The organism is Mesorhizobium sp. P160187 (genome assembly GCF_057766425.1).
In genome coordinates, this window is the sequence record NZ_JBYMDX010000005.1 from 623,155 (window position 1) to 736,343 (window position 113,189).

Sequence of the window (113,189 nt, forward strand, 5' to 3'; positions counted from 1 at the left end):
CGGATTTCGACGCCTATGCCGCCGCCCAGCGCGATGTCGACGCCGTCTGGCGCAACAGCCCCGATTGGTACGCGCGCGCTATCCGCAACGTTGCCCGCGTCGGCTGGTTCTCTTCCGATCGCACGATCCGCCAATATGCGAAAGAAATCTGGAACGTGCCCGCCTGATATGATTGCATGAGGCCACGACAATGGGTCTTGTGCACAAGAACTGGTTCCCAGGGAGGGACACCGCCTGATGAAGAAACCGCGCGCGACCGCGACGACGAGCGGGTCGGACGGGCTGGCGTCAGCCGGCGATGTCGCCGCAATTGTTGCAGGCACGCATGGCGATCCTTTTGCAATCCTGGGCGTGCATGATGCCGGCAAGAGCCTGGTTGCCCGCTGCTTCGTCCCCAATGCCGAGTTCGTCACCGCATACACGCTGGCCGGCAAGAACGCCGGCGAACTCACGCGGCGCGACGACGCCGGTTTCTTCGAAGGCAGACTGTCGATCAAGAAGCGTCAGCCGCTGCGCTATCACGCCAAGAATGCCGGCGGCGACTGGTGGCTGACCGATCCCTATTCCTTCGGCCCGGTACTCGGCCCGATGGACGACTACTATATCGCGCAAGGGTCGCACCTCAGGCTGTTCGACAAGCTCGGCGCCCATCTCCTCGACCATGAAGGCGCGTCGGGCGTCCATTTCGCCGTCTGGGCGCCCAATGCAAGGCGCGTCTCCGTGGTCGGCGACTTCAACGAATGGGACGGCCGCCGCCATACGATGCGCGACCGCCGCGACACCGGCATCTGGGAACTGTTCATTCCCGATATCGGCGCCGGCCACCCCTATAAATACGAGATCATTGCCCCCGACGGCGTGCGCCTGCCGCTCAAGGCCGATCCGTTCGCCTTCAAGTCTGAATTACGCCCGGCCACAGCATCGGTGACGGCGGTGCCCCCGGCGCATGGATGGGGGGACGAAGCGCATCGCGCTTACTGGCGAAAGGCCGATCCGCGGCGGGAAGCCATATCGATCTACGAGGTCCATGCCGGTTCGTGGCAGCAGCACGATGATGGCAGCTTCCTGTCATGGGACGAACTCGCCAACCAGCTGATCCCCTATGCTGTCGAGACCGGCTTCACCCACATCGAGTTCCTGCCGATCTCCGAACATCCCTATGACCCGTCATGGGGTTATCAGACAACCGGACTTTATGCCCCCTCGGCGCGCTTCGGCGACCCCGACGGCTTCGCCCGTTTCGTCGACGGTGCGCACCGCGCCGGCGTCGGCGTCATCCTCGACTGGGTGCCGGCGCATTTCCCGGTCGACGCGCATGGCCTGGCCAATTTCGACGGCACAGCACTTTATGAGCATGCCGACCCGCGCAAGGGTTTTCATCCCGACTGGAACACCGCGATCTACAATTTCGGCCGCCGCGAGGTGGTGTCGTTCCTAGTCAACAATGCGCTGTTCTGGGCCGAGAAATACCATGTCGACGGTTTGCGCGTGGATGCAGTGGCCTCGATGCTCTACCTCGATTATTCGCGCAAGGCTGGCGAATGGATCCCCAACGAGAAAGGCGGCCGCGAAAACCTCGAAGCGGTGTCCTTCCTGCAGAAGATGAACAAGGAGGTCTACGGCCACCATCCCGGCGTGATGACCATCGCCGAGGAATCGACCTCATGGCCGAAGGTCTCGGCGCCGGTGCATGAAGGCGGGCTGGGCTTCGGCTTCAAATGGAACATGGGCTTCATGCACGACACGCTGGAGTATTTCGCCAGGGAGCCGATCTTCCGCAAGCACCACCACAACGACCTGACGTTCGGATTGACCTACGCTTTCTCCGAGAATTTCGTGCTGCCGCTGTCCCATGACGAGGTCGTGCACGGCAAGGGCACGCTGCTCGGCAAGATGGCCGGCGACGACTGGCAGAAGTTCGCGACTTTGCGCGCCTTTTACGCCTTCATGTGGGGGTATCCCGGCAAGAAGCTGTTGTTCATGGGCCAGGAATTCGCCCAGCGCCGCGAGTGGAGCGAGGCGCGCGCGCTCGACTGGAACCTGCTCGACTTCCACCCGCATCGCGGCGTCTGGCAGACGGTGCGCGACCTCAACTATCTCTATCGCTCGCGCCCGGCGCTGCATGCACGCGACTGCGAGCCGGACGGCTTCTCCTGGCTGATCGTCGACGACAAGGAAAACTCGGTCTTCGCCTGGCTGCGCAGCGCGCCCGGCGGCAACCCGATCGCCGTCATTTCCAACTTCACGCCAGTGCCGCGCGACAATTATCGCGTGCCATTGCCCAAGGTCGGCAAATGGCGCGAAATCATCAACACCGACGCTTCGGACTACGGTGGTTCGGGCAAGGGCAATGGCGGTGTGGTCGAAGCCGGGGCGGAAGGAGGAGGCATTTCGGCAACGATGCTTTTGCCGCCGCTGTCGACGATCATGCTTGAACTCGTTGCGGACTAGGTCCGTCAACTCGTTACGGATTAGGTCCGTCGACTCGTTGCGGACCGGGCGATGCTCCAGATTGGTAATTTGGGAGGGTAAAAATGGCAGACTTGAAGAGAACCCAGCCGCTGGCGCGCGATGCCATGGCCTATGTGCTGGCCGGCGGCCGCGGCAGCCGGCTCAAGGAATTGACCGACCGCCGCGCCAAGCCGGCTGTCTATTTCGGCGGCAAGACGCGCATCATCGATTTCGCGCTGTCCAATGCGCTGAATTCCGGCATCCGCCGCCTCGGTGTCGCCACCCAGTATAAGGCGCATTCGCTGATCCGCCACCTGCAGCGCGGCTGGAACTTCCTGCGCCCGGAGCGGAACGAAAGCTTCGACATCCTGCCGGCCTCCCAGCGTGTCTCGGAAACCCAGTGGTATGAAGGCACGGCCGACGCCGTCTACCAGAACATCGACATCATCGAGGCCTATGGCCCCGAATACATGGTCATCCTGGCCGGCGACCACATCTACAAGATGGACTACGAGCTGATGCTGCGCCAGCACGTCGATGCCAATGCCGATGTCACTGTCGGTTGCCTTGAAGTGCCGCGCTTGGAAGCGACCGGCTTCGGTGTCATGCATGTCGACGGCAAGGACAACATCATCGCCTTTGTCGAAAAGCCCGCCGACCCGCCCGGCATTCCCGACAAGCCGGAATTCGCGCTGGCCTCGATGGGCATCTATGTCTTCAAGACCAAGTTCCTGATGGAACAGCTGCGCCGCGATGCGGCCGAGCCGGGTTCGAGCCGCGACTTCGGCAAGGACATCATCCCCTACATCGTCCAGCACGGTAAGGCGATCGCGCACCGTTTCGCCAAGTCCTGCGTGCGCTCGACGGCCGAGAACGAAGCCTATTGGCGCGATGTCGGCACGGTCGACGCCTACTGGGAAGCCAATATCGACCTGACCGACATCACTCCCGAACTCGACCTCTACGACCGCGACTGGCCGATCTGGACCTATGCCGAATTGAAGCCGCCGGCAAAGTTCGTGCATGACGAGGATGGCCGGCGCGGTTCGGCCGTCTCCTCGCTGGTCTCAGGCGACTGCATCGTCTCGGGTGCTTCGCTGAAGCGCAGTCTGATCTTCACCGGCGCGCGCATCAACTCCTATTCGACGCTGGAAGAGGTCGTCATGCTGCCCGACGTTCATGTCGGCCGGAACGCAAAGTTGAAGCGCGTCGTCATCGACCACGGTGTAAGGATACCGGAAGGGCTGGTGGTTGGCGAAGACCCTGTTCTCGACGCCAAGCGTTTCCGGGTTTCGGAAAAGGGCATCTGCCTGGTCACGCAGGACATGATCGACAAGCTGAAGCTGTAAGACGGGGTACCATAAACGCATGCAGGTTCTGTCGGTCACGCCCGAGATATTCCCGCTGATCAAGACCGGCGGACTTGCCGACGTGACCGGCGCATTGCCGATCGCGCTGGCCGCCAGGGGCGTGACCATGCGCACGCTCATCCCCGGCTTTCCCCAGGTGATGGACGCCTTCAAGAAAAAGAAGGCTGTCTACCAATACCCGCTGCTGCAGGGCGGCAAGGCTTCGGTCCATGCCGTCAAGATCGCCGGGCTCGACCTGTTCGTGCTCGACGCGCCGCATCTCTACGATCGTCCCGGCGGCCCTTACGGCAATGCGGCCGGCGCCGATTGGCCCGACAATTGGCGGCGTTTTGCTGCGCTGAGCCAGGTCGGTGGCGATATCGCCGGCGGCGCCATTTCCGGCTACCAGCCGGATCTCGTCCACGCCCATGACTGGCAGTCGGCGATGACGCTGGCCTATATGCGCTACGGCAAGGCGGTCGGCGTGCCGTCGCTGATCACGGTTCACAACCTTGCCTTCCAGGGTCAGTTCGGCGCCGGCATTTTTGGCGAGCTCGGCTTGCCGGCCGCGGCGATGGTGCTCGACGGCGTAGAATACTATGGCGGCGTCGGCTTCCTCAAGGCCGGCCTGCAGGCGGCCTGGGCGATCACCACGGTGAGCCCCACCTATGCCCAGGAAATCCGCTCGCCGGAATTCGGCATGGGCCTCGACGGCCTGATCAACATGCGCTCTTCCGACCTCTACGGCATCGTCAACGGCATCGACACCGACATCTGGAACCCGGAGACCGACAAGCATCTGGTGTCGGCCTACTCCGCCGCGACGCTCAAGGCTCGGCTTCCCAACCGGGCGGTTGTCGAGGACCGCTTCAGCCTCGAGCGCGACGACAGTCCGATCGTCTGCGTCGTCAGCCGGCTGACCTGGCAGAAGGGCATGGACATACTGGCGGCTGTGGTCGACGGCGTCGTCGCCACCGGCGCGCGGCTGGCGATCCTCGGCTCAGGCGACGCCGGCCTGGAAGGCGCGCTGCTGGCTGCCACCGCCCGCCATCGCGGCCGTGTCGGCGTCGTCGTCGGCTATGACGAGGGGCTTTCCCACACCATGCAGGGCGGCTGCGACGCCATCGTCATCCCGTCGCGCTTCGAGCCTTGCGGGCTGACCCAGCTTTACGGCCTACGCTATGGCTGCGTGCCGGTCGTCGCCCGCACCGGCGGCCTTGCCGACACCATCATCGACGCCAATGAAGCAGCGATCTCGGCCGGTGTCGCCACCGGCTTCCAGTTCGCGCCCAATAGTGGCGGCGCCATGCTGCACGCCATCCGCCGGCTGGTCGATGCGCATTCGAGCCCGGCCGTCTGGGAACAGATCCAGCGCCAGGGCATGAAGGCCGATGTCTCCTGGGACAAGAGCGCCGACAAATACGTTGAACTCTACCGCCTGCTGCTTTCGAAAAGGGTTGCCTGAAGCATGATCCGGACCGTCGCCACCAAACCCTATCTCGACCAGAAACCCGGCACGTCCGGCCTGCGCAAGAAGGTGCCTGTCTTTCAGCAGGAGCACTATGCCGAGAACTTCATCCAGTCGATCTTCGACGCGCTGGAGGGCTTTGAGGGCAAGACGCTGGTGATCGGCGGCGACGGCCGCTTCTACAACCGCGAGGTCATCCAGAACGCCATCGCCATGGCGGCGGCCAACGGCTTCGGCAAGGTGATGGTCGGGCAGGGCGGCATATTGTCGACGCCGGCGGCGTCGCATGTCATCCGCAAATACAAGACCTTCGGCGGCATCATCCTGTCGGCCAGTCACAATCCTGGCGGCCCGCACGAGGATTTCGGCATCAAGTACAATGCCGGCAATGGCGGCCCGGCGCCGGAAAAGCTGACCGACGCGATCTTCGAAAAGACCAAGACGATTTCGAGCTTCAAGACCGCCGACATCGACCAGATCGACATCGACAAGATCGGCACGGTGACCGCCGGCGGCATGGCGGTCGAGATTATCGACCCGGTCACCGACTATGCCGAATTGATGGAGAGCCTGTTCGACTTCGACGCCATCCGCGCCAATTTCAAATACGGCTTCCGCATGCGCTTCGACGCCATGCATGCGGTCACCGGGCCGTATGCCAAGGAAATCCTCGAGCGCCGGCTCGGCGCGGAGAATGGCACCTGCCGCAACTACAAGCCGCTGCCGGATTTTGGCGGCCATCACCCGGATCCGAACCTGGTCCACGCCAAGCATCTCTATGACGAGATGATGGGACCGGATGCGCCCGATTTCGGCGCCGCTTCCGACGGCGACGGCGACCGCAACTTGATCATCGGCAAGGGCATTTTCGTCACCCCGTCGGATTCGGTGGCCATGCTTGCCGCCAATGCGCAGTTGGCGCCGGGCTACAAGGACGGCCTCAAAGGCATCGCCCGCTCGATGCCGACCAGCGGCGCGGCAGACCGCGTCGCCGAAAAGCTCGGCATCGGCATCTACGAAACGCCGACCGGTTGGAAGTTCTTCGGCAATCTGCTCGATGCCGGCATGGCAACGATCTGCGGCGAGGAAAGCGCCGGCACCGGCTCGAACCATGTCCGTGAAAAGGACGGGCTGTGGGCGGTGCTGTTGTGGCTGAACATCCTGGCCGTGCGCGGCGAAAGCTGCAAGGACGTCGTCACCGAACATTGGGCGACCTACGGCCGCAATTACTATTCACGTCATGACTATGAGGAGGTCGAAACCGAGCGCGCCAACGCCCTGGTCGACGAGTTGCGCGCCAAGCTGACCTCGCTGCCCGGCACCAGCGTGCGCGGCCTGAAGATCGCCAATGCCGACGACTTCGCCTATCACGATCCGGTCGACGGTTCGGTGAGCAAGAACCAGGGCATCCGCATCCTGTTCGAAGGCGGCTCGCGTGTCGTGTTTCGTTTGTCCGGCACCGGCACGTCGGGTGCTACGCTGCGCGTCTACATCGAGCGCTACGAGCCGGACAGAGCGCGGCATGATCTCGACACGCAAGAGGCGCTCGCCGACCTGATCGCGGCTGCCGATGATATCGCCGGGATCAAGAGCCACACCGGGCGCAACAAGCCGAGCGTGATTACTTGAGGGTGGTGACGTCTTTACCCTCGCCCTTGTGGGGAGGGTCGATCCGCGCAGCGGATCGGGTTGGGGGTGCTCGTAAAGCGCTTTCCCCGCGCCGACCCCCACCCCGCTCACTTCGTTCGCGACCCTCCCCACAAGGGGGAGGGTGGAGGATGCGCCGATGACCCAGCTCGGCGCAACGGTCACTCCCGAAGGCATCCGCTTCGCCGCCTGGTCGTCGTCCGCGCGGCGCCTGTGGGTGTCGATCTTCGACGACACCGGCGCCCGTGAAATCGACCGGCTCGAACTTCAGCCGGAAGGCGAGAGCGTCCATGCGCTGTTCGTCGCCGGCCTTGCCGCGGGTACGCGCTACGGCTTTCGCGCCGACGGCGAATATGCGCCGGAGCGCGGGCTGTGGTTCGATCCCGACAAGCTGCTCACCGATCCCTACGCCGTCGAGATCGACCGGCCCTACCAGCATCATTGGCGGCTTGCCGCCCGGCGCAACGAAGGCGCCGACACCGCGCCACTGATGCCGAAGACCATCGCGCGGGCTCAACCGAAGCCGCTGCCGGCCAAGCCGCCTTTGTTCCAGCCAGGCGGCCTGATCTACGAACTCAACGTCCGCTCCTTCACCAGGCTGCATCCGGACGTGCCCGAAGCGCAGCGCGGCACCATTGCAGCCCTTGCCCATCCGGCTATCGTCGAACATCTCAAGAAGATCGGCGTCTCCGCCGTTGAGCTGATGCCCGTAACGGCATGGGTCGATGAGCGCCATTTGCCGCCGCTGGGCCTCAGCAATGCCTGGGGCTACAACCCAGTCACCTTCATGGCGCTCGACCCGCGCCTGGCGCCCGGCGGCCTCGCCGAGTTGCGCGATACTGTGGGGGTGCTGCGCAGGGTTGGCATTGGCACCATCCTCGATCTCGTCTTCAATCATACCGGCGAAAGTGACCGGCTCGGGCCGACGCTGTCGCTGCGCGGCCTCGACAATCAAGCCTACTACCGTAGCGAGCCGGACGGCAGGTTGGCCAACGATACCGGCACCGGCAATACCATTGCCTGCGACCATCCGGTCGTTCGCGACATGGTACTCGACACGCTGCGCCATTTCATCCGCCATGCCGGCGTCGACGGTTTCCGCTTCGACCTGACGCCGGTCCTCGGCCGCGTCGCTGGCGTATTCGATCCGGCGGCCCCGTTGCTCGAGACCATCGCTGGCGATCCTCTGCTTGCCGATAGGGTGCTGATCGCCGAGCCGTGGGACATCGGCCCGAATGGCTATCAGCTCGGCAATTTCCGGCCGCCTTACCTCGAATGGAACGACCGCTACCGCGACGACGTCAGGCGCTTCTGGCGCGGCGATGCCGGCGCGGTCGGTGCGCTGGCGACAAGGCTCGCCGGCTCCTCCGATGTGTTCGGCAGGGAGGGCCAATCCGCCAGCCGCACGGTCAACTTCATCGCCGCACACGATGGCATGACGCTGGCCGATATCGTCGCCTATGAAGCCAAACACAACCAGGCCAATGGCGAGAAGAACCGCGACGGCCACAATGAGAACCTGTCCTGGAACAACGGCGTCGAGGGCGAAACCTCGGACAAGGCGATTGCCGAGGCCCGTTCCCATGATCGCTTCGCGCTGCTCGCCACTCTGTTTGCCTCGCGCGGCACCATTATGCTGACGGCGGGCGATGAATTCGGCCGCACGCAAGGGGGCAACAACAACGCCTATGCGCAGGACAACGCCATCACCTGGCTCGACTGGGCCGGGCGCGACGTCGGGCTGGAAGCCCATGTGTCCGCGCTCGCAGCTCTGCGCGGCGCGGTGCCGGCGCTTTCCGATACGCGCTTCCTGACCGGAGAGCCGCCGGCCGGTTCTGAAACGCCCGACGTCGCCTGGCTGACCGAGACCGGCGCGCCGCTCAGCGAAGCCGACTGGAACGATGGCTCGCGCCATCGCCTCGTCATGCTGCTCGGCGATGGCGGGGAAGGCCGCCTGGCTGTGATCGTCAATGGCGATCGCCGCCAATGCGTCTTCACGCTGCCCGCGCGGCAAGGGTTTGAATGGCAGCCGGCTGTTGAAGCGCAAGCGGTCGACCTCGCGTGGCCGCTGCCCGGCCGCAGTGTCAGTTTCATGATCGAGCGCCGGACCGCAAAGGCCCGCGCCAGGAAGGGTCCGTGATGGCCGACGACAATGCCCAGCCGGGACCCGAACAGAGCGCCGACTGGTGGCGCGGCTGCGTCATCTACCAGATCTATCCTCGCTCCTTCCAGGACACCACCGGCGACGGCAGCGGCGACCTCTCAGGCATCACCTCACGGCTGGCGCACGTCGCCTCGCTCGGCGTCGACGCCGTCTGGCTGTCGCCCTTCTTCAAATCGCCAATGGCCGATATGGGCTACGACGTCTCCGACTATCAGGCGGTCGATCCGATGTTCGGCACGCTCGACGACTTTGACGCGCTGGTTGCCGAGGCGCACAGGCTCGGCCTGAAGGTGATCATCGATCAGGTGTTGTCGCACTCCTCCGACAAGCACGAATGGTTTGTAGAGAGCCGTGCCAGCAAGGATAATCCCAAGGCTGACTGGTATGTCTGGGCCGACACCAGGCCGGACGGCAACGCGCCCAACAACTGGCTGTCGGTCTTCGGCGGCCCGGCCTGGGAGTGGGACGCGACCCGCCGGCAATACTACATGCACAATTTCCTCGCCTCGCAGCCGGACCTCAACTTCCACAATCCTGAGGTTAAAGACGCGTTGTTGCAGACGGTGCGGTTCTGGCTCGAGCGCGGCGTCGACGGCTTCCGCCTGGATACGGTCAACTACTATGTCCATGACCGCTGGCTGCGCAGCAACCCGCCGCTGGCGTCGAGCGTCGCCGGCACCAACGGCGAAACCAACACCTATCTCTTCCAGGAGCACCTGTTCGACAAGACGCAACCGGAAAACCTCGATTTCCTCAGGCGCTTCCGCGCTTTGCTCGACGAATATGACGGCCGCGCCAGTGTCGGCGAGGTCGGCGACGAAGGCCGCTCGCTGCAGACGCTGGCCGCCTACACATCCGGCGGCGACAAGCTCAACATGTGCTACACTTTCGACCTGCTCGGCCCGCAATTCTCAGCCGCCCATGTGCGCGGCTGCGTCGAGGCCTTCGAGGCAGCTGTCGCCGACGGCTGGGTCTGCTGGGCGTTCTCCAACCACGATGTCGTGCGCCATGTCAGCCGCTGGACGCGGCCGGGCGGCGATCCAGATGCGGTGGCGACATTCGCTATCGCTTTGCTCTCCTGCCTGCGGGGCTCGATCTGTCTCTACCAAGGCGAAGAGCTTGGGCTGGAGGAGGCGGAACTGACCTTCGAGGATCTGCGCGATCCCGTCGGCATCCGTTTCTGGCCGGGGGTCAAAGGCAGGGACGGCTGCCGCACACCGATGGTCTGGGAGGCGGGCGCCGACAATGCCGGTTTTTCCTCGGGAAAACCCTGGCTGCCGGTGCCGGAAAGCCACCGCGCTCGGGCGGCCGATATCCAGAACGCCGACGACAAGTCCGTGCTCGCCGGCTACCGGACGATGCTCGCCTTGCGCAAGGCGCATCTGGCGCTGGTCAAGGGCCCGATCCGCTTTCTCGATACCGACGGCGATGTCCTTGCCTTCATCCGGCAGGGCGAGGACGAGATATTGCTCTGCGTCTTCAATTTCGCCGACAAGCCGGCCGACTGGCGGCTGCCGCCGGATCTCCAGCTTGTCGAGGCGATCGCTCTGGGTGGCGGTGCCGTCCTGCAGGAGGAGGGGCTGTTGCTGCCGGCCCTGGGCTGGTTTGTCGGCAAGGTAGGCTGATCTTTCAGGGACGCCGTCCGGCTTCAAAAAAGATCGTGTCCGCATGCAACCGTGCCGAGTGATCCGCGCAACGTCACCGGCGCCACGTTTTCCATTTTCGGGCTTCTTAGGTACTTTCGTTGAGCTTGGCCACGAACTGCATTCCTGGAATGTTTCCAGATGGTTGCGCTAATGACAACTGCTGAGGGCAAAACCCAAAGTTACAGGACAACCACAAGCTGCACCCAACTGGATCTTGTAATATAGATTAGCTATGGCTGGTTTAAGGTGAGGATGCTCACTTAGCGTCAAGCAAGACTCGGTTGAAATAATATTTCCGTCTGTCTAGTCTCCTGCCACCAGCTGCCGGAACGGGAACCGGCGGCGCGCTCGAAGGGGCCAGAAATCGGTTCCGGGGCGTCAACACTCGTAAGGCGCAGCCGATGGGCAGCGCCACAGGGAGAGACTTCATGCTGAAAAATATGCTGAAGGCGACGCTTGTCGCCGCGACCATGACCTTTGCCGCAGGCACGTTCCTGACGCCGGCCCTTGCCGAGACCGTCTATAACAGAGGCAGCGCCGCCGAAGCGGAGACGGTCGATCCGCACAAGACCTCGACCGTCTACGAAGCCGATATCATACGCGACCTGTTCCAGGGACTGGTCATGCACGATCAGAAGACGAACCTCATCCCGGGCGCCGCCGAAAGCTGGACGGTATCTGATGACGGCACCGTCTACACCTTCAAGCTGCGCAAGGACGGCTTGTGGTCGGATGGCAGCCCGGTGACGGCGGACGACTTCGTCTATTCCTTCCGTAGGCTGGAGGATCCGGCGACCGCCGCCGAATACGCTTCCATGCTCTATCCCGTGAAGAACGCCGAGGAAGTCAACACCAAGAAAGGCAAGCCCGAGGACATGGGCGTCAAGGCGATCGACGCCAACACCCTGGAAGTGACGCTGAAGGCGCCGACGCCATACTTCCTGGAGATGCTGACCCACCAGGCTACCTACCCGGTCAACAAGGCCTCGATCGACAAGCTCGGCGCCGACTGGATCAAGGCGGGCAATCTCGTTTCGAACGGCGCCTATACGCTGGCCGAGTGGATTCCCAACGACCACATGAAGCTGGTCAAGAATCCGAAATTCTGGGATGCCGCGACCGTCAAGATGGACGTCGTCAACTACATCCCGACCGAAGACCGCTCATCGGCGATGAAGCGCTTCGAGGCCGGCGAACTCGACAGCTACGGCGACTTGCCGACCGAACAGCTCGCTGACCTCAAGACCAAGTTCGGCGATCAGGTCCGTGTCGGACCGTATCTCGGCACCTACTATTACGCGATCAAGACCGACAAGGCACCGTGGGACAATGTCGAGCTGCGCAACGCCATCTCGATGGCGATCGACCGCGACTTCCTGGCCGAAAAGGTCTGGCAGAATTCCATGCTGCCTGGCTATTCGATGGTGCCTCCGGGCATCGCCGGCTACACGCCGGCAATGGCCAAATACGCCGACATGCCGCAGATCGACCGCGAGGACGCCGCCAAGAAGATCCTTGAGAAACTCGGCTATACGCCCGAGCATCCGCTGAAGATGGAGATCCGCTACAACACCTCGGAAAACCACAAGAACACCGCGGTTGCCATCCAGGAACAGTTGAAGCCGCTTGGCGTCGAGATCACGCTGCTCAACACCGATACCAAGACCCACTATTCCTTCCTCGAGCAGAAGGGCAACTACGACGTGGCGCGTGCCGCCTGGATCGCCGACTACAAGGATCCCGAGACCTTCCTCGGCATCACCCGCAAGGCCAGCGGCAACAACTATTCGAACTACGTCAGCCCGGCATATGAGGCGGCCATGGACAAGGCCGCGGCTGCCGGCGGCAAGCCGGAAGAGCGCATGAAGGACCTCACTGAGGCCGAGCGCATCCTTGTCGATGACGTCGGCAACATTCCGCTTCTCTACTACAGCTTCCACGATATCGTTTCCTCGAAGCTGCATGGCTTCGATGACAATGTGATGGACATCCATCCGTCCCGCTTCGTCTCCAAGGACTGATAATCATCCTTGACTGGACCGCCGCGCCCCATTTGGGCGCGGCGGACTGGTCGGTCATCGCACCGGTCCGAAAGTCGTGGTCGATTTTCGGCAAGCCCGGTGCGAAGATTTGGCGCCGGAGCGTGGCAATGCGTCTGCATGGACGTATGTCGCTCTGGCCGAAGCGGGGCGCCGATGCTGCGATACATCTTACGGCGGCTTTTGACCGCCATTCCGACGCTGTTCGTCATCGTGACAATGGCGTTCTTCCTGATACGCGTCGCACCGGGCGGCCCTTTCAATCAGGAGCGGGGCCTCAGTCCCGAGATCAGGGCCAATCTGGAAGCACAGTTCGGCCTCGACGATCCGCTCTGGCTGCAATATGCCCACTATCTTGGCAATCTCCTGCGCGGCAATTTCGGGCCGAGCTACAATTTGCCTGACTTCACCGTCACCGAACTGTTTGCCAAGGGGCTGCCGATATCGGTCCAGCTCGGCACCTCCGCGCTGATCCTGGCGCTGCTGCTTGGTTCGGTGCTCGGCACCATCGCCGCGCTAAACCAGAACAAGCTTGGCGACTATACGGTGATTGCGCTGGCGACCGCCGGCAGCACTATCCCCACCTTCGTCATCGCTCCTGTGATTCAGCTGGTGTTCGGATTGACCTGGAAGCTGTTGCCGATCGGCGGCTGGGGTGATGGCGCATTGATCAACAAGATCGGCCCGGTGCTGACGCTGGCCTTGCCGCAGATCGCCATCGTTGCCCGCCTGATGCGCGGGTCGATGATCGAGAGCTTGCGTTCGCATCATATCCGAACGGCGCGTGCGCTCGGCCTCTCCGACTGGTCGGTGGTGGTCAAGCACGCGCTGCGCGGCGCCATCCTGCCGATCGTTTCCTTCACCGGCCCGGCAGCCGCGGCGCTGCTCACCGGTTCGGTCATCGTCGAGACCATCTTCTCCATTCCCGGTGTCGGCCGCTATTTCGTCGATGCCGCGCTCAACCGCGACTACACGCTGGTGATGGGGACCGTGGTGGTGATCGCGCTCTTCACCATCGTCTTCAACCTGATCGTCGACGTCATGTACGCGGTCGTCGACCCGAGGGTACGCTATGACTGAGGGTGCGCTATGACTGACATCACAGCCGCCGCCGCTCCGCCGGCCGTCGTCGGCCGCTCGCTCTGGGGCGACGCATGGGCGCGCCTCAAAGCCAACCGCGCCGCCATGTTCAGCCTCTATTACCTGGCCTTCATTGGCGTCATCAGCATCTTCGGCCCCTGGTTCGTGCCGCATCAGTACACCACCATCTATGCCGACTATGTGCGCACGCCGCCAAGCTTTTCAGCCTATCCGGAGCCCGACATGATCGAGACGGCGCTCAAGGATGCCATCAAGCGCATGCGCGTCGACATCAAGGAGTGGAAACTGGACGGCAGTCGCGTCACCGTCACCGTCACCTCGACCAAACCGATCGACGACCGCAACATCCGCTATCTCGACCGCTCCGATGCCTTCGACGATACCAAGATAGTGAGCAAATCGGGCGACGGGCTCGAATTGACTATGACTGCGTCGGTCAAACAGCAGTACTTCCTGTTCGGCACCGACAACACCGGTCGCGATCTTCTCTCGCGAACGCTGATGGCAGGGCGCATCTCGCTGGCCATCGGCCTGCTTGCCGGCATTGTCGCTGTGGTCATCGGCGTCCTCTACGGGGCGGCGGCCGGCTTTTCCGGCGGCAAGATCGACGAGGTGATGATGCGCATCGTCGACGTGCTCTATTCCTTGCCCTTCATTTTCTTTGTCATCATGCTGGTGGTGTTCTTCGGCCGCAACTTCGTGCTGATGTTCCTGGCGGTGGGAGCGGTGCTGTGGCTCGACATGGCGCGCATCGTGCGCGGCCAGGCGCTGTCGATCCGGCGGCAGGAGTATGTCCAGGCGGCCGAAGCCATGGGCGTCGGCCAGCGCGGCATCCTGCTGCGCCATGTCATCCCCAATCTGCTCGGACCAGTGGTGATCTACATGACGCTGCTGGTGCCGCAGGTCATCATCCTGGAAAGCTTCCTGTCCTTCCTCGGCCTTGGCGTGCAGGAACCGATGACCAGCTGGGGCGTGCTCATCTCGGTCGGCGCCAAGAACATCGGCACCGCCAACTGGCTGCTTTTGTTCCCCGCCTTCTTCCTCGTGTCGACGCTGTTTGCGCTCAACTTCGTCGGCGACGGCCTGCGCGACGCGCTCGATCCAAGAGACCGATGAAGATTGGACCGATAAAGATGGGGACCGATAAGATGAGGACCGTTGCGATGGAAACGCCCGAAACGATCCTCAGCGTCAAGGACCTTCGCGTCCGCTTCCGCACGCTCGACGGCGCGGTCGAAGCGGTCAAGGGCATCAACATCCACGTCAAGGCAGGTGAAACCGTTGCCGTGGTCGGCGAATCCGGATCCGGCAAGAGCCAAACCATGATGGCGGCGATGAGCCTGCTGGCGTCCAATGGCGAGGCGACGGGTCACGTCGATTATCGCGGCCGCAACCTTTTGACCATGAGCAAGCCCGACCTCAACAAGGTGCGCGGCGCCAAGATCAGCATGATCTTCCAGGAGCCGATGACCTCGCTCGATCCACTCTATTCGATCGGCAACCAGCTTATCGAACCGATCCGCAAGCACCGCGGGCTGAACGCTGCCGAGGCGCGCGAGGAGGCGCTCAAGCTCTTGCGGCTGGTGCATATTCCTGATCCCGAGCGGCGGATGAAATCCTATCCGCACGAAATGTCGGGTGGCCAGCGCCAGCGCGTCATGATCGCCATGGCATTGGCCAACGACCCCGACATCCTGATCGCCGACGAGCCGACGACGGCGCTCGACGTCACCATCCAGGCGCAGATCCTGGTTCTCCTCGCCGAACTGCAGCGCAAGCTCGGCATGGCCATCGTCTTTATCACCCACGACCTCGGCATTGTCAGGCGCTTTGCCGACCGCGTCTATGTCATGCGCTATGGCGAAGTCGTCGAGGAAGGCGAGGCGGAAGCGCTGTTCGCCAATCCCCAGCATGCCTATACGAAAATGCTGCTGGCCGCCGAGCCGACCGGCACCAAGGCGGCGCCGCCGGCCAACGCACCGGTGCTGCTCGAGGGCAGGAATGTCGAGGTAACCTTCAAGATCGGCGGTGGCTTCCTTGCCGGCGAGCCGCTGCTTTTGCGCGCCGTCGATCACATTTCGATCCGGCTGAAGCGCAACCAGACCATCGGTATCGTCGGCGAATCCGGTTCGGGAAAATCGACGCTCGGCCGCGCACTTCTGCGCCTGTTGCCCAGCGACGGTGTCATCCGCTTCGGCGACCGCGACATCTCCACCGCCGACCGCCAGGCGATGCGGCCGCTGCGGCGGGAGATGCAACTCGTCTTCCAGGATCCGTTCGGCTCGCTGTCGCCGCGCATGACCGTCGGCCAGATCATCACCGAAGGGCTTCTGGTGCATGAGCCGAACCTGTCAGGCAAGCAACGCGATCAGCGCGCCGTCGAGGCCTTGCTCGAGGTCGGCCTCGATCCCAACGCACGCAACCGCTACCCGCACGAATTCTCCGGCGGCCAACGCCAGCGCATCGCCATCGCGCGTGCCGTGATCCTGAAGCCCAAACTGGTGGTGCTGGACGAGCCGACTTCGGCGCTCGACCGCTCGGTGCAGAAGCAGATCGTCGAATTGCTGCGCAAGCTGCAGGCCGACCACGAACTATCCTACCTCTTCATCAGCCACGATCTCTCCGTGGTGCGCGCCATGGCCGACTACATCATCGTCATGAGGCAGGGCAAGATCGTCGAGGAAGGCCCGACCGAACAGATATTCAGCAACCCGCAGGCCGCCTACACCCAGACGCTGATGGCTGCGGCGATCGATGTCACGCGCTTCCGGCTGAGTGCTTAAGGCGTGACGTTGAGCAGATAGTCAGGGTAGGGCCAGTTCGCTTAGCCCGCTGACCTGGGACATCTGTTGGCTCTTGTCGCGACAATGGCCTCTTGCCGCTGCTTCAGCAGTTCGATTCTGGCCGTCTCACGGTTGGCCACTGCGCTCTTCACGCGCGTGCCGCCGAGCAGCCAGTTGGGAACGCTGGTGTTGGTGACCCTGCCGCGGGTGATGGCGGTTTGCGAGATGTCGCGCGCGGTATCGCCTACCGCGTTGTTGAGCTCGGCGCATGTCATGCTGTCGTATTTCGCCGGGTTCACCGCGCTGCCCAGCGATGAGCAGCCTGCCGCCAAGGACAAAGCGAGCAGCGCTGACAGCCGGCTTGAAATCAACAAATTCATCTTCCGCAAACCTCGTTCCGGCCGCTGTCTCGGCGGCATTCCTATTATCGAGGTAGCGCGGAAGGTTGTCGCGTCAAAACACCATGCTGACAGCGACGCCGACGCGGCCGGTTTGCATCAAGCTATCTTGTGGGTCGGGAGAACAAACACCTAAGTGTCTGTTTTTTCTGGTCGGAGTGGCAGGATTTGAACCTGCGACCCCCTCGTCCCGAACGAGGTGCGCTACCAGGCTGCGCTACACTCCGTGACCAGACCGCGGGCTTATAGCTGCCGCATACCGTTCCCGCAAGCGGCAATGGCAGCGCTTCTGTCGCATTTCGTTGGCTTTCGTCGGGCATTGCCGCAAAGCTTGGATTTCCCGCCCGGGATAAACCCCGCTTAAAGCCTTGTGTGCTAGGCAGCAGCCTCGATAAATCGTGTTTTCGCCATCTGGAGCTTTGCTGTCTTGCCCCTGAAAATCGTAGGCGACGCCCGGCCCAACAGCTTCGAATTCGAAACCGAAGCGCTGATCAAGGCGTCCGGCTTTCGCGAATACGACGCGCGCTGGTGGTTTGGCCATGCCGGCTCCACCCAACCGCCGGAGCTGAACCTGATCGGCGTCCAGGCGCTGGGCATGGGCCTGGGCACTTTGATCCGCCGTCTTGGCGCGGGTCCCGACATCGTCACCGGGCATGATTTCCGCTCCTATTCGCTTGCCATCAAGCTGGCGCTGGTTTCCGGCCTGATGGCTGCGGGCGCAAAGGTGAAAGACATTGGCCTGGCGCTGTCGCCCATGGCCTACTTCGCCCAGTTCGCGCTCGACGCGCCTTCCGTCGCCATGGTCACCGCATCGCACAACGAGAATGGCTGGACCGGAGTCAAGATGGGTGCGGCGAGGCCGCTCACCTTCGGACCGGAGGAGATGAGCGCCCTGAAACAGATCGTGCTGTCGGGCGATTTCGATCTTGCCGGCGGTGGCTCCTACGAATTCGTCTCCGGTTTTCGCGAGACCTATCTCGACGATCTGGTGAGCGACAAGCGCATCGCGCGAAAGCTGAAAGTCGTGGCCGCTTGCGGCAACGGCACTGCCGGCGCCTTCGCGCCACAGGCGCTGGAGCGCATCGGCTGCGAGGTGATCCCGCTCGATGTCGAGCTCGACCACAGTTTTCCGCGCTATAACCCGAACCCGGAAGACATGCAGATGCTGCATGCCATCAGGGACAAAGTGCTGGAAACAGGTGCTGATGTCGGGCTGGGCTTTGACGGCGACGGCGACCGTTGCGGCGTGGTCGACAATGAGGGCAACGAGATTTTTGCCGACAAGGTCGGCGTCATGCTGGCGCGGGACATATCAACCCAATACCCCGGCTCGACCTTCGTCGTCGATGTCAAATCGACCGGCCTGTTCAACACCGACAGCGTTTTGCGTGGCAACGGCGCGAAGACAGATTACTGGAAGACCGGCCATTCCTACATCAAGCGCCGCGTCGCCGAGCTTGGCGCCGTCGCCGGCTTCGAGAAGTCGGGCCATTTCTTCTTCAATCCGCCGATCGGCCGCGGCTATGATGACGGTCTCATCACGGCAATAGCCATATGTGAGATGCTCGTCCGCAACCCCACAAGTTCGATGGCCGATCTCTATCGCGCGCTGCCGCTGACCTTCGGCACGCCGACCATGTCGCCGCATTGCGCCGACGATGTGAAATACGGCGTGGTCGATCGGGTGGTGGCGGACTTCCAGGCGATGCAGCGCGCCGGCAAGACTTTTGCCGGCCAGAAGATCGCCGAGCTGATCACCGTCAACGGCGTGCGCGTCGTGGCCGAGGATGGCACCTGGGGGCTGGTGCGGGCGTCGTCGAACAAGCCGGAGCTTGTCGTGGTTGTCGAAAGCCCGGTATCGTCCGAGCGCCGCCGGCAGATGTTCGAGGCGGTCGACGCCGTGCTGCGCCGCAGCCCCGAAGTCGGCGCTTACAACCAGACGTTCTGATTGGACCTTTCATGAGCGAGCGCATCGTCAGTTTTGTCATGAGCGGCGGTGTCGGCTCGCGGCTGTGGCCGCTGTCACGCGAGGACAACCCGAAACAGTTCCACGATCTCTCCGGCGACGGCTCGATGCTGGCCAAGACCTTGCGCCGGCTGACGGCGCGGCCGGAAGGTGAGACGCCGATCTTCCTGATCGCCGCCGAGCGCCATGCCGAGCGTGTCCATGCCGACCTTGCCGGACTCGACCTCGCCGGCGGTGGCCCGCTGTTCGAGCCGACCGGGCGCAACACGGCTGCCGCCGTGGCGCTGGCCGCGCTGCGCACATTGTCGGAGTTCGGCGACAGCCTGGTGCTGGTGGTGCCGTCAGACCACGAAATCGCCACGCCCAAGCAGTTCTGGCAGAGCGTCGAGGCGGGCAGCCAGGCAGCGCTTGCCGGCCGTCTGGTGGTGTTCGGCATCAAGCCGGCGCAGCCCGAGCCCGGCTATGGGTATATCGAAGTCGCAGCCGAAAGCGGCGGCGTCTTCGACGTGTCGCGCTTCGTCGAAAAGCCCGACCTCGCCACTGCGCAGAGCTATCTCAGTGCGGGCACCTTCTACTGGAACACCGGCATTTTCCTGTTTCGCGCCGGCGCCATGCGCGACGCCTTCGCCACCTTCCAACCCGACATCTGGCAGGCCACCGAAACCGCCTACAAGGCGGCAACGAGCGACCTGTCCGGCCTCTATATGCCGCTCGACCTCTACGCCGCCATCCCGTCGAACTCGATCGACTACGCCATCATGGAACGGGCCAAGGACATCGCGATGGTGCCGGCCGGCTTCCGCTGGAACGACCTCGGCTCCTGGCAGTCGCTGCTTGATGTCGGCCCTGCCGACGCCAAGGGCAATGTCGTCGTCGGCGATGTTGTCGCCATCGATTGCGAGAACTCCTACATCAGAAGCGACGGCCGGCTTTTGTCGGCGATCGGCATGAAGGACGTCGCGATCGTCTCGACGGCGGATGCCACCTTCGTCGCGCCGGTCAGTCACAGCCAGCACGTCAAGAAGATCGTCGAGCAGCTGGAAAAATCGGGCCGTCTGGAAACCAGGTTCACCCCGGCACACGACCGCGTCATCGAGAGCGGTGCCTGGCGGCGGCGCGTGCATCACTGGCTGTTCGAGGAGACCTTGCCGCTGTGGTCGACTTCAGGCGTCGATGAGCGTCATGGCGGCTTCCACGAGGCGCTCGGCTTCCACGGCGAGGCGCTGTTGAAGCCCAAGCGCATGCGCACGACGGCGAGGCAAGTCTACGCCTTCGCCGTTGCCAAGGCCCGCGGCTGGGACGGTCCAGCCGATCGCCTGATCTCCCATGGCATCGCCTTCATGGCCGGCAAGGGCCGCACGGACCGGGGCGGCTGGGTGCGCACGCTCAATGTCGACGGCTCCGTCGCCGACCCAACCGAGGATGCCTACGACCATTCCTGCGTGCTGCTGGCGCTGGCGCATGCGCATATGTGCGGCAATCCGGATGCGCTGCGGCTGGGCCAGGAGACCTTCGTGTTCCTCGACGCGCATCTCGAGGACAGCCGCATGACCGGTTTCCTCGAGACGTCGGACGGGGAGGGCGAGCGGCGCTCCAACCCGCATATGCATCTGCTCGAGGCCTTCCTCGCCTGGTATGAGGCGACCGGCGACCGCACCTATCTGCGCCGCGCCGCGCGCATCATCGACCTTTTCCGCAGTCATTTCTTCGATGCCGAGAGCTGGACGCTGGGCGAATATTTCGACGCCGGGTGGAAGCCGGCCGCCGGCGAGAAGGGCACATGGACCGAGCCCGGCCATCATTTCGAATGGGCCTCGCTGCTCACCGATTTCGTCGCCCGCAGCGGCCAGGGCGAGTTGAGCAATTTTGCCCGCAAGCTCTACGCCTCGGCCATCGCCAACGGCCTCAACCGCGCCACCGGCCTTGCCTACGGTGCGGTCTCCCGGCAGGGCCTGCCGCTCGACCTCGTATCGCGCAGCTGGCCGCAGGCGGAAGCGATCAAGGCGGCGATTGCGCTGGATGGCTCGGGCGGTCCCGACCTCAAGCCCGAAATCGAGGCGCGCGTCGGCCGGCTATTCCGCTGGCACATCGACCCGGCGCCGCTCGGCCTGTGGATCGACCGCATCGACGAACGCGGCCGCTCCTTGGCATCGGACGTGCCGGCCAGCATCTTCTATCATCTGGTCTGCGCGCTGACGCAGTATCTTGATGGGACAGCGCAGAAGGGGTGAAGCGTTGGAGCTGCCAATCTCCCCCCTTGCGGGGGAGATGCCTGGCAAGGCAGAGGGGGGTGCTGTCCCGCCGACGTCTCAGCTACTCGAAGATCAGACCAAAGGTTGGCGATCCGTCACACCCCCCTCTGGCCTGCCGGCCATCTCCCCCGCAAGGGGGGAGATCAGCTGTCACTTCGCTTTCAACCCTCAATACGGGCTCGCTACATCCCCGGTCTCGACATACACCGCCTTCAGCTGCGAATAGAGCGCTAAAGCCGCCAGCGAGTTCTCGCGCCCGATGCCGGATTGCTTCACCCCGCCAAACGGAATTTCCACCGGCGTCAGATTGTAGGCGTTTATCCAGCAGGTGCCGGCCTGCAGTTCGGCGATCACCCTATGGGCGCGCTGCAGGTCGCGGGTGAAGACGCCGGCGGCGAGGCCGAATTCGGTGTCGTTGGCGCGGTCGATCACCTCGTCCTCGCCGTCGAACTTCAGCACGCTCATCACCGGCCCGAAAATCTCCTCGCGCGCAATGCGCATCGTATCGGTGACACCGGTGAACACCGTCGGCTCGACAAAGAAGCCGCCATCGAACCCTTGCAGCGACGGCACGTTGCCACCGCAGGCGAGCGTTGCTCCATCCTGCCTGCCGGCCGCGATGTAGGAAACGACCTTCTCCTGCTGCGCCTTGTTGACCAGCGGCCCCATCTGCGTCTCAGGATCGAGCGGATCGCCGATGCGGATCTTTTTCGTCCGCTCGACCAGCCGGTCGACGAAGCGGTCATGGATGCCGCTTTGTACGAAAACACGCGTGCCGTTGGAGCAGATCTGCCCGGTCGAATAGAAATTGCCGAGCATGGCGCCGCCGATGGCGTTTTCGAGATTGGCATCGTCGAACACGATCAGCGGCGACTTGCCGCCGAGTTCCATCGTCGCATGCTTCATCTTCGAACCGGCGAGCGACAGCACCTTGCGGCCGGTCGGCACCGAGCCGGTCACCGAAACCTTGGCAACGACATCGTGGCCGACGAGGCCGGCGCCGACATCGCCATAGCCTTGCACGACGTTGAACAGCCCGTCGGGCAGGCCCGCCTCTGAGTAGATCTCGGCCAGCGCCAGCGCCGACAGCGGCGTGTTTTCCGAAGGCTTGAATACCATGGCGTTGCCCATGGCGAGCGCGGGGGCGGATTTCCAGCCGGCGATCTGGATCGGATAGTTCCAGGCGCCGATGCCGACGCACACACCGAGCGCCTCGCGGCGCGTATAGGCAAAAGGTCCACCAAGATCGATCGCATCGCCGTTGAAGGCGGCAACCGCGCCGCCGAAATATTCGAGGCAGTCGGCGGCCGATAGTGCATCCGCCACCAGCGTCTCCTGGATCGCTTTGCCGGTGTCGAGCGTCTCGATCCGCGCCAGATCGGCGTTGCGCGCGCGCAAAATGTCGGCGGCGCGGCGCAGGATGCGGCCACGCTCGACCGGCTTCATCCGCGCCCAGGCCGGTTGTGCGGCCCGCGCGGCTTCGATGGCGAGCTCCAGCACGTTCGGAGTCGCCGAATGCAAGGTGGCGATGACCTCACCGGTCGCCGGATAGATCACCGGCAGCGGCGCGCCGCCTTCGTCCTCGATGTAGCGGCCGTTGACATAGTGCGATGCCGTTGGCTGGGCGCGCATGCTGTTCTCCAGATGTATTCGCTATTGCGGAGCAGTCCGCCGGACAATGCCCTATCGATCCGCCACCTGCCAGCGCGGATTGATCCAGGGTTCCTGGTTGGACGGCGCCAGTGGCGTGCGGCCGAGAATGTGGTCGGAGGCCTTCTCGCCGGTCATGATCGACGGCGCGTTGAGGTTGCCGTTGGTCACCCGCGGGAAGATCGAGGAGTCGGCGACGCGCAGGCCGTCGACGCCGATGACCCGGCACTCCGGATCGACCACGCTCATGATGTCGTCGGCGCGGCCCATCTTGCAAGTGCCGCACGGGTGGTAGGCACTCTCGGCATGATCGCGGATGAAGGCGTCGAGATCCTCGTCCGACTGGACGTGCGAACCCGGCGAGATTTCCTTGCCGCGAAAGCCGTCAAAAGCCTTCTGGCCGAAGATCTCGCGGGTCAGCCGGATGCAGTGGCGGAACTCGGTCCAGTCGTCTGGATGCGACATGTAGTTGAAGCGGATGACCGGCGTCGCTTTCGGGTCGGGCGAGCGCAGCGTCACCGAACCGCGCGACTTCGACCGCATCGGCCCGACATGCGCCTGGAAGCCATGCGCCTTCGCCGCCGCCTTGCCGTCATAGCGCACCGCCGCCGGGATGAAGTGGTACTGGATATCGGGGTAGTCGACACCGGCCTGCGAGCGTACGAAGGCCGCGGCCTCGAAATGGTTGGTGGCGCCGAGGCCGGTCTTGAAGAACAGCCACTGCGCCCCGATCAGCGTCTTGGAGAATGGGTTGAGAACCGAATTCAGCGTGATCGGCTGGGTCGATTCCTGCTGGATGTAGAGCTCCATATGATCCTGCAGATTGCGGCCGACACCGGGCCGGTCGGCCACGACCTGGATGCCGTTCTCCGTGAGATGCGCGGCCGGGCCGATACCGGATAGCATCAGGATCTTGGGCGAATTGATCGACGATGCGGCGACGATCACCTCACGTCGTGCCTTAACGACCTGAATCTGTTTGTGAGCTTCGATCTCGACTCCGACGGCACGCTGATTCTCGATGATCACCCGGCGGGCGAAGCCTCTGATCACGCTGACATTTTGCCGCTTGAGCGCCGGCTTCAGATAGGCCGACGCAGCCGACCAGCGGCGGCCGCCGCGAATGGTTTGCTCCATCGGTCCGAAGCCTTCCTGCTTCCAGCCATTGTAGTCGTCGGTCAGTTCGAACCCGGCTTGGCGGCCGGCCTCGACAAAGGCGCCGTAGAGCGGATTCTTGCGCGGGCCACGCTGGACGTGCAGCGGGCCGCCGTGGCCGCGCCAGCCGTCCTCGCCGCCGTCACTGTCCTCCATGCGCTTGAAATAGGGCAGCACGTCGGCGAAGCCCCAGCCGGCCGCCCCCTGTTCGGCCCAGTGGTCGAAGTCGCGTGCGTGGCCCCTGACATAGACCATGCCGTTGATCGAGGACGAGCCGCCGATCACCTTGCCGCGTGGCGTCGCCAGCACGCGGCCGCCGAGATGCGGCTCCGGTTCGCTGGCAAAGCCCCAGTCGTAAAGGCTCATGTTGAGCGGGATCGACAGCGCCGACGGCATCTGGATCAGCGGCCCGATATCGGTACCGCCGAACTCGATGACGATCACCGAATGCTTGCCGTCTTCCGACAGTCGGTAGGCCATGGCCGAGCCGGCCGAGCCGGAGCCGATGATGACGAAGTCTGCTTCAAGCATGGTTCACATGCGCCCATCGTTCATATGCGAAATAAAATCGGCGAGCGAGACATTGCCGCCGGTAGCCATGACCAGGACCGTTTTACCCGTCACATCCACCTTGCCGCCGAGAAGCGCCGCCAGAGAGGCGGCGCCCGATGGCTCGAGCACCAGCTTCATCCGTTCGAAGGCGATCTTCATCGCTCGCCTAACCGATTGGTCGTCGACGGTGATGCCGCGCACGCCAGCGGTCTTGACCGCCGCGAACGGCGCGTCGCCCGGCCGCCGCGACATCAGCCCGTCGCAGATCGATTTCGGCGCGATCGGCATGGTCTCGATGGCGCCATGCGCTAGCGATGCACCCATGCCGTTGAAGCCTTCCGGCTCGACGCCGATGATCTCGGTTGCCGGCGACAGATAGTGGAAGGCGAGCGAGATGCCGCCGATCAGTCCGCCGCCGCCGACCGAGCAGAACAGAAGGTCGGCACTGGCGTCCTTTGCCTCGAATTGTTCGAGCGCTTCGAGCCCGGCGCCGGCCTGGCCGGCAACGATCTCCGGATCGTCGAATGGATGCAGCAACGCCAGCCCTTCGGTCTCGGCAATCTCGCAGGCCTTGGCGGCTGCGACCTCTTCACGGGCGCGCTCGCCATGATCGGTCAGCACGACGCGCGCGCCATAGCCTGTGGTCGCATCGCGCTTGGCGGCCGGCGCGTCGATCGGCATGACGATGGTGACGGGAATGCCGAGCGCCTGGCCGGCAGCCGCCAACCCTTGCGCGAAATTGCCGGAGGAGTAGGCGACGACGCCTTTTATGGCCTCATCCGGCGACAGCCGCTTCAACCGCCAATAGGCCCCGCGCACCTTGAACGAGCCGGCCCATTGCAGTGATTCCGGCTTGATAAAGACGCGGGCCGCACCCGTCTCCTTGGCCAAGGCTGTCGATTCCAGCAAAGGCGTGATCTGCGTCGCCTTCGACGTCACGGCATAGGCCTGTCTGAGGTGCTCGAGGGAGGGGACAATTGTCATCATTCGCCTCGCGGAAAGCGTTTCTGTTCCTCGAGATTGTCGAGGTTCATGTGGTTGCGCATGTAGCGTTCCGACGCCTTCTGCAGCGGTTGGAACTCCCAGGGGTAATGCGTGCCGTTGCGTAGCGCCGGATAGACCACCCAGCGCCGCGCCTGGCTGGTACGCACGGCGGCGTCGAAGGCGGCCATGTCCCAGCGCGCTCGTACGGCTCCCGTGAAGGCCGCCACCAGATCGGCATGCGTCGGATCGGTGGCAAGATTGGTGAGTTCTTGCGGATCGGCTTCGAGATCGAACAGAAGCGGCGGATCGATCTCGCAATGGATGAATTTATAGCGGCCGTCGCGGATCGCCACCAACGGCGCGTTGGAGCCTTCGGCGGCATACTCCATCAGAACTGGAGCATCGCGTTTCGTGCCCTCGAGCAGCGGCAGCAGCGACTGGCCGTCGGTCCACGGCGCGATCGCCGAGATGTCGATGCCGGCGAGATCGCACAATGTCGGCGTCACGTCGAGATTGGAAACCGGCGCGTCGATCAGCCCCGCGGCAACGCCCTTGCCGGCGATCATCAGCGGCACCCGTGCCGAGCCCTCGAAAAAGTTCATCTTGAACCACAGGCCGCGCTCGCCAAGCATATCGCCATGGTCGGAGCAGAACAGGATGACCGTGTCGTCCAGCATGCGCGTACGTTCCAGCACTGACATCAACTCGCCGACCTTGTCGTCGAGATAGGAGATGTTGGCGTAGTAGCCGCGCCGCGAGCGGCGGATCTGCTCCGGCGTGATGTTGAAACTGTCGTAGTCGCTGGCGCGGTAAAGCCGCTGCGAATGCGGGTCCTGATCGGCATAGGGGATGAATCCCACCTCCGGTTCGAGCGCCGGACAATCTTCATAGAGATCCCAATATTGCCGCCGTGCGACATAGGGGTCGTGCGGGTGGGTGAAGGAAACCGTCAGGCACCAGGGCCGGCTGGCCGCATCGTCGGAGGTGCGGGCAAGGTCGTAGAGTTTTTGCACCGCGTGGAAGGCGACCTCGTCGTCATACTCCATCTGGTTGGTGATCTCGGCGACGCCGGCGCCGGTCACCGAGCCCAGATTGTGATACCACCAGTCGATGCGTTCGCCGGGCTTGCGGTAGTCCGGCGTCCAGCCGAAATCGGCGGGATAGATATCGGTGGTCAACCGCTCTTCGAAACCATGCAACTGGTCGGGGCCGACGAAATGCATCTTGCCCGACAGGCAGGTGTAATAGCCGGCGGCGCGCAGATGGTGAGCATAGGTCGGAATTGAGGAGGCGAACTCAGCGGCGTTGTCGTAGACTTGGGTGCGCGACGGCAATTGGCCGCTCATGAAGGCGGCGCGCCCCGGCGCGCAAAGCGGCGAGGGCGTATAATTGTTCCGGAAACGTGCCGCGCGCGCGGCCAGCTCCTTGAGATGCGGCGCGTGCAGGAAGTCCGCCGGTCCGTTCGGAAACAGCGTGCCGTTGAGCTGATCGACCATGACGATCAGGATGTTGGGTCGCCTTTGTGTCACTGAGGCTGTCACTGTGTCTGTCGCCCGCCGAGTTTGGTTTCCAGATAGTCCTCGACCAGCGCAATCGCGGTCGCCGCGTCCGGCACGCCGTCCTTCAGCGCCCGCCTGATGTAGAGCCCGTCGATCATCGCCGCGGTCGCTTCCGCCGCGCGGTCGGCTTCGTGCCTGGCCAAGATGCCGGTCAGCCCGCTCATTAGGTTGGAATGCAGCCGCCGCGCATAGACCCTGAGCAGCCGGCGCAAGGCCGATGATTTCTGCGCCTCGACATAGAAGGCGAGCCAGGCCGCGATGGTTTCCGGCTGGAACTGGATGTCGGAGAAGTTGACGGCCACCACGGCCGAAACACGTTCGCGCGGCGAGCCGGCGGATTGCAGCGCGCGCCGCATGTCGATCGTCAGCTCGGCCAGAATATGCCTCATCGTCGCCAGCAGCAGCTCATCCTTGGCGCCGAAATAGTGGTGAGCCAATGCTGACGACACACCGGCGCGCCCCGCTATCTCCGACATGGTCACGTCAAGCGAGCCGCGCTCGCCGATCGCCGAGATCGTCGCGTCGATGAGCGCCTTGCGGCGCAACGGTTCCATTCCGACTTTAGGCATGATGTTCCCGGCTTTTGCGGCGGAGATTATTTTTTATTGACGCGTCAATCAACAAAAAACGATCCGATTGGAACCTGCACCAAGCGATTGTCGGCTTGCGGCCCTTTTCGATGCGGGCGGGATTGTTTATATTTGAACAATAAAGGCGAAGTGCGCCATTTGCCCACATGTTAGGCTGGCGCCAAGGATGGAGACCGCCATGACCGCATGCATCGTTGGCTGGGCGCATTCGCGCTTCGGCAAGCTGGAAGGCGAGACGCTGGAAGGCCTGATCACCAAGGTCGCGGTCGACGCGCTCGACCATGCCGGCATCGGCCCGGATGAGGTCGACGAGATCGTGCTCGGCCACTTCAATGCCGGCTTTTCCCCACAGGATTTTACCGCCAGCCTCGTGTTGCAGGCCGACGACCGACTGCGCTTCAAGCCGGCGACGCGGGTCGAGAATGCTTGCGCCACCGGTTCGGCCGCGGTCCGGCAAGGCATCCGCGCCATCGACGCAAACGCTGCCCGCATCGTGCTGGTGGTCGGCGCCGAGCAGATGACGACGACGCCCGGGCCTGAGATCGGGAAGAACCTGCTGAAAGCTTCCTATCTGCCGGAGGAGGGCGACACGCCGGCCGGCTTTGCCGGCGTCTTCGGCAAGATCGCGCAGGCCTATTTCCAGCGTTATGGCGACCAGTCGGACGCGCTGGCGATGATTGCCGCCAAGAACCACAAGAACGGCGTCGACAATCCGTACGCGCAGATGCGCAAGGATTTCGGCTACGAATTCTGCCGCCAGGAAAGCGAGAAGAACCCCTTCGTCGCCGGTCCGCTGAAGCGCACCGACTGCTCGCTGGTCTCCGATGGTGCAGCCGCCCTTGTGCTGACCGACACCTCGACGGCGCTGAAGATGCGCCGCGCCGTCGCCTTCCGCGCCAACGAGCATGTCCAGGATTTCCTGCCGATGTCGAAGCGCGACATCCTGTCCTTCGAAGGCTGCGAACAGGCCTGGAACCAGGCGCTGAAAAAGGCCGGCGTGACGCTCGACGATCTCTCCTTCGTCGAAACACATGACTGCTTCACCATCGCCGAATTGATCGAATATGAGGCGATGGGCCTGGCCAAGCCCGGCGAAGGCGCCAGGCTGGCGCTGGACGGCACGACGGCCAAGGACGGCAGGCTGCCGGTCAATCCTTCGGGCGGCCTGAAGGCCAAGGGCCATCCGATCGGCGCCACCGGCGTGTCGATGCACGTCTTATCTGCCATGCAGTTGACGGGCGAGGCCGGCGGCATCCAGGTGCCGGGCGCAAAGCTCGGCGGCATCTTCAACATGGGTGGCGCTGCCGTCGCCAACTACGTTTCCATTCTCGACCGGATCAGGTAGAAGCGGCCCGTATTTTTGGGGCGTGGTGATGACAAATCCGGTTCTGGTCGAGGTCTTGCGCGGCGCGATCGTCGAGAGCGTCCATCGCGGCGCTGTCGCAATCTTCGACGGTGACGGCAAGCCTGTCCTGGAGATCGGCGATACGGCGCGGCCGGTGTTTCCGCGCTCGGCGGTCAAGGCGATCCAGGCGCTGCCGCTGGTTGAAACGGGTGCTGCCGATGCGTACGGCTTGGGCGACCGCGAACTGGCGCTGGCCTGCGCTTCGCATTCGGGCGAACCCGCGCATGTCGAACTGGCGCAGGCGATGCTGGCCAAGGCCGGGCTCGACAAGTCGGCGCTGGAATGCGGCGCGCATTGGCCGTCGAGCCACGACGCGACGATCGCACTGGCCCGCACAGGCGTCTCGCCGAACGCACTGCACAACAATTGCTCGGGCAAGCATTCCGGATTTCTCTGCACCTGCGTGCACTCAGGGATTGCCCACCAAGGCTACGTCAAGGCAGGCCATGGTTTGCAGGAGATGGTGCGCGACGCCATGCAGGCGGTGACCGGCGCTGCCCACGATGCGGATCACCGGGCAACCGATGGCTGCTCGATTCCCACCTATGCCGTGCCGCTGAAAAGTTTTGCCCTTGGCTTTGCCCGCATGGCGACGGGCAGGAGCTTTGGCCCTGAGCGCGCCAAGGCGGCCAAACGCCTGCTGTCTGCCTGTATGGCCGAGCCTTTCCTGGTCGCCGGCACCGGCAAAGTGGATGTGGCGCTGATGCAGGCCGCGCCCGGCCGCATATTCGTCAAGACGGGCGCCGAGGGTGTCTATTGCGCTGCCGTTCCGGAGCTTGGCCTCGGCATCGCGCTAAAATGCGATGACGGCGCCGGCCGCGCCGCCGAGGTGATGATTGCCACTGTGCTGGCAAAACTTCTCAGCGCCGACGGCGCACTGGCGGCGAACCTTCTGGAGCGGGCCAATCCTCCGATCGAAAGCCGCATTGGCGCCAAGGTCGGCTCGCTGCGGCCGACGACGACGCTCAGCTGACCCTGTTTCGCTCGACCGTCAGGTGCGCATAGCCGCTATCGCTCGACCGCGCGAGGTCGCCGGTCGCCGGTTCGGCCCAGCGCTGGCCGATGATGGCGCCGTTCTTGGCGCCGTCGATGACGTTGTCGGAAATGATGGCGTTTCCAGCGCCTTCTACCACAGTGACGGCGATGCCGGTTCCGGCCTGACGGATGATGTTTCCCGTCGCCACAACATTGCGCATATAAGCGCCCCAGCCGATCTGCATGCCGTAGAGCGGCGCGTTCTCGATGACATTGCCCGAGACGGTGGTGTCGGCCTCGACGCTGATACCGACGCCGAAGCCCGGCGCGTCGGCGGGGTAGGGGCCGGTGGTCGAGAGGTTGCGCATGATGTTGTTTGAGCAGACACCCATACGGCCGCCGTCGTTGAAATTGACGATCGAGATGCCGTTAGCGGCACCATCGACGATGTTGTTGCCGATGATGGCGCCTTCGAAGGAGAATTCGGAATAGAGCGCGGTTTCGCCCGACCGCGAGCAGGTGTTGCCGGTCATCTGCAGATTGCTGGAACTGTTGGCGCGGATCGCCGAGAAGGCGCAGTCCGAGACGATGTTGCCGGTGACCGAGACATTGCCGGCACGGAAGGCGTTGATGCCATTGCCGTTCTGCCCGGTGCCGCCGCCGCGCGCGCCGATCCGCTGCACGCGGTTGCCGCTGACGATCGTGCCGTCCTCGGCCTGCTGCCAGCGATGCACAAGAATGCCGCCATTGCCACAGTCGGATACGGTGTTGTCGGATATCGCCAGGCCAGCGGCCTCGACGGAGTAGATGCCGGCGTCCGCAGCCCCCGAAATCTCGGACCGCTCGATGCGGCCCGACGCATGCTCCAGCGCCAGCCCATGCTTGCCGCTGCCGGTGATCGTGCAATTGTCAATGACGAGATGGGCGACGCGGCGCAGGTCGAGCAGGCCTTGCGCATCGTCGGCCAACCCGCCGTTGGCGCCGTCGAAGACCAATGCGGTGAACTCTATATGCTCGGCCTGTCCGGCCGTCAGCAAATGGCCATTGCCGCCATAGAGGATGCGCGAGGCGCCCGGCACGCCCGAAAGCCTGACGCGGGCGGGCAGGGTCAGGTTGGACACGACATAGGTGCCCGGCGGCAGGAACACCGGCGCATTGCGCTGGCTTGCCTCGGCTAGCATCGTGGCGAAGGCCTTGCTCTGGTCGTCCGGTGCGTCCGGCTCCACGCCAAGCTCGGCGGCATTGATCGAGCCAAGCGCTGCCGTCTTCGCCAAGGCGTTGTCCAGCGAAACGCCGAGCACCGCAAAGCCGACAGTCCCCTTGAGAAGCGTTCGTCTGTTCAACATCGGCACAGATCCCTGCGATGAAATGGTTCTTCGCAGGAATTGGGCCAGCCGCATAGGTCTCCGCTCGGCAATAGTCCGACCAATGACCGGGTCCGCCAAGTGGCTTGTACAGTCGCCGAAGCGGGCCTAAGTTTATCCGATGAGCAGGGCTTTCACCCGCGAGGAAGACAGCGAAAACGCCATTGCCGGCATCGGCGAGCGGCCGATCAGCCAACACCGCAATCTGGTGACGGAGCGCGGCCTGGCGATGATCGAGGACAATCTGGCCGATCTGCGCGACATTTTGGCGAAAGCCGAGCGAAAAGCCGATCGCGAGCGCATTGCCGTCGTCTCGCGCGACCTGCGCTACTGGACAGCGCGCCGCGAAAGCGCCGAGCTTTCCGTGCCGGAACCGGGCAGCGACCAGGTGCGCTTCGGCATGGGTGTCACGCTGGAAAGCGATGACGGCAAGAAAGTGCACTGGAAGATCGTCGGCGAGGACGAGGCCGACCCCTCAAAGGGCAGCATCTCACACGTCTCGCCAATGGCCGTGGCGCTGTTCGGCAAGAAGGTCGGCGACGTCGCAAGCGTCAACGGCAAGGAATGGGAAATTGTCAAGCTGTCGGACGCCTGACGCCAGCTCACCCTATTTGCACAGCCAGCTTTCGCAACGCGGGCTCATACTTGTCCATGACATCGCGAGCAGCACGTATTTGCCGTTCGACGTCGTCACACGGCACCGGCCTTAGGATGATGCCGTCGTGGTTTCGATGATCTGGAGTTCATCGCCCACTTGCAGGCTCAAGCTGTCGAGCGTTTCCCGCGGCAGGATTACAACGCCCGATCCGTCCTCAAGTCCGTGAATGATGGTGTTCATAGCTATACCATAGGTTGCGCCCGATATTGTAACGCAACTTTGATAAGCAGTGCAACTGTTTCAATCAGCTCGCCAGCAGCCGGTCCAGCAACCGATCCGCAGCCTCCGGGATAACCGTCCCTGGCGGGAAGATTTCCGCGGCACCCGCTTCCAGCACTGCGCCGTGATCCTGCGGCGGGATGACGCCGCCGACGACGATCAGCATGTCGGGGTGGCCGAGTTTCTTCAGCGCATCGCGCAATTCGGGGATCAGTGTCAGGTGCCCCGCCGCCAGCGACGAGGCGCCGATGATATGGACGTCCTGCGCCACCGCCAGCCTGGCGATCTCGTCGGGTGTCTGGAACATCGCGCCGACCGTCACGTCGAAGCCGAGATCGGCGAAGGCCGTGGCGATCACCTTCTGGCCACGGTCGTGGCCGTCCTGTCCCATCTTTGCGACCAGGATGCGCGGCTTGCCGCCGGACTTCTTCTCGAAAGCTTCGAGCTTCTCCAGCAATCGGCCGACCGTCAGATTGTCGCCAAGCGCATTGCGATAAACGCCGGAGATCGTTTGCACCGAGGCGACGTGACGGCCAAAGACCTTTTCCAGCGCCAGCGAGATCTCGCCGACCGTGGCATTGGCGCGCGCGGCGCGGATGGCAAAATCCAGCAGGTTTCCGTTACCCTGCGCAGCGCGGGTCAGCGCATCGAGCGCGCTCTCGACCGCGCCGACATTGCGCGTGCCTTTGAGGTTCTGCAGCTTCGACAACTGTCGGGCCCTGACCTCGGCATTGTCGATCTTCAGCACGTCGACCTCGATGTTGTTCTCGGGGCGATGCGCGTTTACGCCAACCAGTATCTGCTCGCCGGAATCGATACGCGCCTGCGTGCGCGCCGCCGCTTCCTCGATGCGCAGTTTTGGAATGCCCTGTTCGGTTGCCGCCGCCATGCCGCCAAGCGCCTCGACCTCTTCGATGTGGGCGAGCGCACGCGCCGCCAGATCATGCGTCAGCCGTTCGATATAGGCCGAGCCGCCCCACGGATCGATGATGCGGGTGGTGCCGGATTCCTTCTGCAGGATCAGCTGCGTGTTGCGGGCGATGCGCGCGGAGTGGTCAGTCGGCAGCGCCATCGCCTCGTCGAACGAGTTGGTGTGCAGCGACTGGGTATGTCCCTGCGTCGCCGCCATCGCCTCGATCATGGTGCGGGTGATGTTGTTGTAGGGGTCCTGCGCCGTCAGCGACCAGCCGGAGGTCTGGCAATGGGTGCGCAGCGACAGCGAGCGTTCATCCTTCGGTGCAAAATTCTTCTGCATCAGGGTCGCCCACAACAGGCGCGCCGCGCGGAGCTTGGCGATCTCCATGAAGAAGTTCATGCCGACCGCCCAGAAGAAGGAAAGCCGCGGGGCGAAACGGTCGATGTCGAGCCCGGCGGCGACGCCGGCGCGGGCATATTCGATGCCGTCGGCGATGGTGTAGGCGAGCTCCAGGTCCGCGGTCGCGCCGGCCTCCTGCATGTGATAGCCGGAGATCGAGATCGAATTGAACTTCGGCATGTGCTGGGAGGTATAGGAGAAGATGTCAGACACGATCCGCATCGAGGGCTTCGGCGGATAGATGTAGGTGTTGCGGACCATGAACTCCTTCAGAATGTCGTTCTGAATGGTGCCGGCGAGATCCTTCTGAGCAACGCCCTGTTCTTCGGCCGCGACGATATAGAGCGCCATGATCGGCAGCACCGCGCCGTTCATGGTCATCGACACCGTCATCTCGCCCAGCGGAATGCCGTCGAACAATTGCCGCATGTCGAGGATGGAATCGATGGCCACGCCCGCCATGCCGACATCGCCGGCAACGCGCGGATGGTTGCTGTCATAGCCGCGATGGGTGGGCAGATCGAAAGCGACCGAAAGGCCCTTTTGGCCGGCGGCGAGATTGCGCCGGTAGAAGGCGTTGGATTCCTCGGCCGTCGAGAAGCCGGCATATTGCCGGATCGTCCACGGCTGCTGGACATACATGGTCGGGTAGGGACCGCGCACGAAGGGCGGCATTCCCGGATAGGTGTCGAGATGCGGCAGCCCCTTGAGATCGCCCTGGCTGTAGAGATGCTTGACGGCAATACCTTCCGGCGTCAGCCGCTGGCCCTTGACCTCGACCGGCGCGCGCCGTGGCGCCGACCAGCCAATGTGGCTGAAATCCGGGATCACTGTGCGGCTCCGATTGCCTGGTCGATGCGGACCGGAAACAGCGCCTCGCACACCGCCACGCCCTCTGTGAAAGGCGGCCGCCGCTCAGCCGCCAGCGTCTCGACCGGGGCATCGTTTTTCAGCGGGTAAAGCGTGGTGCCGATGATTGCCCGTTCACCCGACCGGTAGGCCTCGGCGCGGCGCTCGGATGCTGCCTTGACGCGCTTCTGGATATGCCCTTGCTGCAGGCTTGCCAGAACGCCGCCTTCCGCTTCGATCCGCTGGAACTCTTCCCACGCCGCTTCGCACAGGCCCAGGGTCAGCGCCTCGACTGCGCCCGACCCAAATGCTGGGTCGGCGACATGGTCGATATGGCTTTCATTGGCCATGATCAACTGCGCATTGCGGGCGATGCGGCGGGCAAAGCCGGCCGGCAGCCCGAGGGCGACGGTGTGTGGCAGGATGGAGATCGAGTCCGCGCCGCCTGCTGCCGCTGCAAAGCTGGCGATGGTGGTGCGCAGGATGTTGGTTTCGGGATCCGCCGCCGTCATCATGCGGAACGACGTCTCGGCATGGATGTTGGCTGTCGATGCCGGGATGGAACAGGTTTCCTGGATGCGCGCCCACAGCCTGCGCAAGGCCCGGACCTTGGCCATCGACAGGAACTGGTCCTGGTCGACGCTCAGCGCAAAGCCGATATGGGGAGCGGCATAGACAAGCGGCTGGCGCGCATCCTCGAACATCCTGAGGTATGACACGGCGGAAGCGAGCATGGTGCCGAGTTCCTGCGCTTCCGTGGCGCCGGCATTGTGGAACACCCGCCCGTCGGCCTCCAGCAGCACACCCGGCACGCCCAGCCAGAAGAAATGCGCCAGCGATTGCGGCATCGATGCCTGCAACGCCTCGATCGACATGCGCAGCCGGCCGGTTCCGGCAAAGATTGCCGCCGGGTCGATGCCGAAGGAGAGGTTCAGCTTTGCCGGGTCGGAGCGGCGCTTGCTCAGGAACGCCACCAGCCAGTCGGCGACGGCACGGCTCCAGGGATGGGCGTCGATGCGGATCTGCGTGCGGTTGAGCGGTACGCCATCCAGCACCGTTTCCAGCGCCTGCGCCGTCCTTGGCAGGCCATAGCCGAACGCATTCGGAGCACCCTCGAAGACAAGCGACAATCCCGTCGCGCCTTGTGCCACATCGTCCAGGGCCTGCGCCTTGGCGCGGCCGATATCGGGATCGTCAATGCGCTGGCTGACGATCCAGGGCAATTTGGGGTTGGCGCGCACAAGCGGCTCGGCGCCGGCGGCGCGATCGTAGAGCGGTTCGATGCGAATCTGATCGTCGGTATGCGAGACCAGTTTTTCCTCGAAGGAGGCGCCGGCGAGCGCCTTTTCGGCCAAGGCCAGCCAACGCTGGCGCTCGACGTCAGCGGGTTCGATGCTCCTGGTCAAGGCTCCGGCGCCCATCCATGTTCCTCGTTTTTATGCGGCCGCACCAGCGTCAGCCGTCCAGTCTACGGTTCCCTGCCAGATATCGCAATGCAATGCGCTTGCGCGGTTGGGATTCGCTTCCCTGACATAGGGCAGCCTGCGTGGACGAACCATGGAACGATTGCCAAACAGCGGCAAAATCCGCAAGTTCCAAAAACCGATTTGGAGGATTGGTTCAATTTAGACGATTGGCCCAATCTGGATGAATAGCCAACTGGATGGATAGCCCAATTGGAGAATAGCATTGTCGCTGCGCAATGGCCTGACTATACCCTGCGGCACGGCCACAGGCTTTTAACACATCAGTTTGCGGAGACATGGTCATATGGCTGACGACACCAGCATTTTCCTCGGCGCCAGCCGCAAGCCCGACGACAGCTATCAGCGCGCCGAACAGCTCTTGCTGCAATATGGGAACCGCCATGGCCTGATCACCGGCGCCACCGGCACCGGCAAGACAGTCAGCCTGCAGATCCTGGCCGAGGGGTTTTCCAATGCCGGCGTGCCTGTGTTCTGCGCCGATATCAAGGGCGACCTGTCCGGCATTGCCATGATGGGCAAGGCGCAGGATTTCCTGGTCAAGCGGGCCGAGCAGGTCAAGCTCGACCCTTACGACTTCCAGGAATTCCCGGTCATCTTCTGGGACCTGTTCGGCGAGCAGGGCCATCCGATCCGCGCCACCGTCTCGGAAATGGGGCCGCTGCTTCTGTCGCGGCTGATGAACCTCTCCGAAGCGCAGGAAGGCATCATGAACATCGCCTTCCGCATCGCCGATGAGGATGGCCTGCTGCTGCTCGACATGAAGGATCTGCAAGCACTGCTGGCCAACATCGCAGCGCGCGCCGACGAGATCAGCTCGCGCTACGGCAATGTCACCAAGCCGTCGGTCGGCGCAATCCAGCGCACGCTTCTGGTGCTGGAACAGCAGGGCGCGGCGCATTTCTTCGGCGAACCGGCTTTGCGCATCGCCGACATCATGCGCACCACCCGCGACGGCCGCGGCGCCATCAGCGTGCTCGCTGCCGACAGATTGATGATGAACCCCAGGCTCTACGCCACCTTCCTGCTCTGGCTGATGTCGGAGCTGTTCGAGGAATTGCCCGAGGTCGGCGATCCCGAAAGGCCGAAGCTGGTGTTCTTCTTCGACGAGGCGCATCTGCTTTTCGACGATGCGCCGAAGGTGCTGATCGACCGCGTCGAGCAGGTGGTTCGCTTGATCCGTTCGAAAGGCGTCGGTGTCTATTTCGTCACGCAGAACCCTTTGGACATCCCTGAAAAGGTTCTCGCCCAGCTCGGCAACCGTGTGCAGCACGCGCTGCGCGCCTATACGCCGCGTGAGCAGCAGGCGGTCAAGACCGCCGCCGACACCTTCCGGCCCAATCCCGATTTCGACTGCGCCACCGCCATCACCCAGCTCGGCACCGGCGAGGCGCTGGTCTCGACGCTGGAGGTCAAGGGCGTGCCGTCCATGGTGCAGCGGACATTGATCCGGCCGCCATCGTCTAGGCTTGGCCCGATCACAGCGGACGAGCGCCGCAAGCTGATCGACCAGAGCCCGGTCGCCGGCCAGTACGACCAGACCATCGACCGCGAATCGGCCTTCGAGATGCTGCAGAAGAAAGCCAGGGATGCGCAGGACGAGCAGGCGCAGCAGGCCGACAGCGGGCGCTCGCGCTGGACCATTCCGGGCTTCGGCAATGACGATCCGCCGCCGCAGCAATCAGGCGGTCGCCGCGCCCCTGCACCACGGCCGTCCAACCGCCAGACGGTGGCCGAAGCCGCGATCAAAGCGGTGGTGCGCTCGGTCGGCTCGTCGGTCGGCCGCGCGATCGTGCGCGGGATTCTGGGCAGCCTGTCCAGGGGGCGGTGAAAAGTGTCAGCCAGCCCGCCTCGGACATGATCAGCGGCCAAAATATCGCTATTGACGGCGGTTGGTAGGGATGGCCGGCCTCCTGGAACTGCGCGACGACCGCGCCCGTCTGGTCCTGGCGCCGCAAAAGGGCGCAGCGATCGCCCGCTTCGACGCACTGGTCTGCGGCGCAACGGTGCCGCTGCTCCGCCCCGACGATGGCACCGGCGCCTCCGGCTGCCAGCTTCTGGTTCCCTGGTCGAACCGCATCTCAGGCGGCGGTTTCGCCTTCGACGGCCGCTTCCATGCGATCGAGCCGAACGTGCCGGGGGAGGCCTTTCCAATCCATGGCGACGGCTTCCAGAGGGAGTGGCGGATTGCCAGCCACAGCGCCACCGAGGCAGAACTGGTCCTCGACGCCGGTGAAATCGGCCCCTACCGATATACGGCGCGGGTCGCCTATGCGCTGCATGACGGGGCCTTGGATGCCACGCTCACGGTGGAGAATCGCACCGGCATTCGCCTGCCTTACGGGCTCGGCTTTCATCCGTGGTTCCCGCGCAGCGCCGGAACGACGCTCGAGGCGAAGGCGGCGCGGGTCTGGCTGGAGGACAAGCATCATCTGCCGGTCGGCGTGGCGCCGGTGGCCGATTACCCCGCGTGGAATTTCTCGAACGCCTCCCTGTTGCCGCGAAGCTGGGTCAACAACGCCTTCGACGGCTGGGACCGCCGCGCCAGGATCACCCGGCCCGAGGACAGGATCGCCATCTCGCTCACCGCCTCGCCATTGCTCGACGTCTTCATCCTCTATTCGCCGTCGCAGGATGCCGATTTCTTCTGCTTCGAGCCGGTGTCGCATACCGTCGATGCGCATCACGGCAAAGGGCTGACCCCGCTTGAGCACGGCGCTACGCTGAGTGCAAACATGCGCCTCGATTGGCGTTCCGCTGCTTCGCTCTGATGCGTCATGTGCACACCCACTCGCGGATCTTGCATTTTTGTCCGTTCCGCTCGCACGCCTGCAGTGTCAGGTCTTCGGCATCCCGGCGTGTTTGCGCCGTCTCGGCGCCCCAACTGGTCAGCCGCCCTTCCGGCTTCTCGCCTACGGCGAGGGCGCCGCAATGCTTGTAGGGAAAGCCGGTATTGTCGTCATCGTCCCAATGGCGATGATTGCGGAATACGCTGACCACGGCGCAGCTGCCGCCGCCAGCGTTCTGGCAATGCTTCAGCGCGATGTCCATCGCCTCCTGCCGCTTGTCGGCGCCCCAAAAGAAGCCGTGCTTCTCGTCGGGGCTCGAATAGGCGATCGCCGCCCAGATGCCTCTCTCCTCCTGGGCCGGCGGCTCGGGCACGTCCGCCGCCGGGGCTAGGTCCGCCGCGCCCAGCCGCCCGGCGCAAAGCAACAGCATGCCGATCGCCGCAATGGCGGAATTCACCCTCATTGTACGCCTCCTTGTTTACCTGCTGCCGAGGCCACGGAAATGACGACGCAGCTGTTGCCGGTTGGCAGCAGCATCGCGTTGCCCCCTCCATTGGCCAGTTCATAGACGCTGATTTGTCCAAGATTGTTGGCGAGCTTGCTGTCTTTCGGAAGCAGGGCCGGAACATCGGCGCAATTGGCCGCGAATGGCGCCACCCTGACCATCGTACCTTCGCAAACGGATGCGGTGGGTGCCGCGAACACCAGACCTGCCGCCGGGCCGCTGTAGCCCTGTGTAGCGTAGTTCATGCCGACCAAGGCTTCCACGAGGTGTTTGTCGGGGGCCTCGTTGTTCCAGATCGACTGGACGCTGTACGTCGTGCCGGTCGTCAGCATCTGCCCAAGGGCTGGGAAAATGTTGGAACAAGACTGCAAGCCTGCCTCTTTGGCGTGTTGCAGAAATGGCGTCTCGGCCAGGGCCGGATTGGGCTGGTGGTCTCCGCGACCGCCGGCTGCGGCAGTAAATTGTGGAGCAGGTCGTAGCGCATGGCCGCGAAGCCGGCCGTGGCGACGACGGCAATGGCGAGCAACGAGAAGACAGCGGTCCTCGCGCGGTTTCGTTGCGGTCTGCTCCGGTCTTCGATGCCGACCCGGACAGCATCCTTTCCCTGGTTGCGGGACATTATCCGGTCATGGATCGATTGCTGGTTCATCGCGATTGCCTCGTCAATTGATCGCCGCAACGGCCGCGGCCAAGCCCTTGAGGGTCGCGGTTACGTTGATCGTCCTGCCATCCGTGGTCGGGAAGGAGATGACGGATGCCGCGGCCTTCGAAATCTGTTCGCGCATGATCGGACCAACCGGCAGCATGCCGACGCAGACGGCCTGATTGCATCCGTCGAGTTGAATTTTTATCGGCTCCTTGCGCCCCTCGAATGTCAGCGAGACAGGAGCGTCGCTCTTGGCGATCGGCGGGGCGCGCAAGATCATGTAGGGGTTGCCTTCCTTGGTGGCGGCAAGCGACCAGCTGAACGCAACCTGTCCTGCCTGGTCCTCGATGATCTGGGTGACATTGCAGACCTTTTGGCGCGCCTTCAGGTTCTCGTCGCAGATCAGCGTCCAGTTCTCGAACGGACGGGTGGTCCGTTGATATTCGCCAAGCTTCGCATCCGCAGGGATCGCTACGTCGGAAGGTTTTACCCTGTAGCCGGAAGGGATTGCTTCCTGCCCGGCCGCTAACGGGCCGGACAGGAGCATTGACGTCATGGATATCGCGACAGCAAGGACTGCCTGCCTGATCATGGCCGGGCTCTAGTTCAGCGTAAGGCTGACGCCCGCGCCGACACCCCAGTGTCCGCCTGCCGTCGTACCGGACAGGTTCGCTCGAACACGTCCTTCCTCGCTGGTGTAGCCGGCGCCGAAGGCCAGGGCGCCTTCACCGCGCCAATAGCCTCCGCCGGCGGCCACGCTCAGCTTGCCGGGACGATCGTCGTAGCGCAGCGAGCCGGCCGCCAAGCCGATTGCCGCAGCCTGGCGCGCCTCGCCCCTGACCTCTCCCATGTCCATGTTGAGCTGGCTGAGTTTGGAGTCCGCATACGCATTGGCTTGCTGCAGCGTGGTGGCCGCCACCTGGTTGGTGTAGTTCTTCGAATTGTCTAGGTTGAGTGCTAACCCGCTGTTGAACTGCTGAACATTGACCGCATCGGTGTTGGCAACGCCCGGCCCGACATTGTGGATGACCACCGGCGTGTTCGGGTCGCCGCCGGCAAGGGTAATCGAGTTGGACTTGTTGCCGTTCCCGTCCTTGTCGTACTGGACGGCGAACTGATTCAGGTCGCCGACGCTACCCTGCATGGCTTCGACCGCCTGGTTGGTGGCGAAGAGCTGGCTGCCGTTGATGGCGTCGGTGGAGGTGCCGCTGATCCGGCCCGCCGCGACATTGGTGACGGTGCGCTCGTTGCCGACGGTGCCGACGCTGACCGTGCTGGTCGGAGCTGTTCCGGCGAAGGTATAGGCAACGCCGTTGATCGTGGTGCCGGTGGTGGCGACCGCCGCCGCCGTCGTCGAGCCCGCGCCGAGCGCGACGCTGCCCGGCTCGTTGGCCTTTGCGCCGGCGCCGAGCGCCACCGCCTGCGCTCCGTTGGTGGTCGCGTTGGTGCCGAGGGCGATGCTGTCGGCCTGGTTGACCGTCGAATTCTGGCCGATCGCGATGCCTCCCGGCGCCGTCTGCTGCACGATGGCGCCGTTGCCGATGCCGATGCCATTGTCGCCATTGACGGTGGTGCGCGGACCGACCGCAACCGAATCGACGCCGACCGCGAGCGAATCCGCTGCCGTCGAATTGGCATGGAAGTACAGGCTCCCCGTCACCGCGAACGAGCTCAGCGCGCCCTTCAACTGGCGAAGCGTGACCGCGTCCTGGTCCTGCGTGCCGTCGGCCACGTTGATGATCTGGCGATAGGAGGTGGAGGTGCCGACCGAGACGGCGCCGAGCAGGCTCATGTCCGCGGTGTTGTAGGGAATGAGGCCGGTGCCGGAGAGGATCGACCCCGATACGGGCGCGACCGCCCGATCCGAAACCGAGCCGGCGCCAAGCGCCACGCCGCCGATGACGCTGGCCTGGGTGTCGCGGCCGAGCGCCAGCGCATTGTCGGCGCTCGCGGTCGCCTGGTAGCCCAGGGCGGAAGAGCCGATCCCTTGCGCGAAGGAGTCCGCGACGGCAAGCGTCCTGTCGTTGGTGCGCACATAGCGGATGCCGTCGCCATTGGCGTCGGTGTAGGCCAGCGAGGTGTCGCCGGCAATATTGCTGATCGAATTGCCGAGATTGGTGATGTCAGCAGTATTGGCGGCGATATCGGTGGTGTTCTGCGTCACCTGCTGGTTGGTCGCAAACAGCTGCGAGCCGTTGACCGCATCGGTCGAGGAGTTGCTCAACTGCCCGGCCGCGACGTTCTGGATCTGGCGTTCGGCGCCCACCGAGCCGACCGAGAATGCACCCGCGGGCGTCGCGCCGGCGAAGGTGTAGGCAACGCCGCCGATCGTGGTGCCGCCGACCGCCGTGGTCACGGTCGACACCGCATTCGCGCCGATCGCAACGTCGCCGGCATTGTTGGCCACGGCATTCGGGCCGACCGCAACGGAATCCGTCCCCAGGGCCTGGGAATCCGCCAGCGTCGAATTGGCATGGAAATACTTGATGCCGCCGCCGGTGCTGATGCTGTTGATTGTGTTGCCGAGATTGGTGATGTCGGCGGTGTTGGCGGCGATGTCGGTCGTATTCTGCGTCACCTGCTGGTTGGTGGCGAAGAGCTGCGAGCCGTTGATCGCGTCGGTCGACGAATTGCTGAGCCGGCCCGCCGCGACATTGGTGATGGTGCGTTCCGCGCCGACCGCGCCGACGCTGACGGTGCTTGCCGGCGTCGTGCCGGCGAAGTTGTAGGCGACGCCGCCGATCGTCGTGCCGGCGGTGCCGACCGCCGCGGCGGTTACCGAGCCGGAGCCGAGCGCCACGTCACCTGCGTTGCTGGCAGCAGAGCCGGCGCCCAGTGCGATCGCGTTCTGGGCGGCGGCATTCGCACCTACACCAACAGCGGTCGCCTGAACGCCGGTCGCAAACGCGTTCTGGCCGATCGCCGTGCTGGACGTGGCTGTGGCGTTGGCATTGGCGCCGACGGCGGTGCTGTATTGGCCCGAGGCCTTGGAGATGTACCCCATTGCCGTTGCGTCAAGCGCCGATGCGACGGCGCCGCTGCCGAAGGCCGAGGCGTTGGCGTCGGAGGCGCTCGAATTGGTGCCGGCCGCGATGGCGTTCGTCCCCGTCGCGGCGGAGACCGGTCCGATGGCGACGGAGTCCGTGCCCGTTGCAGACGAGTCCGCCGCCGTCGAATTGGCGTGGAAATACTTGATGCCGCCGCCGGTGCTGATGCTGTTGATCGTGTTGCCGAGATTGGTGATGTCGGCGGTGTTGGCGGCGATGGCCGTCGTGTTCTGCGTCACCTGCTGGTTGGTGGCGAAGAGCTGCGAGCCATTGATGGCGTCGGTCGACGAATTGCTGAGCCGGCCCGCCGCGACATTGGTGATTGTCCGCTCCGCGCCGAGCGCGCCGACGCTGACAGTGCTCGTCGGCGTCGTGCCGGCGAAGCTGTAGGCCGTGCCGCCGATCGTCGCGCCGCTGGTGCCGACCGCCGTCGCGGTCACCGAGCCCGAACCGAGCGCTACGTCGCCGGAGCTTGCCGTCGCCGTCGCGCCGTTGCCCAGCGCGACATTGCCGGCAAGGCCGGCTGCACCCGCCGTCGAGCCATTGCCCAGCGCCACGGAGCCTTGCCCGACGGCCTTGTTGTTGTTGCCGATGGCAACCGCGCCTGCGGCCTGGTTTGCGGCTGTGGCGGTTGCCGTGCCGTCGCTATTGGCGATGTTGTTGGCGCCGCCGGTGAAGGCGCCGGTGCCGCTGGCATAGCTGGGATCGCCGATGGAGACCGCGCCGTTGCCAAAGGCTGTGTTGCCGGCGCCGATGGCGACAGCCTGGCCGCCCGTCGCCGTTGCATTCGTGCCCACTGCAACAGCGTCGGCGGAATTGGCGACCGCCGCATTACCGATCGCCACGGCGTTGGTGGCGCTGGCCTTGGAGCCGATGCCGAGCGCGGTGCTGGCAATCCCGCTGGCGGCGGCGCTGACACCGGCGGCAAGAGAATTGTCTCCCGTCGCATTCGCGCCGGAACCGAACGAGGAGGCGTTTGCGCCGCTGGCAACGGCGGTGTTGCCAATAGCGGTGCTGGCGGAGCCACTCGCAACCGAGGTAGCGCCCATCGCGGTGGCGAAAGCGCCCGAAGACAGCGAATTGGTGCCGATGGCAATGCTGTTCGGCAGGGCAGTGTTGGCCTGAACGCCTGCCTGCGCGCCGACGCCGAATGCGATGGACTGGTTGCCCCAGGCACTGGCGGTGTTGCCCATCGCCGTTGCGCTCGTTCCGGTCGCTTTGGTCAGGACGCCTATGGCAACGGTGTTTTGCTGATTTGCCGTGACATCCGTACCAAGGGCGATGGCGCCCTGCGAGAGCGCGCCTGATCCCGCGAGGGTGCGCCCGCCAATGTTGATGGAGTTGATGCTGGTCGCGGTCGCCTGGAATCCAATGGCGACGGCATTCTGGTTGCTTGCGACAGCGCTGTTACCTTGGGCAATCGAATCCACGCCGGATGCCGTTGCCCCGAACCCGAGCGCGGTGGCGCGCAATCCGGTCGCCCGGGTAACAGGGCCGATCGCGGTCGAGTTGACTCCGTCGGCACGCGCATTATTGCCAAAAGCGGCCGCGCCTGTGGTTGCAACCGAATTGACGCCAATAGCGCTTGCTGCGTCCCCGTTGGCCTTGGCGTTCCCGCCCACGGCGAGGGCATTGACGCCGGTTGCGCCTGCGAAGACACCTATGCCTATGGAATTGAGGCCATTGACACCCATCGCATAGCCGATGGCGATCGTGCCGTCGCCCGTTGCACTGTTGGAACTGCCCAACGCCACGCTGTTATTGCCATTCGTCGCGGCGCCGTTACCGATGGCGACGGCGTTGCCGCCGGTCGCCGAACCGCCGCCAGCCTGATATTGTGCCTGGGCCGGTGTGGCGAGGCCGAGCGCGGCGATCGCGGCCAGGCCGCCGAGCACGCTGGCCGGGCTCACGCCACAGGCCAGAGCCGAACGCACGCTGGTGCCGCTTCCCAATGTTCCCAGACCCATATTCTTGCGACCGAATCCAAGAACCCGGTGAGCCATGCGCAGCACCGCCATCAGGCGGCGCCGCACCGAGCGGCTGTCGGCCGCGCCCGCGATCCAGTTTCCGACAAAGCTTGAAGAAAGTTCGATCCTTCTCCGCCCCTCGACGCGTTTGGTCATGCTAGTTTTTCCTCGCAATTGCCGAGGCGCCCTGATGTGCCGCACCATTCGCCTCGGTGGCCAAAAAATCTTCGAAATTGCGCGTCTTCTCCCGCAACGAGAGACCGACCTTCGCGCCTTGTTTTTCAATCAGCTGATAGGCGCTCGCGACCCATGGCTGCGTCGGTTCTGGAACCGCATGCAGTGCAGCCTCCGTCCGTTCCGGCGGCAGGTTTACCGCCACCAGCGCGCGGCAGAGATCGAAATGAAATCCCGGATCGCCTTCACCACAAGCCGGAGAGGTCAGTCCAAGCACGAAACAGGCCAGGAGATGGTCGAGTTCCGCAGCGCTGATCCGGCTGGCGTATTGGCGTTGCAGTGCAGCCCAGGCCGCTTCGGCCTTAGGCGCGAAGACCTCGATTTCCGCGAATTGAATGTCCATGGGACAATCCGACATGCTGTATCATCTGGTTGCTCCCCCGCCCCAAATGACTTCCATCGCGACCATGAGCACATTCGCGGTGCAGGTATTTTGGAATAATCCGGAATCTTTGTAGGAAAATCCGGTATTTGGTCCCTGCTCGACAACTGTGACTGCTCTGCCACACAACCTTCGACTATACTGAAGATCAATCGAGGTATCGCCGCGGACAATCATGCGCGCCGCAACAAGCGTTAACGTTGCAGCTTCACCTGCCTGGGGGTTCTGTTCCGGTATCTGGACATGGTGACTGTCAAGTGGCTCTGGTCCGAGAATCCACTGAGATGAGCGACTTCCGCAATCGACAGGTCGCTCTCGATGAGAAGTTTTTCGGCGAAATCGAGACGCAGCCGCAGCAGGTATTTGTGCGGCGGCTCGCCAAAGGTCTTGGTGAATGCCAGGATGAAATGGCTCGGCGAAAGGCCACAGAGTGCGGCCAGCTCGGCCACCGCGATCTTGCTGGAAAAATTTACCTCCAGGAATTCGCGCACCCGCCGGGCGCTGCGGTTCGACAGACCGCCCTTTGGGGCTTGTGGCAACTTTCGCGCTCCTGCGTAGTTCCGAAGCAAATGGACGCCGAACATGGTGACCAACGAATCCACATAGAACTCGTTTGGAGTTTCCCGATCCGTCAGTTCCGCCTTCAGCAACTGCGCGAGTTGCAGCGCTTGGAAGTCAACGGTCCCGAACGGCGGCGGTTGAAGCTCGGCATGGCCGGTGTCGAATTCACGCGTTGCCAGCTCGAAGAGACTCTCGGGGGTGAGCGCCACGATTACGCTCTCCGTAGTGGATGACCGGGTCACCTTGCCGCCGAGATCGGCTGGGACGATCATGATCATGCCGACGTCGCCGTCGTATTCGTGTACTTTGTCGCTGCCCAGCGATGCCGCAATCCCTGGTGAGGGTGTAAGCAGAACCGAAGCGAAATGTTCCGCCGCTTTGAATGTGTGTGATCCCGGCCCATGAACGACATGAGCCGCGCCGCCTCGAAACGTGACCAGGTAGCGCCCCGCGCTTTCCGGCATTCCGTCGAAGATGCGACGATCCGCGCGCCGCCGCTCTGTCCCGGCGCTTTCCTGGACGTTGCCTCTATGTTGCATCTTCGTCTCTGCCACTGCTGCGCCGATCAATCCAATCCTGTGCTGTATCGAGGCGCCCAGAATTGACGTTTGCTCCTGGGCGTTCCTTCGAATCCTACAGATGCTGCTTTATATTGCAAAGAAGAATTTGAGCTCAAATGAAAATTTTTACCAGGATTTTGACTATAAATTTACAGGTTTGAATTTTAGCCAAGGCTACCTGACTATTTTCGGATCTTATCTTACCATTTTTGCCTAGTTATTGTGCATAGTGTGCCGGCACAATCCAGAGTTGTATTCCGAATATAGATCGCGCGGCCATTGACAGAGCTGGTCGACTATCTGTGATTGCCACGGACGATCCAGCAGCAGTTATCGCCCGAACCATGGCTTCTTTCCCTTGTGCTTCTTCATGGCGGTGGCCAAATGGCCTTGATCCGAAAATCCCCGAGGTAAGCGACTTCGGCGATGGCGACCCTCCGGGAGCGATCCAGGGCTGCGGACAGAGCATATCCCGCTCCCCCGCATGGTTGCTCTTCTGGGATTGGCATTTTCGGGGATTGTGTCGAGGGCGTGCCGATCGACCCGATCGGCGCCTGCGCTGCGTTCCTGAACCTCGCCCGCATTTTTCACTCAGCCTTGCCTCAGCCCGGAAATCCGGACGGTAATTTGTATCCCCCATAGTCCTGCCCAAAGGCAGCGTAGCGCATCCCGCGGATAGAAAAAACATTGTAAGTGAAGAAAAAAGTTCGCGCGAGAAAAACATGGCCTGGCTTGGCCGGCGCTACCGAACTATCCGGCTCACGCAGGCCTGCTAAAGATCGCCTCGGCGTTTCTCGTACAGATCCCAGGACAGCTCGACCATGGCCAGAAGAACGTCTTCCTGGCTCCACCCGGCGGCAACCGCCGCCTCGACAATTCCGCGGACGAGCGGCAGCAATTGGCGCTCGCATTCGGCCGACAGGTTGGCCTCGGCGCCGTCGGCAGGCGGACTATCGAAATCAAATCCCACCATCGGCGTTCCCCCGCCATCAATGATAAATGTATGTCTCTGCAATCATACTCCCGTCTAATATACATCAATCGGAAACGAAACACAGCAGCGTCGAGATTGACAGGGCATGGCCGCCCCGATTGCAGCGGCTCCATGGTTTGTCTGGACGTCTTTTTTGGCCTCCTGTTGCCGGCATTGCATATCTTGGATGCGAACCCCAGGCATTCGCGTGAAGCTATCGGGATCCTGGCGAGCTTTGCCGCATGGAGCGGAACCTGCCGCTTCATGGCATCGATGAAGTCGATCAGGTCACCGGGCCGAGCAGGACCGAGCCATCCGGCACCCCGCCATCGATCGGGATGGCTCTGCGGTTTGCGCTCGCCGCCATCGGCTGGCCGATGTCGGACGTCACGATGACCGGGCTCTTCGACGGCACGCGGTCGTAGAGGTCGATGATGTCCTGATTTATCAGGCGCACGCAGCCTGACGAGACGGATTTGCCGATCGAGTTCCATTCCGGCGAGCCATGCAGGCGGTAGAGCGTGTCGACGTTGTCGTGGAACAGGTAGAGCGCGCGGGCGCCGAGCGGGTTCTTGAGGCCGCCGGGCATGCCGCCGTTCTTGGCGCTGTATTCTTCCAGTTCAGGCTGGCGGGCAACCATCTCATCGGGCGGCGTCCATTTCGGCCATTTCTGCTTCCACTGGACGACGGCGTCTCCCGACCATTCGAAGCCGGCGCGGCCGAGGCCGACGCCGTAACGGATCGCCTGGCCGCCTTCGCGCACCAGATACAGGAAATGGTTGGTCGTATCGACGATGATGGTGCCCGGCCGCTGGCCGGTCGGATCGGGAACGATCTGGCGCAGGAACTGCGGGTCCATCTTCTTGATCGGGATGGCCGGGAGCTCGAACCCGCTGTCGGAAATCGGGCCGTACATCGTCGCATAGTCGCCGAGCGGCGGCTCGTCATAGGTCGGCGGTGGCGGTTCGACCGGCGCCGGCGCCGGTCCGGTGGTGGTGCAGGCGGAGACCGCAATCGAAGCGGCGCCAAGGGCTGCAGCATTCAGAAAGCCGCGACGGCTCAGGCGATAGGGGTCGATTTCGGTCTTCAACATGGTTGCCTTTTTTAAGTCTCGAATCGCAAGAAAGCGTGAATGCCTTCAAGCGGCGCAGTGGTCGGCCTCCCCCAATGCCTGACGCGATAGGCGGTTCCGATTCTGGCCTGAGGGTGGACAAACAAAGGCGAAGCTGTGACCGCTCTGCCACTGTTGCTCGAAGGCAACAGAGGGATCAGCCGCCGGTCACCAGGCCTTCAAGCGACGGCAGGATCAGCGCCGGCGGGAAATCCCGGTATTCCTCGGGCTGGTTGGCGCGGTTGATCCATACGGTGCGAAAGCCGAATTTAGTGGCGCCGGCGACGTCCCAGCGGTTGGACGACTGGAACGAGACGGCGCCCGGATAGAGTCGCCAGCCCGTCGCCACCATGTCGTAGGTCGACGGGTCGGTCTTGAAGCGCCTGACGGCGTCGACCGAAAAGATATCGTCCAGCACCTGGTCGAGGGCGGCCGACTTGACCGCCGCTTCCAGCATCTCGGGCGAGCCGTTGGACAGGATTGCGAGCTTGGCGCCGGATGCTTTCAGCGCCTTGAGCACGGCCGGCACTTCCGGATAGCAGTCGAGCCGCCAATAGGCTTCGAGCAGCTTGGCCTTCAGTCCCTTGTCGGCGGAGGGAACCTTGAGCAGGGCGAAATCGAGCGCCTGTTCGGTGAGCTGCCAGAAATCGGCATAGCCGCCCATCAGCGTGCGCACCCAGGAATATTCCAGCTGCTTGGCGCGCCAGATTTCCGAAAGCAGCGGGCCGTCGGGGCCGATCTCGCCGTCATGACGGCGCACGGCTGCGTGCACGTCGAACAACGTGCCATAGGCGTCGAAAACGTAAGCCGCGTAATGCATGGCGACAGTTTTGAGGGCAGGCGGCGCAAGGTGCAAGCATCGATTGTAGTCTTGGTCGCTTTCTTGGGGCGCTCTGGCCTCAACAAAAACCGCTCCATGCCGGTTGACGGCGCCGGTCAAAGCATCTTCCAATGCTTGGCACAGGCAGCTTTGAAGCGGAACCGAACAATGACACTGGCGACTGCGGCGCTCTCGGCGACATGGACCTTCGTCGACGGCGACTGGTACGAAGGCAACGTTGCCATTCTGGGTCCGCGCAGCCACGCCATGTGGCTCGGCACCAGCGTCTTCGACGGCGCCCGCTGGTTCGAAGGCGTCGCCCCCGATCTCGAGCTGCATGCCGCTAGGGTGAACGCATCGGCGACCGCGCTCGGCCTCGCGCCGTCGATGAGCGCCGATGAGATTGTTGGACTGACCTGGGCCGGGCTGAAGAAGTTCGACGGCAAGACAGCGGTCTACATCAGGCCGATGTACTGGGCCGAGCATGGCGGCTACATGGGCGTGCCGGCCGATCCGGCCTCGACCCGTTTCTGCCTCTGCCTCTACGAATCGCCGATGATCTCGCCGACCGGCTTTTCGATCACCGTGTCGCCGTTCCGGCGGCCGACGATCGAGACCATGCCGACCAATGCCAAGGCCGGCTGCCTCTATCCCAACAATGGCCGCGCCATCCTCGAAGCGAAGGGACGCGGCTTCGACAATGCGCTGGTGCTGGACATGCTGGGCAATGTCGCCGAGACCGGAACCTCGAACATCTTCCTGGTCAAGGACAGCCACGTGTTGACGCCGGCGCCCAACGGCACCTTCCTGTCCGGCATCACCCGCTCGCGCACCATGACGCTGCTTGGCGATTACGGCTTCAAGACCACGGAGAAGATGCTGTCGGTGCGCGACTTTCTCGAAGCCGATGAGATCTTTTCGACCGGAAATCATTCCAAGGTCGTGCCGATCACCCGCATCGAGGACCGCGATCTGCAGCCCGGGCCGGTGGCCAAGAAAGCGCGCGACCTTTATTGGGAATGGGCGCATTCGACTTCCGCCGGTTGAGCCGCTAAAAGGCAATTGGCGCTTCATTCCGGAGTTGTTCCAGATCAATGCAGCCCTATCTTAATCCGGTATCCGCACCGGATTTTTCCATGAGGAGTATGACCGATGGCTTTTGAATTGCCCGCCTTGCCCTACGACTACGAGGCCTTGCAGCCTTACATGTCGAAGGAGACGCTGGAGTATCACCACGACAAGCACCACAAGGCTTATGTCGACAACGGCAACAAGCTGGCCGCCGAAGCGGGCCTTGGCGATCTGTCGGTCGAAGAGGTGGTCAAGCAGTCGTTCGGCAAGAATGCCGGCCTCTTCAACAACGCAGCCCAGCACTACAACCACATCCATTTCTGGAAGTGGATGAAGAAGGGCGGCGGCGGCAACAAGCTTCCGGGCGCCCTGCAGAAGGCTTTCGACGCCGACCTCGGCGGCTACGACAAGTTCAAGGCCGACTTCATCGCCGCCGGCACCACGCAGTTCGGTTCGGGCTGGGCCTGGGTCTCGGTCAAGGACGGCAAGCTGGCGATATCCAAGACGCCGAACGGCGAGAACCCGCTCGTCCAAGGCGCATCGCCGATCCTCGGCGTCGATGTCTGGGAACATTCCTATTACATCGACTACCGCAACGCGCGGCCGAAATATCTCGAGGCCTTCGTCGACAGCCTCATCAACTGGGACCATGTCCTTGAAATGTACGAAGAGGCGAAAGCCTGATCGACCCAGAGAAGCCCCGGTACTCCGGGGCTTTTCTTTCTCAGCTGAAGCAGCAGGCACACGGAAATTCGGCAGAATCCGGCCGGCGGACAGGGAATAATCCCGGCCCGCCCTCCGTTAACGTTAGGTCGCGACCCCTCATCATCCTGGAGCCAATTGAATGAGAAAGCTTGTTATCGCCATCTCTATGCTCAGCCTCGCCGCCTCGGCGGCTTTTGCCGACCCGATCCTCGACCGACAGGGACTGATGAAGGAACGCGGCAAGATTGTCGGCGGCCTGTCGAAGATCGCCAAGGGCGAAGCGGACTTCGATGCCGCCGCCGTGCTGACGGCGCTGCAGGCGCTGCAGGTCAACGCGGAAAAGTTCGATGTCGACACGCTGTTCCCGGCCGGCAGCGACAGCGGTGATACCACCGCCTCGCCCAAAATCTGGAAAGACATGGCGGGCTTCAAATCGACCGAAGACAAGTACCTCGCCGACGTCAAGGCCGCAGTCGCCGCCGCACCCGCCGATGTCGATGCGCTGAAGGCGCAGATCGATACGCTCGGCAGTGATTGCGGCACCTGCCACAAGACCTATCGGGTGAAGAAGAGCTGATCCCGGTCAATGCCCTTGTGGAAAAAATTTGTCGGCGCCGCCCTTGTCCTGGGTGTCGTCGGTGCCGGCGCCGGCTGGCTGTTGTCGGCGCCGGTCAAGCTCGACACTGACACCCTGGCGCAGCTCGGCCCCGGCGACGCCGCCAGGGGCAAGCGCATTTTCAATGCCGGCGGCTGCACCTCCTGTCACGCCAAGCCAGGCTCGCAGGGTGACGCCCGTTTGCAACTGGTCGGCGGCCTCGAGCTCAAGACGCCGTTCGGCACCTTCGTGCCGCCCAACATCTCGCAGGATCCCAAGGACGGCATCGGCGCCTGGACGGTCGAGGACCTTGCCAACGCCATGCTGAAGGGCGTGTCGCCGTCGGGCGAGCATTTCTATCCGGCCTTCCCCTACGCATCCTACGCCCGCATGAAGCCGGCTGATATTGCCGATCTCTATGCGTTCCTGAAGACGCTGCCGGCGGTCGCCGGCAAGGCGCCGGACAATTCCCTGAGTTTCCCCTTCAACATCCGCCGCGGCCTCGGCCTGTGGAAGCGGCTCTATCTCAGCAAGGAGCCGGTGATTGCCTTTGCCGATGGCACGCCTGATCCGGTACTCGCCGGCCGCTATCTGGTCGAGGGGCCTGGCCATTGCGGCGAATGCCACACGCCGCGCGACTTCACCGGCGCCACTAGGAAGAGCCAGTGGCTGGCTGGCGCGTCGGCAGCCGAAGGCAGCGGCGTCGTGCCGAACATCACATCGGGCGAGGGCGGGCTCGGTGACTGGTCGGAAGCCGACATCGCCAACTATCTCGAAACCGGTTTTACCCCCGATTTCGACTCGGTAGGCGGCGCCATGGTCGACGTGCAGCGCAACATGGCCGAACTGCCGCCGGGAGATCGCGCGGCGATAGCCGCCTATCTCAAGGCGGTGCCGCCGCATCCCAACGGCTACCCGGTGCGCAGCAAGCCGGCCAAGTGATCCCGGCTACAGGTGGCGATCTACAGGTGGCGATCGCCGAGGAAGTCGAAGCCCGTCTCGAAGAAATGGCTGTAATTGCAGGTCAGTTCCTCGCCGGGTGCGATGTCGCGCAAGGCATAGGTTTCCTCGGGCGAGGAGACATCGCAATTCGGTTCGTCGTCATGGTTCATGTAGCGGGCGTCGTCGGCTTCGAAGACGATGTAGTTCGGATCCCGGCGGTCTGGATAGGAATAACGGTCGAGATAGTTCTTCACCGGGCCGCTCTCGCCTTCATAGGTCTCGACGTCGATGATCCGGTCGAATCTGGGGTCGAGCTTCCAGACCAGCGTGCCCTTGGCAATGTGGTTCCTGGCGAAAACCCCGATGCCCTGGATCGGTGATTTCTCGAGATAGGTGTCGACGAGCAACATAGTGGCCCCTTTGCGTATGTCATGGTCTGGAAGGTGGCGCGCATGGGTAGCGCGCAGCCATTGCAAATGCGAGTGAAAATGAGCAGCCCGGAATTCAAAAAGTGACGACCGGCGCGCCTCGACGGGCGCGCTTTTCGCTTCGACATCAGCGCTGCTGCAAGGCCAGACGAACGCCTAACGCGCAGTAGATGCCGCCAACCACCTTGCCTTGCCATTTCACCACCGACGGATTGCGGCGCAGGAACGTGCCGAGCCGGCCCGCACTCACGGCAAAGACGACTGTGCTGAAAAGGCCGAGCAGAACAAAGATTATGCCCAGCGTCATCAGCTGGAGCATCACCGATCCGTTTTCAGGCCGCACGAACTGGGGCAGGAAGGCGAGGAAGAAAAGCGCCGTCTTTGGATTAAGCACTTCGGTCAGGACAGCTTGACGAAACGCCTTGCTGGCGGAGATCGCGAGTGCGCCGGCAGTAGGGTCGGCCGGTATTCTCTCGATGATTGCGCGGATGCCGAGGTAAACGAGATACGCCGCGCCGATGTATTTTACGACGCTGAACAGCGTTGCCGAAGTGGCGATGATCGCCGAAATGCCGACCATCGCCATGATGGTATGGAACACATCGCCAGCCGCGACGCCCGCGCCCGTCGCGACGCCAACCCTGGTTCCGGAACTCGTCGCTCGCGCGACCGTCAAAAGCGTGGCTGGGCCTGGAATAAACACAAAGCCAAGCACAACCGCTATGTAAGCCGTCAAGGTGGATAGATCGATCATTGCGACGCCTCCGTTGCATTCTCAGCCTTGCCCGTCACCTCAGGTTCGGGCTTGCCCGTAACCTCGGGTTCGGCCTTGCCAGTCACCTTGAGCGCAAAGGAATAGGTGTAGGCGATCTCCTCCAGCCTGGAGAACCGGCCCGACGCGCCGGCATGGCCGGAATCCATGTTGATCTTGAACAGCACCGGATTGTCGCCGCTCTTGCGCTCGCGCAGCCGCGCCACCCATTTGGCCGGCTCCCAATAGGTGACGCGCGGATCGGTGAGGCCGGCCAGCGCCAGGATCGGCGGGTAGTCGTGATCGGCAACATTGTCATAGGGCGAGTAGGCGGCGATGGTATTGTAATCTTCCGCCGACCCGATCGGGTTGCCCCATTCCGGCCACTCCGGCGGCGTCAGCGGCAAGCTTGCGTCGAGCATCGTGGTCAGCACGTCGACAAAGGGAACCTCGGCAACGATGGCGCCGAAATTTTGCGGCGCCATGTTGGCGATCGCACCCATCAGCATGCCGCCGGCCGAGCCGCCTTGCGCGACGATGCGGTCGTGATGGGTGTAACGCTCGGCGACGAGATGCTGCGCGACGGCGATGAAATCGGTGAACGTGTTCATCTTGTGCGCCCGTTTGCCGTCGTCATACCAGCCATAGCCCTTGTCCTTGCCGCCGCGGACATGGGCGATGGCAAAGACAAAGCCACGGTCGACCAGCGAGAACCAGTTGGTGTTGAACGCCGCCGGAATGGCAATGCCGTAAGAGCCGTAGCCGTAAAGCAGGCACGGTGCGGAGCCATCGAGCGGCGTGTCGCGGTGGTGCAGCAGCGAGACCGGCACCAGTTCGCCATCGGCGGCCGGCGCCATCAACCGGCGCGTGACATAATGATCCGGATTGTGACCGGACGGCACTTCCTGGGTCTTCAGCAGCACACGCTCGCGGCTGCGCATATTGTAGTCGAAGACCTGCGCCGGGGTCGTCATCGACGAATAGGTGAAGCGCATGATCTCGGTGTCGTATTCATAGGACCCCGACAGGCCGAGCGAGAACGCCTCTTCGTCGAACGAGATCAGATGCTCCTCGCCGCTGCGGCGATCGCGAACGACGATGCGCGGCAGCCCTTCCTTGCGCTCGAGCCTGACCATATGATCCCTGAAGCCGACCACCGACAGGATCAGCCGGCCTGGCTCGTGCGCCACCAGCTCTTCCCAATTGGCGCGAACCGGGTCATTAGCCGGCGCCGTCATGATCTTGAAGTCCTTGGCGCCGTCGGCATTGGTGAGGACGAAGAAGATGTCGCCGCCTTCTTCCAGATCATATTGCAGGCCAGTCTCGCGCTTTGCCACCAGCTTTGGCTCGGCGAAAGGCTCATCGGCGCGCATCAGGTGATATTCCGAGGTTTCGTGATCGTTGATCCCGATCATGATCCATTCGTTGGAGCGCGTGCCGCCGACATCCATGAAGAAGCCGGGATCGGTTTCCTCATAAATCAGCCGGTCATTAAGGGGGCTGCCGCCGAGCGCGTGGAACAGCACCTTGGACGGGCGATGATTGTCGTCGAGCCTTGTGTAGAAGAAGCCGTCATCGGCGGCATTCCAGACGCCGCCACCACTGGTGGCCTCGATCTGGTCGCTCAGTTCCTTGCCGCTGGTGAGATCGCGCACGCGAAGTGTGAAGAATTCAGAGCCCTTGTCGTCGAACGCCCACAACAGCTTGCGGTGATCGGCCGAATGGTCGACGCCGCCGAGGCGGAAATAGGGCTTGCCCTCGGCTTCCGCGTCGCCATCGAGCAGGATCTGCTCATCGCCGCCATCGCGCGGCATGCGGAAATAGCGGGGCTGTTCGCCGCCAAGCTTGAAGGATGAGCCGTAAGCATAGGGGCCATCCTTCATCGGCACCGTCGAATCATCTTCCTTGATGCGCCCCTTCATCTCGCCGAACAGCTGCTTCCGAAGCTCTAGCGTATCGGCCATAAGCACTGCTTGATAGGCGTTTTCGGCTTCGAGATGGGCGCGGATGCGGCCCTCAAGCAGGGAAGGGTCCCTGAACATCGCCTGCCAGTTCTCGGCCCTCAGCCAGGCATAGTCATCTGTGCGGGTAATGCCGTGGTGCGTGTCGAAGACGGGGTGTTTCTCGGGGCTCGGCGGGCTGGCGGTCGGAAAAGCTGAGGTCTTGGTCATTGCGTCTCACTGAAGAAATTACTTGAATGGCAAATGAACACGCCGATCAGCGCGGGTTCAAGGGCCGGGATGTATTGGTTGCGGCGGGCTCGGGAGATGAGCCAAAAGGAGAGGATGATGAATTTCCATATCAACACCGCTGCGGCTCTCGCCGTCGTCGCTTCGACCGTTCTGGCTTTCACCGGCCAGTCTCATGCAACCGCGTTCGCCGCTTGGCAAGTGGCTGGCGTGCCGTTCGGCGACACGCTCAACGTTCGCAAATATCCGTCCGGCACCTCGCAGAAGCAGGCCGCCTATCCCAACGGGACGATCCTGCAGATGACCGGCAAGTGCACCGGCGGCTTGAATCTTCTGGAGATCGCCGGCCAGCCGCACTGGAAACAGAAACAGGCAATTCGCTATCAATGGTGTCAAGTTTGGCACGACCCGGCGCAAAATGGTGGTTTTGTTAGTGGCTGGGTCTATGGAAAATACCTCACGCCGTATTGAATCCGGTCAGACCGAAGATCTTCTTCGGCGTGTTTCGCCAACGCTTTGCAACTTGCGGTTTGGTACGAATCCGACAATCAGCCGCCCAAACCTCGAAGCATAGACCAAGCATCGCTGCCCACTTTATGAGTCCTTGCTGATTTAGCGGTGGTGTGACCTTACGTCATGCTAGTCCTGGTCCGACCAGAAAATATCGCGAAGTTACAGAGTGCACGAAAGATTGAAGCTGAAGAGCGACTATTCGATGAATATCGTTGAATATAGCGCAAGATGCGAATTGACTTACTTTGTCTGTGGGCTCATTAAGATGCCCGGACGCGAATCCATGAAGCTCTTCCCGCGTGAAATTCGCGCCATGCCCGATCTTCCAAAAAGGGCGCAAACAGAAACATCCTTCGTTGGGGCCTAAACCATGGATATCGTCGAAACACCTTCCAGAAATAGCGATGCGCTGATCGAGCTGACCGCCGATGTGGTGGCAGCCTATGTCAGCAACAATCCCGTGCCGGTCGGCGAATTGCCGAACCTTATCGCTGATGTCCATGCCGCTCTCGGGCGCGTGGGCGGAGCAAGCGAACAGCCTCTGGCCGACAAGCAGAAGCCTGCGGTAAACCCGAAGCGCTCTGTTCATGACGATTACATCGTCTGCCTTGAAGATGGCAAGAAGTTCAAGTCGCTGAAGCGCCACCTGATGACCCATTACGGTCTGACGCCCGATGAATACCGCGAGAAGTGGAATCTCGACGCCAGCTATCCGATGGTTGCCCCCAACTATGCCGCTGCCCGTTCGCAGCTGGCCAAGAAGATGGGCCTCGGCCGCAAGCGCAAGGGGCGGTAACACCGGCTCCAATGGACAAGATCAACGGCGCCCCTTACGGCGCCGTTTTTGTTCCTAGAACAATTCCAGGAAAACTGCCGAGCGCTTTCCCTTGGAATTGCGTCGAAAGAAGAGAAGATAGAGCAATCAAGCAGTCTGCTTGAGAGCCATCTCGGCGTCCCGCTTGACGCGCTTGACCATCGAGCGCAGGCCATTGGCCCGCTGCGGCGACAGATGTTCGTCGAGGCCAAGCGACCTCAGCGTCGCCTCGGCGTCCGTTTCAAGGATCTGGCTGGCAGTCCGTCCCGAAAACAGCGCGAGCATGATGGCGACCAGACCGCGCACGATATGAGCGTCTGAATCGCCTGTGAAGGTGATGACCGGATCGGCGCCCGGCGCTCGGCTCGTGGTCAGCCAGACCTGGCTGACGCAGCCCGGCACCTTGTTGGCGGCGTTGCGTTCGGCGTCGGGAAATGGCGGCAGCGCTTCGCCGAGCTCGATGACATAGCGATAGCGGTCTTCCCACTCGTCGAGCAGGGAGAAGTCGTCGCGGATCGTCTGGATCGTCGTGGCCATTGCTCGGGATATAGTCATCCGCGGCTGCGGCGTCACGGAAAAAGAAGAAAAGCACCGCAGGCATCGAGAGGTCCGACCGGCCTGCGGCGTCGCTGTAGATACAGCTGAAACGGTGTTTAGTTCTTCGCCACCAGCTTGGCAGGTATGTTGACTGTCGCCGGCAGCACGATGTCCTTGGCGACGCTGCCGGTGGCCAGCGATGTATCGGGCGAGGTCTCGGCGCTCTTGTCGTCCAGCATGGCGGCGGCGATCTTGGCGGTTTCCTTGGCCCGGGCGCTGATCGTATGCATCGCCGACTTGCCGGTTTCGCAGACGTCCGGCTTACGCTCGCAAATGCCGGCGATGTCGCCGACCGCTTCGCGCGCCGCAAAAAGCGCCTGGAACGGCCCGACGCTCTCGCGGCCATCCTCGTCGGGGCCGACGGTCAGCGGCAGCGCCAGCAACACCAGCGAAAACCAGAACGCCATTCTTATCAAAAAGCCCATCGATCTGCCCTCTCGTCCAATGACCGGATCATGCGTCCATGCGCAATGACCTCTTTATATCAGCCACAATGGCACATGAGGCGCAAAGGACGGCTTTCCTGCTCAGCGAAAATTTTCCTCAAATTTTAGGCAAATTCGAAGCGAGGCGTTTTGCAGTGCATTAGCCTCAAATGCCGACAATTTTCTTAACCTTGCAGTAACCATCTAAGCGATTGTTGCGCATGGATATCTTCAGAAGAGCAGGCATGCCGGCTCAGGGTTTCGCAGCCACGGGCACGCCCTTTGCACATAACGCTCCGTTTACTATGGCCACAAATGGCGGTGCATTCCGGTGCCGGCGCTCCAATTTTTGCCGCAGCGCGCTCGTTGTTCCGGTCAGCCTTATTCATTCCTTAAACGCTGGATGCGAGTTTCAAACAAGCAAAAGCGACCTGCAAAGCAGGGGCAGTCACGACCGGGTGCGAGTGCGTTGAGTTTGACAACTGCCAGATATATTGAACTGCCTGGCGCGCTGGCGGCCGGTTGCGAACGCATGGTCCATCCGGCCATCATCGGCCAGGGCGATCGCCTGCGCCAGCGCCGGTTCATCGGCATCATGCTTGCCGCTCCGTTCTTCGCCGCCGGTGCGGCGGTGACACTGGTCACCTCGGGCATGGGCGCCGCCGTCACCGTCGCAACCATTTTCGCCGCCTTCGGTCTTTGCTGGTTCGCCGCCTTGCTGGTGGCGGCGTCGGGTAAGATGACGCTGGCAGCCCAGGTTGCCCTTGCCGCCGGCGGTCTTGCCCTTGCCGGCGCCGTCGCGGCAGCAGGCGGCCTGGCGTCGCCGGTTGCGCTGCTGGCCCTGGCACTGCCATTCGAGGCCTGGTGGATCGGCGGTTCAAAGCGCGCGGCACTTTGGGGCGGCCTCTCGGCCTTGGCCGCAATGCTGCTGCAGCCCTTTGTCGCCTCTGTCGTCCCGCTCGGCGGGGCGCAAGTCGCGGCGTGGCACTGGCTGCTGCCGCTCGCCTGGGGCCTGACGCTGTTTCCCCGGCTCGCAGCCCTAGGCGATGCCGCACGCGCGCAGCCCGCGCTGCTTCCAAACGACCGCCTTGAAGACATGATCGACGCCGTTGTCCTGCATGTCGCCCGGCATGGCGAGGTCCTGGATGCCTCAGCCAAGGCGCGCACCATCCTGAAGCTGCCCCCGGAACTGCTTTTCGGCGCCGGGCTGTTCGACCGCATCCACCTGTCCGATCGCGTCGCTTATCTCAGCGCGCTTGCCGACATGCGCGATGGCGCCCTGGCGCGCCGGCTCGATCTTCGGGTAAGGCTGCCGCAGGACGGCAGCGCCTCGACGGCCGACAATTACCGGCCATTTCAGCTCGAACTGATGCGTGCCGAAGAGCAGCAGGAGACCTTCACTCTGCTGCTGCGCGAGAACGACGAGACTGCCGAATTGCGCGACGAGCTTGCTGCCGCCAATGAGGCCGCAGCGTCGGCCGAGGTGGCAAAGGGCCGCTTCCTGGCGGTCGTCAGCCATGAGCTTCGGACGCCGCTCAACGCCATCATCGGTTTTTCCGACATGCTGCTGCATGAGATGTTCGGCGGCTTCAAGGACCCGCGCCAGAAGGAGTATGTCGGCCTGGTGAAGGAGTCGGGCCAGCATCTGCTTGCCGTCGTCACCTCCATCCTTGATGTCTCGAGGATCGAGGCCGGCGCCTACGCGACCGAGCCCGAACCGTTCCAATTCATCGAAGCGGTCGAGATGTGCCAGTCGATGATGCAGCTGCAGGCGAATGCCAAGAACATCGGTCTCCAGGCGCAGATTGCGCCGGACGCCGGGGAGATCAATGCCGACCGTCGTGCCGTGCAGCAGATCCTGATCAACCTCGTCTCCAATGCGGTCAAGTTCACGCCCGATGGCGGCAATGTCGTCGTCGGCGCCAAGCGGATCGGCTCGCGGCTGCATTTCTGGGTCAGGGACACCGGCATCGGCATCGCCGAGGAAGATTTTGTCAATCTCGGCAAGCCGTTCATGCAGATCCAGAACGACTATACGCGCCGCTTCGAGGGCACCGGGCTCGGCCTGTCGCTGGTCAAGGGCCTGGTGGCGCTGCACGACGGCACGATGTCGATCGAAAGCATGCCGGGCGAGGGGACGACGGTCACGATCAGCCTGCCGGTGAACGGGCCGAAGAGGAGCGCGACCGACAGGAACGGCGTGCTGCCGATGCCCGCGACCAGGACGAAAGGCGACGCGAAAGGGGACAGGAATGGCTCGCTCCGCAAAACAGCCTAAGGCGGTCAAGCGCCGCAGCGGCGCGTTCGAGGCCGGCGCGATTGCGCTCGGCGGCGCGATCTCGCGCAATCCGGTCCTGGTCGGCGGGTCGACCGCCTTCCTGGTGACGCTGTTCTACGTTTCCGCCAACGCGCTGTGGTACCAGCCGTTTCCGCATGCCGGCGCCTTCTTCGCCACCCGCAGCATCGAGGGTTTTCCGCACCCCGGCGCGGACGAACCCGAAACCACCATCAACATCCTGCGGCCCGGCCCGGCACCGGTCAAAAGCGACCCGACCGTCGAGCAGGTCCAGGGCATCCTGAAGGATCTCGATTTCTACACGGGAACGGTCGACGGCATTTCCGGGCCGAATACCCAAAAGGCGATCCAGGCCTACCAGCAGAAGGTTGGCCTGCCGGCGTCCGGCGAGATCGATGCTGTGCTGCTCGACCAGCTCGGCGCCAAGCAGACCACGGCTGGCATCCCGCATCCTGTGCCGAGGCCCGTGGATATGGCCGCTGCTCCCGTCGCCGCGCCCGAGGCCGCGCCTGCGCCCATCCCGGTTTCAGCGTCGGTATCCGCCCAGGCGCCCGATGCCCGCATCGTCAAGATCCAGGCCGGCCTGAAGGCATTCGGCAATGACGACATGCAGCTCGACGGCGTCGTCGGCGCCCGCACCAAGGCGGCGATCAAGGAATTCCAGTCGCTGTTCGGCCTGCCGGAAACGGGCGAGCCCGACGAGGTCGTCTACGTCAAGATGCGCGAGATCGGCCTGACCAATTGAGTGGTGGTCAAGACGACCGCTCGCGGATAGCCGAAAATCCGGCTAAGACGCCGCGCATGTCCTCCGGAGCTTCGTCATGCGCGTAACCACCGAGTTTTGGGTGTCGGCCCTGCTGCGCCGTGTTTTCGGCGCCGGCGGCTTTGCGGCCGTCGTCAAGCGCGGCGCGACCGAGGCCGGCGCTGTCTTCGTGCTCTCCCGCGGCAGGCTGGGCGACGTCTCCCTGTTCGGCCCGGCGCCGCAGACGAGCTACGATTCGGACAAACCGGATGATCGCTTTTTCACGCTGCTCGGCGCCGGCGACGATGCCGCCGCGCTTGACGCCAGGCTTGAGCGGGAGAAAAAATTCGATCCCGACATCTGGGTGGTCGAGATCGAGGCCGGAACGGTTTCCGTCGAGGAGCTTCTCTCCGTCAAGACGCCTTGAGGCTGGCCCCTAGGCTGGCTTTGTCGACGTCCGGCGCTTGGTCGCCATTCGCGGCGACAGGGGTGTTGCCGCGCACCGCTCGCGACAATGTTTCGGCCTTCCAGCCGCGCACCTTGTCGAGCGCCGCCTCGTGGTGCAGCAGCCGGTAGCGGTCGAGGAAGATGCGGATCGCCTGCGGGTGCGGAAACTCCCGGGGGTAAACCGCGACCACGATCAGGAATGCCCTGTCCTCACTGAGGTCGAGCGCCCGCAGCGCGGCGAGCAGCGAGACATAGCTCGAATGCTCGGTCAGCGACCGCGCCGTCGAGAAGTCGATGTCGAGCGCGTCGGCAAGCGCGGTCTGAAAGAAGGCGGCGTTGCCGGTCAGCGCCGTCTCGCGCAGCTTGCTGTAAGTTGCTGAGCCGGCGAAGGGATTGACCGATGTCGCCTCGCCCTCGGCGAGCATCATCGAGCGCAGGCGGCGCCTGGCGGTTTCGGCGGCGCTGCCGGGCAGTTTTGGTGCGCTGGGAGCGGCGGCAGTGGCTTCGGCACCGTTGCCCGCCACGTCGGCGATCGGCTCGGGCTGCCGCACGCGCACCAAGGTCGGCTTTTCCAGCGCCTTGATCAACTGCGCGATGGTCGGGTTCAAATCCTTGCGGCGGGCAATGGCGCGCGCATGCGGCAGGCCGTGGCGGCCGATCAACGCGATCAGGTCGATGTCGCCCAGCGCCCGCGAACGGACCAGCAAGGGGGCGCAGACATCGACCGGCTCCTCGCAAAGCCGCCGCACCAGGGCGGCCGGCGCATATTCGCATTCGGACAGGGCGGCGGCGACATAGCGGCGCAATTCGACCGGCACGCTGTCGAACAGCGGCAGCGTCAGATCCTCGAGCTGGGCGATCTCGCGGCGCGACGGGCGGGTCAGCGAGCAGAACGCCGACACGGCGGCGCGAAACAGCCTTTCGGCTTTTCCCGATTCCGTCCGTATGGCGATTTGCCTGAAATCCGAAGCTGACACGGAAGATACGCCCGACACTCGACACAACCCGGACCTGCTCAACCGCAACTGTGTCGGTTTCGCGTGAGGCCTGGAACAAACATCAAATTAGCCGCGATCCGTTAGCGCTCCGTTAACCCTCTGCCGGCCTTAATCACATTTGGAGGCGTTGCGTTGTGCTCCGGGGCAACCGAGAGGAATACGCGAACCATGGGCATGGTACTGTCTTTCGTGCCGCGATCGGCACCAGTCAATCGAGCAGTTCAGGACACCGGTACGCCGGCGGCGGTGATCATTTTTCCCGGCGTCCGCTACGAGCATCCGCCATTGGCGGGCCAGGCGCGACCGGCGGACAAGCCGGGCACACCACGGACGCCTGTTCCGCACCACTGAGTTTGCTGGTCGTCGGGCTGAGGTCAGTAGTCCTGCAGTTCGCAGGAGCTCTGGTCCAGGAACTGCGACACAACCGGCTTCCAGCTGTCGTCAGGCACGAAGGCGCGGATGACGAAGATGCCTTCCTCGATCGGCGCCTCGACGAAGATCGCCCCTTGCAGGTCTTCGGGAAGCTCCCTGCGCACGTCGATCATCTGTGCCGGCGTCAGCACCACGGTGTCCAGCTTGTTGCCGGTCGCCGTGCGGTCGTTGAATGAATAGAAATTGTGGCCGTTGCGGTCATAGACCGACACCGACCAGAACGGCACGCTGCCCGGCGCCTTGATCCGCACCATGCCTTCGGCAAGGTCGAAGCGGCAGGCGGCGGCGTAAAACAGCGGATCCACCGACTTCACCACCGGCGCGCCGCCCGCCTCGGCATCCAGCCTGGTCATCTTGTAGAGGTCGGACGCCATCGCCAGCCGTGACCAGGCATCGCGCTCGGTAAATTCCGGCACCAGCAAAAGCACCACGATGTGGACGATGCCGGCGCCGAGCAGGCCGAGCAGGATGGCGTGCAGCAACCTACGCATTGCAGCCAGCCTTGACGATCCGGGGCAGCGACACGTCGGAAAGGCCGGTGCTTGAGGCAATCGGCGTGTCGTAGAAGGTGAGCACGAAATACATCCGGCCAAAACCTTCGGTCAGAAGCCAGTTGCCGGGGGCCGGACGGTTGCCGACGGCGATGATCACCGAATTGTCGGGCTGACGCAGCACCTGGTAGGATTGCAGCGCCGCCAGCCTCGGTTTGCCGGTGTCGACCACGCCGAGCGATTGATCCGCGGCATAGAGCGTCCAGAACCGGGCGGTCGGGAAACTGCCTTCGATCCTGTAGTCGCATTGCCGCTGAAGCTCATCGCCGGCCGCATCGCGTTCGGCGATGAAGGACAAGCCTTCCGCCTTGCCGAGCGCCAGCACGCCCTCGCGCGCCACGCGCGCCTTCGAATAGGGGTCGGCATCTTGCGTGCCGATCTCGGGGAAGGCGGTCCATTGGCCGATGCTGATCGCGCCGACGCCGCTCTGCGCCTGCAGCGCATACCAGACGCTGCCGCCGCCGAGGCCGATGGCTATGGCAAGCGAAAGCAGCGTGAAAAAGGCGGTCTTGAGCATGAAGAACCGGGACGAGAGAATTATCGTTCGGGGATATAGCGGGGCAGGCCACAGAGCAAGCAGCGCTGTGGAATCAAAGCGCCGACAGGGTCTCCGGTGTCTGCGGCGAGCCGAGCACGGGCGCTGTCTGGAACACCTTGGTCATCTCGCGCAGCGTCTGTGTCGTGCGGCTGGACAGCACCGCCGGGCGCTCGGCCGCGGCATCCGCTGCTGCCTGATCGGCATTTTTCTTCTCCGCTTCCTCGGCCTTGGCCGCGATCTCTTCGTCGACGAAGGGTTTGTCTAGGCCGGGGATCGGCTTCAGGTCGATATTCTGGTGCGCGTAGACCATCAGCCGCTGCCACACCATCGCCGGCAGCGTGCCGCCGGTCATGTTGCGGGTCGGGGTGAAGTCGTCATTGCCGAGCCAGACGGCAGCCGTGTAATTGCCGGTGAAGCCGACGAACCAGGCGTCGCGGTAGGATTGCGTCGTCCCCGTCTTGCCGGCGACGACGATGTTGGGCAGTTGCGCGCGCCGCGCGGTGCCGATCGCCGGCACCGCAGCCAGCATGGTGTTCATGTATTTCAGAGCCTGTTCCGACAGAACCCGATGCGGCGCCGGCGCATCCTTGGCAAAGTCGTAGACGACATCGCCGGTGCGGGTGACGAGCTGGGTGATGCCGTGCCGCGAGCCGGCGAAGCCGTTCTGCGCGAACACGCTGTAGCCCGTCGCCTGGTCCATGACCGTCATGCCCGATGTGCCGAGCACCATGGTCTTGTGCGACTCCAGCGGCAATTCCACGCCGAATGATTCGGCCATCGCCTTGATCGGGCCGATGCCGAGATAGTCCTTGGCCAGCCGTACCGGCACGGTGTTGATCGATTTGGCGATCGCCGTGATCAGCGTCACGTTGCCGGCCGAGCCACCATTGTAATTGTGCGGTGACCAGCCGCCCCAGCTGATCGGCCCGCCTGAGACGACGGAGTCCGGGGTGAACCCGTGCTCCATGGCGGTGGCGTAGACGTAAGGTTTGAACGAGGAGCCGGTCTGGCGCAGCGCCTTGGTGGCGCGGTTGAACTGGCTTGCGCCATAGTCGCGGCCGCCGACAATGGCGCGCACCGCGCCATTGGTCTCGATCACCACAACGGCGCCCTCGGTGACGTTGTATTCCTTGCCGAACTGGCGGAGATGGAATTCGACGGATTCCTCCGCCGCTTTCTGGATGTTGGCGTCGAAAGTGGTGTGGGCGACCAGCGAATGCTGGCCGGGCTTGGCGATCTTCTTGACCTCATCGAAGGCCCAGTCGAGGTAATAGTCCGGGCTCTTCTGCTCGCCGCGGTCGACGATCTCGGCTGGATGCAGCCTTGCCTGCAGCACCTGGCCTTCGGTCATGAAACCGGAATCGACGAGGTTCGACAGCACCACATTGGCGCGAGCACGGGCGGCGGGCAGGTTGATGTGCGGGGCGTATTTGGTCGGCGCCTTGAACAGGCCGGCCAGCATCGCCGCCTCGGCGAGGTTCAGATCCTTGACGCTCTTGCCGAAATAGAAATCCGCCGCCGCCTCGATGCCGAACGTGCCGCCGCCCATATAGGCGCGGTCGAGATAAAGCTGCAGGATCTCCTTCTTCGACAGATTGGCCTCCAGCCACAGCGACAGGAAGGCTTCCTTGATCTTGCGTTGGAAGGTCCGCTCATTCGACAGGAACAGGTTCTTGGCCAGCTGCTGGGTGATGCTGGAGCCGCCCTGGACGACGGAATTGGCCCGCACATTCTCGAAGATGGCGCGCGACAGGCCTAGCACGTCGATGCCGTAGTGCTCGAAGAAGCGCCGGTCCTCGGTCGCCAGCACTGCTTTGATGACATGGTCCGGCATCTCGTCGACAGGCACGGAATCGCGCTGGATGATGCCGCGCTGGCCAATCTCGTTGCCGTAGCGGTCGAGGAAGGTGACGGCGAAATCGCCCTGACTGCGCCAGTCGCCAGTGGTGATCTGGAAGGCCGGCATCGCGAGTGCGAGCAGCACGACGACGCCGCCGGCGCCCATCGTAAAACCTTCGCTCAGCACCTCGATGATGCCGCGTCGCCAGCCGGTGACTCGGAAGCGCCGCGAAAAAATGGTTGCCGATTCCCAGAACTGGCCGGCCTTGAAGCCGATTTCGTAGAGCGAGGAATCGATCCACGCGTCCACCGCCAGCAGTGCGGCGGCGATCGGACCTCTTCGTCTTGGACGTCGTTCTAAAGGACTGGCCATTCCCGAAACTCACCCAACCCACCTGAGAACCGCAAGCGGGCAATTTCAGGGCGGGCATACCCGGCGAAGACTATTCTTCCATTTCAGCCCGGCTCACAAGGGCAGCCAGGCCACACCGCACGGTTTGTTGAGCGCCGCCCGCATCGTGACGCTGGAGTTCTGCTCCGTCGATGCCGACGCCAGTGGCTTCGAGCCAGTCTGGCACAAGGGCCGGCGGGTCGGATTCGTCACCTCAAGCGGCTATGGCTACACAATAGGCAAAAGCGTCGCGCTGGCGTTGCTGGACGACGAATTCGCCGGGGAGGGGACCGCGCTTTGGGTGCACATTGTCGGCGGCGTCGAGCGGCCGGCGCGAATTATTCCGGCTCGCCATACGGCCCGAGGGCAAGGCGATGCGGCAATGAGGAGTTTTGGCCATGGTCGATGACGTCATAAGGGAGACCAGGCGCGAGCGCCGGCGCGGGCACACCGGCGAGGCCGGCAGCGGGTCAAGCCGCCACCCGAACTATCGCTCGCTCAAAAACCCGTTCCTGCCGCAGCCGGTGTTTTCGGACGACCAGGTCGCGGCCATCCACGGCACGGCGTTGCGCGTGCTGGAAGAGCTCGGCATCAAGGTGCTGCCGCCGGAGGCACGGGCGATCTACGCCAAAGCCGGTGCGCTGGTCGATGAGGACAGCCAGATGGTGCGCATCGGCCGCGATGTCGTCACCGCCGCACTGGCCTCGGCGCCGAAATCCATCCGGGCGCTGGCGGGCAACCGTAGCCGCGATCTCATGCTGGAGCTCGGCTCGATGACGTTCCTCGCCGGAGCCGGGGCGCCCAACGTCACCGATCTCGAACGCGGACGGCGTCCGGGCACGCTCGCCGCTTTCGAAGAACTGACCAAGCTTGTTCAGAATTTCGACGTGCTGCATATGCTCGGCCCCTGGATCGAGCCTCAGGATGTCGACAACCGTTTGCGCCACTATGCCGTCAACCGTGCGCAGCTGACCCTGTCGGACAAGTTTCCCTTCGTCTTCGCCCGTGGCACGCCGCAGGTCGAGGACGGGTTCGAGATGATCCGGTTGGCGCGCGGCCTCTCGCAGGACGAGTTCCTGGCCGGCGTCCATTGCTATACCGTCATCAACACCAATTCGCCGCGCCAGCTCGATATCCCGATGGCGCAAGGCATCATCGACTTCGCCAAGGCCGGCCAGGTGTCCATCATCACGCCCTTCTGCCTGGCCGGCGCCATGGCGCCGATCACCGTCGCCGGCGCATTGACGCTGCAGCATGCCGAGGCGCTGGCTGGTCTCGCGCTGGCGCAGATGGTGCGGCCGGGCGCACCGGTGGTTTACGGATCCTTCTCCTCCAATGTGGACATGAAGTCCGGCGCACCGGCCTTCGGCACGCCCGAGCACGTCAAGGCGACGCTGGGCGCCGGTCAGTTGGCCCGCTTCACCGGCCTGCCTTGGCGGTCCGGCGGCGGCAGTGCGGCCAACATTTCCGATGTGCAGGCGGCGCACGAGACGCAGTTCGCGCTGTGGGGCTCGGTGCTTGCCGGCGCCACCGTCTGCATCCATGCCGCGGGCTGGCTGGAGGGTGGCCTCAGCGTCTCCTACGAGAAGCTGATCACCGATATCGAGGCATTGCAGACGGTTGCCGAACTCTGTGCTACGACCCCCGGCGACAAGGATTCGATCGGCTTCGAGGCGATCGCCGAAGTCCAGCCGGGCGGGCATTTCTTCTCCGCCGGCCACACCATGACGCGCTACCGCACCGCCTTCTACGAGCCGCTGGTCGCCGACTGGTCGAATTTCGGCAGCTGGACGCAGTCCGGTTCGAAGTCGGCCACCGAGCGCGCCACCGGCATCTGGAAGCGGACGCTGGCCGACTTCCAGCCGCCGGCGTCGGCCGTTGCCACATCCGATGTGCTCGACGAGTTCATTGCCCGCCGCACCGAAGAGGGCGGAGCGTTGCCGATGTCGTGAGGTTGGCAGCCGTCACATCGGCCGCTTGTCGCCGGTCTTCGACGGCTCGCGGCCAATCGGCCCGGCATCGGCCTGCGTGTGCTTGTCGGCGGCGATCCGGCGGATGCGATCGAAGCGGCTCTCCTCCGCCGGCTTGGTCGCGGATACAGCGTTTGGCTTCGGGGCAAATGTGATCATCTGTCGATCTCCCTGTCGTTGCTGACTGGTCTTGACTGACTGACGGAAATTCCTGGCTCGCCGGGGAAATGTCCCCGGCAGCCTGTTCTGATTTATGCCCGCCCAGATTCCCAGGCGGGCAATTTTCGGGCGATGGTCAGTAGCCGCCCATGCCGCCACCGCCGCCCGCAGGCGCCGCATCCTTGGCCGGAACGTCGGTGATCATCGCTTCGGCGGTGATCAGAAGCGCTGCAATCGAGCCGGCATCCTGCAGTGCGGTGCGCACCACTTTCGCCGGATCGACGATGCCCGCCTTGATCATGTCGACATAGACCTCGTTCTGGGCATCAAAGCCCTGATTGTGGTCCTTGCTGTCGGACAGCCTGCCGACGACGATCGAGCCTTCGACACCGGAATTCTCGGCGATCTGGCGGATCGGCGCTTCGAGTGCCCTGAGCACGATCGAAATGCCTGCCGTCACATCGTCATTGGCGCCAGTCAGCCCGGCCAGCGCCGATCTGGCGCGCAGAAGCGCCACGCCACCGCCGGGCACGATGCCTTCTTCCACCGCCGCGCGCGTCGCATTCAGCGCGTCGTCGATGCGGTCCTTCTTTTCCTTCACTTCAGAACTCGGTGACGCCGCCGACGCGGATCACGGCGACGCCGCCGGCGAGCTTGGCCAGCCGCTCCTGCAGCTTCTCCTTATCGTAATCGGACGTGGTCTCCTCGATCTGGCCCTTGATCTGCGCGATGCGCGCCTGGATGGTCGCCTTGGTGCCGGCGCCGTCGATGATCGTGGTGGTGTCCTTCTCGATCAGTACGCGCTTGGCGCGGCCAAGCATCTCGATGGTGACGTTTTCGAGCTTGATGCCGAGATCCTCGGAAATCATCTGGCCCGATGTCAGCACGGCGATGTCTTCCAGCATCGCCTTGCGGCGATCGCCGAAGCCCGGCGCCTTGACGGCCGCGACCTTGAGGCCGCCGCGCAGCTTGTTGACGACCAGCGTCGCCAGTGCTTCGCCTTCGACGTCTTCCGAGATGATCAGCAACGGCCTGCCGCTCTGCACCACTGCTTCGAGGATCGGCAGCATCGCCTGCAGATTGCCGAGCTTCTTCTCGTGGATGAGCACGTAAGGCTCTTCCAGTTCGACGCGCATCTTGTCGGCATTAGTGACGAAATAGGGTGAGAGATAGCCGCGGTCGAACTGCATGCCTTCGACGACGTCGAGTTCGGTGTCGGCGGTCTTGGCCTCCTCGACGGTGATGACGCCGTCATTGCCGACCTTGTCCATCGCCTTGGCGATCATGGCGCCGACGCTGGCATCGCCATTGGCGGCGATGGTGCCGACCTGCGCGATCTCGGCCGACGACTTGACCTTCTTGGCCTTCGCCTTGATGTCCTTGACCACGGCGGCGACAGCCTGGTCGATGCCACGCTTGAGGTCCATCGGGTTCATGCCCGCGGCAACCAGCTTGGCGCCTTCGCGCAGGATCGATGCGGCCAGCACCGTGGCGGTGGTGGTGCCGTCACCGGCGAGGTCGTTGGTCTTCGAAGCCACTTCGCGCACCATCTGCGCGCCCATGTTCTCGAACTTGTCAGCAAGCTCGATTTCCTTGGCCACCGTCACACCGTCCTTGGTGATGCGCGGCGCGCCATAGGCCTTGTCGATGATGACGTTGCGGCCCTTGGGGCCGAGCGTGACCTTCACCGCATTGGTGAGGATCTCGACGCCGCGCAGCATGCGGTCGCGCGCGTCGGTGGCGAATTTGATTTCCTTGGCAGACATTTTTTTCAATCCCGTTGGTGTGGTGAAGCAAGCGGCTCGCCGGAGCCTGGCAAAGCCAGGCCGGTCAGGCAGCCTTCTTGGCTTTGACGCTCTTCTCGGTGACGACCGTCCCGCTCTTGCCGATAGCGGCCGTCTCGCTCTTGTCGATGACGCCCATAATGTCGGCTTCCTTCATGATCAGCAGGTCCTCGCCGTCGATCTTGACCTCGGTGCCCGACCATTTGCCGAACAGGATGAAGTCGCCGGCCTTGACGTCGAGCGGAACAAGCGCGCCGTTTTCGTCGCGTGCGCCCGGCCCAACGGCGATGACTTCGCCTTCCTGCGGCTTTTCCTTGGCATTGTCGGGAATGATGATGCCGCCCTTGGATTTGACATCGCCTTCGGCGCGCCGGATGACGACGCGGTCGTGGAGTGGCCGAAACTTCATGAGAACTTCTTTCTGGGGCCGGCATAGGCGACCGCGCCGTTCTTATAGGCGTGTTGGCACTCGATAGATAGGAGTGCCAAAAATTATTCGTGGCCAAAATTAAATATTAAAAAGTATTATGATGTCTGCCGGGTTCGAAACGTCGCGAGGCGCCTAGATATTTCGAAAAATTGAATTTCGAGGCCAGAGCGACTATTTATATCGTAAGTTCGATTTCACAATTTCAGGCACGAGGAGATTTATGCGATGGCCGAAGGCAATCAGAGCATCATGGAAAAAGCTGAAGCCCGCTTCATGGACAAGCAGAAGAAGACGGCCGAGCGCAACAAGGCAACCTCCGACTACATGTCCGAAGCGAGGGCCAGGGAGATCAAGACGGCAAGGCTCAGGGAATTGCGCCTGGCCAAGGAAGAGGCCGACCGCGTCGCGGAAGCCTTGAACCCGACACCGAAGAAGAAGCGGGCTACCGTCAAGAAAGCCGCCGCCGCGCCGAAGGGGGGCACGTCATGAGCCTGACATTCCCCAATCCAAGCCGCTTCTATGACGAGGCCGGCAAGCGCATCCGCTTTGTCGGCCATGACGGCATGTTCCAGATTTCCTTCTCTGTCGCCGCCGATGCCCTCTCGAAGGCGCCATCAGGGACGGCGACCGCGGAAGCCACCTATCTGGCGGCCTTCGACACCGCGTCCAGCTCCATCCATGACATTGCCAGCAAGGCCTACGCCCGCACCCGCAAGAGCATTTATGTGCTCACAGCCGCGGATTTCGGCTAGCGCGCATTCGTCTTGCATCAGAGCGGCTGAGATCAGCGTGCGTCAGGACTTGCGGTCGGCTTTTGCCCGCCGCTTGACGTCCCGGCTGTTCAGGCGGTCGGCCATCGCTTCCGCATCCCGCAAATTCATGGCCACCATTACCTGTTGCTTAAGCTCGACAGGCTGGCCGGTGAAGATGTCGAAGATAGTCCAGCTCTCGGGCTCGTCCATGCGCAACGCGTAGCGGTTTGCCATATCGGCATCAGGCCCTTGACATGAAAAATGCCGCCGCCAGGATCAGGATTGTCCAGGCCACCACCGACAGCTTCAAGGCCAGGCCGCCATGCATTGAAAGTATCTCGCGCATGCGCAGGGCCACGGTTCTCTTCGACAGGGCGGGTGCTGCCGCAATCGCGACCGGGGGCTTGACGCCAAGCTTTCCAAAAGCCGGCAGCAGCGGTGGCGTTCGCATGAAATGACCTCGAATTGCCGGAGAAAACAGGGCTCCTCATAACACCCTTCTTGAAACTCCCCGCATGCCAAATAGAACCCGGTCCGTGAAAGGGCCATGCCGCCCGATTCGCCGCCTTCCATCAGGCGGATCGTCATCTGGCGAAATCCGTGCAACGCGGTTAGGTTGCGCGCGAAACTGAGGTTGTTCAAAGCGTGACAGGCGAACGGAGACGACGATGACGGCGCCCGGCGATTTGCTGCAAGCCTTGTTCATGAGATTGAAGAGCGATGCCTCGCTGACGGCGCTGCTCGGCGGCGCCGGGTTGCGCGAGCAGGCGGCCGACAGTGCCGCCTTCCCTTATGTGACCTATGGCAGGACCAGCGCATTCGATCTGGACACCGGCGCCGACAATGATGACGACCAGCTCATCACGCTGCATGTCTGGTCGAAGGCGCAAGGCGAGGCCGAGACGCGTCTGATTATGGACAGCATCCGGGCGCGCCTTGACGGCGCCGCTTTCGCCACCGGCTCGCGCGACCAGACCCGCCTGTCCTTGGAGTTCGCCGAGGCCCGCTACGACGAGGACCTGGCGCTCTACCACGGGGTGCTGCGGATACGCGCCCTCACCGAGCAAAGTGATGAAGCAACCTAGATTTGCGCCTGGATCTCGGCCTTGTCGATGACTGACCACACCTCGCGGATGCGACCCTCTCCGAATTCGTAGAAAACATTCTCAGCGAACGACACGCGCTTGCCGTTCACCGGCAGGCCGAACAGCACGCCCTTGGGATGACAGTCGAAATGCAGGCGCGCCGCCACGCGCGGTGGCTGGCAGACCAGCAGTTCGATGTTGAAGCGGAGGTCGGGAATCGCCTCGAAATCGCCTTCGAGCATACGGCGATAACCCGACAGGCCGAGCATTTCGTCATTGTGCTGCACCTCGTCGCCGACAAAGTCTCCAAGTTTCGCCCAGTCCTGGGCATTCAGGCAAGCGATATAGCCCCGGTAAAGGTCGGCAAGGTCTTTATCCGTCATGGCGCACTCCGATGATTTGGCGTTTTCCCGCGCTATTTAGGGCGGCCCTTCAGAATGGTCTCGCCTTGACCTGTTCCCAATCTGGCTGCGAATTGAGAACCTTCGCGCAAACACCATAGCCGCGCAGCCGGTTTTCCGGTTATGAATCCATTGCCCGGTCTGAGGGACTGGGCGGTAGGATCGCATTCATTCGTTGCGCGCGCAGGGGGTATTGCGGGGATGGATTTTCACCCGTTCACCGTTCATTTCACGTTCAGCACAGTTGCGTTACAACGCCGACCATGAAAACGCTTCGCTCTCATGTCAGAACCGCGATACTGGCGCTCACAGCGGCCGGCCTGTTGGCGTCGCAAGCGACGCCGGCAGCCGCGGCGGATTGCTACGCGATCGGCCAGCAGGTTGCCGAGCAGAATGGCGGCACGCTGGCCAAGGCTTCGCAGACGACGCGTGGCGGCCAGGAGGTCTGCGTCATCGTCGTGCTTGTGCCGGGCAAGGACGGCCAGCGTCCGCGCCGCTCCGAGATCGTCGTCCCGGCGAACTGATCCAATCTTCCCCTTGCAGGGTCGTTTCCCAGACCACCGGAATCGGCCTATAGCTGACCCATCAACAGGCCTGACCGATCATGCGCGTACTCGTCGTCGAAGATGACAAGGATCTCAACCGGCAACTGGCCGACGCGCTGGTCGATGCCGGCTATGTCGTCGACCGCTCCTATGACGGCGAGGAGGGGCATTTCCTCGGCGACACCGAGCCCTACGATGCCGTCGTGCTCGACATAGGCCTGCCGCAGATGGACGGCATCAGCGTCGTCGAGCGCTGGCGCCGCAACGGCCGCAAGATGCCGGTGCTGATCCTGACAGCGCGCGACCGCTGGAGCGACAAGGTGTCGGGCATCGATGCCGGCGCCGACGACTATGTCACCAAGCCGTTCCACATCGAGGAGGTGCTGGCCAGGGTGAGGGCGCTGATCCGCCGCGCCGCCGGCCATGCCTCGTCCGAGCTCACTTGCGGGCCGCTGCGCCTCGACACCAAGGCCTCCAAGGCCGATGTCAACGGCGTGCCGCTGAAGCTGACCTCGCATGAGTTCCGCCTGCTGGCGTATCTGATGCACCATATGGGCGAGGTGGTGTCGCGCACCGAGCTGGTCGAGCATCTCTACGACCAGGATTTCGACCGCGATTCCAACACCATCGAGGTCTTTGTCGGCCGGCTGCGCAAGAAGATGGGCATCGACATGATCGAAACCGTGCGCGGCATGGGCTATCGCATGCGTGAGCCGGAGGCGTAAGGCGGAACCGCTCCCCATACCAGCAAGGAAGCCTTTTTCGGCGCGGCTCTGGCCGCGCTCGCTGGCCTTCCGCGTCATCGGATTTTCCACGATCTGGGCGATCCTCACCCTGATCGTCATCTTCACTCTGATCACCACGCTCTACCGCCAGGCCAGCGAGCGCGGCTTCGACAGCCTGCTGTCGGCGCATCTGTTCAATCTGATCGGCTCGGTCGGCGTTTCCGAATCCGGCCAGCTCACCGGTGCTCCCGACCTTGGCGACCTGCGCTTCTCGGAGCCGAATTCGGGCTGGTACTGGTCGGTGGAGCCGGCTTCCGAAGGCGTGCACGGCAACCTTCATTCGTCCTCGATGACCACGACGATCCCGTCGCCGACCGTTGCCGAGGTGCCTTTCAATTCCAGTTTCCAGCGCAGCTATTCCACCGACGGCATCGGTGACGAGGAACTGCAAGTGTTCGAAAGCGAATTCGTCCTCGATGCCAAGAACCGCGCCGCGCGCTTCCGCGTAATGGGCAACAAGACCGAGCTCGAGCACGAGATCGCCACCTTCCAGGGCCGCCTGTTGACCTATCTCAGCCTGTTCGGCGTCGGCATGATCGCCATCAATGCGATCGCCATCCTGCTCGGCCTGCAGCCCTTGCGCCGGGTTCGCAACGCGCTTGCCCAGGTGCGCGAAGGCACGGCGCAACGGCTCGACGGCCAGTTTCCCGCCGAGATCGAGCCGCTCGCCAACGAGACCAATGCGCTGATCGAAAACAACAAGCGCATCGTCGAGCGTTCACGCACGCAGGTCGGCAACCTCGCCCATTCGCTGAAGACGCCGCTCGCAGTTTTGATCAACGAGGGCCGGGCGCTCGGCGGCGCCAAGGGCCAGCTCATCGCCGACCAGGCCGCCTCGATGCAGAAGCAGGTCGACCATTATCTGCAGCGGGCTCGGGTCGCCGCGCAGCGCGACAGCGTCGTCTACCGCACGCCGGTGACCCCGCTGGTGCAGCGCATGGTGCGCGTGCTGCAAAAACTCAAGCCTGATGTCAGCCTGTCGCTTACGCTGCCGGCGGCCGACATCGTCTTTGCTGGCGAGCGCGAGGATTTGGAGGAACTGGTCGGCAACCTCCTCGACAATGCGATGAAATGGGCAATGAGCACTGTTGCCGTATCCGTCACGCCGGCCGCAGCCGGCCTGTTCGAGCTATCGATCGAGGATGACGGTCCCGGCATCCCCGAGGACAAGGCCCGCGATGTCTTGAAACGCGGCCGGCGCCTCGACGAGACAAAGCCGGGAACCGGGCTCGGACTTGCCATCGTTGCCGACCTCGTCAACGAGTATGGCGGGGCGCTGGCGCTGGAACGCTCCGCGATGGGCGGGCTGAAGGCGGTTGTGCGCTTGCGGAGCTTGCAATGATGTACTGCCCAGGGCCAATCGACACGGCCGAATGCCTGTGTTATGGCGGCCCCTCGATTGCGCAAAAGCCGTTAAGAACGGCCAAATTTCCGACAAATATCAATAGTATGACGTCCTGACGCCCCCGATGACGCGGCCCCCAGCGCATCCCGTTCAAGAAAACCGGTTGTTGGCATGAAGATTCGCGTTGCGCTCGTTTCCGCACTGCTCGCTCTTTCCGGCTGCGGAACGCTGGGCAAGGGCAGTGGCCCGGATATCTCCATCACCAACCCGCCCGCGTCGCCTCCTTCAGGGGCCAAAGTCGCGACGACGATCATCTCGGCCATGGCCGGCGGGCTCGTCGGCGGATCGATCGGCAGCGGCCTGAACAGCACCGAGAAGCGCAAGGCGCTCGAGGCGGAATACAAGGCGCTCGAATATACGGCGAGCGGCCAGAAGGTGACGTGGAAGAGCGACAGTTCGGCTCATTCCGGCGAAGTCGTCGCGGCCCAGCCCTACCGCGTCGGCTCGCAGGATTGCCGCCAGTACACCCATACGGTGTTTACCGGCACGGCCGGCCAGACCGCGCGGGGCACCGCATGCCGCAACGCCGACGGCAGCTGGACGCCGCTGACCTGAACATTGGGCCGGGGCCGGAATCCCGTCAAAGCGTCGCAGCACCCTCATGTTGTGAGAGCAGGGCTCTCGCTCTATTGGAAGAACCATGCTGTTCTGGGTCATAGCCGCACTCCTCACGCTGGGCGCAAGCCTGGCGGTGCTGCTGCCGCTGACCAGCGGCGGCAAGGGCGCTCCGACCAGCAGCGACCATGATCTCGAAGTCTATCGCGACCAATTGGCCGAGCTTGAGCGTGACGCCGCGCGCGGCCTGATTCAGCCGGCCGAAGCCGAGGAGGCGCGCACTGAGATCGCCCGCCGCATCCTTCGCCTGGGAGATGTTGGTCAAGCCAATGTCGGTCAAGCCGATGCACCTGGCGCGCGGCAGCCGTCGAGGGCGGCCAGGTTGATGGCAACATCAGCGGTGCTGGTGGTCCCGCTGCTCAGCTGGGGCCTGTACAGCCAGCTCGGCTCGCCGGATCTGCCGTCGCAGCCGCTCGCCGAACGGCTGGCCAAGAATCCGGCCGATAGTTCGGTCGACGAGTTGGTGGCGCGCGCCGAGGCCCATCTTGCCGCCAACCCTGGCGATGGACGCGGCTGGGACGTGCTCGCCCCGATCTATCTGCGCCTGCAGCGCTTTCCCGATGCCGTGACCGCCTATCGCAATGCCATCCGCCTCGATGGCGACACGGCCGCCCGCGAGGCCGGCCTCGGCGAAGCGATTGCCAATGCGGCCGGCGGCATCGTTTCGGCCGATGCGCAATCCGCTTTCGAACAGGCGCTAAAACTCGACCCGGCAAACGCGAAAGCCTCGTTCTATTTGGCGATGGCGCTGGCCCAGGAAGGCCGCATACCCGAGGCAACCGCGGCGTGGCAGAAAATGCTCGATTCCCTGCCGCAGGATTCACCATGGCGCGGAGCTGTCCAACAGGCGTTAGCCGAGGCTGCCAACCGCAGCGTCGCCTCAGGAGAGCCGGCGAAAGGCCCCGATGCCGCGGCCGTCGACGCCGCCTCGTCGATGGCGCCGCAGGACAGGCAGGCCATGATCGAAACCATGGTCGCCGGCCTCGACGAAAAATTGCGGCAAAAACCGCGCGACACGGAAGGATGGATGCGGCTCATTCGTTCCTATGTTGTGCTGGGCAAGGCCGACCAGGCGCGCGACGCGCTGCATCGCGGTATCGCCGTGTTTGGCGCCGACAGTGAGGAAGCGAAGAAATTCACCGCCTTTGCCGCCTCGCTCGGCCTGACGGCGACGGAGTAGGACATGACGCGCAAGCAGAAGCGATTGTCGGTGATTGTCGGAGGTCTTGCCTTCCTCGGCGCCGCCACCGGGCTGACCTTCTATGCGTTGGGCCAGAAGGCCTCCTATTTCTATATGCCCGCCGATCTGACCACCGCCAGCTTGCAGCCGGGACAGCGCATCAGGCTCGGCGGCCTCGTCGAAAAGGGCACAGTCGTGCGCGGGCAGGGCGCGACGGTTGCGTTCTCGGTCACCGACGCGCACAAATCGGTCAAGGTCAGCTATACCGGCATCCTGCCCGATCTGTTCCGCGAGGAGCAGGGCGTCATCACCGAAGGCAGCTTTGGCGCCGACGGCGTTTTCGTCGCCGACAGCGTGCTGGCCAAGCATGACGAGCGCTACATGCCCAAGGAAGTCGCTGACGGGCTGAAGGCCAAGGGCGTGTGGCAAGAGAGCAAGAGCCAGTAATGGTTGAGACCGGACACTTCGCGCTCGTCCTCGCCTTTGTGCTGTCGCTGGTGCAGACGCTGGTGCCGCTGATCGGCGCCCGTACCGGCAACCAGAGGCTGATGGCTGTCGGCGGTCCCGTCACGGTCACAGGCTTCGCGCTCACGGCGCTATCGTTCGCAGCACTCGCCGGCGCCTATGCAAGTTCCGATTTCTCGGTGGCGAGCGTGTGGGAAAACTCGCATTCGCTGCAGCCGCTGATCTACAAGATCACCGGAACCTGGGGCAATCACGAAGGCTCGATGCTGCTCTGGGTGCTGATCCTGACCTTCTTCGGTGCGCTGGTCGCTGTCTTCGGCTCCAACCTTCCGGCGACGCTGCGCGCCAATGTGCTGGCCGTGCAGGGGGCGATCGGCGCCACCTTCTTCCTGTTCATCCTGGCGACATCCAATCCGTTCACCCGGCTCAATCCGGCGCCGATCGAGGGCCGCGATCTCAACCCGGTCCTGCAGGATCTTGGCCTCGCCATCCATCCGCCGCTGCTCTATCTCGGCTATGTCGGGTTCTCTATCTGCTTTTCCTTCTCGGTCGCCGCCCTCATCGAAGGCCGCATCGATGCCTCCTGGGCGCGCTGGGTGCGGCCGTGGACGCTGGTCGCCTGGATGTTCCTCACCGGCGGCATCGCGATGGGCTCCTACTGGGCCTACTACGAGCTCGGCTGGGGCGGCTTCTGGTTCTGGGATCCGGTCGAAAACGCCTCCTTTATGCCGTGGCTGGCCGGCACGGCTCTTCTGCATTCGGCGATCGTCATGGAGAAGCGTTCGGCGCTCAAGATCTGGACGCTGCTGCTTGCCATCCTCACCTTCTCGCTGTCGCTGCTCGGCACCTTCCTGGTGCGCTCCGGCGTGCTGACCTCGGTGCATGCTTTCGCCACCGATCCGACCCGCGGCATCTTCATCCTGTGCATTTTGACGCTGTTCATCGGCGGCTCGCTGGCCCTGTTTGCGCTGCGCGCCTCGCGGCTGACGGCCGGCGGCCTGTTCCACCCGATCTCGCGCGAAGGCGCACTCGTCCTCAACAATCTGTTCCTGACCACGGCCACGGCCACCGTGCTGGTCGGCACGCTCTATCCGCTGGCGGTCGAAGCGCTTTCGGCCGGCAAGATCTCAGTCGGCGCCCCCTTCTTCAACCTGACATTCGGCCCGCTGATGGTGCCGCTGCTGGTCGTGGTTCCTTTCGGACCATTGCTCGCCTGGAAGCGCGGTGACCTCTATGCCGTCGCCCAGCGCTTGATGGCGGCTTTCGGCGCCGCTCTCCTGGCGATGCTGGTCACCGGGCTGTTCATCGACGGCGCGTCGGTGTTCGCCGCCCTTGGTGTCGGCCTCGCCTGCTGGCTGGTCTGCGGCGCGCTCACCGACCTCGCCGTCAAGTCCGGCTTTGGCAATGTGTCGCACGCCATCATGCTGCGCCGTTTCGCCGGCCTGCCGCGTTCGGTGTTCGGCACTGCACTTGCCCATCTCGGCCTCGGGCTGACGACGCTCGGCATTGTCGGCACGCTGTGCTTCGGCACCGAAAGGATACTGTCGATGCATGCCGGCGAGAGCGTCGAACTCTCCGGCCACACGCTGCGTTTCGACGGCCTCTTCCCGGCGCAGGGTCCGAACTACAGCGAGCAGCGCGGCCGCTTTTCCCTGATCGGCGCCGATGGCGGCGTTTCAGCCGAAATCACCTCGGCCAAGCGCTTCTTTCCGGTGCGGCAGACGACGACGACCGAATCCGGCATCGAGACGATCGGCTTCAACCAGCTCTATCTGTCGCTGGGCGATGAAGGCACCGATGGATCCGTCGTGGTGCGCCTGTGGTGGAAGCCGCTGGTGACGCTGATCTGGGGCGGAGCTCTGGTGATGATGGCGGGAGCCGCAATGTCGCTGCTCGACCGTCGCCTGCGGGTTGGCGCACCCTCGCGCCGCCGCAAGCAGGCAGCCTCCATGCCGTCGGCAGGCGCGCCGTGAGCACCAGGTTCTCGTTGGCCTCGCTCACCCTGCTTCTGGCGCTGCTGTTTGCCGGCGCCGCGCAAGCGGTGAAACCGGACGAGGTTCTCACCGATCCGGCGCTCGAGGCGAGGGCGCGGCTCCTGTCGGAAGGCCTGCGCTGCATGGTCTGCCAGAACCAGTCCATCGACGAATCCGATGCAGACCTCGCCCGCGACCTGCGCATCCTGGTGCGCCAGCGCCTGGTTGCCGGCGATACCGACCAGCAGGTGATGGACTATATCGTGTCGCGCTACGGCGAGTTCGTGCTGTTGAAGCCGCGCTTCAGCCCGCGCAACGCCTTGCTTTGGGGCACGCCGGTGCTTCTGCTTCTAGTCGGCGGCATTTTCATTGTGCTGACCACACGCTCCCGCCGCTCGTTGGCAACCAAGGCGCTGAGCGCCGAGGAACAGGCGGCGCTGGACAAGATGCTGAGCGACTAGCTCGGCCATTCCTCCAAAGGCCAGTCCCGCGACGTGTGGATGGCGCGCAGGATAACAATGCTCTGACGGCCGGCGATCAGGCGCAATTCATAGGCAATGATGTAGGGCAGGCGGCCGATGGGCTTCTCATAAGTGCCTGTTACCCGGCCAGGTCGGCCCGTCGCCATATCACCAAGGCCCCGGCCCATTTCACGGATACGGTCCGCGAGGCGTCGGGCGGCGGCAGGATTGTCCTGAGCGATAAAGGCAACTTGCTGCGTGAGATCGTCCAGCGCTTCTCGCGACCAGGTGACGAACCGCTTCACGCCTTGCCTGCGCGCCTGGCTTTCGCTGCTTCGATCACCGCGTCGAGCTCCGCCATGGCGTCGTCGTGGGGCACGACACGGCCAGCCTCTGCGTCGGCCATGCCACGTTTTATGCCTTCGATGATATCCAGCTCGCGATCGACATAGGCTGAGACCGCCTCGGCGGCGAGGAACGATTTACTACGCCTGGTATCGGTAGCGATCTGCTCCAGCTTCAGCTTGGTCTCGGACGAGACTCGAATGGTCATGGTGGTGCTTGCTGTCATTGTGAAAGCCTTGTGCTGAGTTGTGTACAACATAGGGCAGCAGGCGAGCGCAACCAAGCGATTTGTGCGACCGCCCAACATTACAAAACTTTCATGCACCGGAAATGGCGCCGTAATGTGCGCCTCTCTATTTCTCTTGTCCGAGGATGCTCTGCCTGAGCCGCATCCAGTGAAAAGAGGATACGAGACCCATGACTATCGCCCCCAACCCATATTCCCGCACCCGCAAACGCCTGTTGGCCGCCGCCGCTTCGCTGGCCATTGCCGGCGGCATCGGTTTCGGCGCCGTTGCCACTGGTACAGCTCCCGTTCTGGCCGACGCCGTGCGGGTCGAAGCGCCCCAGGTGCCGGGCTTTGCCGATGTCGTCGAGCGCGTTTCGCCGGCCGTGGTCAGCGTCAAGGTCAAGGCCAAGATCGAGCCTGCCGCCGATGACGGCTCCGACCAGTCCGACGATCCGGACGGCATGAACAACCTGCCCGACAATCCGCAGCTGCGCCAGTTCTTCAAGCAATTCCGCGGCTTTGGTGATCAGAACGGCCATGACGGCGGCAATCGTCGCTTCAGCCACCGCGACCATAACAACGACCAGCCGCGTCCGGTGGCGCAGGGTTCTGGCTTCTTCATCTCCGATGACGGCTATCTCGTCACCAACAACCATGTCGTCGAGGAAGGCTCCGCCTTCACAGTGGTGATGAATGACGGCAAGGAGCTTGACGCCAAGCTGATCGGCACCGATCCGCGCACCGATCTGGCGGTGCTCAAGGTCGATGGCGTCGGCAAGTTCACCTATGTCGATTTCGCCGACGATTCCAAGGTTCGCGTCGGCGACTGGGTGGTGGCCGTCGGCAATCCGTTCGGCCTCGGCGGCACCGTCACCGCCGGCATCGTCTCGGCCCGTGGCCGTGATATCGGCGCCGGTCCCTATGATGACTTCATCCAGATAGACGCTTCGGTCAACCGCGGCAATTCGGGCGGCCCGACCTTCAACCTTAACGGCCAGGTCGTCGGCATCAACACCGCGATCTTCTCGCCGTCGGGCGGAAGCGTCGGCATCGCCTTCGACATTCCGGCCTCGACCGCCAAGCAGGTGGTGCAGGATCTGATGAAGAGCGGCTCGGTGCAGCGTGGCTGGCTCGGCGTCGAAATCCAGCCGGTTACATCGGACATCGCCGAATCGCTGGGCCTGAAGTCGCAGAACGGGGCTCTGGTTTCGGGCGCCCAGGACGGTGGCCCCGGCAAGAAGGCCGGCATCACCGCCGGTGACGTGATCACCCAGGTCGAAGGCAAGGACGTCGCATCGCCGAAGGAACTGGCTCGTCTGATCGGCGCCTACCCACCCGGCAAGTCGGTCGACGTCACGGTGTGGCGCGACGGCAAGAGCCAGACCATCAAGGTCGATCTCGGCACGTTGCCATCCACTGACAAGCAGGCCTCGGCCGACCCGCAGCAGCCCGCGGCACCGGCAAAGCCCGCCGCGCTGGCCGATCTCGGCCTCACCGTCACCAAGTCGGAAAACGGCAAGGGCCTGGTGGTGACCGATGTCGATCCCGACAGCGATGCCGCCGACCGCGGCATCCAGCCCGGCGATGTCATCACCTCGGTCAATTCGACGGAGGTGAACGGCACCGACGACGTCGCCAAGGCGATGGCCGATGCGGTCAAGTCCGGCCGCAAGGCGGTGCTGATGCAGATCACCCGCGACGATTCAAACCGCTTCGTCGCGCTGCCAGTCGCCAAAGGCTGACATCACACAGTTTCCAGTGCGGCGGTTTCAACACCCCCGAGCCGCCGCACGGGAAGCAAGGGGCCGAACGCGTTAGTCAGTCATCGTGTTCTGCCCCCGGCGGCAGCGGGCCCCCATCGCCCGCTGCCGCTCTAACATCGAAGCATGTCGCCCAAAAGTGCACGGCGGTTTTTGCAAAACGACATGCTTGAACGAAAGCTTTTGCGCTTATGGCGGCCCCTCAATCTTCCGGCGAAATCGCGTATAACGGCTCTATGAAGATTCTCGTCATAGAAGACGATCGCGAGGCGGCCGACTATATGCAGAAGGCCTTTGCCGAGGCTGGGCACACCGCCCATGTCGCCGGCGACGGCGAAACCGGCTTTGCGCTGGCCGATGCCGGCGACTATGACGTGATGGTCGTCGACCGCATGATGCCACGCCGCGACGGGCTCTCCGTCATTGCCGGCCTGCGCTCGCGCGGCAACACCACGCCGGTGCTGATCCTGTCGGCGCTGGGCGAAGTCGATGACCGCGTCACCGGTCTGCGCGCCGGCGGGGACGACTATCTGACCAAGCCCTATGCCTTTTCCGAATTGCTCGCCCGCGTCGAGGTGCTGAACCGCCGCGCCAGCGCCAGGGAGGCCGAAACCGTCTACCGGGTCGGCGATCTCGAGCTTGACCGGCTGTCCCATTCGGTCAAGCGCGCGGCGCGCGAGATCACGCTACAGCCGCGCGAATTCCGCCTGCTCGAATATCTGATGCGCCATGCCGGCCAGGTGGTGACGCGCACCATGCTGCTCGAAAATGTCTGGGACTATCATTTCGATCCGCAGACCAACGTGATCGACGTTCACGTCTCGCGCCTGCGTGGCAAGATCGAGAAGGGTTTCGACAAGCCGATCCTGCATACGGTTCGCGGCGCCGGCTATATGCTGAAGAGCGGCTAGAGCATGATCCCAAAAAGTAGGTACCGGTTTTTGGAGAAGATCATGCTCCAACAAAGGGGTAGGTCATGATGAGATTTCAGCCAAATCTCATCATGAGCTAGAACTCGATGGCCCTTTCCCTGCCGGCCATCATGAGGACGACGGCGGCGCGGCTTTCAGCGCTTTATTTCCTGCTTTTCGCGCTATGTGCCGTGTTGCTGGTCTTCTACATGACGTCGTTGTCGGCCCGCATGCTGACCGGCCAGACCCAGCAGACCATCAATGACGAGGTGCTCGGCCTCGCCCGTGCCTATCAGAGCGGCGGCCTGCCGCGGCTGGTGCGCGTCGTCGAGCAGCGCTCGCGCCAGCCCGGCGCCAACCTCTATCTCATTGCCGATGTCAACGGCCAGATCCTCACCGGCAACGTGCAGAGCCTGGCACCGGGGGTGCTCGAGACCGATGGCTGGACGACCGAACCCTTCTCCTATCGCCGTTTCGGCGAAGGTGAGCTTGAACGGCAGCGCAACCAGGCTTCTGACCCGAATGGCGCGCAGCCCGGCGAGACCGAAATTCAGTCCGAGGGCGAGAAGGGCCACAACGCCATCGCGCTGGTGCTGCGGCTGCCCAACCAGATGATCATGCTGGTCGGCCGCGATCTCGGCGAGCCCGAGCGCTTCCGCGCCGTCGTCCGCCGCGCCCTGATGCTGGCGCTGGGCATGATGGGCCTGGGCGGGCTGCTGATCTGGTTCCTTGTCGGCCGCGCCGCGCTGAAGCGCATCGACAGCGTCTCGGAGGCAAGCCGCCGCATCATGGGCGGCGATCTCACGGGACGGCTGCCGGTGACCGGCGCCGGCGATGAGTTCGACCGCCTGTCGGAAAACCTCAACACCATGCTGGCCAGGATAGCGACGCTCAACGAAGGGCTGAAGCAGGTCTCCGACAACATCGCCCATGATTTGAAGACGCCGCTGACCAGACTGCGCAACCGCGCTGAGGCGACACTTTCGGGCAAGCACAAGACCACCGACTACCGGCAGGCGCTGGAAGGCACCATCGCCGAATCCGACCAGCTGATAAAAACCTTCAACGCCATCCTGATGATCTCCAGGCTGGAGGCCGGCTATTCCTCGGAGAGCACCAGCAAGGTCGATCTCGCCGCCGCGGTGCATGACGTTGTCGAGCTTTATGAGCCGGTGGCGGAGGAGGCTGGCGTGGTGCTTGAAACTGCCGCGGACGGGAATTTTTCCGTCGATGGCAACCGCGAGCTGATCGGCCAGGCACTGTCGAACATCGTCGACAACGCCATCAAATACTCGACCGATGCGACGGAAAAGCCTGCCGTGCGCGTAGCCCTGCAGCGCGTCGGTCACGAAATCCGCCTTTCCGTTTCCGACAATGGCCATGGCATCCCCGACGATGCCGACCGCGCCAGGGCGACCGAGCGCTTCGTGCGGCTGGAAAAGAGCCGCTCGCAGCCGGGATCCGGCCTTGGTCTCAGCCTCGCCAAGGCGATCATGACTTTTCACAATGGCCGGCTTGAACTTCTGCCTGCCAATCCCGGATTGTCCGTTATCATGAGCTTCCCGGGGCGGGAGGACCATTGATGGCGGTGCGGATGGCGCAGAAACGGATCGAGACCGAATGGCGCCTGCAACTGGCGGCGCAGCTCGCGCCGCTGGATGAGACCCGCGCCCGGCGTGAACTGTCGGAGATCGCTGGCGATGCCAAGGACGAGAACCTGCCGCGGCTGGCGAAATTCCTAGGAGGCAAGGGCGCGGCCCAGGAGTTTCTCGCTGCCGTCTTCGATCTCTCGCCTTTCCTCCGCGATGTCGCGCGCCGCCGGCCGCAAATCCTCGACGCGCTGTTCGATGGCAGTGTCGAGGCTCGGCTGCTCGCCATCGCCGAAGCGATCGGCAAGGCCGCCTTTTCCGAGACCGTTTCCGAATCCAGCCTGATGACGGAACTCAGGCAGTGGAAGGGTGAAGCTCACTTCCTGATCGCACTTGCAGACCTCTCCGGCGAGGCCGATGCAGCGCTGACGGTAAGGCGCCTCAGCAATCTCGCCGATGCCTGCACCTGCGCGGCGGTCGACTTCCTGCTGCGCGAGGCGCACAGCCAAGGCAAGCTCAAATTGCCCGATCCCGAAAATCCGTCACGGCAATCCGGCTGGATCGTGCTCGGCATGGGCAAGCTTGGCGCGCATGAACTGAATTTCTCCTCCGACATCGACCTCGTCGTCTTCTTCGATCCGGATGCGCCGGCGATCGTCGATCCGCTCGACGCCACAGAGCTGTTTGCGCGCCTGACCCGCAGGCTGGTCCGCATCCTGCAGGACCGCACCGGGCACGGCTATGTCTTCCGCACCGATTTGAGGCTTCGTCCCGATCCAGGCTCGACGCCGCTGGCGATCCCGGTCGAGGCAGCACTTCGCTACTATGAGGCGCGCGGCCAGAACTGGGAGCGCGCCGCCATGATCAAGGCGCGTCCCGTGGCCGGCGATCTCGATGCCGGGGATGCGTTCCTGCGGGAATTGCAGCCCTATGTCTGGCGCAAATACATGGACTATGCGGCGATCGCCGACGTTCATTCGATCAAGCGCCAGATCCATGCCCACAAGGGTCATGGCGAGATCGCGGTCAAAGGACACAACGTCAAGCTCGGCCGCGGCGGCATTCGCGAAATCGAGTTCTTCGTCCAGACCCAGCAACTGATCGCCGGCGGCCGTTTTCCGGAGCTGCGCGGCCGCGAGACGGTGCCGATGCTGGGTGCGCTGGCGGCGCGCAACTGGATCACCGCCGATGCACGCGACGCGCTCACGCAGCAATATTGGTTTCTGCGCCGCGTCGAACACGCCATCCAGATGGTCGCCGACGAGCAGACGCATATTCTGCCCGACGATGATGAAGGGCTGGAACGCATCGCCCATATGCTGGGCTTTGCCGATGCCGCCAGATTTGCCGAAACCTTTCGCGCGGCTTTGCATGAGGTCGAGCGCCATTACGCCGCGCTGTTCGAGACCGCGCCTGAATTATCGGCAGGCGTCGGCAATCTGGTCTTCACCGGCGATGTCGACGATCCCGACACGCTGCAGACCTTGCACGGCCTTGGCTTCCAGCGGCCAAGCGACATCTGCCGGGTGATTCGAGGCTGGCATTTCGGCCGCTACCGCGTCACCCAGTCGGCGGAAGCGCGCGAGCGGCTGACCGAACTGACGCCGGCGCTGCTCAAAGCCTTCGGCCAGACGCGCCGGGCCGACGAGGCGCTGGTTCGCTTCGACGAATTCCTCGCCGGCCTGCCCGCCGGCATCCAGCTGTTTTCGCTGCTGCAGTCGAATCCCGCCCTGCTGAAACTAATGGCGACGATCATGGGCGCCGCGCCTCGGCTGGCGGCAATCATCACAAGGCGCCCGCATGTCTTCGACGGTCTGCTCGACCCGGCGCTGCTCGCCGAACTGCCCAACCGAGCCTATCTCTCAGCGCGGTTGGCCGCTTTCATCGAAGGCGACCGGGCTTATGAGGACGTGCTCGACCGTTTGCGCATCTTTGCCTCCGAGCAGAAATTCCTGATCGGTGTCAGGCTGCTCGCCGGCTCGATCGACCCGGCGCGCGCCGGCCGCGCCTTTTCCGATCTCGCCGACCTCACCATCGACGCCGCATTGCAGGCGGTGACCACCGAATTCGCGCTGCGTCATGGCCGCATCGCCGGCGGCACCGTGTCGCTGCTCGGCATGGGCAAACTCGGCAGCCGCGAGCTCACCGCCGGCTCCGATGTCGACCTCATTCTGCTCTACGACCACGACGCGAATGCCGACGAGTCCGACGGCGACAAGCCGCTCGCACCATCGCACTACTATACCAGGATGACGCAGCGGCTGATCGCGGCTGTCTCGGCGCCGACCGCCGAAGGCGTTCTCTACGAGCTCGACCTGCGCTTGCGGCCATCCGGCAACAAGGGGCCGGTGGCCACCCACATCGATGCCTTCACGAAATACCAGCGCCAGGAGGCCTGGACCTGGGAGCACATGGCGCTGGCCCGGGCGCGCGCCATCGGCGGCGACGCGGCCCTTTGCGCCGAGGTCGAGGTCGAGGTGGCGGCACTTCTGGCCTTGCCGCGCGATGCCGCCAAGGTGAGGGCAGAGGCATCCGAGATGCGCGCGCTGATCGAGAAGGAAAAATCGCCGCGCGATCTCTGGGACATCAAGCTCATCTCCGGCGGCCTCATCGACCTCGAATTCATCGCGCAGGTGGCGGTTATAACCGGGCAGGTCGAAGCCGGCCGCAGGGTGACCGCGACCGGCGAAATCCTGGCGCATCTGTCGCCGGATTTCGCCGAGGCTGACGTCAGGCAGCAGCTTTGCGAAGCCTACCAACTCTATCTGGCGCTGACCCAGATGACGCGGCTTTGCCTCACCGGTGCATTCGAACGCGATGACGTTCCGCCGGGATTGTCGGATCTGCTTCTGGCGGTGACTGACCTGCCGGATTTCGGTGTGCTGGAAGCACATCTCAAGGAAACGTCGCAAAAGGTCAGAAAGGATTTCAACCTTTTGCTTCGTACGAAACGGTCGTGAGGGCGTGAAGCGTTGGCGGCTGTTTCGGATCGCATCGGGGGTGACGATGCAACAGGAGATACCCATGAGAAAGACAACCGGACTTGCCCTTGCCTTTGTCGCGCTTGCCGGCGCCGTTGGCACCACCGCCTATGCCGAGAACAATGCCAGCGCCAGAATGCGCGAGGGCGCGATGATGCGCCTCGACAAGGCGATGAAGGATTCCAACGGCACCATCAGCTTCGACCAGTTTTCCGACGCCATGAACGCGCGGCTGAAGAAGCTGGTCGCCGATAATGGCGGCAAGCTGACAGTCGCCCAGCTCGCTGACGCGCTGGAGAAGGCGCGGTTCGAGGAAATGGCCAAGCGCATAGTTGCCCGCTACGACAGCAAGGGCGACGGCACGCTGACCACGGACGACATCACCGGGCGCGAGAAGAAGGTGTTCGCCATGCTCGACCGCAACAATGACGGCAAGATCGAGCGCAACGAACTCCCAAAGAAAGGCCGCATGGGCCGCCACCACCAATGGGACGGCGGCGACGACAGCATGGAGTGAAATGGCGATATGTCTCCGGCGGCGAAAGCCGCCGGAGCCCTTACATGACCGGGGCTACTCAGTCCTTGAACGCGGCGGAGAGCACCGCTCGCATTGGCGGGCCGTCAGGCCGCCGCCTTCACCGCCAGCGCCGGCTTCTTCACCGGAATGCGCACCGACACGATCGTGCCGACGCCTTCGGTCGAGCGGATTTTCAGCGCGCCGCCCTGCAGCTCGGCCAGCGAGCGCGAGATGGCAAGGCCGAGGCCGGAGCCGGCGTGGTTCTTCGAAAACTGGTTCTGCACCTGTTCGAAGGGGCGGCCGAGCTTGCTCAGTGCCTCCTTCGGAATGCCGCAGCCATTGTCCTCGATGGTCAGCACCAGCGCGCCTGACGTGTTGCGGGCGCGCACCGAGATATGGCCGCCCTGGCCGGTGAACTTCACCGCATTCGACAGCAGATTGATGGCGATCTGCTTGATCGCCCGGCGGTCGGCGAACAGCGTCATCGTATCGGCGATGCGGGTTTCGACTGTGATCGATTTCTCCGCCGCCTGCAGCGAGATCACCCGCACCGTCTCGCGGATCAGCGGGCAGAGATCGATTTCCTCGCGGTCCACCGAGAATTGGCCGGCTTCGATCTTCGACATATCGAGTATGTCGTTGATGACGCCGAGCAGATATTTGCCGCTGCCGTTGATGTCGTTGGCATATTCCTCGTAGCGCGGCGAACCGAGCGGCCCGAACAGGCCTTGTTCCATCAGTTCGGAGAACCCGATGATGGCGTTGAGCGGCGTGCGCAGCTCGTGCGACATGTTGGCTAGGAATTCGGATTTGGCCCGATTGGCGGCCTCGGCGCGCTCGGTTTCCTTCATATATTCGCGGTTGAGCTCGACCAGTTCCTTGGCGCGCTCTTCCTCGGCCCGGCGGGCGAGGCTGAGGTCGTGGATGGTCGCCATCAGCCGGCGCTCGCTGTCGACCAGCTTTTCCTGGTGCAGCTTGATCTGGGTGATGTCGGAGCCGACGGAGACCGTGCCGCCGTCCCGGGTCCTCAGTTCGTTGACCTGCAGCCAGCGGCCGTCGGAGAGCTGCCGCTCGAAGGTTGCGCCCCCTTGCGGCCCGTTGGTGTTGGCCAGCCGCCGTTCAGAGGCGAAGGCCAGCATGCGCTCTTCAAGCACGGCGCGCGCAGCGCCCGGCATGACGTCGCGGTCCGACAGGCCGTTGTCCTTCTGGTATTTGGAATTGCACATGATCAGGCGCTGGGCGGCATCCCACAGCACGAAGGATTCGTTGATGTTTTCGATCGCGGTCCGCAGGCGCAGGTCGGCCGCCTCCGAGCGCAGCGCCAGATGCCGCTGCTCGGTGACGTCGACGGCAATGCCGATCAGCTGGATCTCAGGCGCTTCCGGGTCGATCACCTGGGCCCTGGCGCGCATCCACACCCACTGGCCGTCGGCGTGACGCATCCGGAACACCTGGTCGATATGGTCGATCTCGCGCTCGACGATTTTGTTGGCCAGCTCGAACAGGTCGCCGTCCTCGGGGTGGATGATGTCGTCGACCTCGCCGAACGACAGCATCGAGTTGCAGGGCTCGTAGCCCAGCATGTCGTACATCGAGCGCGACCAGTACATCTTGCCGCGCACCATGTCCCAGTCCCACAGGCCGCAGCGACCGCGAACCAGCGCCATGTCGATGCGCTGATGGGCTTCGAGATAGATGCGGTCGGCTGTCTGGGCGCGCGATGCCTGGCCGAAATAGGCGTAGAGGATGATGATCAGCACGCCGGCTGTCAGCACAAACAGCGTGACGTTGAGCGAGACGGTCTTGCGCCAGTTGTCGAACACTGCTTCCTGCGGCACCAGCACGGCGGCGGCGTTCTTGCGGTCCCGGGTCAGGCTCACCGCCGCGTACCAGTCCTGGCCGCCGATGCTGACATCCATGACCCCGGCGCGGTCGCCGAACATGAACAGCGGCTGGCCGTCCAGCACCAGGCTGTCCAGCGATCGCCCTTGCCAGCCGGTCGACAGCGGCGACACGGCAATGATCTTGAAGGCGCTGTCGGTGATCACAAGCACATGGCTTCTGCCCATGGCGCCCTGGCGGCTCGTGCTTTCCAGAAGATCAATTGCACCGCTGGATGCCGCGGTCGGGTCGGCCGAGATTGCGTTCGCCATCTGGCCGGCGGCGAGACCCAGCACCGCCTTGACGTCGCGCTCGGCCTCGTCGCGCTCGTTCATCAGCGACAGCACGCGCAGTGCGGCGATGACGATCAGGAAGATGATGATGAGAGCCGGTATCGAACGGCGCAGAAGGGGTTCGGCAGCCAGGAGCCGCCGGTAGGCTGGTTCAGCGATGAGCCGCGTATTGCCGGCGAGGCCGTCGCCTCGCGCCTTGCGGCGCTCAAAAGCCGTCCCTTCGGGCGCGCCCCACGCGTCCGCCTTGGCCATAAATGGCACTCCCCGAATTTCCGTACGCTTGACGATCCGGCAACACCGCACGTCCGAATCGTCTGTAAAGAATCAAAGGTGATTCGCCTTGTCCAGAGGCGCGGCCGAAAAACATTAAAAATTGATTGAAATAACGCTGAAATCCCTCCCCCTTGAGGGGAGGGTGGCCCGAAGGGCCGGGTGGGGTCCTCGGCGAAGCGCTCGACTCTCTCAATCACGGTCGAAGTTGGTCGAGGTCGCGCACTGCCGCAACGACCCCACCCGTCCATCCGCCTTCGGCGGCTGTCCACTCTCCCCTCAAGGGGGAGGGATCAGGCCAGCGTACGCTCCACAATGTCCCGCAAATCCGCCGACAGGTTTTCGCCATTGGCGATCGCCAGCAGCGCTTCCCTTGCCTTGGCTTGCCTGCCCGGCTCCAGCGAGCGCCAGGAGCGCAGCGCTGTCGCCAGCCTGGCCGCCACCTGCGGATTGCGTTTTTCAACCTCGAGTACGGTCTGGGTAAAAAACCGGTAGCCTTCGCCATCGGCTCGGTGGAAGCCGGTCTGGTTGGCGCTGGCGAATGTGCCGACCAGCGAACGCACCCGGTTCGGATTGGCCATCGAGAAAGCTGCGTGACCAGTCAGCTTGCGTACCGTATCGACTGTCCGGGGTCCCGGCACGCTGGCCTGGATCTGGAACCATTTGTCCATGACCAGCGGATCGGCGCCATAACGCGCCTCGAAATCGGCCAGCGCCTTGATCGCCTCCGGCGAACCGTCATGGCGGTGCGCAAGGACGGTCAGCGCTGCGGCGCGGTCGGTCATGTTCGTCGCGACCTCGAAATGCCGGGCGGCGAGCGCAGCACCTTCCGGCTGCAGCGAGAGGTAGTCGAGCAGGATGTTGCGCAGCGCGCGGCGTCCCGCACTTGCCGCGTCGGGGCTGAACGGCCCGTCGTCGGCTAGGCGGCCGTAGAGCTTGGCGAAGCTGTCTTTGTTGGCGCGCGCGATTGCCAGCGCCAACGCCTCGCGAGCGGCAAAGATGGCGTCGGGATCGATGTTAGTGCCGAGGTCGCGGGCAATGTCGGCCTCGCCGGGAAGTGACAGCGCCAGTGCCCGGTAGGCAGGCTCCAACGTCTCGTCGCCGGCGATCTTCCCGGCAAGTCCGGTCAGCCTGGCGGTGAAAACCGTTTTCGCGCCGCCGAGGATCTGGCGGAAAGCCGCTATCAGCGCATCGGTGAGCAGCGTGTTGAACGCCTGCCAGCGCGCGAAGGCATCTCTGTCATGGCCAGCGAGGAAGAACTGGTCGTCGGCCTTCTGCTCGACCGAAAGCGTGATCGGCGCCGAAAAGCCGCGGTTCAGCGACACCGCCGGCCGCTCGGCGACGCCTGAGAAGCGCACCATGTGACGGCGCTTGCGGATGTGGATAACGCCGTCCTCGACGGTGGCTCCCTCGACGCCATCATAGGCGACCGGCTCACCGCCCGCGCCGACCAGCCCGAAGGCGAGCGGAATGTGCATCAAGCGCTTGCGGCTCTCCGACGGTGTCGGCGGCACCGACTGCTCGATCTCAAGCGTAAACTCGCGCGTCGCCGGATTGTGCGTCGAACTGACGGTCAGGTTCGGCGTGCCCGCCTGGTGATACCAGAGCGCGAACTGCGACAGGTCGCGCCCGGAGGCGTCCTCGAACACCTTCAGGAAGTCCTCGATCGTCGCGGCCTCGCCATCATGGCGCTCGAAATAGAGGTCCATGCCGGCGCGGAAAGCCTCGGCCCCGAGGATAGTGCGGATCATGCGCACGACTTCCGAGCCTTTTTCGTAGACCGTCGCCGTGTAGAAATTGTTGATCTCGCGGTAGCGGCGCGGCCGCACCGGATGCGCCAGCGGTCCCTGGTCCTCGGGGAACTGGTGTGCCCTCAGCGTGCGCACTTCGGCGATGCGCTTGACCGCGCGCGAGCGCTGGTCGGCGGAGAATTCATGGTCGCGAAAGACCGTCAGCCCTTCCTTGAGGCAGAGCTGGAACCAGTCGCGGCAGGTGATCCTGTTGCCGGTCCAGTTGTGGAAATACTCATGCGCGATGATCGCCTCGATATTGGCGAAATCGGCGTCGGTGGCGGTTTCCCGGTCGGCCAGCACATACTTGTCGTTGAAGATATTGAGGCCCTTGTTCTCCATGGCCCCCATGTTGAAGTCGGAAACGGCGACGATGTTGAAGACGTCGAGGTCGTATTCGCGGCCGAAGGCCTGCTCGTCCCATTGCATCGAGCGCTTCAGCGCATCCATGGTGTAGCCGGCAAGCCCCTCCTTGCCTGGCTCGACATAGATGCCGAGTTCGACCTTGCGGCCGGACATGGTGACGAAACGGTCCGCAACCTTGCCGAGATTGCCGGCCACGAGCGCAAACAGATAGGACGGCTTGGGGAAGGGGTCGTCCCAGACTGCAAAGTGCCAGCCGTCGGCAAGCGCGCCGCTTTCGACCGGATTGCCGTTGGAAAGCAACAGCGGCGCTTCGTCCAGCCTCGCCTCGATACGCACGGTATAGACCGACAGGATGTCGGGGCGGTCGAGGAAATAGGTGATGCGGCGAAAGCCCTCGGCCTCGCATTGCGTGCAATAGACATTGCTGGAGCGGTAGAGGCCCATCAGCGCCTCATTGCTGGCCGGCGCGATCTCGGTCTCGAGCAGCAGCTGGAAACGGGCCGGCGGCCTCAAAATGGTCAGCTGGTCCGGCGTGGCGAGATACTCGGCCGGGGCAAGCTCGCGACCGTCGATGGCAATGCGCTTGAGCACCAGCCCGTCGCCGTCCAGCACCAGCGACGTCGAGGCGGCGGCGCCATCGCGGCGTTCGATCGTCAGCACTGCGGTGACACGCGTTGCGTCTGGCGAAAGGCGGAAGGTGAGGCCGGTTTGCGGGATGGAAAAGTCGTTGGGGCGGTAGTCTTCGAGCTTGAAGACCTGGCCGGTATCGGTTCGCATTCCCTTGGGTTTCCCTGTCGCTATCGGAGCCGCTGACGTGTCCTGGCCCATTAAATCTAAAGTTGCGCGCTCTTTACACGAAACGGTCACTCGACAAAACTGCGCCAATGCCTATTTCGGGGCGTTCCCCTTCCGCCATCATCGTGAGGCCTTGATGACCGTCGTCACATCGAAGTTCGGCATGGGCGCCTGTGTACCGCGTTGTTCGACGCGCATCTCAGCGGAGATCCGGGAAGCAACAAAACAGTGAAAGCCGGGCCTGGAGACGAAGCGGGCGGGAAACTGTCCGATCATCCCGGCGCGCATCGGCCCAAAAATCAATGTCGATTTTTGGAAAGCACGATGCGCAGATTCAAAGTGTCAGAGCGTCCTTTGCGCGTCGAAGACGACGCGCGGCGCTCTAATGTTCTCACCGGGATCATGCTCAAGGTCATGTCGGTGGCGGTCTTTGTCAGCATGCAAACCTGCATCAAGGCCGCCGGCACTTTGCCGGCCGGCCAGATCGTCTTCTTCCGCTCCTTCTTCGCCATCTTCCCGATCATCGTCTTCCTGGCCTTCACGAGAAAACTGGGCACGGCGTTTGCCACCAAACGCCCGCTGAACCACATCGCACGTGGTGTCGTCGGCGTCTGCGCCATGGGGCTCGGCTTCTTTGCGCTGACCCGGCTGCCGCTGCCGGAAGCGATCACGCTGAACTATGCCCAGCCTTTGCTGGTGGTGGTGTTCTCCTCGCTATTCCTCGGCGAAGCCATTCGCATCTATCGCTGGAGCGCGGTTGCGGTCGGTCTGGTCGGCGTGCTGATCATCTCCTGGCCGGAGCTGACGCTGCTCACGTCGGGCGCCGCGCTCGGCGACCAGGAGGTGCTGGGCGTCATCGCTGCTCTCGTTTCTGCGGCAATCTCCGCCAATGCCATCCTGCTCGTGCGCAATCTTGTCCAGACCGAACGAACCGCGACCATCGTGTTGTGGTTCTCGGCGACGGCGAGCGTCATGGCGCTGCTTACGCTGCCCTTCGGCTGGCAGGCGCTGACACCGCCGCAGGCCGGTCTGCTGGTCGCAGCGGGCTTCTGTGGCGGGCTGGCGCAGATTTTGATGACGGCGGCGTACCGCCATGCCGAAGCTTCGGTGGTGGCGCCGTTCGAATACACCTCGATGATCCTCGGCGTCGTCGTCGGCTATTTCGCCTTTGGCGATATCGCCACCATCAACACGCTCGTCGGCGGTGTGATCGTCGTTGCCGCCGGCATCTTCATCATCTGGCGCGAGCGCCAACTCGGCCTGGAACGCACCCGAACGCGGAAGGCAGCGCCACCACAGGGGTGAGGAGGTCCACGGGGTTGCTCAGTTAGCTTCCGCACGTTCCTTCGCCAGCCGCACCAGCACCGCTCGCGTCTGCTCGTCGGCCGGGAAGAAAGACTCGATCGCCAGTTCCGACAGCGTCACGTCAAGCGGCGTGCCGAAGACGGTGATGGTGCTGATGAAGGACAGCACCTGGTCGCCATGCGCCAGCCGCAGCGGATGGACGATGCCGTTGGGCTCGACCGGCACCGGCCGCGCGCCCTTGAGCCCGGAGGGATAGGTTCGCAATTCGCGCTCCAGCTCGACCAGGACGGGATCGCCGGCGGCATCGTTCTGGTGTTTCAGCCGCTCCAGCAGATGCGCCCGCCATTCCGCGAGATTGACGATGCGCGGTGCGATGCCGTTCGGGTGCAGGCTGAGGCGCAGCACATTGACCGGCGGCTGGAGCAGCGACGGCTCGGCAACATCGGCCAGAAACGGGCCGATGGCGGCATTGGCGGAAATCAGGTTCCAGTGCCGGTCGACGGCGAGGGCGGGGAACGGCTCATGCCCTTTGAGCACGCTCTCGACCGCGGCAAGCGCCGGCGCCAGCGTCGTATCTGTGAGTGGCCGCTCGCTGAAGCTCGGGGCAAAGCCGGCAGCCAGCAACAGCTGATTACGCTGCCGCAGCGGAATCTCAAGCTGCTCGGCCAGATGCAGCACCATCTCGCGCGAGGGCGCGGCGCGGCCGCTTTCGACGAAGGAGAGATGACGCTGGGAAATCTCAGCCCCCATTGCGAGATCAAGCTGGCTCATGCGCCGGCGCGTGCGCCATTCGCGGATCAGGCTGCCGGCGGAGGTTTGGACTGTTGTCATCGGGCAGGATTAAGGCGGCGGGAGAGGGATTTCAATTACGTCGGAGGTTATAGCGGAGGCCGAGGCGAAATCTATTCTCCCCCCTTGAGGGGGAGATGGCCGGCAGGCCAGAAGGGGTCGGTTCGACGGGATGCGACCTTCTTACGGAAAATGGACGTTGCGCTCCACGCGCAACGACCCCTCAGTCGCCTTCGGCGACATCTCCCCCTCCAAGGGGCCCTCAAGGGGGAGATCAGCTAGATTAGCCCAGCTCCCGCAACTTCGCCTTCACCTCGAGAAAATCTCGCCACGCCAGTTTCTTGTGCGCAGGGGTTCGCAAGAGATAGGCCGGGTGCAGCGTCGGCATGGCCGGAATGGCAATGCCGGAAGCCGTGGTGTGGACGCGCCAGTTGCCGCGCAGGCGCAAGATGCCTTCGCTCGTGTTGAGCAAGGTCTTGGCCGAAGGGCCACCGAGATTGACCAGCACCTTGGGATTGACCAGCTCTATCTGCCGCTCGATGAACGGACGGCAGATTTCGGTCTCGTGCGGCGTCGGCGTGCGGTTGCCGGGCGGCCGCCAGGGAATGACGTTGGCGATATAGACCGAAGTCCGGTCAAGCCCGATCGCCGCCAGCATGCGGTCGAGCAGCCGGCCGGAGCGGCCGACGAATGGCAGGCCTTCAATATCCTCGTCGCGGCCGGGCGCCTCGCCGACCAGCATCACCGAACCCTCCGGATTGCCGTCGGCGAAGACCAGGTTCTTGGCGGTGAATTTGAGGTTGCAGCCATCGAAGGACGCCATGTGCTGGCGCAGTTCGTCGAGCGTCGAGGCGCTTGCCGCCATCTGCCGGGCTAGGGCCGCCTGTGCCTCGTCGGGCACCGTCGCCATGGCCGGAACGGAACGCGCAGGCGCGTCCGGCACCCGGCTTGCGTCCAGCCCGGGGCTGGCGGCGGCTTGTTCCGGAAATTTCTGTTCGCGAGGCGGCGCGGCAGGCGCCGTTGCGCGCTCGGCGCGCTTCGGCGCTGCCCCGGCAAACCGGTTCACCGGCGCGTCCTCCAACGCTTCGTCGACGCCGGCAGAGGCGTAGAAGGCGAGCAACTCGGCCAGGTCGGATCGGTTGTTGGGGGAGGCGGCAGTCATGCCGGGCACATTCGTCCGCCGAGAGACGATTTGCAAGGTTGGGCGGTTAGTAATCTCCCCCCTTGAGGGGGAGATGTCGCCGAAGGCGACAGAGGGGGGTCGGCACGACCGGACGCGGCCTGTCGGCGACAGAGGAGGTTGGCGCTCGACGCGCAACGACCCCCTCTGGCCTGCCGGCCATCTCCCCCTCAAGGAGGGAGATTACGCGCTCGTCGGCTTTCGCCAATCACGAAGGGCATTTCGTGGCGATTTTCACGGCGTCTGCCGCTTACCCCGTCGGTATCCGCGGATCCTGCACCAGATAGAACGTCCAGCGCGGCGTGTAGTCGGTGATCAGAAACTCGAAGCGTCCCCTCTTCAGCGGGTCGATCTGTCCACTCTTGAACAAGAGCCGGTCATAGGGTTCGAAATCGCGGTCGAAATCGGCGTACGCGCTCGACAGGATGTTGTCGGGCGTCTTGTTGCGCTGGTCGAAGGACAGGCCGTCGCCGAACACGCTCGGCTGGTTGAGTATCTCCTGCAGCTCGAACTGGAATTCGACCCAGGCCTGGCCGCTGTTGTTGAGAACCTCGATACGCATGTACAGGATGCCGTTGGCGAATTCGCCGTTGGTGCTGAACGGCTGGATCGGTTTGGTGGTGCGGATGGTGAGCGTCACCGGCGTTGACGAATTCAGCTCCTCGGAGATGACCAACGGATCTTCCTTGGTGCCGGTGCCCGAGGCGCCGGTGATGTGGAAACCGCCAAGCTCGTCGGAAAAGGAATAGGCGCCGGTCGCCCACACCTTCACCGGCTCGGCCTGAGCGCGAACCGGCGTAAGCATTGAAAGGGCGAGAAGGATCGCTCGGCAGGTCCGGCCGGGCGGAAGGGGGAAGCGCGTCAATGAATAGCCGGACGGCGTGCGCATGGAAATAAGTATGGCCGATAAGAGAGCCGTCGAACAATTAAAATATGGGACGCTGAGCGCGGCCGCGCGCAAAACGCTTGCGGCAGAGTTGTCATCCGCGACTTTTTGTCGAAATCGGCATTGTCACGTCAGCGCCGGTTTCCTGTCGCGGATTGATGCGCTATGCAGCGCAGGAGCCAGCAAAATGCCGGAAACGGTTGGCCAGAGCGGAGGGGTTGATGAGCGAGATCGAACGCGAGAGCATGGAATTCGACGTGGTCATCGTCGGGGCCGGCCCGGCGGGCCTTGCCGCAGCGATCCGTCTCAAGCAGGTCAATCCCGAGCTTTCCGTCGTGGTGTTGGAAAAGGGCGGCGAGGTTGGTGCCCACATTCTGTCAGGCGCCGTCGTCGATCCCATAGGCGTCGACCGCCTGTTGCCGGGCTGGCGCGAGGAAGATGGCCACCCCTTCAAGACGCCGGTTACGGCCGACGATTTCCTGGTGCTCGGCCCCGCCGGCTCGTTCCGTCTGCCCAATATACTGATGCCGCCGCTGATGAACAATCACGGCAACTACATCGTCTCGCTCGGCAATGTCTGCCGCTGGCTGGCAACCAAGGCTGAAGCGCTAGGCGTCGAAATCTATCCGGGCTTTGCTGCCGCCAGCCTCGTCTACAACGATGCCGGCGCGGTCACGGGCGTCGTCACCGGCGACATGGGCGTCGAAAAAGACGGCACACATGGCCCGGGCTTTGCGCCGGGCATGGCGCTGATGGGCAAATACGTGCTGATCGGCGAGGGCGCGCGCGGTTCGCTGTCCAAGCAGCTGATCGCAAAATACAAACTGTCCGACGGCCGTGAGCCCGGCAAGTACGGCATCGGCCTCAAGGAGCTGTGGCAGGTCAAGCCCGAGAACCACCGGCCGGGCCTGGTGCAGCACTCCTTCGGCTGGCCGCTCGACCTGAAGACAGGCGGCGGCTCCTTCCTCTACCACCTCGAGGACAACCAGGTCGCGGTCGGCTTCGTCCTGCATCTCAACTACAAGAACCCCTGGCTGTCGCCCTTCGAGGAATTCCAACGGTTCAAGACGCATCCGGCGATATCGCGCACCTTCGAGGGCGCCAAGCGCATCGGCTATGGCGCGCGCGCCATTACCGAAGGCGGCTGGCAGTCGGTGCCGAAACTCTCCTTCCCCGGCGGCGTGCTGATGGGGTGTGCGGCGGGCTTCGTCAACGTGCCGCGCATTAAGGGTTCGCACAATGCGGTGCTGTCCGGCATGCTGGCGGCCGAGCATGTCGCGCAAGCGATCGGCGCCGGCCGTGCCAATGACGAGCTGTCTTCTTATGAGGACGCCTGGCGCGCGACCGATATCGGCAAGGATTTGAAGAAGGTCCGCAACGTCAAGCCGCTCTGGTCGCGCTTCGGCACCATTATCGGCGTCGGCCTCGGCGGTCTCGACATGTGGCTGAACACGCTGTTCGGCTTCTCGCCCTTCGGCACGCTGAAACATGGCAAGGCCGATTATGCCACGCTTGAGCCTGCGGCCAAGCACAAGAAGATCGCCTATCCCAAAGCGGACGGCGTGCTGACCTTCGACCGCCTGTCCTCGGTGTTCCTGTCCAACACCAATCACGAGGAAAACGAGCCGGTGCATCTCATCGTCGGCGACATGGAGTTGCAGAAGCGTTCCGAGCATGATGTCTTTGCCGGGCCTTCGACCCGCTATTGCCCGGCCGGTGTTTACGAATGGGTCGACAAGGACGGCAACGCCGCCGCCGATCCGTCTGACAAGGATGTGCGTTTCGTCATCAACGCGCAGAACTGCGTGCACTGCAAGACCTGCGACATCAAGGATCCCAACCAGAACATCAACTGGGTGCCGCCACAAGGCGGCGAAGGCCCGGTCTATCAGGGCATGTGAGCCTCACCGACCGGGGCCGTCTCAACCAGCAAAAATGGCGGCGATGGCCGGGTTTACCAAGGCATGTAAGGCGCTCGGCGCCAAAGATTGTTGAAACCGTCGTCTGCTTGTGGTCTCATTGCCGCGTCCATGGGGAAAATGGCATGCGCGTGTTGGTCTTGTTTTGCGTCGCCGTCGTAAGCGCGGCCTGCGGCGTCGTCGGGACGGCGTCGGCGGGGGTGAAAACCGTCGTCAAGACGCGAACCTATGACATCACCGGCACGACAGGTGCCGGTCTGGTTATCGCCATGAACCGCAGGGGCCCCAAGCACGGTTTCATGACCCACGCCATCGCGCAGACAAGCTACACCGCCGACTGGAGCCTGGACGTGGGTCAGGTCAACGGCGTCTGCCGCCTGCGCCAGGCCAATGGAACGCTCAACATCGCCTACACCTACCCGCGCGTCGCCTCGGCCATCACGCCGGCGCTGCGCAAACGCTGGAACCGGTTTTTCACAGGCGTTCTCGCTCATGAAGGAACCCATGGCCGTATCGCCGGGCAGATGATGCAGGCTGCCGAGCGGTCGGTTCGCGGCCTGAAATTTGCCAACGATCCGCAATGCAACAAAACGCGCGTCGAAGCCACGCGGCGCTTGCAAGCCACTTCCAAGCTCTATGAGGCAAAACAGATCGCGTTCGACGCGCGCGAGCACAGTGAAGGCGGCCATGTCGAGCGCATCATCGAGGCCTTGGTAGGCTTGTGAAACCGTAAGCCCCGTGGCGTACGATCTAGCCGCCCATGCTGGGCTGGATCAGCGACACAGTCGCGGTAGAATCCTCGTCGACCGGCTTGGTCTCGTCGCGCATCAATGAAAATTCCACCATCACCGGCAGATGATCGGAGCCGGTCTCTTCCATCTGCGTCGACGACAGGATGGTCACCCCGCCCTTCGAAAACACCTGGTCGATCGGCAGGCCCGCATAGCGCCGCAGGAAATCGGGCAGGGTCCGGTGGATCCAGGTCGGTCCGGCCGACGGCATCACGGTCAGTCCGCCGAGCGAGGCAACGCGCCGTACCGCGGCGCTCCACGGCACGGCGTTGCAGTCGCCGGCCATGATCGCCGTCTCGCCGAGCGAGGTGAGCGTCTCGGTCAACTCGCCGATCTGCCAGTATTGTTCCTTCGGCCACGGCCAGCTCAAATGGATCGCCGCGACATCGACCGGAGTGCCGCCGAAATCGATGGTGGCGGCCGCCATCGCGCCGCGCGGTTCGCAATGCGGCTCGGTGCCGGCCGCAAAAGGTCGCCGGGACAAAAGCGCCACGCCCCACACGCCGTCGGGATGGGCGCACAGGATGCGATAGGGATAGGCGTTCTGGATATAGCCGAGTTCGGTCGCCCACATGGCCGATACTTCGTCGAGCGTGATCACGTCTGGGTTGGTCCTGGCGATCAGCGAAAGAACCTTCTTGGGTGTCGGATTGTTGAAACGCAGGTTCATCTGCAGCAGCCGGTAGACCGGTTCGTTGCCGGGCGCGGCGTCATTGGCGGCCTGCACCGGCCACAGGCGCGGCAAGGCGCTCAACGTGCTGGCGAAGGCGGCCACGGCCAGCAGCAGGCCCACGCCCGCCTGCAGGCGAAACGAGGTGGCGAGCAGCGGCAGCGCAATCAGCCCCATCAGCACGGCAAAATGGATGCGGAAATGGGCGAAGGAATCGAAGGCCGGATGCAGTGCGCCAAAGAACCCGGCTACAAGCGCGGCCGAGAGGCCGAGCATTGCCAGGAACGCCATTGAAGCCATCATCTTTCGCACGCGTGCCATCAGACCGGGTTTTGCCCATAGACCGGGTAATACATTGCCGAGGTATCAGGCCTTTATCGGCTGAAATGCGGCCCAATCAAGATGACGAAACGCCTCGCGGCAAACATTTACGGCAAGCCGGTCTACTGAAAGGCCGTCTCCGAAAAGCTTCTCAGCTTGCGCGAATGCAACCGTTCCATCGGCATTTCCGCCAGCTTCTCCATCGCCTTGATGCCGATGGTCAGATGCTGCGCCACTTGCCGCTTGTAGAATTCGGTCGCCATGCCGGGCAGCTTCAACTCGCCATGCAGCGGCTTGTCGGAGACGCAAAGCAGCGTGCCGTAGGGCACGCGGAAGCGGAAGCCATTGGCGGCGATCGTGGCCGATTCCATATCGAGCGCGATGGCGCGCGACTGCGACAGCCGCTGCACCGGTCCGCGCTGGTCGCGCAGTTCCCAGTTGCGGTTGTCGATGGTGGCGACGGTGCCGGTGCGCATGATGCGCTTGAGATCATAGCCGGAAAGTCCGGTGACTTCGGCGACCGCCTCCTGCAGCGCCACCTGGATCTCGGCCAGCGGCGGTATCGGCACCCACACCGGCAGGTCATCGTCCAGCACATGGTCTTCCCGGACATAGGCATGCGCCAGCACATAGTCGCCCAGCGCCTGAGTGTTGCGCAGGCCGGCGCAATGGCCGAGCATCAGCCATGCATGTGGCCGCAGCACCGCGACATGGTCGGTGATCGTCTTGGCGTTGGACGGGCCGACGCCGATGTTGACCATGGTGATGCCGCCATGGTTCGGCTTCTTCAGATGATAGGCTGGCATCTGAGGCAGGCGCGGCGCCGCCACGCCTTCGCTGGGCGCGTTTTGCCCTGCCTTGGTGATGACATTGCCCGGTTCGACGAATTCGGTATAGCCGTGGCCGCCTTCAGCCATCTGGGCCCGCGCTCGGGCGACGAACTCGTCGATGTAGAACTGGTAGTTGGTGAACAGCACGAAGTTCTGGAAATGCTGCGGGCTGGTCGCCGTGTAGTGCGTCATGCGGTGCAGCGAATAGTCGATGCGCTGCGCCGTGAACGGCGCCAGCGGCCTTGGTTCGCCGAACGCGACCTCGAAGGTACCGTTGGCGATCTGGTCGTCGGTGCCGTCGAGATCCGGCACGTCGAACAGGTCGCGGATCGGCCGTTTGATGCGGTCGGCGGCGGCGCCATCGACATGGGTTCCTTCAAGGAACGCGAAATGCAGCGGGATCGGCGTGGTCGATTCCGAAACCGTTACCGGCACGCCGTGATTGCGCATGATCAGGCGAAGCTGCTCTACGAGATAGCGTTCGAACAGCACCGGCTGGGTGATGGTGGTCGAGAAATGCCCGGGGGTCGGCATGTGGCCGTAGGCCTGGCGCGAGTCGATCTGGGTGAACGAATTGGTGGTGACGCCGATCTCCGGGTAGAAGGCGCGGTAGCGCTTGCTTTCGTCGCCGCCGGCGGCAAGCGTGGCAAAGGAGTCGCGCAGAAACTTGGTGTTGCGGTCGTAGAGCACCTGCAAGGCGGCCACGGCCTTTTTGGCGTCGTCGAAGCTCTGCTTGCCGAAAGGCTCCGGCATGACGACCGATTCGATAGCTTGTGGGTAGATTCGCTTTTCCATGGCTCAATATAGAGACTTGAGGCCGCACTTGGGAGGGGAGGGTGGCCGCCAAGTGGTCGATTTATTCGTCCACGCCCAAGGTGTGCTGAGATTCAGGTAAGGCTGAGCCGGAGTCGAGGACGGGCGCGAAGCGACCAAACTGGTTGGCTTCGAGAACCGGAGCGGAGCGTACTCGAAGCATGTGAGCACCAAGGCCGCCACTTGCAGGCCGGCATCACCTTAATACCGGCACACCTTACCCGCGCTGCAGACTGACCAGCAAGACAAAGCCGACGCCATGCTTCTTCGTCGCCGGCGCGTCGATCGTCGTGTCGGCATTGGCCCGCATCATTGGCATGGCCAGGACCGGCGCCGACAGCACGACCAGGACGAGCGCCGCCCGCGGCAGGAGCCGAAGGGTCTGGAGGGCGTTGATGGCGATGCGGTTCATGGCTTTTGCTTTTCTGTTTGGATCTATGTCTTTGTCGTCTCAGGGGCGAAAATGGTTCATGCAATCGAATTGGCAGGAACTGGCTGCATCCCAGGAACGGGCCGGGCGGCCGGCTTCGGCCACGAGGATGGCGAAGAGCATCCCGAACAGGCTCATCAACAGGCAGACGATGGTGAAGCGGCGAGCGAGCATTTGCGTAGTGTCTCCTTGAACACGCCATCAAAATGCCCTGATGCGACTGAACCGGCGCTGATGCCGACGTTCATCTGCGGTTCAAAGTGATTGACGAGGTCTTAGAGAGAGCGTCGGTTCGGGTTTGCGCCGCCGCAAACGGCACGGTCGTCGCTATGGCGCGGACCGTCCTGCAAAAGAAAACGGGGCCTGTGAAGGCCCCGTTGGTCAACTCAAAGCAGCAAGATCAGAGCTTGTGCCAGGTCTGGCTCTTGCAGATCAGCCCGCCGAGCACGCAGCCGCTCATTTTGAGCGAGGTGCCCGACAGTGTTGCCTTGCCCGAATAGGTCTTGTCGTTTGCCGGATCGGTGATGTTGCCGGCATATTTGTTGGCCCCGGCCGCCTTGAGCGAACCGATGGTCTTCCCGGCATATTTGCCGGTCTTCAGGGTGATGGAGAATGAACCGCTGCCGCCGATAACTGCTGTGTCGCCGGCTTGTGTCTTCCAATTGCCTTCGATCGGATCGGCCCAAGCCGCACCAGCCATCATCACGGCGGCCGCCAGGGCCAAGCTCACTTTGCGAAACATATCTGTCCTCCCTGGTTTAGATGGGGCAGCCGCCTCTCTGCCCCTTACGCAAACGTAAGCTAATCCAGCTCCCGGCAAAACAAAAGCGTGCCGCGACGGAAGGTTTCGCAATTTTCATGCGGGGTCGGGAGAGTGCAGCCCGTGGAAATAAACGATCGAGGCGTTGGCTTTGGTTCGCGTGGTTAGCAGAGTGTTGATCGGCGCCTTGCAAATTTTCGTCAAATCGGTCGAGAAACGGCGGGATTGCTGACTTTGTATCCTTAACGAATTTCCGCGTTTACCTCTTGTTTTAGCTTTGTTTTCTCCAAATTAAGCACGCCATTTAACGACGGATTCAAGGCTCGGCCTCATTCTCGGAAGCATCGAAAGAGCGGCTCCCCAGGGAACACCGGGGGACAGAAGAGGCCCGCTCTCGGGAGCCAGACAGGGGACTAAAATGGCACGTTTTGAAATGCTTGAAGCCGGCTTCGGCGCCATGGGGGCAACTGCCCAGGCCGACATTCTTTTCGAACTGGGCATGATGTATGCGACCGGCCGCGATTGCGAGACCGATGTCGTTGCCGCCCACAAATGGTTCAACATCGCCGCCATCAAGGGCTCGGTCCGCGCCGCGGAACTGCGCTCGGAACTGTCGGCCGCAATGTCCAAGGTCGAGATCGCCAAGGCGCTGCGCGAAGCCCGCGAATGGATGACGATGCACTGAGATCGCGAGCAGATTATCGCAGGCAGATTATCGAAAACAGGGAAGCCCCGGGATCAAGACCGCAAAGACGGTCGGAACCGGTGAAACGACAAGGCCGCGACAAGACGGCCGACCATGAAAGAACAAGAACGCGGCAGGCCGGCACGGTCCAGTCGTGCACAATGGGGACGGCGGGCAGGTTTTCGTGGCGCGGGGGCGCATGGGGACTGCTACGAGCAAAAAGCCACGACCGGCCGGAACAGGCTGGCGTGGCTTTTTGCGTTGATGAGGCCCAATCGAGCGGCGCCGATGCGCCTAGACAGGCCCAATGAAGGATGAAATTGTCCCGCCTTCGGAAAGAAGCGCGGCCAGAGCGGCTGCGCGAGTGTGGGAGGAGTTCTATCACCATGAAAAAAACGGGTATTTTGAGCGCGGCCGTATTTGGCCTGATGATGAGCGCGCCGGTTGCCTTTGCCGATGACATCACCATTTCGGTGGTCGGCCCGATGACCGGACAGCTCGCCACGATCGGCGATCAGTTCAAGCAGGGCGCAACGGCAGCCGCCGATGCGATCAACGCCGCCGGCGGTGTCAACGGCTCGATGATCAAGCTCGACATCGAGGACGACCAGTGCGATCCCAAGCAGGCGGTTTCGGTGGCCAACCGGATCGTTGCCAACAGCGTCAAGTTTATTGACGGCCATGCCTGTTCAGGTTCGAGCATCCCGGCTTCCGCCGTCTACGCCGAGGCCGGCGCGCTGATGATGAGCCCGGCCTCTTCAAATCCCGAGCTGACCGATGCCGCCGCCAAGGCCGGCTGGCCGACGATCATGCGTCTCTATACGCGTGACGACGCGCAGGGCGCCTTCATCGGCCCGTGGATCGCCAAGAAATATGCCGGCAAGAATGTCGTTATCCTGCATGACAAGAGCGCCTACGGTCAGGGCGTTGCCGATGCCGTGAAGGCGACGATGAATGCCGGTGGCCTCAAGGAGATCGACTATGAAGGCATCAATGCCGGCGAGAAGGATTATTCGGCTCTCGTCACCAAGCTGAAGGACCTCAAGGCCGACGTTGTCTATTTCGGCGGCTATCACCCGGAAGCCGGGCTTATCCTGCGTCAGTCGGCCGAGCAGAGCGTCAAGTTCCAGCTGATCATGCCGGACTCGATCGCCTCGCCGGAATTCTGGCAGGTCGCCGGCCCCGCCGGTGAAGGCACCCTGTTCGTCTTCCCGTCGGACCCGCAGGCCAAGCCGGAAGCCAAGGAGGCCATCGCCAAGATCAAGGCGGGCGGCTTCGTGCCGGAAGGCTTTACGCTGTTCTCCTACGCCGTCGTTCAGGCGTTTGCAGAGGGCGTCAAGCGCGCCGGAACGGACGATCCGGTCAAGGTAGCCGAAGCGCTGAAGAACGGCACGCCGTTCAGCACCGTGGTCGGCGACGTGACCTTCGACGAGAAGGGCGATCTGAAGAACGCCAGCTACGACATCAACCAGTGGCACGACGGCAAATACGCACCGATCGCGCAGTAAGCGGCCGCGTACTCATGGCAATGGCCGGGCTTGTCCCGGCCATTTTTCATTCAAGCCTCCAGCCGGCTATGCAGCCTCTTCAACGAAGCGCACCAGCACCGTTCCGTCGGTGACCTGCGCGCCCTCGGTGGCGATCTCGGCGATCACGCCGTCATGGCTGGCCGCGATCGTGTGCTCCATCTTCATCGCTTCCAGGATCAGTAGCGGCTGGCCCTTGATCACCCTTTCGCCCTTTGCCGCGCGCACCAGCTTGACCAGGCCCGGCATCGGCGCGCGCAGGCTGCCCGAAGCGGCGGCCGCCTCGTCGGTGCGCGCCAGCGGATCCGGGACGAAGAAACTGTAGCCGACCGCGCCTTCGAAGACGGTGACGTGGCCTGGCCAGCGGGCAAGGCGAGGGGCGGCGCGAAGATCATGCGAATTGACGCTGTCATAGGGCGCGTCCAGCGCCACCTCGAAGCGCCCGTCCGGCCGCACTGAAACACGCGCCAGTATATCGTCCTCGCCATGCCGCAGGCGCGTGCGGCGCGCAATGCTGTGGAAATGCGCATAGCCGGCAAGCGACGACCACGGATCGTTCGACGGCAAGGCACCGGCGCCCGCCGCGGCAAGGGCCGCCGCGGCAACGATCTCGCTGCGCGGCGGGGCGACCGCGGTCAGCGCTTCCTGATGCCTGCCGATCAGGCCGGTATCGACGTCGCCGGCCGAAAAATCGGCGTTCGCGGCAAGTGCCGCGAGAAAGGCGGTGTTGACGGTCGAGCCGGCAATCTCGGTCTGCGACAACGCAGTCCCGAGCGCATCGAGCGCCGCCTGCCTGTCCTTGGCGTGGACAACCAGCTTGGCGATCATCGGATCGTAGAAGGGCGAGATCGCATCGCCGGCCCGCACGCCGGTCTCGATGCGCATGCTGGCGCCTTCGGGCGCGTTGTCGGGAAACGCCAGGTGATGCAGCGTGCCGGTCGCCGGCAGAAACCCTTTCGCCGCGTCCTCGGCATAGATACGCGCCTCGAAGGCGTGGCCGGAAAGCGTGATTTCGCTCTGCGTCTTCGGCAGCTTTTCGCCGGCGGCTACCCGCAACTGCCACTCGACTAGGTCGGTGCCGGTGACCATTTCGGAGACGGGATGCTCGACCTGCAGGCGGGTGTTCATTTCCATGAACCAGAAGCGGTCGGCCTTCAGCCCTTGCGAGGCATCGACGATGAATTCGATGGTCCCGGCGCCGGAATAGCTGATCGCCTTGGCGGCCTTGACCGCCGCTTCCGTCATCGCCTCGCGCAGCGCCGGCGTCATGCCGGGCGCCGGCGCTTCCTCGATCACCTTCTGGTGGCGGCGCTGCGCGGAGCAGTCGCGCTCGTAGAGATGCACGGCATTGCCAAAATTGTCGCCGAACACCTGGACCTCGATGTGGCGCGGCTTGTCGACATATTTTTCGACCAGCACGCGGTCGTCGCCGAACGCGGCCTTGGCCTCGCGTCGTGCGCCCGACAGCGCCTCGGAGAAATCGTCGGGATGTTCGACCCGGCGCATGCCCTTGCCGCCTCCGCCGGCGCGCGCCTTGATCAGCACGGGATAGCCGATCTCACGCGCCTTGGACGCCAGCAGCACGATCTCCTGCGCCTCGCCATGATAGCCCGGCACCACCGGCACGCCGGCCTTTTCCATCAGCCGCTTGGCCGCGTCCTTCAGACCCATGGCGCGGACCGAGGCAGCCGACGGGCCGATGAAAATCAATCCCGCCGCCACCACCTGGTCGACGAAATCAGGGTTTTCCGAGAGAAAGCCGTAGCCGGGATGGATGGCCTCGGCGCCGGTCGCCAGCGCCGCCGCAACAATCCTGTCGCCGCGCAGATAGCTTTCGCCGACGGGCGAGGGACCGATATGCACCGCCTCGTCGGCCATCTCGACATGCAGAGCCTCGGAATCCGCGTCGGAATAGACGGCAACCGTGCGCACACCGAGCCTACGTGCGGTGCGGATCACCCGGCAGGCGATCTCGCCGCGATTGGCGATCAGGATCTTGGCGAACATGGAGCCTCCCGGGTTTGTCTCGGGCGGCGCCGGTCTGGCAGGAATGAGCCTATTTCGAAGCCGCGATTTTGCAGCCGCCGCTCGCGGTCTGAACCTTCCACTTTTTCAGGCCAACCTGACAGCTTCGCAACGCCAACTCTTCCGCGGCCTTCTGAGATGGCGCGTTCAGCCGCGCACCGCAGATGATGTAAAGATCGTCGACGCGCGAGTAGAATGTGGTCGCGTAGGCCGAGTGGCCACTCGCCGCGACATAGGCGTTGTACGACTTCGTGCAGGGCTCCTTTGGATTCAGTGACAACGGAGGCCAGAATCGGGTGTCTCCCTTGCTGCCCGCCAGCGATCCAGCCGCTCCGATACCGGGTGCCGTAAATACGAGCAGGCCGGCAAGCATCGATACAGTAATTCGTTTGATGCGTGTCGATTTCATCTTGCGCCGCCCATTTGAAAAATGCCCAAGCCGATGCTTGTCGGCCTACTTCGATGCCGCAACTTCGCAGCCCGCCCCTGTAATGACCTTGTAATGGCTGCGGGCGGACTCGCAGGATTTCATCGCCCGTTCTTCGGCAGCCTTCTGTGACGGTGCATTCAAGCCCGAGCCGCAGATGATGTACAACGAACGGATCCGGGCATAGGGCGTGGTCGCATAGGCCGAATGGCCGCCGGCGGCCACATAGGCGTTGTAAGCCATGGTGCACTGGTCTTTCGGGCTTTTCGGCAAATACGGATAGAAATGGATGTCGCCTTTGCTTCCCGCCAGCGATGCCGCGGCGCCAACGCCGGGTACCGCAAATATAAGCAAGACTGCAAGTACCGGCGCAGTCGTTTTTCCCGAATATTTCGGCCTCATCTTTACCCCATCCCCGTTGCCCAATGCGGGATGAACAATAGCGTCTATTCTCCAGTGCCGCCAGCCTGCTCACCGAAAATTTCTTTTGCGTAGGTGGATGAACCATCTTATCCATGCAGACTAGCATCCTTCAATGGCAGCAACGGCTTGTCGGTATAGTTGAGCTGTTGGCTCGTCGAAGCAGCAGAAAATAACTGTTTCGGGCGTTGAGTTCTGTCCGACGAAGGTACCTGCGATGCCAACGGCAATCTGCGTCGCCTCATTTTTCGGATAACGGTAGATGCCGGTGGAGATCGCCGGAAATGCCACGGTCCGGCAATCCCTGGCGGCGGCGATTTCGAGCGACCTGATATAGCAGGAGGCGAGCAGCCCGGCTTCGCCTTTGCCGCCGCCTTGCCAGACAGGTCCGACCGTGTGGATGATGTAACGTGCCGGCAGGTGATAGCCCTTGGTAAGCTTTGCTTCGCCGACCTTGCAGCCGTTCAGCATCCGGCATTCGAATTCGAGCTCCGGGCCTGCGGCGCGGTGAATGGCGCCGTCGACGCCGCCGCCGCCCAGCAGCGAGGAATTGGCGGCGTTGACGATGGCATCGACCGCAAGCCTGGTGATGTCGCCGGTGTGGACATGTATCCGTTCGCCGAACTTGCTCATCTACATCCTGAACACGCCGAACTTCGTTTCTTCGATGTCGGCGTTGAGCGCGGCCGAAAGGCTGAGCGCGAGCACTTCGCGCGTTTTCCCCGGATCGATGATGCCGTCGTCCCACAGCCGCGCCGAGGAGTAGAGCGGGTGGCCCTCATGCTCGTATTTCATCAGGATCGGCTTCTTGAATTTCGCTTCCTCGTCCGCGCTCCACTCACCGCCCTTGCGCTCGATGCCCTCGCGCTTGACCACCGCCAGCACGGTCGCCGCCTGTTCGCCGCCCATCACCGAAATGCGCGCGTTCGGCCACATCCACAGGAAGCGCGGCGAGTAGGCGCGGCCGCACATGCCGTAATTGCCGGCGCCGAACGACCCGCCGATGATCATCGTCACCTTCGGCACCTTGGCGGTGGCAACCGCCATCACCAGCTTGGCGCCGTCCTTGGCGATGCCGCCGGCCTCGTACTTTCGCCCGACCATGAAGCCGGTGATGTTCTGCAGGAAGATCAGCGGGATCTTGCGCTGGCAGCACAGTTCGATGAAATGCGCGCCCTTCACAGCACTTTCGGAAAACAGCACGCCATTGTTGGCGATGATGCCGACCGGCATGCCCTGAAGATGGGCAAAGCCGGTGACCAGCGTGGTGCCGTAATTCTGCTTGAACTCGTCGAACTCGGAGCCGTCGACGACGCGCGCGATCACCTCGCGCACATCATAGGGCTGGCGCAGATCCGTCGGCACGATGCCGTAGAGTTCCTGCGCGTCATGAAGCGGCGGCATGGGTTTCTGTAAGGTCAAGCTTACAGTCTTGCGCCGGTTGAGGTTTTTGACGATGCGCCGGCAGATGGCCAGCGCATGTTCGTCGTCCAGCGCATAGTGGTCGGCGACACCGGACAGCCTGGTGTGCACGTCGGCGCCGCCAAGCTCCTCGGCGCTGACATCTTCGCCCGTAGCCGCCTTCACCAGCGGCGGGCCGCCGAGAAAAATGGTCGCCTGGTTGCGCACCATGATCGTCTCGTCCGACATTGCCGGCACATAGGCGCCGCCCGCAGTACATGAGCCCATGACGCAGGCGATCTGCGGAATGCCGGCCGCCGACATGTTGGCCTGGTTGTAGAAGATGCGGCCGAAATGCTCGCGATCGGGAAACACCTCGTCCTGATTGGGCAGGTTGGCGCCGCCGCTGTCGACCAGATAGACGCAAGGCAGATTGTTTTGCAGCGCGATCTCCTGTGCGCGCAAATGCTTCTTCACCGTGAGCGGATAATAGGTGCCGCCCTTCACCGTGGCGTCGTTGACCACGACCATCACCTCGGTGCCTTCGACACGGCCGACGCCGGCGATGAGGCCGGCCGAGGAAATCTCCTCGCCATACATGGACCATGCCGCGAACTGGCCGATCTCGAGGAAAGGCGAGCCGGTGTCGAGCAACTGCGCCAGCCGCTCGCGCGGCAACAGCTTGCCGCGCGAAACATGACGCTCGCGCGCCTCCTCCGAGCCACCGCGCTCGACGGTTGCCGCCTTGTCCGCAATGTCGGCAACCAGCGCCCGCATGCGCTCGGCATTGGCGAGGTAGGTTTCGGAGGAGGGCGAGATCTGGGTTTGGAGTACGGCCACATCGGTTCCTATTGCTCTGCCACGACTTGCAGCTTGCCGTCACGGCGCTCGAAAATGTACTCGGAGAGAAGATCAGGTTCGGTCTTGAAAACCTTGTCGATAAATGAGCGAGCAAACTGAACCGCATTGGGAAGCCGCTTGTCTACAACGACGATGGCATCGCGTTTTGGAATGGCTATGAAAACGCCGTTGGGGAATTGCGGTCCAAGCGTGGCCCAGAATTTTTCGGTCAGGAGGAGAGCGGGTGAGATGGCCTCATCCCCTTCGACGGTGAAGATCGATATCCCGTCGAGGATACGCTCCTGCTTGACCTTCGTAATCTGCTTGTTGATGTTTTCCAGAGCAAGCTGGCGAAGCTGTGCGAGTGAGCGGTCTCCAACATCGTCAAGCCGGACGCTGGCGAGCGAGTCCTCATTGTCGATCTGGTAAAGGATCACGACGTCACCCGCCAAGGTTTCAAACGCCGGTCCTTTGTCGGGCTCTGTGCCATCGCCTTTGAAAGCGTCGAGATGTTCGCGCGGTCGAATGTTGGCAATCAGTAGATCGGCCTGG

Annotated in this window: 100 protein-coding genes, 1 tRNA gene and 2 pseudogenes (2 of these 103 only partly in view); 51 read left to right on the forward strand and 52 right to left on the reverse strand. The window is 63.4% G+C overall.

The annotated features are described in order from the left end of the window. The 12 genes from AC3CCE_RS27695 to AC3CCE_RS27750 form a co-directional block, all read left to right on the forward strand. Positions 1-167, forward strand: partial view of a glycogen/starch/alpha-glucan phosphorylase gene (locus AC3CCE_RS27695; RefSeq protein ID WP_023715698.1) — the final stretch only. 2,296 nt of this gene lie to the left of the window's left edge; 167 of the gene's 2,463 nt are visible here — the last part of the coding sequence; its start codon lies off the left edge, out of view; its stop codon occupies positions 165-167. A 70-nt stretch (positions 168-237) separates the two neighbouring features. Beyond that, positions 238-2,451: a 1,4-alpha-glucan branching protein GlgB gene (gene glgB / locus AC3CCE_RS27700; protein WP_352626083.1), complete on the forward strand. Its 2,214-nt coding sequence runs from the start codon at positions 238-240 to the stop codon at positions 2,449-2,451. Between the two features lie 83 nt (positions 2,452-2,534). Next, positions 2,535-3,800: a glucose-1-phosphate adenylyltransferase gene (gene glgC / locus AC3CCE_RS27705; protein WP_023715696.1), complete on the forward strand. Its 1,266-nt coding sequence runs from the start codon at positions 2,535-2,537 to the stop codon at positions 3,798-3,800. A 19-nt stretch (positions 3,801-3,819) separates the two neighbouring features. Further along, positions 3,820-5,265: a glycogen synthase GlgA gene (glgA, locus tag AC3CCE_RS27710; RefSeq protein ID WP_023824220.1), complete on the forward strand. Its 1,446-nt coding sequence runs from the start codon at positions 3,820-3,822 to the stop codon at positions 5,263-5,265. 3 nt (positions 5,266-5,268) lie between these two features. Continuing rightward, the gene (locus tag AC3CCE_RS27715; protein WP_023754827.1) at positions 5,269-6,897 is read left to right on the forward strand and encodes an alpha-D-glucose phosphate-specific phosphoglucomutase; all 1,629 of its coding nucleotides are present in this window, start codon (positions 5,269-5,271) and stop codon (positions 6,895-6,897) included. Between the two features lie 157 nt (positions 6,898-7,054). After that, entirely contained in the window at positions 7,055-9,055 is a 2,001-nt protein-coding gene (gene glgX / locus AC3CCE_RS27720) for a glycogen debranching protein GlgX (RefSeq protein WP_352626084.1), read from the forward strand. Then, the gene (gene bglA, locus AC3CCE_RS27725) at positions 9,055-10,704 is read left to right on the forward strand and encodes a beta-galactosidase BglA (RefSeq protein WP_352512839.1); all 1,650 of its coding nucleotides are present in this window, start codon (positions 9,055-9,057) and stop codon (positions 10,702-10,704) included. The genes glgX and bglA overlap by 1 nt, the downstream gene beginning before the upstream one ends. Positions 10,705-11,153: 449 nt before the next feature. Continuing rightward, a complete protein-coding gene (locus AC3CCE_RS27730; protein WP_023670734.1) occupies positions 11,154-12,746 on the forward strand; it encodes a peptide ABC transporter substrate-binding protein in 1,593 nt (530 codons plus the stop codon). Positions 12,747-12,920: 174 nt separating this feature from the next. Next, positions 12,921-13,844, forward strand: coding sequence for an ABC transporter permease subunit (locus AC3CCE_RS27735; protein ID WP_023684574.1), 924 nt, complete (start codon positions 12,921-12,923; stop codon positions 13,842-13,844). A gap of 9 nt (positions 13,845-13,853) precedes the next feature. Further along, positions 13,854-14,981: an ABC transporter permease gene (locus AC3CCE_RS27740; RefSeq protein ID WP_023725230.1), complete on the forward strand. Its 1,128-nt coding sequence runs from the start codon at positions 13,854-13,856 to the stop codon at positions 14,979-14,981. Positions 14,982-15,028: 47 nt separating this feature from the next. Continuing rightward, positions 15,029-16,648 carry an ABC transporter ATP-binding protein gene (locus tag AC3CCE_RS27745; protein ID WP_023725229.1) on the forward strand — a complete coding sequence of 540 codons (1,620 nt, stop codon included), beginning with the start codon at positions 15,029-15,031 and terminating at the stop codon, positions 16,646-16,648. A gap of 66 nt (positions 16,649-16,714) precedes the next feature. Then, entirely contained in the window at positions 16,715-17,182 is a 468-nt protein-coding gene (locus tag AC3CCE_RS27750; RefSeq protein ID WP_155923821.1) for a hypothetical protein, read from the forward strand. A gap of 14 nt (positions 17,183-17,196) precedes the next feature. Here AC3CCE_RS27750 and AC3CCE_RS27755 read toward each other — a convergent pair. Beyond that, positions 17,197-17,273: transfer RNA gene (locus AC3CCE_RS27755), tRNA-Pro, on the reverse strand. Between the two features lie 200 nt (positions 17,274-17,473). Here AC3CCE_RS27755 and AC3CCE_RS27760 point away from each other — a divergent pair. Then, entirely contained in the window at positions 17,474-18,994 is a 1,521-nt protein-coding gene (locus tag AC3CCE_RS27760; RefSeq protein WP_352625958.1) for a phosphomannomutase/phosphoglucomutase, read from the forward strand. A gap of 11 nt (positions 18,995-19,005) precedes the next feature. After that, positions 19,006-21,243 carry a mannose-1-phosphate guanylyltransferase/mannose-6-phosphate isomerase gene (locus AC3CCE_RS27765; RefSeq protein WP_352625959.1) on the forward strand — a complete coding sequence of 746 codons (2,238 nt, stop codon included), beginning with the start codon at positions 19,006-19,008 and terminating at the stop codon, positions 21,241-21,243. Positions 21,244-21,432: 189 nt separating this feature from the next. Here the strand turns inward: AC3CCE_RS27765 and betB are convergent, their stop codons facing one another. Genes betB through betI form a run of 5 tightly spaced genes read right to left on the reverse strand, consistent with a single transcriptional unit; the run spans position 21,433 to position 27,733 of the window. Next, entirely contained in the window at positions 21,433-22,896 is a 1,464-nt protein-coding gene (gene betB / locus AC3CCE_RS27770; RefSeq protein WP_352625960.1) for a betaine-aldehyde dehydrogenase, read from the reverse strand. A 51-nt stretch (positions 22,897-22,947) separates the two neighbouring features. Further along, on the reverse strand, positions 22,948-24,600 hold the full coding sequence (betA, locus tag AC3CCE_RS27775) for a choline dehydrogenase (RefSeq protein WP_023692768.1): 1,653 nt from the start codon (positions 24,598-24,600) through the stop codon (positions 22,948-22,950). Between the two features lie 3 nt (positions 24,601-24,603). Further along, positions 24,604-25,608, reverse strand: coding sequence for a threonine/serine dehydratase family protein (locus AC3CCE_RS27780; protein ID WP_023687208.1), 1,005 nt, complete (start codon positions 25,606-25,608; stop codon positions 24,604-24,606). Continuing rightward, positions 25,605-27,134, reverse strand: coding sequence for a choline-sulfatase (betC, locus tag AC3CCE_RS27785; RefSeq protein ID WP_023687209.1), 1,530 nt, complete (start codon positions 27,132-27,134; stop codon positions 25,605-25,607). Before betC ends, AC3CCE_RS27780 begins: the two co-directional genes overlap by 4 nt. A gap of 8 nt (positions 27,135-27,142) precedes the next feature. Next, positions 27,143-27,733, reverse strand: coding sequence for a choline-binding transcriptional repressor BetI (gene betI, locus AC3CCE_RS27790; protein ID WP_023692769.1), 591 nt, complete (start codon positions 27,731-27,733; stop codon positions 27,143-27,145). Between the two features lie 199 nt (positions 27,734-27,932). On the opposite strand from betI, the gene AC3CCE_RS27795 reads away from it, so the two are divergent. Next, positions 27,933-29,099 (forward strand): acetyl-CoA acetyltransferase, encoded by a 1,167-nt coding sequence (locus tag AC3CCE_RS27795; RefSeq protein ID WP_023698158.1) that lies wholly within the window; start codon positions 27,933-27,935, stop codon positions 29,097-29,099. A 28-nt stretch (positions 29,100-29,127) separates the two neighbouring features. Continuing rightward, positions 29,128-30,132: an asparaginase gene (locus AC3CCE_RS27800; protein WP_023735549.1), complete on the forward strand. Its 1,005-nt coding sequence runs from the start codon at positions 29,128-29,130 to the stop codon at positions 30,130-30,132. Here the strand turns inward: AC3CCE_RS27800 and AC3CCE_RS27805 are convergent. Continuing rightward, complete coding sequence (locus AC3CCE_RS27805; RefSeq protein ID WP_352625961.1) at positions 30,125-31,480, reverse strand: TIGR03808 family TAT-translocated repetitive protein; 1,356 nt, start codon at positions 31,478-31,480, stop codon at positions 30,125-30,127. The two genes, AC3CCE_RS27800 and AC3CCE_RS27805, sit on opposite strands and share 8 nt — an antisense overlap. Before the next feature lie 139 nt (positions 31,481-31,619). Between AC3CCE_RS27805 and greA the strand changes: the two genes are divergently transcribed. Beyond that, positions 31,620-32,093: a transcription elongation factor GreA gene (gene greA / locus AC3CCE_RS27810; protein ID WP_023670749.1), complete on the forward strand. Its 474-nt coding sequence runs from the start codon at positions 31,620-31,622 to the stop codon at positions 32,091-32,093. A 111-nt stretch (positions 32,094-32,204) separates the two neighbouring features. On the opposite strand, the gene AC3CCE_RS27815 is transcribed toward greA, so the two are convergent. The 3 genes from AC3CCE_RS27815 to AC3CCE_RS27825 all read right to left on the reverse strand — a co-directional run bounded on the left by AC3CCE_RS27815 (position 32,205) and on the right by AC3CCE_RS27825 (position 35,960). Further along, positions 32,205-32,336 carry an AbrB/MazE/SpoVT family DNA-binding domain-containing protein gene (locus AC3CCE_RS27815; protein WP_023732052.1) on the reverse strand — a complete coding sequence of 44 codons (132 nt, stop codon included), beginning with the start codon at positions 32,334-32,336 and terminating at the stop codon, positions 32,205-32,207. Between the two features lie 64 nt (positions 32,337-32,400). Further along, the gene (scpA, locus tag AC3CCE_RS27820; protein ID WP_352625962.1) at positions 32,401-34,521 is read right to left on the reverse strand and encodes a methylmalonyl-CoA mutase; all 2,121 of its coding nucleotides are present in this window, start codon (positions 34,519-34,521) and stop codon (positions 32,401-32,403) included. After that, positions 34,518-35,960, reverse strand: a complete 1,443-nt coding sequence (locus AC3CCE_RS27825; protein WP_352625963.1) for a methylmalonyl-CoA mutase subunit beta — start codon at positions 35,958-35,960, stop codon at positions 34,518-34,520. The genes scpA and AC3CCE_RS27825 overlap by 4 nt, the downstream gene beginning before the upstream one ends. Before the next feature lie 349 nt (positions 35,961-36,309). On the opposite strand from AC3CCE_RS27825, the gene AC3CCE_RS27830 reads away from it, so the two are divergent. After that, entirely contained in the window at positions 36,310-37,854 is a 1,545-nt protein-coding gene (locus AC3CCE_RS27830) for a helicase HerA-like C-terminal domain-containing protein (RefSeq protein WP_023702217.1), read from the forward strand. Between the two features lie 70 nt (positions 37,855-37,924). Next, complete coding sequence (locus tag AC3CCE_RS27835) at positions 37,925-38,794, forward strand: aldose 1-epimerase (protein ID WP_023705454.1); 870 nt, start codon at positions 37,925-37,927, stop codon at positions 38,792-38,794. A 4-nt stretch (positions 38,795-38,798) separates the two neighbouring features. On the opposite strand, the gene AC3CCE_RS27840 is transcribed toward AC3CCE_RS27835, so the two are convergent. From AC3CCE_RS27840 to AC3CCE_RS27880, 9 genes and pseudogenes are all read right to left on the reverse strand, one after another. Then, on the reverse strand, positions 38,799-39,275 hold the full coding sequence (locus AC3CCE_RS27840) for a DUF4189 domain-containing protein (protein ID WP_023687219.1): 477 nt from the start codon (positions 39,273-39,275) through the stop codon (positions 38,799-38,801). Continuing rightward, positions 39,272-39,966 (reverse strand): annotated as a pseudogene (locus AC3CCE_RS27845) (hypothetical protein). Before AC3CCE_RS27845 ends, AC3CCE_RS27840 begins: the two are co-directional and overlap by 4 nt. A 13-nt stretch (positions 39,967-39,979) precedes the next feature. Next, positions 39,980-40,555, reverse strand: a complete 576-nt coding sequence (locus AC3CCE_RS27850; protein WP_023670757.1) for an invasion associated locus B family protein — start codon at positions 40,553-40,555, stop codon at positions 39,980-39,982. Between the two features lie 9 nt (positions 40,556-40,564). Next, positions 40,565-45,133 (reverse strand): YadA-like family protein, encoded by a 4,569-nt coding sequence (locus tag AC3CCE_RS27855; protein ID WP_352625964.1) that lies wholly within the window; start codon positions 45,131-45,133, stop codon positions 40,565-40,567. A 1-nt stretch (position 45,134) separates the two neighbouring features. Next, entirely contained in the window at positions 45,135-45,554 is a 420-nt protein-coding gene (locus tag AC3CCE_RS27860) for a hypothetical protein (RefSeq protein ID WP_352512379.1), read from the reverse strand. Between the two features lie 233 nt (positions 45,555-45,787). Continuing rightward, positions 45,788-46,723: a helix-turn-helix domain-containing protein gene (locus AC3CCE_RS27865; RefSeq protein WP_352512377.1), complete on the reverse strand. Its 936-nt coding sequence runs from the start codon at positions 46,721-46,723 to the stop codon at positions 45,788-45,790. A 763-nt stretch (positions 46,724-47,486) separates the two neighbouring features. After that, positions 47,487-47,687: a hypothetical protein gene (locus AC3CCE_RS27870; RefSeq protein WP_023684556.1), complete on the reverse strand. Its 201-nt coding sequence runs from the start codon at positions 47,685-47,687 to the stop codon at positions 47,487-47,489. 283 nt (positions 47,688-47,970) lie between these two features. Continuing rightward, complete coding sequence (locus tag AC3CCE_RS27875; protein WP_023692792.1) at positions 47,971-48,780, reverse strand: L,D-transpeptidase; 810 nt, start codon at positions 48,778-48,780, stop codon at positions 47,971-47,973. A gap of 175 nt (positions 48,781-48,955) precedes the next feature. Then, positions 48,956-49,618: a haloacid dehalogenase type II gene (locus tag AC3CCE_RS27880; RefSeq protein ID WP_352512376.1), complete on the reverse strand. Its 663-nt coding sequence runs from the start codon at positions 49,616-49,618 to the stop codon at positions 48,956-48,958. A gap of 168 nt (positions 49,619-49,786) precedes the next feature. Here AC3CCE_RS27880 and AC3CCE_RS27885 point away from each other — a divergent pair, with 168 nt between their 5' ends. The 4 genes from AC3CCE_RS27885 (at position 49,787) to AC3CCE_RS27900 (ending at position 52,931) form a co-directional block, all read left to right on the forward strand. Continuing rightward, the gene (locus AC3CCE_RS27885; protein ID WP_023742668.1) at positions 49,787-50,665 is read left to right on the forward strand and encodes a branched-chain amino acid aminotransferase; all 879 of its coding nucleotides are present in this window, start codon (positions 49,787-49,789) and stop codon (positions 50,663-50,665) included. A gap of 105 nt (positions 50,666-50,770) precedes the next feature. Then, the gene (locus AC3CCE_RS27890; protein WP_023742667.1) at positions 50,771-51,373 is read left to right on the forward strand and encodes a superoxide dismutase; all 603 of its coding nucleotides are present in this window, start codon (positions 50,771-50,773) and stop codon (positions 51,371-51,373) included. A gap of 160 nt (positions 51,374-51,533) precedes the next feature. Beyond that, positions 51,534-51,971, forward strand: a complete 438-nt coding sequence (locus AC3CCE_RS27895) for a c-type cytochrome (RefSeq protein WP_023684552.1) — start codon at positions 51,534-51,536, stop codon at positions 51,969-51,971. A 9-nt stretch (positions 51,972-51,980) separates the two neighbouring features. Next, positions 51,981-52,931 (forward strand): cytochrome c, encoded by a 951-nt coding sequence (locus tag AC3CCE_RS27900; protein WP_023754809.1) that lies wholly within the window; start codon positions 51,981-51,983, stop codon positions 52,929-52,931. A gap of 20 nt (positions 52,932-52,951) precedes the next feature. Here AC3CCE_RS27900 and AC3CCE_RS27905 read toward each other — a convergent pair whose 3' ends face one another. The 3 genes from AC3CCE_RS27905 to AC3CCE_RS27915 form a co-directional block, all read right to left on the reverse strand. Next, positions 52,952-53,341 carry an SET domain-containing protein gene (locus tag AC3CCE_RS27905; protein ID WP_023673684.1) on the reverse strand — a complete coding sequence of 130 codons (390 nt, stop codon included), beginning with the start codon at positions 53,339-53,341 and terminating at the stop codon, positions 52,952-52,954. 145 nt (positions 53,342-53,486) lie between these two features. Continuing rightward, positions 53,487-54,113 (reverse strand): LysE family translocator, encoded by a 627-nt coding sequence (locus AC3CCE_RS27910; RefSeq protein ID WP_023692796.1) that lies wholly within the window; start codon positions 54,111-54,113, stop codon positions 53,487-53,489. Further along, complete coding sequence (locus AC3CCE_RS27915) at positions 54,110-56,281, reverse strand: S9 family peptidase (protein WP_023819207.1); 2,172 nt, start codon at positions 56,279-56,281, stop codon at positions 54,110-54,112. The genes AC3CCE_RS27910 and AC3CCE_RS27915 overlap by 4 nt, the downstream gene beginning before the upstream one ends. Before the next feature lie 114 nt (positions 56,282-56,395). On the opposite strand from AC3CCE_RS27915, the gene AC3CCE_RS27920 reads away from it, so the two are divergent. Together AC3CCE_RS27920 and AC3CCE_RS27925 are read left to right on the forward strand one after the other, a co-directional pair. Beyond that, entirely contained in the window at positions 56,396-56,770 is a 375-nt protein-coding gene (locus tag AC3CCE_RS27920; RefSeq protein ID WP_023702200.1) for an SH3 domain-containing protein, read from the forward strand. Between the two features lie 412 nt (positions 56,771-57,182). Then, complete coding sequence (locus tag AC3CCE_RS27925) at positions 57,183-57,608, forward strand: Ros/MucR family transcriptional regulator (RefSeq protein WP_023727649.1); 426 nt, start codon at positions 57,183-57,185, stop codon at positions 57,606-57,608. A gap of 126 nt (positions 57,609-57,734) precedes the next feature. Here the strand turns inward: AC3CCE_RS27925 and AC3CCE_RS27930 are convergent, their stop codons facing one another. Beyond that, entirely contained in the window at positions 57,735-58,163 is a 429-nt protein-coding gene (locus AC3CCE_RS27930) for a SufE family protein (protein WP_023673679.1), read from the reverse strand. Between the two features lie 116 nt (positions 58,164-58,279). Further along, positions 58,280-58,648, reverse strand: a complete 369-nt coding sequence (locus AC3CCE_RS27935) for a DUF5330 domain-containing protein (RefSeq protein ID WP_023684546.1) — start codon at positions 58,646-58,648, stop codon at positions 58,280-58,282. Between the two features lie 532 nt (positions 58,649-59,180). Here AC3CCE_RS27935 and AC3CCE_RS27940 point away from each other — a divergent pair. The 3 genes from AC3CCE_RS27940 (at position 59,181) to AC3CCE_RS27950 (ending at position 62,113) form a co-directional block, all read left to right on the forward strand. Then, complete coding sequence (locus AC3CCE_RS27940) at positions 59,181-60,926, forward strand: PAS domain-containing sensor histidine kinase (protein WP_488377246.1); 1,746 nt, start codon at positions 59,181-59,183, stop codon at positions 60,924-60,926. Then, positions 60,901-61,689, forward strand: a complete 789-nt coding sequence (locus AC3CCE_RS27945) for a peptidoglycan-binding domain-containing protein (protein ID WP_023705444.1) — start codon at positions 60,901-60,903, stop codon at positions 61,687-61,689. Before AC3CCE_RS27940 ends, AC3CCE_RS27945 begins: the two co-directional genes overlap by 26 nt. 76 nt (positions 61,690-61,765) lie before the next feature. After that, positions 61,766-62,113, forward strand: a complete 348-nt coding sequence (locus AC3CCE_RS27950) for a DUF1491 family protein (RefSeq protein WP_023698568.1) — start codon at positions 61,766-61,768, stop codon at positions 62,111-62,113. On the opposite strand, the gene AC3CCE_RS27955 is transcribed toward AC3CCE_RS27950, so the two are convergent. The 4 genes from AC3CCE_RS27955 to AC3CCE_RS27970 all read right to left on the reverse strand — a co-directional run bounded on the left by AC3CCE_RS27955 (position 62,100) and on the right by AC3CCE_RS27970 (position 66,864). Next, on the reverse strand, positions 62,100-63,110 hold the full coding sequence (locus tag AC3CCE_RS27955) for a hypothetical protein (RefSeq protein WP_488377231.1): 1,011 nt from the start codon (positions 63,108-63,110) through the stop codon (positions 62,100-62,102). The two genes, AC3CCE_RS27950 and AC3CCE_RS27955, sit on opposite strands and share 14 nt — an antisense overlap. Positions 63,111-63,505: 395 nt before the next feature. Next, positions 63,506-64,054, reverse strand: coding sequence for a DUF1254 domain-containing protein (locus tag AC3CCE_RS27960; RefSeq protein WP_023732034.1), 549 nt, complete (start codon positions 64,052-64,054; stop codon positions 63,506-63,508). Beyond that, the gene (locus tag AC3CCE_RS27965; protein ID WP_023670163.1) at positions 64,047-64,631 is read right to left on the reverse strand and encodes a DUF1214 domain-containing protein; all 585 of its coding nucleotides are present in this window, start codon (positions 64,629-64,631) and stop codon (positions 64,047-64,049) included. The genes AC3CCE_RS27960 and AC3CCE_RS27965 overlap by 8 nt, the downstream gene beginning before the upstream one ends. 73 nt (positions 64,632-64,704) lie before the next feature. After that, complete coding sequence (locus AC3CCE_RS27970; RefSeq protein WP_488377232.1) at positions 64,705-66,864, reverse strand: transglycosylase domain-containing protein; 2,160 nt, start codon at positions 66,862-66,864, stop codon at positions 64,705-64,707. Between the two features lie 127 nt (positions 66,865-66,991). Here AC3CCE_RS27970 and AC3CCE_RS27975 point away from each other — a divergent pair, with 127 nt between their 5' ends. Both AC3CCE_RS27975 and AC3CCE_RS27980 read left to right on the forward strand, forming a co-directional pair. Continuing rightward, positions 66,992-67,291 (forward strand): glycine cleavage T C-terminal barrel domain-containing protein, encoded by a 300-nt coding sequence (locus AC3CCE_RS27975; RefSeq protein ID WP_352625966.1) that lies wholly within the window; start codon positions 66,992-66,994, stop codon positions 67,289-67,291. Continuing rightward, the gene (locus AC3CCE_RS27980; RefSeq protein ID WP_352625967.1) at positions 67,281-68,834 is read left to right on the forward strand and encodes a trimethylamine methyltransferase family protein; all 1,554 of its coding nucleotides are present in this window, start codon (positions 67,281-67,283) and stop codon (positions 68,832-68,834) included. The genes AC3CCE_RS27975 and AC3CCE_RS27980 overlap by 11 nt, the downstream gene beginning before the upstream one ends. Before the next feature lie 12 nt (positions 68,835-68,846). Here the strand turns inward: AC3CCE_RS27980 and AC3CCE_RS27985 are convergent, their stop codons facing one another. The 3 genes and pseudogenes from AC3CCE_RS27985 to AC3CCE_RS27995 form a co-directional block, all read right to left on the reverse strand. Beyond that, positions 68,847-69,011, reverse strand: coding sequence for a hypothetical protein (locus AC3CCE_RS27985; protein ID WP_023698576.1), 165 nt, complete (start codon positions 69,009-69,011; stop codon positions 68,847-68,849). A gap of 136 nt (positions 69,012-69,147) precedes the next feature. Beyond that, positions 69,148-70,777, reverse strand: a pseudogene (groL, locus tag AC3CCE_RS27990) (chaperonin GroEL). Between the two features lie 64 nt (positions 70,778-70,841). Beyond that, the gene (locus AC3CCE_RS27995) at positions 70,842-71,204 is read right to left on the reverse strand and encodes a co-chaperone GroES (RefSeq protein WP_023698577.1); all 363 of its coding nucleotides are present in this window, start codon (positions 71,202-71,204) and stop codon (positions 70,842-70,844) included. A 246-nt stretch (positions 71,205-71,450) separates the two neighbouring features. On the opposite strand from AC3CCE_RS27995, the gene AC3CCE_RS28000 reads away from it, so the two are divergent. Both AC3CCE_RS28000 and AC3CCE_RS28005 read left to right on the forward strand, forming a co-directional pair. Beyond that, the gene (locus AC3CCE_RS28000; protein WP_023670169.1) at positions 71,451-71,714 is read left to right on the forward strand and encodes a hypothetical protein; all 264 of its coding nucleotides are present in this window, start codon (positions 71,451-71,453) and stop codon (positions 71,712-71,714) included. Then, positions 71,711-71,977, forward strand: a complete 267-nt coding sequence (locus AC3CCE_RS28005; RefSeq protein ID WP_023670170.1) for a DUF1488 family protein — start codon at positions 71,711-71,713, stop codon at positions 71,975-71,977. The genes AC3CCE_RS28000 and AC3CCE_RS28005 overlap by 4 nt, the downstream gene beginning before the upstream one ends. 42 nt (positions 71,978-72,019) lie before the next feature. Here the strand turns inward: AC3CCE_RS28005 and AC3CCE_RS28010 are convergent, their stop codons facing one another. Together AC3CCE_RS28010 and AC3CCE_RS28015 are read right to left on the reverse strand one after the other, a co-directional pair. After that, complete coding sequence (locus AC3CCE_RS28010) at positions 72,020-72,187, reverse strand: hypothetical protein (protein WP_245261983.1); 168 nt, start codon at positions 72,185-72,187, stop codon at positions 72,020-72,022. A gap of 31 nt (positions 72,188-72,218) precedes the next feature. After that, the gene (locus tag AC3CCE_RS28015; protein ID WP_023670172.1) at positions 72,219-72,428 is read right to left on the reverse strand and encodes a hypothetical protein; all 210 of its coding nucleotides are present in this window, start codon (positions 72,426-72,428) and stop codon (positions 72,219-72,221) included. A 217-nt stretch (positions 72,429-72,645) separates the two neighbouring features. Between AC3CCE_RS28015 and AC3CCE_RS28020 the strand changes: the two genes are divergently transcribed. After that, positions 72,646-73,062, forward strand: coding sequence for a DUF3168 domain-containing protein (locus AC3CCE_RS28020; RefSeq protein ID WP_352625968.1), 417 nt, complete (start codon positions 72,646-72,648; stop codon positions 73,060-73,062). Here the strand turns inward: AC3CCE_RS28020 and AC3CCE_RS28025 are convergent. Beyond that, positions 73,059-73,445, reverse strand: coding sequence for an ester cyclase (locus tag AC3CCE_RS28025; RefSeq protein WP_352625969.1), 387 nt, complete (start codon positions 73,443-73,445; stop codon positions 73,059-73,061). The genes AC3CCE_RS28020 and AC3CCE_RS28025 overlap by 4 nt on opposite strands. Before the next feature lie 281 nt (positions 73,446-73,726). On the opposite strand from AC3CCE_RS28025, the gene AC3CCE_RS28030 reads away from it, so the two are divergent. The 8 genes from AC3CCE_RS28030 (at position 73,727) to AC3CCE_RS28065 (ending at position 80,892) form a co-directional block, all read left to right on the forward strand. Then, the gene (locus AC3CCE_RS28030; protein WP_023670174.1) at positions 73,727-73,987 is read left to right on the forward strand and encodes a hypothetical protein; all 261 of its coding nucleotides are present in this window, start codon (positions 73,727-73,729) and stop codon (positions 73,985-73,987) included. A gap of 80 nt (positions 73,988-74,067) precedes the next feature. Further along, positions 74,068-74,733: a response regulator transcription factor gene (locus AC3CCE_RS28035; RefSeq protein WP_023670175.1), complete on the forward strand. Its 666-nt coding sequence runs from the start codon at positions 74,068-74,070 to the stop codon at positions 74,731-74,733. After that, positions 74,717-76,135 (forward strand): ATP-binding protein, encoded by a 1,419-nt coding sequence (locus tag AC3CCE_RS28040; protein ID WP_352625970.1) that lies wholly within the window; start codon positions 74,717-74,719, stop codon positions 76,133-76,135. Before AC3CCE_RS28035 ends, AC3CCE_RS28040 begins: the two co-directional genes overlap by 17 nt. A 174-nt stretch (positions 76,136-76,309) precedes the next feature. Next, a complete protein-coding gene (locus AC3CCE_RS28045; protein ID WP_023687241.1) occupies positions 76,310-76,753 on the forward strand; it encodes an RT0821/Lpp0805 family surface protein in 444 nt (147 codons plus the stop codon). Between the two features lie 85 nt (positions 76,754-76,838). Beyond that, the gene (gene ccmI / locus AC3CCE_RS28050; protein WP_023754802.1) at positions 76,839-77,993 is read left to right on the forward strand and encodes a c-type cytochrome biogenesis protein CcmI; all 1,155 of its coding nucleotides are present in this window, start codon (positions 76,839-76,841) and stop codon (positions 77,991-77,993) included. A gap of 3 nt (positions 77,994-77,996) precedes the next feature. Next, positions 77,997-78,440, forward strand: a complete 444-nt coding sequence (gene ccmE, locus AC3CCE_RS28055; protein ID WP_023705431.1) for a cytochrome c maturation protein CcmE — start codon at positions 77,997-77,999, stop codon at positions 78,438-78,440. Beyond that, positions 78,440-80,431, forward strand: a complete 1,992-nt coding sequence (locus AC3CCE_RS28060; protein ID WP_023684529.1) for a heme lyase CcmF/NrfE family subunit — start codon at positions 78,440-78,442, stop codon at positions 80,429-80,431. The genes ccmE and AC3CCE_RS28060 overlap by 1 nt, the downstream gene beginning before the upstream one ends. Next, positions 80,428-80,892, forward strand: coding sequence for a cytochrome c-type biogenesis protein (locus tag AC3CCE_RS28065; RefSeq protein ID WP_023670181.1), 465 nt, complete (start codon positions 80,428-80,430; stop codon positions 80,890-80,892). The genes AC3CCE_RS28060 and AC3CCE_RS28065 overlap by 4 nt, the downstream gene beginning before the upstream one ends. Here the strand turns inward: AC3CCE_RS28065 and AC3CCE_RS28070 are convergent. Beyond that, complete coding sequence (locus AC3CCE_RS28070) at positions 80,889-81,197, reverse strand: type II toxin-antitoxin system RelE/ParE family toxin (protein ID WP_023670182.1); 309 nt, start codon at positions 81,195-81,197, stop codon at positions 80,889-80,891. The two genes, AC3CCE_RS28065 and AC3CCE_RS28070, sit on opposite strands and share 4 nt — an antisense overlap. Beyond that, on the reverse strand, positions 81,194-81,463 hold the full coding sequence (locus AC3CCE_RS28075; protein ID WP_023684527.1) for a CopG family ribbon-helix-helix protein: 270 nt from the start codon (positions 81,461-81,463) through the stop codon (positions 81,194-81,196). The genes AC3CCE_RS28070 and AC3CCE_RS28075 overlap by 4 nt, the downstream gene beginning before the upstream one ends. A 191-nt stretch (positions 81,464-81,654) precedes the next feature. Between AC3CCE_RS28075 and AC3CCE_RS28080 the strand changes: the two genes are divergently transcribed. The 5 genes from AC3CCE_RS28080 (at position 81,655) to AC3CCE_RS28100 (ending at position 89,224) form a co-directional block, all read left to right on the forward strand. Further along, a complete protein-coding gene (locus AC3CCE_RS28080; protein WP_023702184.1) occupies positions 81,655-83,208 on the forward strand; it encodes a Do family serine endopeptidase in 1,554 nt (517 codons plus the stop codon). Between the two features lie 254 nt (positions 83,209-83,462). Next, positions 83,463-84,137 (forward strand): response regulator transcription factor, encoded by a 675-nt coding sequence (locus AC3CCE_RS28085; protein WP_023670185.1) that lies wholly within the window; start codon positions 83,463-83,465, stop codon positions 84,135-84,137. A 107-nt stretch (positions 84,138-84,244) separates the two neighbouring features. Beyond that, positions 84,245-85,720 carry a sensor histidine kinase gene (locus tag AC3CCE_RS28090; RefSeq protein WP_023705427.1) on the forward strand — a complete coding sequence of 492 codons (1,476 nt, stop codon included), beginning with the start codon at positions 84,245-84,247 and terminating at the stop codon, positions 85,718-85,720. After that, the gene (locus AC3CCE_RS28095) at positions 85,720-88,686 is read left to right on the forward strand and encodes a bifunctional [glutamine synthetase] adenylyltransferase/[glutamine synthetase]-adenylyl-L-tyrosine phosphorylase (protein ID WP_352512362.1); all 2,967 of its coding nucleotides are present in this window, start codon (positions 85,720-85,722) and stop codon (positions 88,684-88,686) included. Before AC3CCE_RS28090 ends, AC3CCE_RS28095 begins: the two co-directional genes overlap by 1 nt. A gap of 64 nt (positions 88,687-88,750) precedes the next feature. Then, positions 88,751-89,224: an EF-hand domain-containing protein gene (locus AC3CCE_RS28100; RefSeq protein ID WP_023702181.1), complete on the forward strand. Its 474-nt coding sequence runs from the start codon at positions 88,751-88,753 to the stop codon at positions 89,222-89,224. Between the two features lie 104 nt (positions 89,225-89,328). On the opposite strand, the gene AC3CCE_RS28105 is transcribed toward AC3CCE_RS28100, so the two are convergent. Both AC3CCE_RS28105 and pepN read right to left on the reverse strand, forming a co-directional pair. Further along, positions 89,329-91,650, reverse strand: a complete 2,322-nt coding sequence (locus AC3CCE_RS28105) for a PAS domain-containing sensor histidine kinase (protein WP_352512361.1) — start codon at positions 91,648-91,650, stop codon at positions 89,329-89,331. A gap of 311 nt (positions 91,651-91,961) precedes the next feature. Further along, positions 91,962-94,601 (reverse strand): aminopeptidase N, encoded by a 2,640-nt coding sequence (gene pepN / locus AC3CCE_RS28110; protein WP_352625971.1) that lies wholly within the window; start codon positions 94,599-94,601, stop codon positions 91,962-91,964. A 420-nt stretch (positions 94,602-95,021) separates the two neighbouring features. Between pepN and AC3CCE_RS28115 the strand changes: the two genes are divergently transcribed. Then, positions 95,022-95,924: a DMT family transporter gene (locus tag AC3CCE_RS28115; protein ID WP_352512409.1), complete on the forward strand. Its 903-nt coding sequence runs from the start codon at positions 95,022-95,024 to the stop codon at positions 95,922-95,924. Positions 95,925-95,942: 18 nt separating this feature from the next. On the opposite strand, the gene AC3CCE_RS28120 is transcribed toward AC3CCE_RS28115, so the two are convergent. The 3 genes from AC3CCE_RS28120 to AC3CCE_RS28130 all read right to left on the reverse strand — a co-directional run bounded on the left by AC3CCE_RS28120 (position 95,943) and on the right by AC3CCE_RS28130 (position 98,698). Then, positions 95,943-96,755: a helix-turn-helix domain-containing protein gene (locus tag AC3CCE_RS28120; RefSeq protein ID WP_352512358.1), complete on the reverse strand. Its 813-nt coding sequence runs from the start codon at positions 96,753-96,755 to the stop codon at positions 95,943-95,945. 241 nt (positions 96,756-96,996) lie between these two features. Then, positions 96,997-97,875, reverse strand: a complete 879-nt coding sequence (locus tag AC3CCE_RS28125; protein ID WP_352512356.1) for a uracil-DNA glycosylase — start codon at positions 97,873-97,875, stop codon at positions 96,997-96,999. Positions 97,876-98,143: 268 nt separating this feature from the next. After that, on the reverse strand, positions 98,144-98,698 hold the full coding sequence (locus tag AC3CCE_RS28130) for a hypothetical protein (protein WP_023698594.1): 555 nt from the start codon (positions 98,696-98,698) through the stop codon (positions 98,144-98,146). 302 nt (positions 98,699-99,000) lie between these two features. Between AC3CCE_RS28130 and AC3CCE_RS28135 the strand changes: the two genes are divergently transcribed. Then, positions 99,001-100,680: an electron transfer flavoprotein-ubiquinone oxidoreductase gene (locus AC3CCE_RS28135; RefSeq protein WP_023715674.1), complete on the forward strand. Its 1,680-nt coding sequence runs from the start codon at positions 99,001-99,003 to the stop codon at positions 100,678-100,680. Further along, positions 100,677-101,423: a DUF922 domain-containing protein gene (locus AC3CCE_RS28140; protein WP_348528043.1), complete on the forward strand. Its 747-nt coding sequence runs from the start codon at positions 100,677-100,679 to the stop codon at positions 101,421-101,423. Before AC3CCE_RS28135 ends, AC3CCE_RS28140 begins: the two co-directional genes overlap by 4 nt. 25 nt (positions 101,424-101,448) lie before the next feature. On the opposite strand, the gene AC3CCE_RS28145 is transcribed toward AC3CCE_RS28140, so the two are convergent. The 5 genes from AC3CCE_RS28145 to AC3CCE_RS28165 form a co-directional block, all read right to left on the reverse strand. Next, positions 101,449-102,462, reverse strand: a complete 1,014-nt coding sequence (locus AC3CCE_RS28145) for an endonuclease/exonuclease/phosphatase family protein (RefSeq protein WP_156932609.1) — start codon at positions 102,460-102,462, stop codon at positions 101,449-101,451. 140 nt (positions 102,463-102,602) lie between these two features. Further along, positions 102,603-104,063: an AMP nucleosidase gene (locus AC3CCE_RS28150; protein WP_023731828.1), complete on the reverse strand. Its 1,461-nt coding sequence runs from the start codon at positions 104,061-104,063 to the stop codon at positions 102,603-102,605. A 277-nt stretch (positions 104,064-104,340) separates the two neighbouring features. Then, positions 104,341-104,535 (reverse strand): hypothetical protein, encoded by a 195-nt coding sequence (locus AC3CCE_RS28155; protein ID WP_023670200.1) that lies wholly within the window; start codon positions 104,533-104,535, stop codon positions 104,341-104,343. A 39-nt stretch (positions 104,536-104,574) separates the two neighbouring features. Then, positions 104,575-104,727 (reverse strand): hypothetical protein, encoded by a 153-nt coding sequence (locus AC3CCE_RS28160; protein ID WP_023692826.1) that lies wholly within the window; start codon positions 104,725-104,727, stop codon positions 104,575-104,577. A 226-nt stretch (positions 104,728-104,953) separates the two neighbouring features. Next, positions 104,954-105,295, reverse strand: coding sequence for a DUF2147 domain-containing protein (locus tag AC3CCE_RS28165; RefSeq protein WP_023687258.1), 342 nt, complete (start codon positions 105,293-105,295; stop codon positions 104,954-104,956). A gap of 436 nt (positions 105,296-105,731) precedes the next feature. Between AC3CCE_RS28165 and AC3CCE_RS28170 the strand changes: the two genes are divergently transcribed. Then, positions 105,732-105,998: an SEL1-like repeat protein gene (locus AC3CCE_RS28170; RefSeq protein WP_006199745.1), complete on the forward strand. Its 267-nt coding sequence runs from the start codon at positions 105,732-105,734 to the stop codon at positions 105,996-105,998. 386 nt (positions 105,999-106,384) lie between these two features. Next, entirely contained in the window at positions 106,385-107,506 is a 1,122-nt protein-coding gene (locus AC3CCE_RS28175; protein ID WP_023687260.1) for an ABC transporter substrate-binding protein, read from the forward strand. A 66-nt stretch (positions 107,507-107,572) separates the two neighbouring features. Here AC3CCE_RS28175 and AC3CCE_RS28180 read toward each other — a convergent pair whose 3' ends face one another. From AC3CCE_RS28180 to AC3CCE_RS28205, 6 genes are all read right to left on the reverse strand, one after another. Continuing rightward, on the reverse strand, positions 107,573-109,531 hold the full coding sequence (locus AC3CCE_RS28180) for an acetyl/propionyl/methylcrotonyl-CoA carboxylase subunit alpha (protein ID WP_352625972.1): 1,959 nt from the start codon (positions 109,529-109,531) through the stop codon (positions 107,573-107,575). Between the two features lie 49 nt (positions 109,532-109,580). Further along, entirely contained in the window at positions 109,581-109,958 is a 378-nt protein-coding gene (locus tag AC3CCE_RS28185; RefSeq protein WP_023684512.1) for a hypothetical protein, read from the reverse strand. 45 nt (positions 109,959-110,003) lie between these two features. Then, the gene (locus tag AC3CCE_RS28190) at positions 110,004-110,378 is read right to left on the reverse strand and encodes a hypothetical protein (protein ID WP_352625973.1); all 375 of its coding nucleotides are present in this window, start codon (positions 110,376-110,378) and stop codon (positions 110,004-110,006) included. A gap of 120 nt (positions 110,379-110,498) precedes the next feature. Continuing rightward, positions 110,499-111,029 (reverse strand): O-acetyl-ADP-ribose deacetylase, encoded by a 531-nt coding sequence (locus tag AC3CCE_RS28195; protein ID WP_023670208.1) that lies wholly within the window; start codon positions 111,027-111,029, stop codon positions 110,499-110,501. After that, complete coding sequence (locus tag AC3CCE_RS28200; RefSeq protein ID WP_023834423.1) at positions 111,030-112,637, reverse strand: carboxyl transferase domain-containing protein; 1,608 nt, start codon at positions 112,635-112,637, stop codon at positions 111,030-111,032. An 8-nt stretch (positions 112,638-112,645) separates the two neighbouring features. Further along, positions 112,646-113,189, reverse strand: partial view of a hypothetical protein gene (locus AC3CCE_RS28205; RefSeq protein WP_155922473.1) — the 3' portion only. 362 nt of this gene lie beyond the right edge of the window; only the last 544 of its 906 coding nucleotides appear in the window; its start codon lies off the right edge, out of view — the gene reads right to left on this strand; it ends in the stop codon at positions 112,646-112,648.

Excerpts from the sequence above, each read along its gene's own strand:
- glgB (WP_352626083.1), top strand. The coding sequence starts at position 238 with ATGAAGAAACCGCGCGCGACCGCGACGACGAGCGGGTCGGACGGGCTG.
- glgC (WP_023715696.1), top strand. The coding sequence starts at position 2,535 with ATGGCAGACTTGAAGAGAACCCAGCCGCTGGCGCGCGATGCCATGGCC.
- glgA (WP_023824220.1), top strand. The coding sequence starts at position 3,820 with ATGCAGGTTCTGTCGGTCACGCCCGAGATATTCCCGCTGATCAAGACC.
- AC3CCE_RS27715 (WP_023754827.1), top strand. The coding sequence starts at position 5,269 with ATGATCCGGACCGTCGCCACCAAACCCTATCTCGACCAGAAACCCGGC.
- glgX (WP_352626084.1), top strand. The coding sequence starts at position 7,055 with ATGACCCAGCTCGGCGCAACGGTCACTCCCGAAGGCATCCGCTTCGCC.
- bglA (WP_352512839.1), top strand. The coding sequence starts at position 9,055 with ATGGCCGACGACAATGCCCAGCCGGGACCCGAACAGAGCGCCGACTGG.
- AC3CCE_RS27730 (WP_023670734.1), top strand. The coding sequence starts at position 11,154 with ATGCTGAAAAATATGCTGAAGGCGACGCTTGTCGCCGCGACCATGACC.
- AC3CCE_RS27735 (WP_023684574.1), top strand. The coding sequence starts at position 12,921 with ATGCTGCGATACATCTTACGGCGGCTTTTGACCGCCATTCCGACGCTG.
- AC3CCE_RS27740 (WP_023725230.1), top strand. The coding sequence starts at position 13,854 with ATGACTGACATCACAGCCGCCGCCGCTCCGCCGGCCGTCGTCGGCCGC.
- AC3CCE_RS27745 (WP_023725229.1), top strand. The coding sequence starts at position 15,029 with ATGGAAACGCCCGAAACGATCCTCAGCGTCAAGGACCTTCGCGTCCGC.
- AC3CCE_RS27765 (WP_352625959.1), top strand. The coding sequence starts at position 19,006 with ATGAGCGAGCGCATCGTCAGTTTTGTCATGAGCGGCGGTGTCGGCTCG.
- betB (WP_352625960.1), bottom strand. The coding sequence starts at position 22,896 with ATGCGCGCCCAGCCAACGGCATCGCACTATGTCAACGGCCGCTACATC.
- betA (WP_023692768.1), bottom strand. The coding sequence starts at position 24,600 with ATGCTTGAAGCAGACTTCGTCATCATCGGCTCCGGCTCGGCCGGCTCG.
- AC3CCE_RS27780 (WP_023687208.1), bottom strand. The coding sequence starts at position 25,608 with ATGATGACAATTGTCCCCTCCCTCGAGCACCTCAGACAGGCCTATGCC.
- betI (WP_023692769.1), bottom strand. The coding sequence starts at position 27,733 with ATGCCTAAAGTCGGAATGGAACCGTTGCGCCGCAAGGCGCTCATCGAC.
- AC3CCE_RS27795 (WP_023698158.1), top strand. The coding sequence starts at position 27,933 with ATGACCGCATGCATCGTTGGCTGGGCGCATTCGCGCTTCGGCAAGCTG.
- AC3CCE_RS27800 (WP_023735549.1), top strand. The coding sequence starts at position 29,128 with ATGACAAATCCGGTTCTGGTCGAGGTCTTGCGCGGCGCGATCGTCGAG.
- AC3CCE_RS27805 (WP_352625961.1), bottom strand. The coding sequence starts at position 31,480 with ATGTTGAACAGACGAACGCTTCTCAAGGGGACTGTCGGCTTTGCGGTG.
- greA (WP_023670749.1), top strand. The coding sequence starts at position 31,620 with ATGAGCAGGGCTTTCACCCGCGAGGAAGACAGCGAAAACGCCATTGCC.
- AC3CCE_RS27815 (WP_023732052.1), bottom strand. The coding sequence starts at position 32,336 with ATGAACACCATCATTCACGGACTTGAGGACGGATCGGGCGTTGTAATC.
- AC3CCE_RS27825 (WP_352625963.1), bottom strand. The coding sequence starts at position 35,960 with ATGGGCGCCGGAGCCTTGACCAGGAGCATCGAACCCGCTGACGTCGAG.
- AC3CCE_RS27830 (WP_023702217.1), top strand. The coding sequence starts at position 36,310 with ATGGCTGACGACACCAGCATTTTCCTCGGCGCCAGCCGCAAGCCCGAC.
- AC3CCE_RS27835 (WP_023705454.1), top strand. The coding sequence starts at position 37,925 with ATGGCCGGCCTCCTGGAACTGCGCGACGACCGCGCCCGTCTGGTCCTG.
- AC3CCE_RS27840 (WP_023687219.1), bottom strand. The coding sequence starts at position 39,275 with ATGAGGGTGAATTCCGCCATTGCGGCGATCGGCATGCTGTTGCTTTGC.
- AC3CCE_RS27850 (WP_023670757.1), bottom strand. The coding sequence starts at position 40,555 with ATGATCAGGCAGGCAGTCCTTGCTGTCGCGATATCCATGACGTCAATG.
- AC3CCE_RS27855 (WP_352625964.1), bottom strand. The coding sequence starts at position 45,133 with ATGACCAAACGCGTCGAGGGGCGGAGAAGGATCGAACTTTCTTCAAGC.
- AC3CCE_RS27860 (WP_352512379.1), bottom strand. The coding sequence starts at position 45,554 with ATGGACATTCAATTCGCGGAAATCGAGGTCTTCGCGCCTAAGGCCGAA.
- AC3CCE_RS27870 (WP_023684556.1), bottom strand. The coding sequence starts at position 47,687 with ATGGTGGGATTTGATTTCGATAGTCCGCCTGCCGACGGCGCCGAGGCC.
- AC3CCE_RS27875 (WP_023692792.1), bottom strand. The coding sequence starts at position 48,780 with ATGTTGAAGACCGAAATCGACCCCTATCGCCTGAGCCGTCGCGGCTTT.
- AC3CCE_RS27880 (WP_352512376.1), bottom strand. The coding sequence starts at position 49,618 with ATGCATTACGCGGCTTACGTTTTCGACGCCTATGGCACGTTGTTCGAC.
- AC3CCE_RS27885 (WP_023742668.1), top strand. The coding sequence starts at position 49,787 with ATGACACTGGCGACTGCGGCGCTCTCGGCGACATGGACCTTCGTCGAC.
- AC3CCE_RS27890 (WP_023742667.1), top strand. The coding sequence starts at position 50,771 with ATGGCTTTTGAATTGCCCGCCTTGCCCTACGACTACGAGGCCTTGCAG.
- AC3CCE_RS27895 (WP_023684552.1), top strand. The coding sequence starts at position 51,534 with ATGAGAAAGCTTGTTATCGCCATCTCTATGCTCAGCCTCGCCGCCTCG.
- AC3CCE_RS27900 (WP_023754809.1), top strand. The coding sequence starts at position 51,981 with ATGCCCTTGTGGAAAAAATTTGTCGGCGCCGCCCTTGTCCTGGGTGTC.
- AC3CCE_RS27905 (WP_023673684.1), bottom strand. The coding sequence starts at position 53,341 with ATGTTGCTCGTCGACACCTATCTCGAGAAATCACCGATCCAGGGCATC.
- AC3CCE_RS27910 (WP_023692796.1), bottom strand. The coding sequence starts at position 54,113 with ATGATCGATCTATCCACCTTGACGGCTTACATAGCGGTTGTGCTTGGC.
- AC3CCE_RS27915 (WP_023819207.1), bottom strand. The coding sequence starts at position 56,281 with ATGACCAAGACCTCAGCTTTTCCGACCGCCAGCCCGCCGAGCCCCGAG.
- AC3CCE_RS27920 (WP_023702200.1), top strand. The coding sequence starts at position 56,396 with ATGATGAATTTCCATATCAACACCGCTGCGGCTCTCGCCGTCGTCGCT.
- AC3CCE_RS27925 (WP_023727649.1), top strand. The coding sequence starts at position 57,183 with ATGGATATCGTCGAAACACCTTCCAGAAATAGCGATGCGCTGATCGAG.
- AC3CCE_RS27930 (WP_023673679.1), bottom strand. The coding sequence starts at position 58,163 with ATGGCCACGACGATCCAGACGATCCGCGACGACTTCTCCCTGCTCGAC.
- AC3CCE_RS27935 (WP_023684546.1), bottom strand. The coding sequence starts at position 58,648 with ATGGGCTTTTTGATAAGAATGGCGTTCTGGTTTTCGCTGGTGTTGCTG.
- AC3CCE_RS27940 (WP_488377246.1), top strand. The coding sequence starts at position 59,181 with ATGGTCCATCCGGCCATCATCGGCCAGGGCGATCGCCTGCGCCAGCGC.
- AC3CCE_RS27945 (WP_023705444.1), top strand. The coding sequence starts at position 60,901 with ATGGCTCGCTCCGCAAAACAGCCTAAGGCGGTCAAGCGCCGCAGCGGC.
- AC3CCE_RS27950 (WP_023698568.1), top strand. The coding sequence starts at position 61,766 with ATGCGCGTAACCACCGAGTTTTGGGTGTCGGCCCTGCTGCGCCGTGTT.
- AC3CCE_RS27960 (WP_023732034.1), bottom strand. The coding sequence starts at position 64,054 with ATGCGTAGGTTGCTGCACGCCATCCTGCTCGGCCTGCTCGGCGCCGGC.
- AC3CCE_RS27965 (WP_023670163.1), bottom strand. The coding sequence starts at position 64,631 with ATGCTCAAGACCGCCTTTTTCACGCTGCTTTCGCTTGCCATAGCCATC.
- AC3CCE_RS27970 (WP_488377232.1), bottom strand. The coding sequence starts at position 66,864 with ATGGCCAGTCCTTTAGAACGACGTCCAAGACGAAGAGGTCCGATCGCC.
- AC3CCE_RS27980 (WP_352625967.1), top strand. The coding sequence starts at position 67,281 with ATGGTCGATGACGTCATAAGGGAGACCAGGCGCGAGCGCCGGCGCGGG.
- AC3CCE_RS27985 (WP_023698576.1), bottom strand. The coding sequence starts at position 69,011 with ATGATCACATTTGCCCCGAAGCCAAACGCTGTATCCGCGACCAAGCCG.
- AC3CCE_RS27995 (WP_023698577.1), bottom strand. The coding sequence starts at position 71,204 with ATGAAGTTTCGGCCACTCCACGACCGCGTCGTCATCCGGCGCGCCGAA.
- AC3CCE_RS28000 (WP_023670169.1), top strand. The coding sequence starts at position 71,451 with ATGGCCGAAGGCAATCAGAGCATCATGGAAAAAGCTGAAGCCCGCTTC.
- AC3CCE_RS28005 (WP_023670170.1), top strand. The coding sequence starts at position 71,711 with ATGAGCCTGACATTCCCCAATCCAAGCCGCTTCTATGACGAGGCCGGC.
- AC3CCE_RS28010 (WP_245261983.1), bottom strand. The coding sequence starts at position 72,187 with ATGGACGAGCCCGAGAGCTGGACTATCTTCGACATCTTCACCGGCCAG.
- AC3CCE_RS28015 (WP_023670172.1), bottom strand. The coding sequence starts at position 72,428 with ATGCGAACGCCACCGCTGCTGCCGGCTTTTGGAAAGCTTGGCGTCAAG.
- AC3CCE_RS28020 (WP_352625968.1), top strand. The coding sequence starts at position 72,646 with ATGACGGCGCCCGGCGATTTGCTGCAAGCCTTGTTCATGAGATTGAAG.
- AC3CCE_RS28025 (WP_352625969.1), bottom strand. The coding sequence starts at position 73,445 with ATGACGGATAAAGACCTTGCCGACCTTTACCGGGGCTATATCGCTTGC.
- AC3CCE_RS28030 (WP_023670174.1), top strand. The coding sequence starts at position 73,727 with ATGAAAACGCTTCGCTCTCATGTCAGAACCGCGATACTGGCGCTCACA.
- AC3CCE_RS28035 (WP_023670175.1), top strand. The coding sequence starts at position 74,068 with ATGCGCGTACTCGTCGTCGAAGATGACAAGGATCTCAACCGGCAACTG.
- AC3CCE_RS28045 (WP_023687241.1), top strand. The coding sequence starts at position 76,310 with ATGAAGATTCGCGTTGCGCTCGTTTCCGCACTGCTCGCTCTTTCCGGC.
- ccmI (WP_023754802.1), top strand. The coding sequence starts at position 76,839 with ATGCTGTTCTGGGTCATAGCCGCACTCCTCACGCTGGGCGCAAGCCTG.
- ccmE (WP_023705431.1), top strand. The coding sequence starts at position 77,997 with ATGACGCGCAAGCAGAAGCGATTGTCGGTGATTGTCGGAGGTCTTGCC.
- AC3CCE_RS28060 (WP_023684529.1), top strand. The coding sequence starts at position 78,440 with ATGGTTGAGACCGGACACTTCGCGCTCGTCCTCGCCTTTGTGCTGTCG.
- AC3CCE_RS28075 (WP_023684527.1), bottom strand. The coding sequence starts at position 81,463 with ATGACAGCAAGCACCACCATGACCATTCGAGTCTCGTCCGAGACCAAG.
- AC3CCE_RS28080 (WP_023702184.1), top strand. The coding sequence starts at position 81,655 with ATGACTATCGCCCCCAACCCATATTCCCGCACCCGCAAACGCCTGTTG.
- AC3CCE_RS28085 (WP_023670185.1), top strand. The coding sequence starts at position 83,463 with ATGAAGATTCTCGTCATAGAAGACGATCGCGAGGCGGCCGACTATATG.
- AC3CCE_RS28090 (WP_023705427.1), top strand. The coding sequence starts at position 84,245 with ATGGCCCTTTCCCTGCCGGCCATCATGAGGACGACGGCGGCGCGGCTT.
- AC3CCE_RS28095 (WP_352512362.1), top strand. The coding sequence starts at position 85,720 with ATGGCGGTGCGGATGGCGCAGAAACGGATCGAGACCGAATGGCGCCTG.
- AC3CCE_RS28100 (WP_023702181.1), top strand. The coding sequence starts at position 88,751 with ATGAGAAAGACAACCGGACTTGCCCTTGCCTTTGTCGCGCTTGCCGGC.
- AC3CCE_RS28105 (WP_352512361.1), bottom strand. The coding sequence starts at position 91,650 with ATGGCCAAGGCGGACGCGTGGGGCGCGCCCGAAGGGACGGCTTTTGAG.
- pepN (WP_352625971.1), bottom strand. The coding sequence starts at position 94,601 with ATGCGAACCGATACCGGCCAGGTCTTCAAGCTCGAAGACTACCGCCCC.
- AC3CCE_RS28115 (WP_352512409.1), top strand. The coding sequence starts at position 95,022 with ATGCTCAAGGTCATGTCGGTGGCGGTCTTTGTCAGCATGCAAACCTGC.
- AC3CCE_RS28120 (WP_352512358.1), bottom strand. The coding sequence starts at position 96,755 with ATGACAACAGTCCAAACCTCCGCCGGCAGCCTGATCCGCGAATGGCGC.
- AC3CCE_RS28125 (WP_352512356.1), bottom strand. The coding sequence starts at position 97,875 with ATGACTGCCGCCTCCCCCAACAACCGATCCGACCTGGCCGAGTTGCTC.
- AC3CCE_RS28130 (WP_023698594.1), bottom strand. The coding sequence starts at position 98,698 with ATGCTTACGCCGGTTCGCGCTCAGGCCGAGCCGGTGAAGGTGTGGGCG.
- AC3CCE_RS28135 (WP_023715674.1), top strand. The coding sequence starts at position 99,001 with ATGAGCGAGATCGAACGCGAGAGCATGGAATTCGACGTGGTCATCGTC.
- AC3CCE_RS28145 (WP_156932609.1), bottom strand. The coding sequence starts at position 102,462 with ATGATGGCTTCAATGGCGTTCCTGGCAATGCTCGGCCTCTCGGCCGCG.
- AC3CCE_RS28150 (WP_023731828.1), bottom strand. The coding sequence starts at position 104,063 with ATGCCGGAGCCTTTCGGCAAGCAGAGCTTCGACGACGCCAAAAAGGCC.
- AC3CCE_RS28155 (WP_023670200.1), bottom strand. The coding sequence starts at position 104,535 with ATGAACCGCATCGCCATCAACGCCCTCCAGACCCTTCGGCTCCTGCCG.
- AC3CCE_RS28160 (WP_023692826.1), bottom strand. The coding sequence starts at position 104,727 with ATGCTCGCTCGCCGCTTCACCATCGTCTGCCTGTTGATGAGCCTGTTC.
- AC3CCE_RS28165 (WP_023687258.1), bottom strand. The coding sequence starts at position 105,295 with ATGTTTCGCAAAGTGAGCTTGGCCCTGGCGGCCGCCGTGATGATGGCT.
- AC3CCE_RS28170 (WP_006199745.1), top strand. The coding sequence starts at position 105,732 with ATGGCACGTTTTGAAATGCTTGAAGCCGGCTTCGGCGCCATGGGGGCA.
- AC3CCE_RS28175 (WP_023687260.1), top strand. The coding sequence starts at position 106,385 with ATGAAAAAAACGGGTATTTTGAGCGCGGCCGTATTTGGCCTGATGATG.
- AC3CCE_RS28180 (WP_352625972.1), bottom strand. The coding sequence starts at position 109,531 with ATGTTCGCCAAGATCCTGATCGCCAATCGCGGCGAGATCGCCTGCCGG.
- AC3CCE_RS28185 (WP_023684512.1), bottom strand. The coding sequence starts at position 109,958 with ATGAAATCGACACGCATCAAACGAATTACTGTATCGATGCTTGCCGGC.
- AC3CCE_RS28190 (WP_352625973.1), bottom strand. The coding sequence starts at position 110,378 with ATGAGGCCGAAATATTCGGGAAAAACGACTGCGCCGGTACTTGCAGTC.
- AC3CCE_RS28195 (WP_023670208.1), bottom strand. The coding sequence starts at position 111,029 with ATGAGCAAGTTCGGCGAACGGATACATGTCCACACCGGCGACATCACC.